Source organism: Rhodohalobacter sp. 614A, from assembly GCF_021462415.1.
Classification (GTDB): Bacteria; Bacteroidota; Rhodothermia; order Balneolales; family Balneolaceae; genus Rhodohalobacter.
Genome location: NZ_JAKEDS010000001.1, coordinates 739,313 through 854,655 on the forward strand (window position 1 = coordinate 739,313; position 115,343 = coordinate 854,655).

Here is a 115,343-nt window from a genome sequence, read left to right on the forward strand (position 1 = left end):
ACGTATATGTCTCAGCTGGAAAAAAACCAAGAGAAACTGGATCAGATTACAGTAGCCCTCGACAGAATTGGCACGGGTGATTACGGAATTTGTATTGAAACCGGCCAGCCCATCCAGAAAGAAAGACTGGAAACCATGCCTTATGCATTGAGAACAGTCGGGGCGAAAAGTTAAATCTTCCATTCCATCTCGTTACGGTGCTTTGTTTCGGAATATCCAAGGTGAGCCCTGGTTCAACAAGTAATTAGAAGCAGAGCTTCAATGATGGATTCCAAAGGAGACCTTTGGAATCAGTAAAGTCATCCTCCTGAATCCACGCATCGGAAACCAATCGTGTGGTCTCTGTCTTCGGCTAAAACCCCCACACGCCAATAGTTTCGCAAGGTTGCATCTTCGCTGTTGAAACTTCCCCCGCGAATCACACGCATTCCGCGTTCATCCAGTGGATAATATTCAATCGAATCGGGATCGGTTTTGAAAAATGGATAGTACTCCCCGATATATTCTGCCACATTCCCGCTCATATCATAAAGCCCCAAATCATTCGGCCGTTTGGTACCGACATGATAAGAATAGGGTCCGCTGCTTTCTGAATACCGGGCATAATACTGAAGGCTGTCCAGCTCGGAGGTACCCGCATACAGTTGTTCCAGTCCACGGGATCTCGCCGCATATTCCCACTCCGGCTCTGTGGGCAAGCGATAGCCGTACGCATTACAGAAGGCAACCGCTTCATCCCAGTTTACATAAATAACCGCACGCTTTCCCCGACCCCGGCCGTTGTCTTCCGGCAAAGGTCGTTTGATAGCTTTCGCGAATGCATCATACTGCTCGTAAGTTACTTCGTATGTGCCAATGTAGAAGTCGCTGAGAGCTACTTTATGCAGAGGAGTTGAATCATCATTCTTGTTATAAATCACATCTCCCATGATAAAAGTGCCGCCTTCCACTTTTGTCATCTCCATAGGGAGGAGTTGTTTTCTGAGTGACGGCCTGAAAAGAGCACAACCAGAAAAAGCTGCCAACAATAGAATCGCTATCCAATTCCTCATAATACTATAGTTTTAATACTAAATTAATAGTATTTATTATAAGACGCTTTCCAATCAGATCAAAAAAAAAGATTGCGGGGCGATATCCTTGTAAGACGGTGCAATAAAAGGCGATTAAATTTGTCCTATTTCGAATGAATTGGTTACTATAACCTGATCGAAAATAGGTTTAATGCAATTCTTTAATCATGAAAAACACGTTTACTATTCTGTTCCTACTTCTCATTTTACCAGTCTCCGCATTCTGCCAGGCAGAGTTGGATTATTATCTGCCGGACGATGTGGAATACAATTCCAATATTCCAACTCCTGCTGAAATCATCGGCCATGAAGTTGGTGAGTGGCATATTACGCACGACAAGCTTGTTCAGTATATGTATGCCGTAGCTGAAGCATCCGATCGGGTTACAATTACTCAATTCGCTAAAACCTATGAAGGGCGTCCGTTGGTTTTGCTGACGATTACTTCTCCCGAAAATCATGCAAACATTGACCAGATCAAGCAGAACCAGCTTGCCCTTATCGACACCGACCAATCTGGTGATATTGATATCCAAAACCAGCCGGTTGTAACGTATATCGGCCACAGTATCCACGGAAATGAACCAAGCGGAGCGAATGCGTCGATGTTATCGGCCTATTATTTTGCAGCTGCCGAAGGCGATAAGATCGATAACATACTGGACAACGCGGTAATCCTGCTGGATCCTTCATTCAATCCCGACGGTCTCACCCGTTTTTCTACCTGGGCTAATATGCACAAAAGTATAACCGCCGTTTCCGATCCCGCCGACCGTGAGTACAACGAAGGGTGGCCAAGCGGACGAACCAACCATTACTGGTTTGATTTGAATCGGGACTGGATGCCGGTTCAGCACCCCGAGAGCCGTGGACGAATTGCAAAATTTCACGAATGGCGTCCCAATATTCTCACAGACCATCACGAGATGGGAACCAACTCAACGTTCTTTTTTCAACCCGGAATTCCGGCGCGAACGCACCCGCTCACGCCTCAAATTAACCAGGATCTGACCGCCGCAATTGCAGAATTCCACGCCGAAGCGCTCAACGAAATTCAAAGCCTCTATTACACCAAAGAATCATTTGATGATTTCTATTACGGAAAAGGATCTACCTATCCCGATCTGTTTGGAACCATCGGGATTCTGTTTGAGCAGGCCAGTTCACGCGGACACATCCAGGAGAGTGATCACGGTTTGATAACATTCCCATTCACCATTCGAAATCAGTTTACAACGGCTCTTTCAACGGTGGATGCTGCCGTTTCTCTCCGTGAAGATCTGCACGAATATCGACGATCGTATTATGCAGGTGTTGAAGAAGAAGCATCCGATGCGGATACCAAGGCATTTATCATTGGCGATCAGTACGACCGGGGACGCAACTACCATTTTGCCGACCTTTTTTCAAAACACAATATTGAAATGTATGAGCTTGCCTCCGACATTGAAGTGGATGACAAGGAGTTTAAGCAGGGCAAAGCGTGGGTCATTCCAACGGATCAAACCGAATATAAATTTATCGAAGCCATGTTTGAAACCCGTACGGAATTTAACGACAGCCTTTTTTACGATGTTTCTACCTGGACACTTCCGTTTGCATTCAACCTGCCTTATGCGGAGTTAGGCTCGCGTCAGTTTGATGAGGATCTGCTGGGAAGCCGTGTGGAAAATCCGCAAATGCCTGCCGGAGAAATGATCGGGGGAGAAAGCGACTACGCCTACATTTTTGCCTGGGATGAATACTATGCACCACGAGCGCTGTACCGTCTGCAGGATAAAGGGATTCGCACAAAAGTTCTCACCACTCCATCTACGGTCGCAACTCCGGATGGCACCAAAGAATTTGGCTATGGATCCATTCTTGTAGCTCTTGGCCCGCAGGATGTGGGCGATGACGAAATTTATAGTGTCCTCCAAACCATTGCTGAAGAAGACGGAATTGATGTTTACAACGTAACAACCGGACTGGCGGTGAGTGGAGTAGACATTGGAAGTCCCAGCAGTGAAGCACTGGAAAAGCCGAGTATTGCCATCCTTGGAGGAGAAGGAACCAGCAGTTACGAAGTGGGAGAAATCTGGCACTTGCTCGATCAGCGATATAAAATTCCGCTTACCATGATTGAGAAAGATGAACTGGGTTCAGCCGATCTTTCCAAATATAACAGGATTATCATGGTTGGTGGCGGTTATGGAGATCTTTCCGAAGGTACGGTTTCAGAGATTAAACGATGGGTACGAAATGGCGGAACACTTATTCTTCAGCGGAATGCTGTTGGGTGGGGTATCAGTCAAAACCTTGTGAATCTCAGCCAAAAGGAAGCAGAAGAGGGCGAAGAGTTTGAATACAGCAAAGATCTGAAATATGCCGATATTCAAAATGCCCGTGGCGCACAATTTATTGGCGGAACCATCTTTAATGCCACGCTTGATACAACTCATCCGCTGGGTTATGGATATCACAATGAAGAGATGCACATCTTCCGAAGCAGCACTCAATTTTACGCACAGCCCGAGAACCATTTTGCCGTCCCGCTTTCATTAACCGACGATCCGTTAGCCAGTGGATATATTTCGGATTACAATCTCGAAATGGTTGAAAGTACGCCCTCGATTGTTGTGGATAGCAGCGGCGGCGGGAGAATCATCAGTTTTGTGGATAACCCGAACTTCCGGGCTTTTTGGTTTGGCACCAATAAACTGTTTGCAAATGCTCTCTTTTTCGGGAATACGATTTCCAGGGCAGCAACCAATGAGTAAATAATAACATCTTTGAGGTGAAAGTCCCCGGTTCTCCGGGGACGATCTCTCAAAAAAATACCCCGGAAAAACATTTAATTAATTTTAAAAAGCGGATTTAATCCTTCCCCTGAACTTTCAAAAGCCTGGCACCATGCAACAAAAGCCCTTTAGTTGTATGTACATATTTTTCACTTAATATATTTTGCAGGTCTGCCACAGCTCTGTCAAAGCTGTCTTTTAATTTTGGAACCAAAGCCTGTCCCTTTTTACTCAGGTTAATAACCGCTGTTCTTCCTGATTTCTTTTTCTGAACCAGGCTTCTCTTCACCAACTTGTTAATAAACCGTGTGATTGTAGAAGGAGCGAGATTCATTTCTTCGGCGAGATCATTCTGTGAAAGCTCTTCATTATTGTGCAAAATCAGCATGAGCTCCACATAGGATGTAGCTAAATCATATTCTTCAAAGTAAGAATCGAAATGCCGGCTGATTTCCCGGCTGAAAGAATTGGCTGCTGAATGCATAATTTCCTCCACTAATTGTATATGCAATTAAATTGCATAATTATTTGATTGTATCCAAATTCTGCATCACTCAAAATAAAAAAAGGGAACTGGCCACCAACGACCAGCTCCCTCTTAATGGGGTAACAAAAAATTTCTTTAGTTTTTCGGCCAGCTCCCGTAAACGTTATTAAAAGAGGCTTTGTCCGTTCCCAGTGGTTCTCTTTCAGGCCCAAGATAAGATGCATTCATAACTGCTTTGGGAGATACATGAAGTTTCCCGTTTGCATTGGTTCCAAAAATTTTTCCGAAATGTCCAAATCCAAGGGCATGACCGTTTTCATGAAGAGCAACCGATTCGATATCAATCGTTCCGGGAGTGCCGTCATTTGACCATGTAAAATCATCATTATACCACACCTCTTTCAGCGCCACTACATCGGGTTCTGCCGTCCACGTGAATGTAAAGGTCACGCCCAAAACGGAGGCGCTGGAGCCCGGACCAAGCACAGCATCAAAAATGGATCCCGGTAAAAATCCAATAGTAGAGATATCCGCAACAAAGGGATCGTCAACACCACCCAACGTTAAAATTGCACTTGGAAAAACTCCGGCGGGAGTTGGAACTTTTACAATATCCAAACCAGAGTTTTTCTTAAGATTATTCCATGTTTCAAAAGATGCGTCAATATCCGGCTCAGAATTAATAGATCCGTTAGCAACGGCAAAAGGTGTATAAACCGTGTGGGTCAAATCATTTCCTACGAGTGTGCCATAAGTACTGCTTCGAATGGGATCGTAAGCCTGCCACTGGGCGGGAAGGGTTTTCATACGGTCGTCAGCAAACAAGGTTTGGCCTGCGGCAACTCCGCCTTCTGCGGTATAGGTAATGGTCTCTGCCATAACAACCTGGACATTATTCAGTCCCTTGGCAGCCAATTCGCTATTTAATTCGGCAAGGTATTCACTATAAACGCCTTCTTCAAAACCCCCGGTATTTTCAGCTTTTTTTCCTTTTGCATTTTGTACCTCTACATAATCCACACTCAATAGGCCCTGCTGTTCAGCCATTTCATTACTGATACCCGATTCGTCGCAAGCCGTAAACATGGTAACCAGGCAGACAGCGAGTAACAGAATGATCCCCTTAGCATTCATACGCATAGTAGTTTGGTTTTAGTTTATGTTCGATATTTTGGCACCGGTTGTATAGATGTATTTTGAGACTCAACAATTGCCCCCTCCGGATTGATAGGATGGCCTGAAAATGAGATTGTTACAGTGAATTTTTTGCCGGTTTTCTAACTGATTGCTACCAAAACTTTTACGATGAAAAAAATATTTTTTCCTATCCTTGTTGCATATCAATTTCACTTAGAAAGCGTTGTAATTTCGTTTTGAGTGCTCGAATTACGATCTTGCCAGCAATCAGGAAATGTCATGTACAGAGTTCAGTTAAAAAATTTCGAAGGGCCGCTTGATCTGCTCCTTTTTTTCATCAAAAGGGATGAGCTGAATATTTATGATATTCCTATCTCTCACATCACTCACGAGTTCCTTGAATACATCCGCCTGATGGAAGAGCTGGATCTTGACGTTGCCAGTGAATTCATTTACATGGCCAGTATGTTGATGTCCATCAAAGCAAGAATGATGCTTCCTTTCGAGGGCGATGAGGATGAGGAACTGGATGAGGACGATCCCCGCTACGAACTTGTACAAAAACTCCTGGAATACAAGCGCTATAAGGAGATGGCCGAAAAGATGACCATCATTGACGAGGAGACTCAGAAAAAATACTACCGGGGTTATCACGATGCCGATGAGGTGGAGAAACAGGCCAGCGGTGAAGCACTGAAAGACGTGACTTTGTTTGACCTGATGGGCGCATTCAGAAAGGTTCTGGCCGATATGAAACGGCAACACACCTATCACAAAGTTGAAAAAATCAGCATTACGATAGAACAGCAATCTGAATACATCCTTGGAATGCTTCAGGAGAAAGGACGGCGATCATTTATTGATATTTGCAGGGAATTACAAAACACGGCCGTCGTTGTGGTAACATTCCTGGCCATTCTCGAAATGCTTAAAGAACAGCAGATCAACCTGTTTATTGAAAACAACGACCCTACTCAATTTTACATCGACCTTAAGCCGGTAGATGAAATTATTGGAACTACAAGAAGTTAATAAATCATCATCATGAAGAACTTTTTTCTCTTTTCTCTATTGATAGTAATTGCGGCACCATCAATATCAAAAGCTCAAGACAGATCGGGCAACTATTCATCTGACACAGATAAGCTCTTTGAATTTTCCGAATCAATTACCGCCGATTTTCTTCGAAATCATCTACGTGTAATTGCCAACGACAGCCTGAGAGGCCGGGATACAGGAACCACAGGAATTGAAAAAGCCGAAAATTATATTGCAGACTTTTACCGGTCTATCGGATTTCAACCAAAAGGAGCCAACGGAACTTATTTCCAGCCGTTTGAGCTGAATGCTACCGTTACCGACAGTCTTGTTTATACCACTTATCGCGTGGATGGGACCGACTCTCTTCAAGTGAACCACAGTGTGGAAGCCGAAAATTTTTCGAGTGATTTTATAAGGAGTTTCGGAGGAGCAGTACCCATTGAAGGAGATATTATTTATGCAGGATTTGGTGTTGAGGATTCCCTGAATAACATCCACAACATGGAAGGAGATGCCATTGCCGGCAACTGGGTACTGATATTCGACCAGATTCCTTATGTGGTTGAAGGCGATACACTTGTAGATCCGAATTACACCGCCCGGGACCGGCTTATAGCCCTGCTTCAGGATCATGGCGCTCAAGGAATTCTGCTCATCTCTGATCAAAGCGAATCCGATTTCAACAAAATTGCTGAATTCACTTCCAAAACCATCAACGTGCCGAATAACCTAAGTCTTGCGTACCGGGCAAATGGCAACCGGGCTTACAATCCGCCCTATGCATATACCCAAATCAGTCCCGACCTGGCTGCCGAAATTTTAGGCGTAAGTAATGAAGAAGGTTTATGGGAACTGAGAGAATCCACCATTGAAAATCTGCAGGAATTTCGTGCCCGACAAACGCCATTCTATCTTAAATATGCTCCGCACGAAGAAGATACGGCTATCGAAGCAAGGAACGTTCTTGCGTATCTGGAAGGGACAGATCCGGAACTGAAGGATGAAGTCGTGGTGATCATGGGCCATCACGATCATGTAGGCGTCGGCACACCGAATGAATCCGGCGATTTTATTTATAATGGCGCTGACGATAACGGAAGCGGAACGACAGGGCTGATGGCCATTGCCAATACTTTTCATCAGGCAGAAAAAGAGGGATTTAAGCCGAAACGAAGTATCCTTTTCCTCCATGTTTCGGCCGAGGAATCGGGGCTTCTCGGTTCACGCTATTATTCTGATCACCCAATCATCCCGATTGAACAAACCATTGCGGCTCTCAATACAGACATGATTAGCCGGAGTGATCCCGAGCATATGGAAGCCGGAAATACAGACTATGTTTACCTGATTGGCGGAGAGATTATTTCTTCTCAGCTGGACAGCCTTGTGGTAAATGCCAATGAGCAAACCGTAAATATGCAGCTCGACAGAAAATACAACGACCTCAACGACTCCAACCAATTTTACCGCCGTAGTGATCACTGGAATTTTGGCCGGTTGGGCGTGCCGTTCGTTTTCTTTTTTACCGGCGTTCATGAAGATTATCACGCTCCGGGCGATGAAGTGGACGGGGTGGATTTTGAAAAGTATCCAAGAGTTGCCCGCCTGATTTATAACTCCGCCGTAAACATCGCTAATTTTGAAGGAGTGCCCAAAGTGGACAACCAGCAATTTATCGAGATTACCGGCGAACGGCCGCGGTAAATAGGTTTGTTTAGTTCGCCGGAACCCAGGCCAAACCACCACCACTTGCCAGCGATAAGCCGATACTGCCAATTCGTGTCGCACTTCCTGTTTCGGGATTAATGCTGTATAACCCATCTGGATCGTCCATGCGGCCAACGGCAAAGAGCATTTGCGTTTCAGGCACAAAAGCCAGACCGGCATTAGCCCATAACCCTCCCGTATCCCCACGTTCCATCCACTCCCATTGACTTCTGGGCAAACTTGTATCTAACAGGTACAGTCCCCTGAAATATTGAGATTGTTGCTCATAACCGCGGGCTAATCCATAGAGTGTATGCGTTTCCGGGTCGTAAGCCAATCCTTCAATATCGGGTTGATTCGGCGGACTCAAAACGGTCTCAATGGTTTCTCCGGTATCCGGCGAGCGAAGGTGCAAGAATCCGTTTGAGCTTGCAAACAGAAAATTGTTTTCAGGATCATAAGCCAGCCCTTCGGTAAGTGCCTGAGCAGCAGGATTTCCAATCAACGTAGCACCGCTGCCATCTCTTTCAATTTCGTAAAGTGAAAATTCACTTGCTCCTAATAATGGCGAATCGGGCCCCTGTGATGCCAGCCCGGCATTTCCATTGGGAGGCGTTTTACCATCACCAGCTCTGATTGCCGCCCCTCTTGATGGATCCAACAAATAAAGGCCGTTGGAATCTCCGTTTACGCTTAAGAACAGGCCGTGTGTTTCCCCTGCCATTTCTTCCCGCTCATCAGGTCCGGCGGTATCATCACCGCAAGCACTAACCATCAAACAGACAACGAATATCTTCAACAACAAAAAGCTTTTTCGGTACTTATACCATCGGCAGATTAATTTCATATACACAGGTAATTTAGTTCTGTATCTCAAACATTCTGAGCGTTTGTTATCCTTTCATGCACCAAAATTGTTTAGGAAAGATCATTCTTAACATGTTTGTGGAGGGATTTTTTAAAATGGCTTCCTGATTGATAGATGAATAGTTTGGAAATGATTTTTAAGAAGCTTTAACGGATATAATGCTTATCAAAAAAATTACACCATAGCCATTCTTTTTATTATTTTATTCGGGCTTTTACGTGCATACATAAATTATTTAGAAATCATACCCATGAAATTTAAAATTATTTCGACCCTTCTTTTCTTTTCAATAGCCCTTATAAGCTGTTCCGGGGAGCAGCAAACTATGGAAGAACAAGCCCAAAAAATCCATGAAGAAGTGATTACCATGGATACTCATGATGACATCAACACCCAAAATTTTACAGCTGAAACAAATTATACCCAAGATTTAGAAACCCAGGTAAATATCCCCAAAATGAAGGCCGGCGGGCTGGATGTGGCCTGGCTTGTGGTTTATACCGGCCAGGGTGATTTAACCGAAGAAGGATACGCCGATGCCTATGAAAATGCCATCGATAAATTCGATGCGATTCACCGGTTAACTGAGGAAATTGCTCCCGATGAAATCGAACTTGCCTTGTCGTCTGAGGATGTACGCCGAATCATTGGTTCAGGAAAAAAAGCAGCAATGATTGGGGTAGAAAACGCATATCCATTGGCTGAAGACATTGCCCGTGTGAAGGAATTTTATGATCGGGGTGCGCGATATATGTCTCTCGCTCATAATGGACACAGCCAGTTAAGTGATTCCAACACAGGCGAAAGAGACGATGAATGGCTTCACAACGGATTGAGCGATTTTGGCAAAGAAGTAATCAAAGAGATGAATAAATGGGGAATTGCGATTGATCTTTCCCATCCCTCCAAAGAAGCCAATTTGCAGGCCATAGAACTCTCGCAGGCTCCTGTAATGGCATCGCACTCATCAGCCCGAACCGTGAATGATGTCAGCCGGAATTTGAGTGATGAAGAACTTTTGAAGATTAAAGAAAATGGTGGCGTTGTTCATGCCGTAGCTTTCAAAAGCTATGTGGATTCTGAAAAGAACAGCCAATATTCTGATGCTGTAAATGAAATCATGCAGCGAATGGCTTCGGAAGCAGGATTTGAAATTAAAAGCTGGGGTGATCTTCGTGAAATGGATGAAGATGCGCGCGAGGAATATATCACCCAATACAGAGAGCTACAGGATAAAGCGGCACCTGTTATTGAGGAGGAAGTTGAAGCGCCCCCGGTAAATGTAGCGGATTTTGTAGATCATATCGATTATATGGTTGATCTGATCGGCATTGATCACGTAGGCATCAGTTCCGACTTTGACGGCGGTGGCGGTGTGGAAGGCTGGAATGATGCGTCAGAAACGTTTAATGTAACCCTGGAACTTGTAAAACGCGGATATTCTGCCGAAGAAATCGAAAAACTCTGGAGCGGAAATTTGATGAGAGTTCTGGATGAAGTAGCTGCTGTAGCAGAAAAAATCCAACAGGAAAGTTAAACGCGTTCGCAGTTCAAACCTTATTTTATAGAAATTTCTGTTATTTTAAAGGTTGTTGATATCAGAGGAGATATAGATTTATATCTCCTCTTTTTTATCCCGAATTTAGTTTTTAAATTCAGATTCAGCCCGTTATTCATTGAGCATTCAACCCGAATATTCGATTCCCTTTCCACTGGACGATGTTGAAATCCGGCAGGTAAAAGAAATTTCTGAGGTTCAAAATCCTGTTCTTTTCAATGAATGGATGCATATCAGCCCTGCTGAATTTTCAATGATCGTAGAAAACGTTGGTAGCTTTTATGCCGGAAATGGCTCAACTATCGAATTTAAACCCAATCAAAATGCCGATTCTGCTTCTCTTGAATTGTATATGAACGGTTCTGTATACGGGGCTATTCTTCATCAAAGACAGATTCTTCCTCTTCATGGAAGTTCCTTTATTTTCAATAATTCCGGCGTGATGTTTTGTGGTGAATCGGGAGCGGGGAAATCATCGCTCACTACGTCTTTTTGTTTGGATGGCGCCGGCTTTTTAACGGATGATGTTACCCCCATTCTTTTTGAAAATGAGAAACCTCATATCTGGCCTAAAACCGGAAAAATCAAACTTTGGGATGACAGCCTGAAACAGCTTGAACGAGAAAAGAAAGTACTCGCAAAAATCCGGCCTGAAGATGAAAAGTATTACTTCCCGATTGCTTCTAAACGAGTTGAAGCACAACCGCTTAATCAGATATTTATTCTTGAAATTACCGATACAGATGAAGTGACATTTAGCAAAGTGGAAAAGGTGGAAGCCTTCTCATATTTACACCAGGAAATCTACCGGAGAGAATATCTTGGAGCGATGCCTGAGGCTGAATCTTCTTATCTTCAACAGATCAGTAGTATTTGCGAGAACGTTTCAATTGTCAGAATTCAGCGGCCCCGCTCTATCTCAATCCGAAAGATGCACCAAATTATTGAAGAGAATCTTACTTCAGTCTGAGAAATTGTTCGGAAGGCAAAAAAATGTGAGTTCTACATAAAAAAGAGAGCAGTCTATCTGCGATCATTTCCGATGCATCGACTCAAAAAATTGCCATTGAAGAATCCTATCGTGTGGACACAAATTCATCTACAAAATTTTTACTTAGAATGAATCCTTTTTTGATGGAACGACTTTTGAGATTTACCGACGTAACGATTTCCCCCAAGGGGTCCCGATGGGAGGAAATCGTTAAAGCGTTACATCATTCAGAAGTTGGAAGCGGAGCGCCACCTGAAACCTTCGGACTCCGATTCTATTTCAGCCCCCGCTTTCGCATCAGATTTGATCAAAAATTGTATCGAACGCCGATTCCCAAAACCAACTGGTCAGCATCACCTCCAATTCCGGCATATTTTAATTCACCAAATGCGGTACCGAAACTTATTTTATATTCTCCGCCAATCCCGATATTCAGTCCGGTTTCCGAGATACTGTTGTCAGAACTTAACTGACTGGCAGTAAAGACCGCCGTTGAAGATTCGATGGTTACAGCATTATAGCTTTTGGCTACTGCTGTACCTGTTTCTTCACCCACAACTGTGCCCGGAGGTGCATCAAACTCATCGGAGTAACTAAAATTTAGATAGTTAATACCGGCAAGGCCGTACACATTCCACTCTTCATCGTTCACAAACAAGTAGTGCACATTCGCATTTAAGTCCAACCATTTATGCGTAGAGGAATAACCGGGGGTTTCAACGGTTTCCGGGAAATAAAATCCCACATTGGCTGCAGCCCTTAAATTTTCGTTGATGGAGTAGACACCATCGGCGCGTAATCCGGCACGCTCTATTTCAAGCCCATAAAACAAGCCGCCGCCGGCACTGAACTGTGCGTGAGCTTCGGTTGTAATTGTGATTGCAGCGATAATGAGGATACAAGTCCGAATGAGTTTGTTTACGTTTTTCGTCATTTTTAAGTAATACTTTGTGAATGTTTGAATTCTTGATCCATGCAATTTTTTCCTGGAAAAAAGATCATTTCCTCAAAAATCTTGCAAATTACGATCAGCTCGACTCCAAACAGCCCGTCATGATGTTTTCCGGCTCAAGCGTATTTGTCATTATGCCAAAAACAATGACTCCACCGCTTAAACGAGAGAAAAGTGAACTCAAAAAAATCGCTCTGAAGACGAAAAGTATTCTTTCCCCATCGACTCATTTTCTTTTTCGCCAACGAGGTGCTTTTGGCGAAATCTCACCCAAGATCCCGGTTATTCCAAACTCAGATTAATGTTGAAGCGTTTACGGTGAGAAGAGGATTCGATATTCCGTCTCATCAGAAAGGTTCAATTCTACACCACTCTCTTCCAGCATATTGATACTGATGGATTCGTTCGAATCCGTAAAAATCAGCGAACCAGAAATATCTTCGATTTCAATATCCCAGCTCAGGTTTATTGAATCAGAATCACCCGGGTTGATAAGGACCGTCCATTCCGCTGAATTGGTGTAAGGATTCCTGAAATCATGCAGGAGCTGGCGGTCACTGTTTTCAAACCAAGCGTATAGAACGTCATCCGGCGGCGGCGGCGGGCCTTCCAAATCGAGATCCGTATCAAATCCGTCGGTAGCGCCCCACATCTGCCCAAACGAAAGTTCAGAGATCACTTCGCCATCATCCACCCGTAAATCAATTTGATATTCGTTTCCGGCGAGGACAAAATTAGCATTCACCTGCATGTTTTCAGTCAGTGTAATATTCAAAGGATTTTCATCCGATTGGATATCGCCCGACCAGTTGGAAAATCGCCAGTTTTCGTTGGCAAGGGCAACGAGTTCCACCTGCTGATTCTCCGAACCTTGCCCCGAAACCAAAACGCTTCCCGCAGTTGAGGGAAGCACACTCGCCGAAATGGTGGGCAATTCATCCCCTTCCTGGAGAACATTACATCCCGCAAACAGAAGAAAAAGAAATACCAGACTACCTTTTTTAAACACTTTCATGAGCTTATTTGATGAGTGTAATTTTTTGAATCTGGGGTACATCTCCGGCTATAAATCGTACAAAATACATGCCGGACGAAAATTGCCGGGCATCAAATTGAACCCTGTAATTACCGGAAGCCTGCAATTCGTTTGCCAATATCTGCACTCTCCTTCCGGCTACATCAAACACTTCAATATTCACATGAACCTGCTCATGTAACTGGTATTGAATGGTTGTGGAAGGATTGAAAGGGTTCGGATAATTGGGCAGCAGTTTATGATCTGTGATCACTTCATCCATACTGATTTTTGCCAGCTCAACCCGGTCGTATTTCTTCTCAATCTGAATTGATTTTCCGGGAAGCAGGTCCACTGACCTTTCAACACCATCATCAAACAGAATGAATCTCCATGTGAACTCCGGTGCCGGCTCCAAACCATAAATACTGACACTTATCGGGTATTCATCTGATTGTATAGCTATCAACTCATTGTCATTGTTCACAAGATTTAAATTCCTGCTGGTTCGAATATCCAAAGCACCGCCCGGCGCAATTGGCGGAAGCATATACTGCATTTCCTTCTCGTGATTTACAGACTCCTCTTCAATCCACAATTTTCTTTTTTGATGGAGTCTCGAAAACTCAATCCATTTATTTGGCGAACGATCCGTCTTCTGATGTTGAGCTACCACTACTTTCTCTTGAAAAGCGTTACTTGATGGAATCATTTCTAATTCTATGACTCCGTCACTTTCTGCATAGATCCAGTAACCTTCATTAGGATTCAGAATCTCTGCCTGTTCATAACCACTTCCTGAAAAACCAAATACAGGCGTTGAAGTGAGGATCTCTGATTCATCAATAATGTTATTCACAGAAACGGGAGCAGAAAGACTGCCAATTAAATTCCAACCTTCCTGAAGTTGAATAGTGGAACTTGTTAAACCCGAACCAGTGATCGGTAAAACTTCGGCATCAAATGTTTTCGATTTGATCCAGTACCCGCGAGTCGGCTCCAATTCTGATGACTGCTGGTAGTGGTTATTGAATGAAAATAAGGTGGCATTCTCGTGATTTGGAATCGCAGTGCCTATGGGGTTACTCACCAGCTTCCATTGAGAATTATCAGCAACAATCGCGCTGTTGTAGAAACTCACTACATCCGATAAATCTCCCTCAATGCCTTCTGAATTGACAGCAGATACAGCGTAAAAACTTGTCGTCCCTCCCGGGTTCGTGTCGGTGTATTGAAATGTTCCTCCCGCAACCTGCGCAATCTGATTCAAACTTGCAGATGCAGCTCCTCTGTAAATCAAAAACCCTGTAATATAATCGCCGCCGCCGGATTGCCATGCAAGTTGTACACTGTTTTCGTCACCATCTAATCCGGTAATAACGGGGGGGTCAGGAATTGGATCCGGTGCTTTTTCAAAGGTAATCTTTGGCTGATCTTGCAGCGTAACACCCGAAACCGTTACAACCACGGATACAGTTTCCGCTGTATTATTTGTCACCTCTCCTTGGTACAATCCAGGTTCTGTTTCTTTCAATGGAGAGACAATCCCATTCCCTGAAATCTTGATGCTGAACTCACTAAGGTCTAAACCGATAATCATTTGGTTTTCCGTATCCCTGAGAATAATGAAAATGACAGATGCATCTTCTCCATCGGCAAGGTGTGGAGTCGTTGCGGTCACTTCAGAATTGAACGCATCGACAAACTGCCCCGGTGCTTCAAACAAAATTTTCACCTGGTCATCCAGCAAAACACCTTGTGCCGAGATACTCAAACCGACTATACCTGCCGTATTACTGACAACGAAAAATGTATACACGCCGGGTTTTTTCGTTTCTGAAACATCCGAGATCTCAGCCGTTCCCTTTATTTCAATTTTGAAATCATTGGATGTAAAACCGCTGATGAGTTCTTTCTCTGCATCCCGAAGTATGATGGTAACCGTAGACGCATCCACTCCATCGGCGAGATGTGGAGAGGTGAAAGAAACGTCAGAAAGTGACGGATCGGCAACCACTTCCGGCACTTCAAATACAACGGATTCCTGATCAGAAAGGGTAATTCCTTTTGCAGTTACACCCAGAACAACCGTTCCAGGTTCCGAACTTGTCAGATTGAAGAAATAGATACCTGGTTTTTCAGATTCAGTGACTTCGCTTGGCGTTGCATCTCCTTTCAGGGAGATCTGGAAATCTGCATTTGTCAATCCGGCAACGGGCTCTCCTTCAATATCTACAAGATTGATCCTGATGGTGGAGGCATCCGCGCTGTTTGCAATATGCGGCGAAGAAGCAGTCATACTCGATTTTTCTCCATCCACAATCTGAACAGGGGTCTGAAAATCTATCTCTGGCTTGTCGGTCAGTTCTACTCCGCCAGCTGTAATTTCAACCGTCACGAGCTCATCAGATGTATCCGTTACTGTAAAACTGTATGTGCCGGGTGTATCTGTTTCAGCGATTTCTGAAGCTACGGCGCTGCCACTCAAATCAATCAAAAAATCCGGCAGCGAATATCCTGATATAGGGTCGTCCGCCTCGTCTTTCAGCACAATTGTTACGGTTGATATATCAATCCCATCGGCAATATGCGGAGTTGTGGCTGTGACTTCTGAGTTTGAAGCGGACACCACCTGAACCGGCGTTTCAAAATTAATAGTTGGCTTATCATTCAGTTCAATACCATTCGCTGTGATACTAACTTCTACCATTTCTTCAACGGAGTTTGTAACGGTAAAGGAATAGGTTCCTGCGGTACTGGTTTCGCTGATGGTGGATGCATCCGCACTGCCGGTTATTTCAACCAGGAAGTCAGGTGAAGAGTAGCCAATGACAGGGTCATCATCCTCATCTCGCAATACAACGGTTACGGTGGATTCGTCAACTCCGTCTGCAGAATGAGGTGAAGTTACGGTGACGACCGAATTTTCAGCGTCCACAATTTGTGGAGCGGAATTAAAATTGATGGCCGGTTTGTCATCGAGTTCTGTGCCATTCGCTGTAATGGATATTGTGACAACCTCTTCCACAGTATTGGTTACTGTAAAGCTGTATGTGCCCGGTGTTCCGGTTTCTGTAATCTCAGCAGCTGTAGCGCTTCCGCTTAAATCAATCGAAAAATCTCCAGACGAATATCCGCTTATGGGATCATCTTCTTCATCTCGCAAGACAATCGTTACAGTTGATTGATCAGATCCGTCAGCCGTATGCGGGCTCGTAGCGGTTACTTCTGAATCGGATGCATCCACAACCTGAGGCAGAGCTTCAAAATCGATTATCGGTTCATCATCCAGTTCTGTGCCATCGGCGGTAACTGTGACCGTGACGATTTCTTCTGCTGTATCTGTTACGGTAAAAGTGTATGTACCGGCTGTGCCCGACTCTGTAACCGCAGAAGCTGAAGCACTTCCGGTCAGTTCAACCGAAAAATTTCCATCGGTAAATCCAGTAATCGGGTCGTCTTCCTCATCACGTAATACAATAGTTATAGTCGATTCATCCACTCCATCGGCTGTATGAGGAGTTGTGGCGGTAACTTCCGAATTCGAAGCACTCACAACCTGAGGAGAAACGCAATCACCCGCAAGAGCATCACCGTCAATTGACCAGCCGTGATTATTGATCAGGTTATTTCTTGCGGCTTCTGCGCAGTAGGTAAGGCCGGCGGCTCCAAGAGTCAGATTCTCAGGCCCGCCATTTCCTTCAACCAATACGGACCATGCTTCAAGCAACAGATCATAATTTTCCCTGGAAAGGCCGGAATTATCAAATAAATTGATCATATCATTGCCAAAACTTCCGGTTACTCCGGTGATGTCCCAGCCGCTTAAATCCTGGTTAAAGCTCGTGGCATTCTCGAACGTTCCACCACTCACGCCATCGAACTCTCCCATATTTGTCACATTGCTTACATCCCAATCGCCAATATCCTGGTTAAATGAGGTAGCATTCATAAACATGCCTGAGAGGTCCGTTACACTGCTCATATCCCAACCCTCGCCTGAACCTGAATTATACCCGATATACTGATTAAAACTTTCAGCCCGGGCAAACATTTGCCTCATGTTCTCTACACCGCTAACATTCCAGCCACCGATATCCTGATTAAATGACGTGGCATGTTGAAACATCTGTTGCATGTTGGTCACATTATCCACATCCCAATTGCTGATATCCCCATTAAAAGCACTTGTCTCATCAAGTTTCCCCTGGAACATTCGCCGCATTGTTTCAATATTGGAAACATCCCAGTGATTCAGGTCACTATTCAGCTTCACAGCCTCTCCAAACATCCCTTCAAGCGAAGTTACATTGGTGAGGTCCGGCGCATCCGTTGCGTTAATCTCAAGATTCACAGCCCCGTAAAAAGCAAACACCATTGAACTCCATTCAATATCACCCCATTGTTCAATAGACATAAGTTCCTCTTTTTCTGAATCCGGATAATCAAAATTGGCAAAATGGATCCGGGGAAAGTCTTCGTAAATTTCAACACGGTAGATTCCCGATTCAGGTACGGAAATGGTAACATCACCGGTATTTTCGAGCAGAGTGCCATTCACATTGCTATCATCCTCCTTTTCCCAGTAGACGGCATAATTGTAGCCCGACCCCGAAGTTGGGATTTCGATGCTTGTATCATCCGTATCCCAAATAGTAATGAAGGGATCCATACCAGAAATGCTGCAACCCGTGGCGATAGAATCCCCGTTAATCGTCCAGGAATTGGGTGCGTCAATCAGTATCTGCCGATCGGCTTCGCTGTAACAATACTGCAGTCCATCGGCACCAAGTTCTACATTGCCCTGTACGGTTTGGCCCGCCCATCCTGAGAGAATGTTGTCATAATTCTCAACAGAAATCCCGCTGTTATCCAGCATAAATTCCATCAGAATCACATTTGAAATATCCCACATCCCAATATCCCGGTTAAAATTTGAAGCGCCCCGAAACATCGATTCCATCTTCTCTACATTTCCGGTTTCCCAATCGTCAAGAATTTGGTTGAAACTGGATGCCCCCCAAAACATGTTCGCCATGTTCTCAACACCCGATACATCCCATTGATTGAAACTACTGTTGATGGATGATGCATCCTGGAACATGGAATAAAGCGAAACGACATTGGTAAGATCAGGCGAATCCGGCGCATTGATTTCGAGATTGGATGCACCATAAAAAGCGAATTCCATCTCATCCCACATAATTTCTCCCCATGCTTCAACCGACAGAATCTTCTCTTTGTCGCCGGAATTGTTGAAATAGATCCGAGGAAAATCACCCCTGATTTCTACAGTATAAGTACCGGCTGTGCTGTAGGTGTGCTCAATAAAATGTGAGGTATTTGTTCCCGGATTCAGTGTATAAGATTCATCCAAGCCATCGCCCCAATCAATCGTAAAATCATATCCGTTTCCAAATAAAGGAATTCGAATTTGGTTGCTGTTTGAATCTCCCGGATTGGAGGTATTCCAAACGGTTGTGAATGGATCCGTAATAACCGGGCAACTGGCAGCAAGAGCATCTCCATTAATTGTCCAGCCTTTATCGATGAGGGTAGTCCGGGCTGATTCTGCACAATATTCCACGCCATCCGCTCCGAGAGTAATGCCGGAATTCACATCCTGAGTGGCCCAGCCTGTCAAAATACCGTCGTAATTGGGACGTGAGAGAGCCGTGTTATCAAACATATAAGTCATCGTGTTGGGACTTTCCACACTCTCTACATTCCAGCTCCCAAGATTCTGATCAAATGAAGACGCCTCATAAAACATCCTGTACATTGATGAAACGTTACCTGTATCCCAGCCGCTGATATCCTGGTTAAATGCAGTCGCGCCGCTGAACATGCTGTTCATATTTTCAACTTTTTCAGGTATCCAGCCGGTAATATTTCCGTTGAATGATTGTGTATTTTGAAACATACTTGCCATAGTCGTCACTTCAGAAACATCCCAGTCATTGAGATCCTGGTTAAAATCATCAACCGAATTAAACATTCCCCCCATATCTGTTACGGATGACACTTTCCAGCCACTGATGTCTCCATTAAATTTATCCGCATTTTGAAACATCCCGCCCATGTTCCAGACATTTGAGACGTCCCATCCTTCGCCCGTTCCAGAATCGTATCCAATATCCTGGTTAAATACGCTGGCTCCGTTAAACATTCGACTCATACTCTCCACACCCGAAACATCCCACTCACTGATATCCTGGTTAAAAGAACTTGCATTCTGGAACATCTCAATCATTCCGTTTCCCGTTACCCCAGATACATCCCAACCGCCGATATCCTGATTAAATGCATCGGCGTTGCTAAACATTTCACTCATGTTTGACACAGCATACACGGTCCAGTCACTGATGTCTCCGTTAAATGATATTGCCCCGTTGAACAAACTGCTCATATCTTCAACATTGGATACATTCCAGTTATTCAAATCAGAATTTATAGCCCGTGCGCTCTCGAACATTCTTGCCATTGAAGTGACATTGCTCAAATCCGGCGCATCCGTTGCATTGATCTCGAGGTACTGGGCACCTCGAAAAGCGTTCTCCATACTGGTCCACTCGATGTCTCCCCACTGTTCTACAGATAGAATTTTCCGGCGGTCTCCTGTTCCTGCAAAAAATATTCTGGGGAACTCTCCGCTAATCTCCACCCGATAAATTCCCGGGTCCGGAAACTGAATGGTAAAAAATGGAGATGTAAATGTTTCGGTGCCATTCACGCTTGAATTTGTAGTGTCCTCCCAATAAACTGTGAAGTTGTACGACTCGCCGTTTGCATGGGGAATCGTGATCTCATCATTCGCTGTGAATCCGGAATTTTCAGTATTCCAGATTGTGATGAAATTACCCGGATCTCCCGGAGTAATAGACGACTGCGCCTGTACACCCGATGCGGAAAGAATAACCGCAACCACTATTAATATGAATACTCGAAATTGCTTCATGTCTGTCGGTTCATTACTGCCTCTTGCAGAGATTAGATAAATCACTCTGTTAGTATTGCGAAGGAAAGAGGGGAATCACGACATGGTGAGGTGTGAAATTTTGGTGAGATATTAAACCTGACAGCACCTACTGGATCTGTCAGCGTTGATCTTTTTGCGTTGATCCTGACGCTGACAGGAGCTTCGCACGCTGTCAGGTCGCTTAATTATTGCTATTTATTCTCCAAAAGAGACTCTTTCGGGAATATTCTTTAACCTGAATTCTTCATGAGCTTGTTTGAAATTTTCCAATCCTCCAAACCTTGTTATTACCTCATCAACTTCAGTAAATGATTCCCGCTTTGACATAATATTATGAAAAGACGAATAGGGATAGTTAGAGTAGTTTTTTACAATATTATGATGAATTGGATTTCGATGTATATAACAAATCAGGTTCAAAAAATTAGATTCATCGATAATTCTTATTCTTTTAAACGGGCCCTCAATTAAAGTACCGGATCGATTTTCTTTTTATTTATATATCTGGTATAGCTATTCATCAAATGACTTATCTGTTTTGATGCGTTAAATGGTTTCTTTTCAGGACATATTTTTCCATGATAAACCCCGCTTTCAAATTTGTGTTTATTACTCTTGAAAAAACTTACCTGTTCGTCAATTTTTTTCACTCTAATGAGGCAATGAAAGTGGTTTTATATCAGGCACCAGGCAAACGTTTCGATAGCTGGACTTAAATAATACTCGTACTTTTTCAGGAAAATCCGATAATCACTTTTGTCAAAAAATAATTTATTTCTTCCGGCGCCTCTGTTGTAAATATGATAGTAGCATCCCTCTTTCAATGCTTCCATGGCATCTTCAGAATATTGATTTCTTGATGATTACGATTATGCAAAATGTAGTGGAAAGCAATAAATCTGACAATTTTTTGTGAAAACAAACAACCTGACAGCACCTACCGGATCTGCCAGCGTTGATTCTTTCCAAGTACCGTTTTGTCGACTGACGCTGACAGGAGCTTCGCACGCTGTCAGGTCACACTTTCCCTTTTTAAAAAGAGATTTTCAATCCAACAACGCCCTTACTTCCTCAAACTGGTTGGCGCGGTGAAGGGCATCAATCAGAAATTCTCTCAGTACCGGATTTTGTTTTTGATGATTGTACCTTTGCAGCCATCTTCCGCAAAGTTCATCAAGCTTTCCGTTTTTTTGATGAATGCGAACAAGTGACCGATATGCATCCTCATTTTGATCATCAAGCGTGAGAACGCGTTCGTATGAAAGAACGGCGTCATTAAATCGGTCCGATTTAGAATAGACGTGTCCAAGATAAAGATGCGTTTCCTCGTCAGCATTTCCGGTTCGTGCTGCACTTTCAAAACTTTTCAAAGCTTCTGTGTACTTTTCATGCTCATAGAACAGCAATCCTTCCTGGTGATACAGAAGTGTACTCTCTTCAAATTCTTCCAGACCTGTGTGCAGAACCTCCAATGCGTCCTCAAAAGAAAGTCTGTCTGATATCATTACAAACATATCCTGTAATTCACTGCTGATCTCTTTCAATTCTGTAGCATTTTGAAAGATTGGGGGATTCTTTGCCCGCAACTGGTTCAACCCGAATTGCACCTCTTCCTGCGTTACTTCTTGCCTGCTTTCATACAATTCAATCATTCCGTTCAGTGTATTAGTATAGGCAGATTTTCCTGCAGAACTGCCTTTCTGTTGATCCTTCAACAAAATCCATTCGGCCCAGCCTTGATAGATCGTATCTTTCAGAGGCTCGAGCACCTCTTCTTTTTCAACATCTTTATCTAACAACCGGGCATACTCGATTCTGATTTGGCTGTTTTCATTCTCCTCCAAAAACTTCCGGAAAATTTCTTTTGCTTTTTCATGCTTGCCATTTTCATTCAAGACTCTTCCAAAATCGGCCAGCAGTGTTGAGTCATCCGGCCATCTGTCCAACTGTTTTCTATAGATCTCTTCTGCCGCTTCATACTCCCGATCATATAACCATGCTCTTGCAGAAAGACCGGCGTATGCAACCTCATCATACTCAACAGCCAATGAATCAAAGTAGGTACTGGCCATCTCATATTTTTGAGCTGTGATTAATTCGGTTCCATACTCTTCCAATAAGTCACGATCATTTGGAAATTGCTCTTTTTCCATCTCCAAAACCTGCAGCAATCCGGCTTGATTAAACCGCTGACGATTGATATCGACCAAAGCCCTGTATAACGAGCGCTCTTTCGGGTGATCATTGATCATCTGTTGGAAAAAGAGGTTTGCCTTTTCAGCCTCATTATTTTTCAGTAGCGCTTTGCCATACAGAATTGCCCGATCCATATTTACTGGCTCTGACCTGTAAAGAGATTCCAAACTATTAACCATCTGCTCCGAATCCTCATTTCTTTCTGCAATCTGAGCTTTCATCAAAAGAAGATTCTCAGCCTCCGGAAACTGCTCTATCCCAACGTTAACGGCTTCTTCTGCATCGTCCCATTTCTCCTGCTGAATCAGGATATACGCCAGATTATTATGAATGGACAGGCTGTCGGAATGGATCTCTCTTGCTTTGTAATAATAGTCAGATGACACTTCCAGTTCTTCGTTTTGAAAAGCAAGAGCCGCTGCCCGTTGATAAAGCTGACCCAAATACTTTTGTATGATGTCACTTGTAATTCCATCAATCTCTGAATGCTGTGATTCATCAATCGTTTGATCAACTTCTTGAAAAAGAACAATCGCTTCATCTACATCGATATGAATAAGGGCTTCTCCTTTCATCACTTTCAAACGTAGAAAATCGGGGTACTCTTCGAGTCCTTCAGAAGCAATTTCAACCGCTTTTTCCGGCTGCTGTATTAATAGATAGGAACTTGTAAGATAGGTATACACATCCCGCGGCGGATTCTGGAATAGCAGTGACTGTTCAAATGATTGAATGGCATTTTCATACTCTTTCAATTCATAAAACGTCATGCCCTGCTGAATGGAATGCTGGAGAGTTTGAGCTTCGATTTTACCGAAAAAAATCAGCCCAAAAAATAAAACCAATATGATGTGTTTAACAGACATTCTCTCCTAATTTGTCACAGCCTGAACAGGCCTTGCCGTTCTTGCTTCTCTTCCAATCCCATCCACCGGAAATACCTTGAACCACTGGCCGGCTGTGCTTCCATTATGTGAAAACCGAGTGGTATCCTGTGACGCCTGACCAATAAGCTCATACATCCCTGTCGCAATATCAGACCGGTAAATATGAAATCCTGCAACCTGAGAGGGATCGATGACCTGCCATTGGAGCAAAACCTGCCCATCGGTAAACAACGCCTGTACATTTTTTGATGGAACCGGCGGATGGATTTTATGCACATTTAAAATTTCTGATGACACAGCTTCCGACTCATTTCCCAAAGAATCGACAGCCGTCACGGAATAGATATACTCTCCGTCTAATTCAACCATCCGATCCAGCAGGTAGCGATCACCCTTTCCATTTTCACTGAGCAATCGTAAGGAGTCTGCATTCATATCCCGGCGATAAACATTGTACGAAATCACATCCCCGGAAGAAGACGCATTCCACGCTACCTGAACTCGCTCGCCGCTTCGTATTTGAGCCTGCAGAGTTGTTGGAGGTTCCGGCGGGGTAAGATCCGGAATCTGTATCTCTACCCAGCTCGTATCACTTCGGTTTCCATTTTTACTGACAGCCACAACCCCATATTCATAGGACACTCCCTCCCTGAACCCATCAATGCCGTATCCAAAATCTGTTAATGAATTTTCAAGATGAGCTTCATCATTTAACTGTTCATACAGGTCTCCACTTTTTGGGTTGATCTGCCGCCGGAGAATCTGATAGGTTTGAAGCGCCCTGTACTCTTCGCCCGGACTCCATTCAAGTTGGAGGGCACTTAAATCAGTATCAAAAACGGCTGCAACGTTTGTAACCGGTTCAGGAATCCGATAATCCCAGATATACACATGCGCTGGGTTAGACAGCTCTCCCTCGTTTCCATTTTGATCTATTGCCGTTACCGCATACCGATACTGAACGCCCGGTTCTGCCGACTCATGAACAAAGGCTGTTTGAAGAGGGGAAAGGATTTCTTCGGTCAGCCGGGTGTATTCTTCTTCATCCGCCCTGGACATATAGACGTGATATCCGGCCAATTCGAGATCCGTACTTACCGGCCAGACAATCTCGCTTTGATAATCTTCCGTTGCGCTTGCGTCCACATCGGTGATAATCGGCGGAGGCACATTGTCTTCAATGCGCAACACCACACTTTCACTCGCAATTGACTGCCCGGAAATATCCACAGCTTCCACCCAAAATTCGTACTCCCTGTTGAGGCGGGGAACGGTAATATATTTTCGATGCTCGGTGTCATCACGGGTTCGGACGAAAATCGCATCCGTTGCATCTACCGTTACGTTGCTCTCTGTATCCCTATAAAATGTTTTGAAACGAATCACATTCCGGGTTTCCGGGGCGTCTTCCTGTGTCGGGTATTGCCAGTCGATGGTAACTCTGCGCCCTTCATTCGTACCTAAAATATTTGATGGAGGAGCCGGACTTTCAGAAACAAGGGGAGCAGAGCCTTCTATCGTTTCGCCGGTGGGTCGTTCCAGGTCGTTTACAATTTCAAACCGGTAGGATACTTGAGACCCAGACGAAATATTTTCGTCCAGGTAGGCCCGGCCCAGAGCTATTGCAAGTTCAGGCACTGCGGCATTAATGATCGCATTGGTTTCTGTTTGAGCTCTCAGCATCAGGAAAATCCGCTGCGGACTCTCTCTGTCTAATTCATCCTGAATCAACTCAAATTCAGGACCCATTGCCTGTTCAAGCTGAAATCCGTTTTGAGCGGGAAAAAAGGGCTCCGTTGTTAATCGCTCCCAATCTGCTTCATCAACTTTACGGTAAAGATGATATCCGTGAGAAAATGGAAGAGTGTAATTGTGAATGATGTAAACACTGCCATCATTCCGGGTAAGAATGTTCAGGCTATTTTCATTCACCACAGATTGTGCGACAGATACACATGGGCTTATAATAATCGCCAGCAAAAGATAGCCGATAAATTTAGACACTGATATACGCATAAAATGATCAATATGATAAAAGCTAATCTCCCCAGATCTTTCCCCAACGTCGGGGAGGGGAAATGGGGGCACATCCCCCGAGTTCTTCCGATTCCGATAAATCGGATCGGTTTCACTTTTCCCCTTCAAAGGGGGATGTTATCTAATTGTAGTGGGTTGATCGAGATACTCAGTCTTCACTCTGGTTAAACCCACTCTATTGGTAATGCGTATTTTTACACGGAATCCCGACATGGGTAGATTCCAGTCCAGTGGCGGGAGAGAGCCACGGGCGTTCATCACTCCATCAGAATCTCCCTGGGTATCCATATCTTGCGCCGGAATATAGACAGACCATCGACCCGGTCCGCTTTTCGGGCCATTTTCTACCCAATATTCAACCTTATCTATCCCAGACTCAGGATCCTGAATATTTGAAACATTTACGACTGTTCCACCTGATCTTTGATCAGCAATGGTTTGAATATTAAAATTTAATGGAACCGTGGAATCGAAATAGAGAGGCCCGCTTGCAGCCATGTTTGACACAGTTCCATCTTTACTCACACTTCTGTAGAATACATAGACGGGTCCATCCACACCTGCAAATTCAGATCTATCGATCGTTATGTACCGCTCTGTCTCTCCGGCCCCTCGCTGATAATATTGGTCGGAGGTTCTAAAATCCCATTCTAAATCAACTCTGTCAGCACTTTGAAATGGCCGAACTTCCGGTTCTCCATTCAGGGATTCCCCAATGGCATATTGAATCCCAATAATGTCGGATTCGGGATCATAAGGAGGTTCCACAATGTATAACCTTAGACCATCGTTATAGACTTTCGCTTGGGCTTTTCCGGGTTCGGGACGGGTCAAATCCTCAACCCTAAACGGACCAAAAGTATTGATAGAACTCTTATTTCCGGCGTTATCTACTGCACGAACATGCCAGAAGACTCTTGAACCAAAGGTTAATTCCGAGTCAGTGTATTCCAACTGTCTGGTTGTGGTTTCATAATCGCCTACATTAAAAAGATTGGTTGGAGCATCAGAATCTTCCGAGAAGATATACTCAAAATGCGAGATTCCGGATTGCTGATCAGTGGCCTCTATCTCATTAATCTTAATAGACGGTACATCATAGAATTCTTTCCAGCTATTGTAAACCGTTGGGTTTTGTGTGAATGGCGGTACTATGGTTACCGCATCATAAACATTTGTCAGGCTCGGATCCAAAAACTGGTCAGATTGCGTATTCAGATTATAACTAATAGATGTTGGCGCTTCCCCGTCATACAGAATCGGCTCTCTGAGTGAAGTCGGTTGACTAACTTGCCCAAGCGTATTTCTCACTCTTGCACTGATGTAATAATCCTGATCCGGCTCCATATTCAACGGTTGTGTGGGACCCGTCATTCTTTGTGCGGGAATTTCTGAATCGAACTCAATCTGACCTTGCAAAAGTGTCCAGTCCAGAACATCCGTCCTCCCCGGACTTGTACCTACACTGTATTCCCATTGACCAATCCCCACATTGGAATCGTACGCAAGAAGTACCAGATCAAGTACACCCGGTTGGTTTGTCCAAAAAGCTCTTTCTCCATCAAACTCAGCTATTTGGTAATTTTCGGACAGGTTAATGATTGGGGGTGCCGGTGGTTCTGTAGAATTGGGAACAATGCTTTCACCATAACCTGTAGGACTGTCGCCATCAGCTCTGACATTTACAGTAAACGATCCTCTTCTTATCGCGGTATTTCCCGCTGATCCCCTCACTCTGACTCCGAAATTAATGGATCGGGTACTTCCACCTATGCTGTGGGGGTAGACTGTAAAACTACTTCGGTTTCCGACTGACAGGTAATCGTCGAGACCCATGGTAATATCCGTATCATCCGAAGTCGTATAGATCATATTTACACTGGTCTCGATAATTTCATCCGGATGAGAAGCAGTCCAGACAATATCTGTTTCGTTGTAGTGTGAATTAGCCGGCAGATTTGGATAGATCGAAATATCGGTGATCTGTGGCGGCTCTAATTGTTCAGCCAGGAAATCTGCGGCCGAATCGTAATTGTTAAATCGACGGTCTTCAATCGTAACATTTTCTTCTGTATCATCTAAATCATCTGCATCTTTAAGCCCTTCACGCCATACCAGGTACTGATCCATCATGTTATAAGAGATGGCCGTTATATTCGCTTTAATACTATAGAATTCATCCAGCGTTTGTGTAATGTTGACCAGTGGAGTTAAGACCTGCTCTTTATAATCTGCATTGGTTTCGAAGATCAAATCAAACAAGACTGACAAACCTCTCTGTTTTAGGGTTAGCAATCCGTCCCGGTTCATATTATACCAGAAATTTTCATTGATCTCTTCTATTTGATCCAGATCGTTCCGCACATTTGAGCCCATCGGGACAGAGAAACGGTCATGAATTTGCTGAACAGACTCCGGTGCGCCATTTGATCCCGGATTAGGCAGATTGATATTTTGTACAAACTGCAACTGATTACTCCCCCGGGTAGTAGGGATCGATTCCTGTTCATATTCGGACATTGCGATGATAAAATTCTCCCTGTCCGCCAGGTCCCGCGCATAGTTATTGATCAGCTCACTGGGATAATAATTTCCCATGGCCTGTAAATTAAGATAGTTATCAATATGGTTTTCCTGGTCTTCAGACAACTGTTCAATGGCGTTCAAAATGGCAGAACTATACATATCCATATGATCTGCTCTATCATCCAACCAGAATTGTTCAGTCCAGAATTTATTGGCATCCAGGGCGAAATATCGCTCCATCTCTTCATAGATCTCTCCATAAGCATGAGCCATATTTATCAGGTGGAAATTATCAGCTTCCGGGGTATCGGTCTGCAGGAGGTTCCCCATCTCATTAAGGCTCGATAATACGTTTTGAATATCACCCCGCATCTGGGCGTCCATCAATTCCAGTTCAGCCTGGTACTCTTGCGTGCTTTGAATTTGCTGACCAGCCAAATTATCATTCACGTCAAAACCCACAGACTGCGTAGCATTTACCGATGGTGTGGGTTTTGTAATGCTTTGAACCGGGGAATTGGCCATGCTTGCGATCAGATTATCCAGAGTCTCTTGTGCAGAAGCCTGGAGTTCGTACGCCGTTACCATATCCTGTGTGATTTGGTCCTGTATCCCTTCCAAAATATTCCCGGCATTGGCGGCCGCATTTCGGTATGATGACGGATTTGGAGTTGGGTAGGATGGATCTGGAGCCCGCATTACATCATTCCTCACGTCCTGCAAAGCGGATGGGAGAGTTGCGACTGTTTGAGAATCATGAATTTCGTTATCCCACGCACGGCGCTGAGACTGATTCAGTTGATAGAAGTTAAACCCGGCTGCCGTCACTGTTTCGGAATCCGAAATGAGCTGACTCAGCGGTATGGGTAAAGACATTGCCTCGGCCGCGGCAGGAATATCAGTCATTAACGAGTAAATATGATCCTGGAACTGCTCTACCTGTTCACCTGCCTGGGCAACCAGATCCGCATGTGCTCCTGATCCGGTACCAAAACCGAGTCCGTCGCTGTTCGAGTACGATGCCCACACCGATCCGCATTGTTCAGAACCCAGCACTCCAACACAACCACGTACAGAGGCAAATAACTCGTATCCTGGACTTTTGGTAACAAACGCTGCCTTAGCCTCAGCCGATATTGTAAACACGGCCAAAATGGTTGCTTCCACATCAAACATAACATAGGCACCGAATGGATACTCATAATTCGAATCTGTAATCACCCAAACAGCGCCGGTTACATTACTCTCAATAGCCATCAGGGGAATATCCAGATTAAAGCCGAGACTCACTTCCAGCATGACACCCGGATTTCCGGCCAGGAAATTTCCCTCTCCTGTCAGGATTCCTTCAAAAACGTCGAACTGTGCATGTCCCACAATACCCCAGGCCCTGTCGTTGCCATCACCCGTCATAAAAAATTCGATTCCACCGCTTCCTTCAAGCACAACCGGCACCACGATATTGATCTCAATCCCAACCGCCATCGCAAATGGATTTCGCTGAATAGAAGCCGACATCTCGCCCTGTACCTCCGTTCCGGCAATGCTGTTTTCACCGTCTAGCCCCATAACGGCCACCCTCGCATCCATATAAAACGACTGGCTGGTAATCTGGAAGAATGTGGATCCCTCTACAACATATTGACCACCAGTCCCCGCAATCCCCACTGCGGCATAAAGCATCACGGCAAAGTCTGCCTCTCCCTGGATAGAGGCTGACTCCGGATCTACCAACTCATGTCCAAAAGCTGCAAGACCGTCATGAACCATTTCCAGGTCTTCCTGAACCGGCCTGTAGAAAAAGCCGCCGCCGGCACCGGTCAGCGTTACTACTCCGGGTACAATCGGAACTCCGGCATCGGCCTGCACGGCTACAAAAAGACCAAAACTAACTTCCCCGCCGATATTTGAAAATTTACCGGCTACCAGTGCACTTACCTGGTCCATAAATGTTCCGGTAGCGGCAGCCCTTAAAAGCACACCGCCATCTTCCTGCACGTAATTGATGCTGGCATGCATTTCAAAAATGCTGTCGATCTCGATAAATGCATTTTCAATCGTAAGTGATGTTAATCCATCTGCTGTTTTGTAAAACAGAATCTTATCCACTCCACCGCTTATTCCGCCGGAATCGCTATTCGGATTGGCTGCGATACTCAGGTGAAGTGCTGAGCCGTCGTTCGTTCCGCCAACTTCCTGACAAGGGCCAAAACAGAGAACTTCTTCAACACTGATACTATTTGTTTCCACTTCACTGGAATCGAAATCACCGCTTGCCTGGAGTTCTTCTGGTGATTTTTCTTCTGTATCCGCCAGATTTATCGTTGTGTTTTCCGCGTAAATGAACTGCCCCACTTGCAATGTGGCTACATCCGCAACGGTTATCGATCCGCCCTGAATATTTCCAAAATCTACCAAGCCTTCTTCCGTAATTCGAATACCGCCATAATTGAGGCTGGCTTCCACTTGTTCCATGTTTAAACCAGCTTCCCCGGAGAGTAAAATTTCAAATCCACTGTCGTTTGATGAGTTCACATCCGCTGCGACGGCAATGGTGAAGAAACTCAGTTCATATTCAAAATTCGCATTACCGGTAATGTTATATAGTATATCGAGTTGATTTCCGGCGTAGGTAATTCCAATTCCCGGGTTATTCGGAAAGTTTGCAGCTTCACCAAATTGGATAACCGGATCAGCTTGCTGGGGATCTGATTCATTCGTTTGCGTGTCTAAGTAGATATTTCCGTTGGCATAGACACCGGCTTCACTCCATTCAAACGGATCGATGTCTGCTTTGATTTTAGTGAGCTCAAATTCTCCAAATCCAAGCAGAGGAAATCGCTCTTCCAGGTCGAACTGCAAACCGGTTTGATCCACAACAATTTGGCCGTCTTCCCGATAAATATTAAGCGCTCCGATACTTGAGTATTCATTTGCCGGTGCCGGCAGTGTGATCTCAAGTTCAGATTCAACGCGAATGCCATCTTCAAACTGAATCCCGAGAGATTGCAGCACCAGGTAATCCTGGAATATTTCAATATCAGTGGCGGTTATCTCATCCAAAGCAAACTCTCCGGATGTGGAGATCTGAAGACCGGTATAGTCGATCTGCTCCTCTAAAAATTGGATATTTCCATCCGTACTCAGAGATAGTTCACGGCCCGTCAACGCAATCGTCGGATCAATCAGCCCAAGAACCAAAGCCCCGTCCAACAGACTTAACTCCTGGTTGCCCAACTCACTAATAGCCGATCCAATTCCGAAGTGAATCGTCGGTGAAATTTGATAATTATCCACACCGACTTCTAAATCTGAAATAGAAATGACAATCGGTTCATCCAGTATCTCTTCCAGAGAAATTTGTCCGTCGAGGTTCAGATAGAAGGAATTTCCATCCGAGACAATATTGATACCATCATATTCATTGAGGGAGAAAGTGGCCTGGCCAATTCTTAATTCATTGGTCATGCTGCCGGTATCCAAATCAAACCCCCACTCACCATCATTCCAGGAAGCGTTAAAAAAGACTGGGGCGTTTTCATCTTCCAGGATCAGGCTGCTGGCCAGATAACCTGCAAAACTGAGGCTGTTTCCGGAATTCCCAAACGTCGCTTCAATTCCCTTTAAACCGGCTGTGAACGAATCCGGACTTGAAGCGCCATTTACATTTCCATTTAAATTAAAGGTGAAAATGGGGTCCGTAGCCGGATTGTAAAAATTGCTGACTTCTCCCACAGAAAATGTGCCGGACTGAATTCCCGATTCATCTAAGGTGGCATATAATTCCGTATCTACATTCGCATCGTACCCGTTGAAAATTGAGGGCAGATCAAAACCGAGGCCGACCTCAAGCTGCACACCATCATCTACAATAAGCTGAAGCTGTTTCAAGCTGACAGGCAGGTTGAGCCGGTCTTCGAGAGACGTTTCCACATCAAGGGTAAGTGATCCGCCTGTAACATTAAAAGCGTCATCCGTTTCGAGGTTGAAGCTTACTTGCGTTGTGAGTGAATCGCCAGAGGATGAAAGCGATGGGAAAACAATCGGCAGAAAATCTCCATCTGTTGAAAGCTGATAGCCGCTTTCTGTTGATTCTGCTTCGATATAGGGATCTCCATTTTCATCCTTTAACTGGATATAGGCGATCTCTTCCGTCGGCAGTCCCAATCGGGCCGGAAACAGTGTAATAAGGCCTTCACCCAGATGAAATCCATCCTGATCGATATATGCAATGGGTTCTTCAGCGGGCTGATTATTCTGGTCCCAATAAAACTCAATCAGTCCATTTGATAGCGACAAGCCGTTTAAACTGATCGTAGCATTGTTAAGCATTTCCACTCGTAAATTCGAGTATTGCTCGCCGGCAAATTGCAGGTTTGCCGCTGATGAGCCGTTAAATCCAAGGCCATTTTGATCAAGTAAAACGGCTGCTGACAAATCCATTCGAAGAGCATCTCCTGCCGGCATGGGAGAATCTGAACTCACCAATTCGAACTTAAACGGATTTGGATTGAGCTGTATGGCAAAATCTGCATCAAGAGTCGCTGAACCGCTCAAAATTTCGAACGTTGAAAGGTCGAATAACAGATCATCGAACGTAACATTCGCATCCACATCTCCCTCGATTAAGCTCCCCTGTCCGCTGAAAGCCAAACCGCTCGAATCTAAAAGTGCTTCATTCACCGTCAAAGAAAATAGCGGAGTCTCGGCACCGAACGGCATATTCCACTCAAAAGGTTCTGTTATGCCGATGGAACCGTCACTTATTTCACCTGTGATTGCATTCAACTCTAGCTGACCTGCAACCGTGACTGGTGGTTCATCTCCCGGAGCAGGAAGTGTGATATTCACTCCGCCATCAATCGTAGCTGACTGACCGTCTTCCGTCTGGCTGAAAAACAGATCTGCGTTGGTCACTTCCATGGAGACCGGACCCAATGGAATATTTCCACAGGGCTGAATATCGTTAATCACTCCTTCAAAAAATTCTCCTTCTATAATATCCAGTGAAAACTCTGCATAGTCGGTGCAGGACTCAGGATTTTCATTTGCAAAGACAGGAAGTTGCGCCACCTCGCCGTTAATACTAAACGATGCTTTTTGCTGGAATTCACCTTCTTCCTCAATAACTTCAAGTGCACCGGATATCTCCTCAACCCGCAGTACTGGGGCGTATGTAGCATTGGAAACTGCAAGATTAACCGTTCCAAGCGGTGTGAACGGTTCCATCTCACCGACTAAAAAGCCTTCCTGTAATCCGACATTTGTGAAGAGGAGTCCGTCCGGTGGAATCAATTCATATTCCTGGAATTCCGGCAGGTCAACGGAGAAATCCATTGAAAAATCAGGATCAAAAGTGCCGCCTTCTCCCCAAGTGTATGTAATTCCATTCAGCGTTCTGAACGCTAAAAGGCTAAAATCAAAGTCGTTGATATTGATCGATGGCAAATTTAGTCCCGGAATACTGCTTTCGTTGATATCCTGAGGAGGGATGTAAATACCGTCATTTCGGAACTCAAACTCCCTGAACGGCACGGATAGTTGTTCTCCATTCGCAAATCCGGTATTGAAATGACCATTCAGTACAATCGCATATTGGAATCCTTCCGCTGTGTTGTAACTAAATTCTTCCATTGAAACAATCTGGTCCAGACCTAAACCATATCCATCAATGCCGATGGTTGGCGCCGGATTCAGTTCATAACCGGTAAAATCTTCAATTGCAACGTAGCCCGGCTGTCGGCGAAGAGTAAGATCCGCTCCGGTTTGATACCCGTCATCCGTGAGAATATCAAGACTTCCGGATACGCTGAAATCGTAAACGGGACTGCCTGAACCTATCACCATTTCAAAGTTTCCATTTAGCGAATCCACGTTGAAGATGACCCGATCTTCAGCTGCAAGCGACAACGGAGCGTCAATTCCGTTGGCATTGATATCTGCCCGAACATATCCATCACCCCGCAAATAGAACTCGGAGGGTTCATCACTTTCAAGCTCCTGCCCAAACAGGTTCAAATTCCCTTGGAGAAAAAGTGCTTTGGTCGGTGTTCCCTCAATATCCTGTACTCCATATTCAATGTAATGGGGTGTGAGAGGAATACCACGCGCTATGAGATTCTGAGCCAACGTCGGATCTTCCGGTGGTAAGTTTGCTACAATCGATCCGGAGACTAATTCGGCGTAAAACGGGTTTGGCGTGATGACCACATCGTTCATTGTAACATCTCCAATGGTAGGCGGAGAAGCCGGATCGAGATATGGCACAACGAGATCCAGCGACGTATCCGGTGGGGTTGAGATCATGATATTTCCATCATCCAGAGGAGTGATGTCAACCAAAAGTGAATCTCCTTCCCGCAGCTGTAAATACGCGATATCCATTGTGGGAAGCGGCAGGCGTTCCGGGATCAGGTACTCGGTGAAGAACGTCATGACCGGATGAAAACCGCTCGGATCGAGATAGGCAAAATGAGCGTCGTCAAAGTAGAAATCCACCTGCCCGGCGGTGACGCCAACCGGATTCAGAGACATCCTGAAATCATCGCCATATTCTGCTACCACCAGCGAATCGAACCGCTGATCGTTGAAGGCAACGGATGCAACGGCTGCCCCTGAGGAGCTGAATCCAAGAGAATCGATGTACGTCGTAGTACCGAGTTCCATTAATAGACCGGGATCCATGGAAAGTTCAGAGCCACCCGCCTTGGATTGGAAGGTAAGATCCTGCAGGTTGGATCCGATTCCGACTTCAAATGCAAACGAATCATCAAAAATAACCCGCCCGCTTTTTACAGTACTGTTTTGGAGATCGTATAAAAAGTTATCGAAGGTAACGCCCATGGAGGTATCCGGGAGCATGAATGATTGTCGCCCATCCACAAAGAACCCTTCTTCGGACAGTTCTGCATAATCCAGGTGAAAGGTGAGCACCGGCATTTCGGCTGATGGAATATGCCAGTCGAACGGCTCATCGATAATAAACGAGGCCTCAGTGAACTCGCCGGTCATCAGGTCAATTTGAACGATGCCGTCCACTTCCAAGCCGTCCGGCATGGTAATGACTGCATCGGCATCCATAATCGCCTGTTGATCGCCCTCAGGTGTCAGTGAGAAATCAACAAATGATTGCGTAACCCTGGCGTTAAACGGACCAATTTGCAGCGGGCACTCCGGAACCACATTATCAATACGTCCGCTGAATCCTTCTGACAAAGAAAGTGCTTCCTGTTCGAACTGAAACATCTGTTCTTCACCACAACTGAAAGGAAAACCGAGCAATAATTCGCCTCCGAGATTCAACTCACCAAATGGACGGATTTCTCCTAAACCCGGGTATTCAAGACCTGCTATTCCAGACAGAGACGTAAAATTCAGAACAAAACCCGGACCAAAATTCCATGAGAAATTGCCTCCATCAGGTAATGAAAGACCACTGGTAACTCTGTCCTGATCGATATGACCATCACTGACATCCAGTTCTTGCCCCGCCATCGATTCGGGTGCGCCAGATCCGGATTGTACATTCGCATTCCCGCCAAAACTGATATCCCAAGGACCGGGGCCTTCGCCGTTCCAGTTAAATAGAGGAAACGTAAACTCATTGAGCCGAAATGTACTCAGCTCCAATTGCAGCAATGGCGTATTGAATGTAGGCAGTGATGTAATACCAAAATCCTCTGCAAAATCGAACTCACCAAACTCAATACCTTCGCGGGTTACAACAATGTCACTCATGGTGAGAGATGACCATTGATCAAATGCCTCAATCTCCATCCGGGCATCCATCTGAAGTTCAAAATCCCATTCACCGGTAGCGGATGCGTAACTCAGGTCAATGAACTCGGTATTCTCAAGAAGGAGACTTGAAAAACCGAGATCGATCTTTGGATTGAATTCCGGGCAGTGATTGCCGGTTGCTAACGCCTCAAGACCACTCTCATCACTAATATCAACAAGTAGATTTACGCCGCAATACTCTTCGTTCGTCGTTTTCATACCCAGCGAACTGCGGAGTTCCACATCATATCCCAGGTCGTCTGTTTCAGCATTCATACTGAAACTTCCGAAAACACGGTTTACATCCATGACCAGCATGTCATTATGCTCAACAAGTGATACGCGAAAGGTTTCATTGCAGAGAATATCCATGTTTAATTGAGATCCCGAACTTGTGAAATTGCTCAATTCACAGGGAGTATCTGCACCCAGGATTCTGCCGTCACCGGTGGCCCACATTCTGTTTTCGGGATAGCTTAAGCTGAGGGTAGTCAGTTCGAATTCCAGGAATTCTTCGTTGAACTCAACAAGCGGATCGCCTGAAATTTCTACGGTTCCGCTTAGGCCGTTTCGATCCAAAACCAGTTCTCCGGCCGCATCAACCCAATTCTGATCCGGAGTTTGAAGGGATGCATCCACCGTAAAATTCTGACCGAAACTCCATGACAATTCATCAAATTGCACCCATGGATTTTCTTCAGGCAGCAGATCGGTCAGAAAATCAGCAAAAGCATTCAGAGAACCTCCCATCAGGATGGGATTTTCCAGCGATGTTTTTTGGATTTGAAGTCCCGTTACGTCAACCGTTGTCTCAAGAGTTTCCAATCCGTTGAATTCGAGAATGAGCGTTGCCTGTCCATTAAGCTCGTAATTGCCCGGGTTTTCAGTAATGGACAACGAACTTACATCACTCAGAGTGGCAAATTGTGGAATAAGTGTAATCTCATCCAAAAGAGCGATATCTCCATCTGGAATTTGCATTGGATTCTGAAAAATAAATGTGCGTATCTCTGTTAAGCCTTCGTTCTGAAGCGGTACATTTCCGATGGCGTCACTCGCCGTAATTTGCCATGCGTATTCCGCTCCTTCATCAAGCGGTAAAAACTCAGGTGTATAAGGAAGGGTAGTGATTCCGGTCATTGTTGTTTGCGCGTGTGCACGGTTACTGTTTATGGCCTGAAGGGGTGTCTGCCCGCCTAACACTTCTACCAGCAGAAAGTCGTACTCCAATTGAATACCGGCGGTATTTACCACGGGTGTCCACGCAAAAATGGGCACGTCCATGGTTACAATTGAACCATTCGGCGGAGATACCAAAATTGGAGGTGACGGATATTGAACGGAGAAATTGGCAATCCCGGGAATGGCTGCAATGTTTGAGGAAGCCGCCGGCCGGGCTTCTATTCGAATGGTATACTGGCCTTCCGGGATGGTTCCGGTTTGAATAATCTGGTTCTGAATTTCACTGTCCAGTTGCCGGTACACATCATCGGCACTTTGAGGAAAAATCAGTTCCTCGAAAAAAGAGGTAAACACATACGTTCCCGGAGTAAATGCACGTGGCAATGACTCTATTTCTATAATTGTGCGATTATTTTTTGATACCGTGAAATCAAAAACAAAATCGCCCGGCTGACTTGTAAAACTGGTGTAATTGAAGATGACCTGGTATTCTCCGGTTACAAAACTGCTTTCTATATCTTCGGCATAAGGACTGGATAAAATTGGTGGAATCCCGACGATGGTTACCTGTGATGAACTTTGCGCAAAAACCTGGTTAAAACTGCATGCCAGGACAATTATCATCCCGAAAAGCAAATAAGCTCTTTTAAGAAACGCGGCGGTATAAACTTTTCCTTTCATGATATTTTAAAATGTGTGCTGATAGCGGAAGCTCCCTTCCAATTCGGTAAACTCATTTCCTGAACCGTCCATCACCCGATTATTTCGCGACCGAATTGTGAGATTGAAGGTGTCTTTATCGGTGAGCCGGTACGAGGTATTTATACTTCCCGTTAGCTGCTGAAGCTTGTTCGTCATCGTTGGGGCGGAAGGAATCTCCCGCTCAAACCTGTTTTGATTGATGCCCACATTCACCGAAATAGTCAACTCCCTGTCAAAAAGGGCATAGCTTGATCCAAGATTTATGCCCACATTTTGAATCTCGCCGGCATCAGAAAAGTTGGTCAAATAGTTACCGGAACTGTTAATCGTAAAACCGGTGGGAAACGTAATGGCATATGTAAGAACTCCGGTGTAGGACTCCGACAAGTACGACATTCGGTCCATTTCTGAGCTGCCGGAAATATTACTTTCTACGCTCAGATATCCCCCCGCCACAGAAATATTGTGGACGAAATCTTCTCCCATGATGATAAAATTGGGTTGTAGCATAATGTTGTGAGATGTTTGAGATTGACCGCCTTCGGATTGCTCAATCCCTTCTATGACCTCAGAATCCACATCATTTAGCAGCAAATTGTAGGAAGTAGCCAGGTTAAAGGATTCGGAAAAAATCATCTGCATGCTGGTCACCACATTTGTATTCGACTGGGTTTGAAGCCGGGTACCCAGAAGGTTATCGCGAGAGAAGGAAACATCGGACTGAATAGAAAGGCGGTTATTGAATACCCGCAATGTTGGGCTAAAGTTGATCCTTTCCTGGTCATTACGAATTTTGCCACGGCCCAGAGAAATAAACCCCGGTTGAATGCGCTCATAACCTACCATCAGATCAAACGGGTTTGATTGAAAAGAAGCGGCGGCATGACCGGCATAATTGAGCCGTGTACTTACTCTTGGCTGGTAGATGGATGTAACGAAATAAGGAAGATCCAGATCGGAAGAAGAGAGGCTGCTGCTTTTGAGATCTCTTGTAAAAGCGGATACCGTTACCTGGCTTTCCACACTGAATCTGCCTCCAAAAAAATCGACTTTAAAATCCGGTGTGATGGAAAGATTCTCCTGCGGTTTGATTTCTATGACATCACCCTCCAGTGAGGCAACATTGTCTCTTGCATAAAAGGCACTTACATGAAGAAAACTTCCCGACGTGCTTCCAACACCAACTTTGCCGCCATAGGCCCACTGTTCAAAAGAGGGTTCGCGAAAACCCGTATCAAAACTCGGCCGGACCACTCTCCTGGATCTTCCGGCAACAAATTCAAAAATATAACTGCCGGGTTCTGCACGAATATATCCACCCCGGATGGTTGTACCATTTAAGCCATAATCAGATAATCGGGTATTTACATCGCCGGCCTGAAAGGTAAGCCATTTCCAGTTTGCACTGTAGCTCAGCTTATTCATGTTTTGCCGTAAACCGGTTTCATCTGTCGAGTAGTTGATGTTTAAACCGCTTCGCAACCCCAAAACACTAAAATTCATATTGGCAAAGGTTTGCAAAACACCGGGTGCTCGGCGGTTTTCAATTCCATTTGCGGTATACGCCGATGCTGTAAGCCCTACACTTCCTCCCTTTTTAAACGGCACCAAATCGGTGTCGTCCCAAAAAGAACTTCTTTGGGCATTGGCAGAATCCACCTTCAAAGTAATCCCGCTAACCGCCAAAAAAAGAAGGATTGCCAGGAATAACCGAATTGGATTCCCGGTTTTGGGAGTGCTTAACGTCTTCATACCAAGGCAAAATCCTTTGTAAACTTCACCATTAAAATTTCCTCATCAGAATCCTCTACAAACCGTTCAACCACTCTCATCTCCATGGAACTCATATGGATACAGTGGCAGACAATTGCCGGTTTAAAAAGCAGTGTATTGCAGATTTATGAATCAGAAGTTGCAATAGTTGGGTTTGTTGGTTAAAATTTTTGCTCAATTTGTTTCGCAGATGTAGCCACATTTTTTCTACATCACTATTGCGCACGAATCAATCAAATCACGACATTCACTATTCAGTTTTTTATCTATTGTGTGAGAAAGGCCATATCACCCAACTTTTAGTTGAAGCCAGAAATGGCAAAAAATCTGCTCTGGATTCTCTATATCCATATGTCTACAAGCAGCTGAAACAACTTGCCCGCCACCATTTGGCCAGCGAACGCCACGGACACACCCTTCAGAAAACAGCCCTGGTTCATGAACTTTACATGAAATTGATTGATCAATCAGAAGTTGAATGGCAAAACCGGGCTCACTTTTATTCGATTGCTTCTCGGTGTATGCAACAAATTCTTGTGGACTATGCGCGCAAGAAAAAAGCAGACAAGAGAGGAGGGAAGCATGAGGGAATAACCCTTGATGAAGACCGGTTGAACGTAGACCAGCATGCTGAAGAAATTATTGAACTAAACGATTTGATCGAAAAGCTGACGCAGCTTGATTCCAGGAAAAGCCAGGTGGTAATTATGAGGTTTTTCGGGGGAATGACAATTCCTGAAATTTCTGAAGTCCTTGATGTAACGACACGAACGGTTGACAGAGACTGGGCAAAAGCAAAAATGTGGCTTTATAACGAGCTAAAAGCTTCTTAAAATAGGTTCGCAACTTTAAAATCTGTTTTGGACTGAATACACATCGCTTGCAGAATAAGTGTAAGTGGTAACTCATGGGGTACCAACAATGAACCAAAAAGACTGGAAAAAACTGAGTCAGATCTTTGACAAAGTTTTGACGCTGCCACAAGAACGCCGAACGACTTATATAAAAAATATCTGTGGGAATGATCCGGAACTCGAGAAGAAAGTCCGGGATATGTTGGATAAAATGGAGGAGTCGGACCAGTATTTTGACCAGCAATTTAAGCAAAACCAGGCTGCACTTGATGAGTTAAACTCTCTTCTAAAAAATGAAGATGAGAGTGCAGACTTCTTTAAAGGAAAAACCATTGGCCGCTGGGTAGTTACCGAACTGATTGGCCGGGGTGGAATGGGCAGTGTTTATAAAGCACAGCGAACGGATGAATCCGGACTTCAGCAGGTTGGCGCACTCAAAATTGTGCATCACAGCCTGATTACCCCTTCCCATATCGAACGGTTCAAATTAGAGCAGCAAATTCTTTCCGGCCTGCACCATCCCAATATATCAGGCTTTATCGATAGTGGAATTACGGAGGATGAAATTCCTTACATGGTAATGGAGTATGTGGAGGGAGAATCCATTCTTACGTATTGTAACCAGCAAAACCTTTCGGTTGAGAAACGGCTTAAACTATTTAAGACGATCTGCCGGGCCATTCAATATGCACACAAATCACTGATTGTTCATCGTGATTTGAAGCCGGAAAACATATTGATCACAAAAGACGGACATGTTAAAATATTGGATTTTGGCATCGCCAAACTGCTTGATCCAAATCTGTATGAGGGTTCTGCCATTGAAACCACACCCGGCATGCGGCTGCTAAGTTTGGAATATGCTTCACCTGAGCAGATATCCGGAAAACCCATCAATATTTCCACCGATATTTACTCCCTTGGAGTTTTGCTGTATAAACTATTAACCGACCTGCATCCATTTGATACAGATAATCTTTCCTATCGCGAAGTTGAGAAAATTGTGCTCGACCAAGATGCTCCACTCCCAAGTACACGTCTTGCAAACCTTTCTGATTCAACCCTATTCAATGAAATAGCACAAAACAGAAAAGTGGAGCCGGGCGATCTGGTCAAAAAACTTAAGGGGGATCTGGATGCGATTGTTAACAAAGCTCTTCGAAAAGACCCCGAACGCCGGTTCGATTCTGTTGAGTCATTTCTCCATGATATTGACCGCTATCAAAATGGGCTGCCCATTTATGCCCGCCCGGATACGGTTGGATACCGCACACGTAAATTTATCCACCGCCACTTGTGGGCTGTAACGGCGGCCGCACTGGTTATTCTCACATTAACTGTGGGACTCGCCACCACGCTCTGGCAGGCTGAGCAGGCAAGAAAAAATGCAGAACAAGCTCGTCAGAATGAAGAGCAGGCAGAACAGGTTTCCGCTTTTTTATTGGAACTCTTTGAGGGATCTGACCCAACCAGTGCCAATGACGGATCTACAACGGTTCGTGAGCTGCTCGATCAAGGCTATGAAAAATTTCGCACGGAACTCACAGATCAGCCGGTTGTTCGTGCAAGAATGTTAGGAACTATCGGCAAAGTTTACAGCAATCTTGGACTTTTTGATGAGGCTCTCCCTGCTCTCGAAGAGTCTATTGCGGGCTTTCAAAACGTTGACGCTCAATCGACTGACTACGCCCTGGCACTTTTATTATTTGCCAATCTTCAATACCGGTTAGGGGAGTGGGATAAAGCTGAAACGGCTGCAAGACATGCGTATGAAATAAATCTCAACCATTATGAAGAAGACGCACCGGAAATGGCCAGTATTATGAATACACTGGCACTTGTACTGGAAGAAAAAGGTGAAATGGATGAAGCATACAAATTATATCGCCGGATTATAGAAATTCGCAGAAATCAGCCCGAACAGAATTCTGACCTTGCAATTAACCTCAACAATCTTGCGATTCTTCTCCAGCAAGACGGCGAACTGGATGAAGCGGATGAACTATTCCGGGAAGCCATTGGTGTAGTTGAGGAAGAGTGGGGAGAAGAACATCCCTATATGGCTTATGTGCTGAATGGATATGCAGGTGTACATGAAGATCGCAAAGATTTTGAACAAGCCAATGAAACCATGCAACGGGCACTGGCAATAGGCCGGGCTGTTTTTCCGGAAGAGCATCCCTTTATTGCCGTTGCCATTCATAATATCGGGCGGATTTACGAAAACATGGAAAACTTTGAAGAGGCTCTCAATTATTACAATGAGGGATTGTCCCTGCGCCGCCAAACATTGCCGGAAACACATGTGGATCTGGCCTCTTCCCTGGATGCCTTGGGATTGGTTTACATAAAAACAGATAAACCCGCCGAGGCCGAACCACTTTTGCGTGAAGCATTGGAGATAAGACGCCAGAGTATGGAAGAAGATGACTGGAGAATTGCACAGGTCGAATCTCATCTCGGACGGAGTCTCCTGCTTCAACAGAAATTTGAAGAAGCTGAGGTTTTATTGACCAAAAGTCGCGCCGTACTTGAGGAAACCCTCGGTCCGGAAAACATTCATACTCTTCGGGCTATTGACGACTTGAATGAGCTTGCCGCTCTCCGGGATTAAAAGATCCGGATCTCCTTATTATCGCCTCTGAGCACTTTCCAAAACAATTCACGGAACTCTCAAGAATCCTCTCCCGGATCGGGAGGCAACAGTTGCTCGGTATTGCGGCTGATGGATAGTGTTGTGATGGCTGGTGTTTGCCAGGGTTCAAGGGTGTTATTGTTTGGTTTCATACTGCTTTTTTGGTTTGATTAAAATGATGGGTTGATTGACTGTTTTGAGGTGGCTTTTGCTCTTGGTAAACAGGGCAGGCGTTTGGAGATTATGCCAAAGGCATCCCTTCGGGGCCGCGTCGTCGCTTCCGCTCCTCCTCGCAATGACGAAGGAAAAGTGAACCTGTCATTACGAGTGGAACGAAGCAATCTCTTACTGCCATAGTTTGTGTTATTTCACCACCGTTAATTTCTTCGTCATAATCTGGTTGCCCGCCGCAAGCCTGTACAGGTAAACCCCGCTGGAAAGATTGCTCGCATCAAAGTTAACGCTGTGCCGGCCCGCCGCCACTTGCTCGTTGACCAATGTTGCGACGTTTCGGCCCAGCATATCATACACCTCAAGCCGAACCTCACTGCTTACAGGCAACTGGTAACTAATCACTGTTGTCGGGTTGAATGGGTTGGGGTAGTTTTGCTGAAGAGTGAATTGATCCGGCAATGAACCCAATTCAGCTTCTCCATCTATGCCCGCCTTCGCTACCAGTAATTCAAATCGTGGTTCAGATTGCGAATTTTTTGCAACGAGCTGAGAAGTGCCCGTAAAAGGCGTCTCTTTTATTGATGTTGCTTTGGCTGTTTGGGTAGCTTCAATCTTAAAACTATAACTGGCACCATCCCGAAGTTCAGTCACTTCATGGGTCACATTATCCCGGAGGAAGTAGCTGCCGTTAAAGACATGGCTTTCCGGCAGGGTCCAGTTCAGCGTAAACCGACCGGCTTCGGTGGTTTGAAGATCTACCGGAATACTCACTTTTTCTTCCTGGGTGAAGATATTTTCCGGAAGACTCTGGAACGCATACGCTTTTTTAGTCTGATCCAGGGAATACAGAGACAGCCAATGATCCGCAAGCCCGGCAGCGCTTAGTTTTATCCCGTCCTGTGCATCCAGCCCGGCGGTTCCGTTTTCGGAGAAATGAATGTTCGCTGTGTTCGAAAATACCTGGTCTTCGCTGTTCACAGTCAAAGAGATTAAAAATTTATCTTCCTCTGCCGGGTTTTCTTTTGCGAGTCTGGTCGAATAAGCAGATTCAGGAACAGAGAGCTCAGGGTTGTTATCAGTGGTTCGAATCCAGAATGCCTGAAACGGTTCAATGGACGAGTAAATACCCTGACAGCTCTGATTCTGATACCCTCCATTTCCGCCATTTTCAGACGGATTCCAAACATCAAAGGTGCTGGCAATATTTGTCGCTTCATTCACCATCTCACAAAAATCAATAGAAACCGGGTGTGGATTGGCGATCAAAAAATGGCTGTCACCTTGGGGTCCCTGGGCGTCATCATAAAATAAACCACTATATGCGAATTCATTTTCAAGCGATTCCCAGTTTTCGCCGGAAGTTAACGTTGCAGAGTAATTTTCGTCATTGTTTGTGTATACATACACAATAAAACCTGATCCACGGCTGATTTCATCCGTCAAATCATCAAGCTCTTCCCATACATAATTTCCCTGATCCAGTAGCTGTACATTGGCAACATCTGCGCTGGGATTGTCTGACCCGGGAATTCCCTTGAGCCATAACGGATCAAGAAAATCTCCGAACTCATCCCCGATAGACGGATTGGTTAAAAAGCGCCAGCCTTCATCCTCATCAATAAACAGTTGTGCCCGGCCGAGATCAATCGTCATGGTATATGTATCCGTGCTTTCAGTTCCACCCGCATCTTTTACTGAGAATTCAAATTCACTGTATTCTGCAAATCCTCCCGAAGCATTGGTACTGTAAGTAAGATCTCCGTCATCAATATCTGCCACAGAAATTTCATCGTTTGCAGATACAGGATTGCCATCCAGCTCTAGGTTTCCGCTGGGAAGTGTTTTTATAACAACGGAGAAGGTGTTATCTGACTGATCGAAATCGGCCGGAGTAAAGGTGTAGCCGTTCAAATCACTTGCAAGAATGCGGCCATCAGAAGCCACTGCCTCGCTACAACCGGAAGCAAGGTCATCGCCGCTAAATGTCCAGTTATGGTCATCAATCAGTGCCTGACGCTCTGCCTGCGCCATACAATATTTAACCCCGGCAGCACCTATTTCTACATCATCCTGAACGCTTTGCGCTTCCCATCCAACAATTATAGCATCATAGTTGGCTGAGGAAAGCCCTGAAAGAAAAAACATATTGCTCATGGTGGTCACCCCGGAAATGTCCCAGCCTCCAAGATCCTGATTAAAGCTATGCGCATTCATAAACATTCCCGACATACTCGATAAGCTTGAAACATCCCAATTGCTGATATCCTGATTGAAGGCTTCGGCGCTGGCAAATAAGTTATTCACGTTTGTTACATTACTTATATCCCAGGCTTCATATTCATCAGGAGTACCGCTATTCGCTGTTTTGGTTGAAATATCCTGATTGAAGGCTTCGGCACTGCTGAACATGTTCATCATGGTTTCCACACTTGAAATATCCCAACTGCTGATATCTCCGTTGAAAACTGTGGCACCGCTAAACATAGATGCCATATTTTCTACTAATGAAACATCCCACTCATTCAGGTCCTGGTTAAAGGAACTGGCATGAAAGAACATGGCTCCCATTTTTGTAATCGTACTTACATCCCAGCTACTTATATCACCATTAAATGAACTTGCATATCCAAACAGGTAAGACATATCACTTACACCTGACAAATCAGGCTCATCTGTTGCATTATAGGTAAGATTTGAAGCACCATAAAATGCCTTATTCATCGAAGTCCACTCAATCTCTCCCCACTGTTCAATGGTCATAATCTTCTCTTTGTCGCCCTCATTGTTAAAGTATATTCGGGGAAAATCACCGGTAATTTCTACGGTGTACGTTCCGGCGCTTGCATAGGTGTGAGTGGCATCTCCTGTTTGGCCGGCATCACTATTTCCATCTCCCCAGTCTACATCGTAATTGTAGCCGCTTCCTTCCGTTGGAATGGTAATTTGCAGATCGCCAGAGGTGACTTCCCACGTGGTGATAAAACCGGGTGGGGCATCGCAACCGGTGCCAGCAAAGGTATCCCCGTCAAAAGTCCAGCTGTGATCATCTATAAGTGCCTGGCGGGCGGTCTCTCCGATACAATATTCCAGCCCTTCGGCACCCAGCTCAATTCCATTTTGTACAGCCAGGCTTTCCCAGCCAATCAACAAAGAATCGTAAAATGCTGTTGAAAGCCCGGAATTATCCAGCATATTTTCCATATCTGTGACGGCCGAAACATCCCAACCGCCAATATCCTGGTTGAATACGGAGGCATCCCTAAACATAAAAGCCATGTCTATAACTTCCGCCACACTCCAGTTACCTATTTCCTGGTTAAATGCTTCCGCATGGGAAAACATGCTGCGCATTGATTCGACTCCGGACACATCCCAGTTACTTATATCCTGGTTGAAAGATGTTGCGTATTGAAACATACTATCCATCTTCGTAACCTTTTCTACGTTCCAGGCGGTGTACTCGTCTGCTGTTCCGGAATTCACGACTTTTTCTGAAATATCCTGATTAAAAGAAGTAGCTCCGTGAAACATATCATTCATGAGAGTTACGGATGACACATCCCAGTTACCAATATCCTGGTTAAAAGTCGATGCACCATCAAACATATAGTTCATTTTTTCTACAGAGGAAACATCCCAACCGCCAATATCCTGGTTAAACGCAGTAGCACTGGCAAACATAAAAGCCATGTTTTTAACATTCTTCACCTCCCAGCCGCCGATATCCTGATTAAATGAACTTGCTTGTGTGAACATATTTTCCATCGTTGTAATGTTTTCCACATTCCAGCCGCCGATATCCCCGTTAAATGATGATGCACCAAAAAACATTAGAGTAAGGTTAGTCACATTTGACAAATCAGGCTCATCTGTTGCATTATAGGTGAGATTGCTCGCCCCGAAAAACGCTCCTTTCATAGAACTCCACTCAACATCTCCCCACTGTTCAATCGTCATAATCTTTTCTTTGTCACCCGTGTTGTTAAAGTAGATACGGGGAAAATCACCGGAAATTTCTACGGTGTACGTTCCGGCACTTGCATAGGTGTGAGTGGCATCTCCTGTTTGTCCGGCATTACTATTGCCATCTCCCCAGTCTACATCGTAATTGTAGCCGCTGCCTGTGGTGGGAATAGTAATATCCAAATCGCCGGAAGTAACTTCCCATGTGGTGATAAACGGATCAAATGGCTCTACATAATCACCCTGAAATTCGTAGGCTCCCATATCTACAATCTGCGTTGAGCCTAAAAATACACGCCCATTCCGGTTTAAATCTTCGGGATCGGCATTTCCGCCCGGATAGTTAGAAAAATCGGTGGATGGGTCCCCGGTATTAATGGCCGGTGAGCTTTCCGTAAGCTGCAGATCGCCAGCGGATGTGGGTGCATCATCTGGATCAACGGCCGTAACAAAAAGCGGATCTGTATCAATATTATTGCCGCCATCGGTCCCATAACTGGAATTCCAGGAATCGCTGCCGCCGGAGCCGTCTACCAGGCTGTAAGAAAAAGTGGGATCAGACGTGCCGTAATTAAAAACAAAAGATGAACCATCGTTATCCCATAGAATGGCATTTTTAAATGTGGGAGAACTGTTCCTGTTATAGATAGCCGCTCCCCCGGCATTGGATGCATTCCCGGTAATGGTTACATTCTCAAAATTCAAATCTGTATCCTCAATATTAATAGCCGCACCCGTATGAGCGGTATTGCCTGAAAATAAAGCATTGATGACTGATCCGGGTGTGCTCATAATTTGCATACCTCCCCCGCCGGTATTTGCCTCATTCCCCGAAAAGGATACATTCGTGAACTGCATGGAATCGTTTGAATCCAGATAGACCCCACCGCCATATCCCGCCGAATTGTCTATAAAGGAAACATTTGTTAAAAGAATGGTACCATCTTCGGATTGAAAACCGCCGCCGGTCAGACCTGCACTATTCTCCAAAAAAATAACGTCGGAAAGAGTCACATCTCCACCGCTTCTGTTCCGCACTCCGCCACCATAGTATGGTGTATTCCCGTGCTGAATTGTAACCCCCTCGATTTCTACATCCGTTGCAGGGTTCTCTATGGCAATCACCCGGTCTGAGGCTGAACCGGCATCCGCATGTGCCTGGATGATCGTGCTTTCAGATCCCACCCCCTGGATGGTAATATCTTTATCAACTACGAAGCTCTCTGTAAATGTCCCCACAGAAAGCCTTATGATATCTCCCGAGTCCGATTCATCGATTGCATGAGTGATGGTGATACATGGCGAAGTTGAACTGGTACAATCATTCCCTGTATCGGTTCCTCCGGTAGCTACAAATCGGGTCGTTTGTGCGGTTGCAGCAGAGGCAAACAACAGTACCATTAGCAGCATCACAACTTTGATCAGAATTGCGTCTACCTTCCTTTCGGTTATCTTAAATTCGTAATGATTTGGCTTCATCGGCTTGAAATATTTTGGTTCTGGCAGGTGGATAGAGCGCTTGGCAACTCTAAGAACTGCATACTTTTTTTAAGGCTGCCTCAACATTGATATATTTTCTGTGCAAACCCCTTCACTCATAAATACGTGAAGCATCGTCTGATTACGACATGACTTTTTTTTGATTTTTTTGTTGATGGATTTCTAACTGCTTTTCTCAGAGCGCTTTAGTACTTTTTAGAAAAGAATCAGAAACTTCATCTACTTGAGGCCCGCATTCTCACAGAATCTTGGCAGGAATGGAAAACAGAAATAAAATTACCCGTCTTTTAATCGACGTTCGCACAGGGGATAAAGAAGCTTACGACAGCCTGTTTTCCATCGTATATGAAAAATTGAAGGAGATTGCAGGATTCCATTTACGAGAGAAAGGAAGAAATAAAAACCTGACTCTTTCAAATACTGCTTTGGTTCACGAAGCTTATATGAAATTGATGGATTACACCGATGGCGAATGGGAAAACCGGTCTCACTTTTATGCGATTGCCTCTCGATGTATGCGACATATTCTTATTGATTACTGCCGGAAAAAAACAGCTGAAAAACGTGGCGGAGAACAGCAGGAAATTACCCTTCTGGAAGAGCATATTAACCTCGAAAAACATGCTGAAAAACTGATAGACCTGAACCGGCTGATTGATGAAATGGCTGAATTTGATGAACGGAAAAGCAAAATCGTAGAGATGCGTTTTTTTGGAGGGATGACCATTCAAGAGATTTCTGAAGTACTGAATGTTTCCAGCCGAACGGTAGACCGCGACTGGCTGAAAGCACGTATGTGGCTCTTAAAGGAAATGACTCCATAAATCATTTCATAAAAAGCTTTCTGCCTTTTCTTATTAAAAAATCAAAATTTTTTTCCGGTTCATCTTAAAACTACACATTTTAGGAGACCAAAAAATTTTAACAATCTTTCCGACTATTTTTCATGGATAAGAACAGGTGGAAAAAAATCAGCCAAATACTGGATGATGCAATTACGTATCCGGATGAAAAAAGGAATACATATATAAAACGTGCTTGCGGAGATGACACAGCTCTTCTGAATGAAGTAAAAGAGCTCTTAGCCTCCATGGAGAAATTTTACGGGAACGATGATAACCTCGAAGAAGAGTTGGAAAAAAACGAAGCTCTCTTCCATCTGGCCATGAGCGACGTAAAACCCGACGAAGATGTTTACCTGGCCGGAAATACCATTGGGCCGTGGAATATTACCGAGCTTATCGGGCGTGGAGGCATGGGCAGCGTGTATAAAGCGCAACGGAAAAATGAAGCGGGCATTCAACAATCCGGGGCGTTGAAAATTATTCATAAAAGCCTGATTACCCCATCTCATACCGAACGCTTTCGACTGGAACAACAAATTTTGTCGGGTCTTCAGCACCCGAATATTGCAGGATTTATCGACAGCGGTATCACCAGTGACGGCATTCCTTACATGGTGATGGAATATGTGGAAGGAGTATCGCTGCTGGAATACTGCGACAAAAACAAACTTCCGGTTTCCAAAAGGCTGGAGCTGTTCAAAACCGTTTGCCGCACCATTCAGTTTGCCCATAAATCCCTGATTGTGCATCGGGATCTGAAAGCTGAAAATATTCTGGTGACTGGAGAAGGCCACGTAAAAATTCTGGATTTCGGGATTGCCAAATTGCTGGATCCTAACCTGTATGAATTGTCTCCGGTTGAAACTCAGCCCGGCCTGCGGATGCTCAGCCTTGAGTATGCCTCGCCAGAGCAGGTGGCCGGAAAACCGGTCACCACGTCTACGGATGTGTATTCACTTGGGGTTCTTTTGTACCGGCTTTTGACGGGAGTTCATCCATTTGAGGTAGATGATCATTCTTTTCGGGAAGTGGAAAAAATGGTTCTCAAAAAAGATTCGCCGCTGCCAAGCCACCGATTTTCAAATCTACAGGATGGCAACAGAAAAAAAGAGATTGCCCGAAACCGCAACCTGGATCCCTCAGAATTAACCCATCTTTTAAAAGGAGACCTGGATGCGATTGCCAATAAAGCGCTCCAGAAAAATCCCGAGCGGCGGTACGATTCGGCTGAAGTCTTTACCACAGATATCGAACGCCATCAACAGGGCCTGCCCATTTCCGCCCGACCGGATACACTTGGCTATCGCTCGGCAAAATTTATATCCAGGCACCGCTGGGCCGTAACCGCCGCCGTATTGGTCATTCTATCTCTTGGCGTGGGAATTGTTGCCACACTCTGGCAGGCGAAACAGGCCGAACAAAATGCAGAACAAGCCGAACAGGTCTCTGCTTTTTTGCTTGAACTGATAGAGGGTTCCGATCCTACAAAATCAAATGAAGGTTCCACAACTGTTCGGGAACTGCTGGATCAGGGGTATAAAAAATTCAGAACTGAATTGAACGATCAGCCTATCGTTCGTGCAAGAATGCTGGGAATGATCGGGAAAGTATATGACAACCTGGGACTGTATGATGAAGCGTTACCAGCGCTTGAAGAATCCATTGAAGGCTTTCAACAGGAAAATGATCAGTCTTCTGACTATGCAACTGCCTTGTTACAATATGCGAACCTTCAATACCGCCTGGGGGATTCGGATAAAATGGAATCAGCAGCCCGGGAAGCATACCAGGTAAACCTGCATCATTTTGATGAGGACGCCCCTCAAAATGCAAGTATCCTGAATACGCTTGCAATTGCATTACAGGATAAAGGAGAAAAGGAAGAAGCCACTCAAATATACCGACAAATCATCAATATCCGGCGAAATGATCCCGAACAACAGTCCAACTTAGCCATCAACCTGAATAACCTTGCCATTTTACTGCAAGAGAGCGGCGAACTGGATGAATCTGAAGAACTTTATAAAGAAGCTATCCAAGTGGTAAAAAAGAAGTGGGGAGAAGAGCATCCTTATATGGCGTATGTGCTGAACGGATATGCGGGAATCCATGAAGACCGCAAAGATTTTAAAAAAGCAATAGACGCATTAACCCAGGCACTGACAATCGGACGGGCGGTTTTCCCTGAAGAGCATCCGTTTATCGCCGTCGTTCTGCATAACATAGGCAGAGATTATGAATATGCAGAGGATTATGAAACAGCTGTAGACTATTACCGGAAAGCATTGGACTTGAGACGAAAATCCCTCCCCTCCGATCATATTGATATTGCCTCTTCACTGGATGCCTTAGGATGGGTGGCCATTAAAACCGGTCAACCTACGGAAGCAGAACCTATGCTTCGACAAGCCTTAGACATCCGAAAGCAGACCTACCAAGAAAATGACTGGAGAGTGGCCCAGGTAGAATCGCATCTGGGGCGAAGCCTTCGGCAACAGGGTAAAATTAAAGAAGCCAAAACATTACTCGAGAAAAGCTATCCCGTACTTGAAGATTTCTTCGGGCCTGATCACTTTCATGTTCAAAGAACTCAGGAGGATCTGAATGAAATATACCAACAAGCCGGGAATCCGGTCCCGGCTCAATGATATATCATGTATTGTTTCTTTTATGAAGTGCTTACTCAGCCAGCGGAGACCAATGCGGGAAAAATGAGGCACTGTTATCATCCTTTCCGGTAATATTTGTCAGTCCCGAACCATCTGTTCCCACGACAAAAACATCGAATAAATCTGCAGAGCTATCCCTGTTTGAGTCGAATGCAATATGGCTCCCATCGGGTGACCATGACGGAAACCGGTGTGTAATTTGTTCATCACCCAGGTCTGTAAGACACTCAATATCGGAGCCATCCGCTTCTGCTACACAAATTTCCCAGGAAACTTCGGTTTCGAAATTGCTGCGGAATGCAATTTTATTGCCATCGGGCGACCATGAGGGATTCGCAAAAAACGTACTTTCACCCTGAAGAAGCACACTCCGTCCGGTTCCATCCACATTTATGGTACTGATGTAATGCGCTTTACCAGCTTCGATCGTATGAAATGCAATTTTATTGCCATCTGGTGACCAATCCGGCCACCAGTCTCCTGTGGAAGAATTGGTTACGTTGGTTTTGCCAGAGCCATCGGCATTCATGATAAAGATATCTCCTTCCCCACCCGGCACATATGAATGATAGGCTATTTGAGAACCATCGGGCGACCATGAAGGATATTCATAAAACCGTTGATTATCGCTAGTTAAATTTTGAAGATTTTGTCCATCAGCATCCACCATCCAAATTTGAGCGGTTGTAAATTCTCCTCCAGCTGAGGCAAATAAAATGTTCAGTCCATCCGGCGAAACAGCTACTTTCCAGTACTCTCCAATTCCAAAATCGGTCAATTGGGTTCTGTTATTTCCATCCGGGTCCGATTTGTAAAGGTTTGTGACTCCATTTTCATGTCGGGCAAATACAATCTTATTCCTCAGAATACCGATGCAATTCATGACAAAAGATAGATTTGCTGTTTCACTTCCGGTTATTTCAACAGATTGTGGATTTTCACTGGTTACGGCACAGTGATCGGCGATGTTGGTTATTTCAACACTATATGTGCCAGGCTCCAGGTTGCTAAATGTAGCCGAATCGTTGGCATCCACATTTTTATTCCCTTCACCCTGAAAAGAAACCAAAACGCCAGGAGGATTTTCATCTCCACCGGTTGTGGTTATCTCTACGTTCACTTGCCCTAAATCCGGATCTACATTTGTAGAACTGTCACCACATGCAATGTTGATCATCCATAGCACGATTAAAAGTGCTATCATTTTCGACCATCGATATGATATTTGTTTTGAGGAAATGGATGGGAGTTGTAACTGATTTTGCTTCATATAAATTTAATAAGATGATTTAATCTTGTTTGATTTCCTGAATCGGGTCTAACCGACCTGCCCATAGATGCAATTTTTTTGGGGCCTACGAGCTCATCCTTTTCTGGCAAAAAACAAAAAGGCTCCATCCGAAGCCTTTTCTAATCCACGATATTTAAAAAAGCATTGTTTTTAATGCACTCTCTAGAATGTTTTTTTGATTTAATAAACTCCATTCAAATGAAGGAAATCACTTCTTTTGGGACAGGTTTTATCTTATCACTTTTACTTCCAGTTTTGCATAGTGTTGTTCCGCCTCTGCCAATTGATTCATAAAAAATGCCACCGCTTCATTCTTGGTGGATTCATTCGCATCTAAATACACCCGAATGGACCCAACTCCAATGAAAAAAGCTAATTGTCCATTTACTTTATCCAGATCGGCTTCAGTTCTCACACGTGTACTTCCTCTGGAATCATCCTCGCGAATGTTTGTTAATTCGTATGCCGTAGCTCCTGACTGAGCCTCAAAATATGCCCGAAAACCGCCGTTTGAAATGTTATAGGTTCCGTCTGAATTCTCTATGACTGGAACATACTTTTCGAACTCAACATAAAAGACATCTTCGTTTTCATTTTCATCCGAGCCGGAATCACTCGGACATCCATAAAAAGAGACTAAAATGAATAGAGAGAAAACTGCTTTGAACGCTTTTTTCATAACTTAGGATACATTATTTGTTGCATGGATATTTTTTCGAAACAGAAAGAATCATTTCGTTTTTTTAACTATGCAACGTGTGATCGTAAATCAGCTCACATCCTTTCGTTAAATTTTGTGCCGTAAAGGTGGCAACCCGGATAAACCCCTTTTACAACTCTCTTTTATTTTTGTCTCTTCTTGAAAAAAAATAGGATTCACAATCAACAGGAGAGAAAAATTATAGCACCAATACCATTAGGATTGCGCACCCGCATCAGGCGGTAAGAGCTGTTCGGTATTTTTGATGGATAAGGTGGTAATTTCCGGTGATTGCCAGGGGATGTGGGTTTTGTTGGTTTTCATAATTGAGTTTTGTCTACGTTTGAATATGGGTTTCTTGTGATCCTGCTGAGGTGTAAAGCGGTCGGCGCAGAGCGTTTTTCTCCTCTACCGCTCTGCGCGGTGCTCTATGCCTTTCGCGCTTCGTTACTTCACCACTGTTAATTTCTTCGTCATAACCTGGCTGCCTGCGGCAAGCCTGTACAGGTAAATCCCGCTGGATAAATGACTCGCATCAAAATTGACGCTGTGCCGGCCTGCCGCAACCTGTTCGTTCACAAGTGTGGCAATCTGCCTGCCAATCATATCATACACTTCCAGCCTCACCTGACTTCTTACCGGTAACTGGTAACTGATCACCGTCGTCGGGTTGAACGGATTTGGGTAGTTTTGCCCCAGCTCAAAACTTTCGGGAACCGCTCCGAGCTCGGTAAAGCCGTCGATGCCGGATTGAGTGATCAGCAATTCGAAACGGGGACCCGATCCGTCTGACGGCTGCAAGGACTTCGGATGATTGTTCTCAGTCTCAGCTTCCTTCGTTTGAATGGCATCTTTCTCCGTTATCTCAAACCTAAAACTCGATCCTTCTTCGAGTTCGATAACATCCCCGGTTTGGTTGTCCCGCAGGAAGTAGCTGACACTAAAGATGTGAGATTCCGGCAAGCTCCAGTTCAACGTAAATTCACCGGACTCGGTCGTTTGAACATCCAGTGGAATCCGGAGTTTTTCGTCCATATCCAACGGAAGATTTTGCAAGGCGTAGGAATGATTGTCTTCGTCCAGTGAGTAAAACGCCAGCCACCGGGAGGTGAGACCGTCTGGACGTTTCTTTAACCCATCTGTTGGATCTAATGCTTTTGTTCCGGCTTCAGAAAATACGATTCGAGTGTGATTGGTGAAGAGTTGATCGGCACCACTCACGCTAAGGGTCACCACGAACCCGTCAGACAGGATACTTTGCTTGAAATATCCATCGGTGGCTTCGTTTTGATAGGTTTCTTGAACAAGGTTCATCTCCGGGTTCTCTCCGGTGGTTCGTACCCAAAACGCCTGGAAAGGAGCAATCAGAACCTCGCCGATGGAGCAGCTTACGTTTACGTAATCGCCGTTTCCCGAATTTGCTGACGGATCCCACAAATCGATATTATTGGCAATGTCGGCAGAGGATTCATCAAACACCTCACAAAAATCCAACGCAACCGGATGTGGGTTGGCCAGCAGGTAGGTGTTATCGGGGTTGTTGGTTTCCTCGTAGCCCAGCCCGTCAAAGGAGAAACTTCCATCCAATGGCAGCCAGTTATCTCCGGAGGCCAAGATTTTGGGGAACCCGTCGTCGGAGCCGTTGTTGTCATCATCGCCATACACGTAGACAATGAACGGCTGTCCTGCATCCGTAGAGTTATTCAGATCAGACGGCTCTTTCCACTGGTAGCCGGTCTGATCCAGATTGAACACGTTGGCAAAGGTGGCCCCGGGAGAATCCGAACCGGGCATCCCTTTGGTCCACAGGGGACCCAGAAAGTCATCGTAACTGTCTCCATCCGAAGGATTACCCACAAACCGCCAGCCTTCCCCGCCAGTGAGTTTAACTGTGGTAGCGGCAAGATCGAAAGTCATCGTGTAGGATTCTTCACTTTCCAGCTCATTTTCATCAATAAGTGAAAAATCAAAAGAAGTAAATGCATATCCATACTGACCGCCCGGCGGAGTCCAGGTCAATAGATTCTTTTCAATATCCACCATTGAAATTTCCTCATTTTCTGCGACCGGATTTCCATCCAACCGGAGGATTCCTTCATCCGGAAGAGAAATAATTTTGATAGAGTACTCTTCATCCACAAAATCAATTCCGGAAAAAATGTACTCTTCACTATTGCTGACCAACAACCGTTGATCGGATGTTTCAGGCCGGGCCACCGTAGTAAATGCAAAAACCTCACTCCATTCCCCGGTTTCTTCGTTATCCACACTTCGAACGCGCCAATAGTATAGAGTGTCCGCCTCCAAATCTTTGAAGCTAAGATTATATTCTGAGTCTGTTATCAAAGTTATTTTTAAAAAGAAATCAGAAAAATCACCGCTGTTGGAAATTTCAAGCTCGAAGCTGTCTACATCATCGGATACACTCCAGTCAAACGTAGGATTCAGAAGAACGCCAGTGGCTGCATTAACCGGTATTTCAAGAGTGGGGACCGGTATCTCGGTTTCGCCTGGAATATCCTGTGTATTGTTGCGTAATACGGGAAACCAAACATCCTCTTCAATTTGCCAGACAGTAGAAAAATCGAACCCGCTAAACGAGGCTTGCTTTCGCATTTCTTCGTCTGTACGGCCGGTTGTTCCACTTGATGAGCCATTTCCAACGGCATTCTCTCGGCCGGAAGTATCAGTATTCCAATAGCTATTTGAAACAGAAACATCTTCAATACTTCCAATCAAACCACCTGCATAACTGCCGATTACGTTTATAAATCCCGTAGCATAGCTTCTGTGGATTCCTCCAAATCCACTTAAACCTGTAATGCTTCCCACCAATCCGCCTACATTCGTTAGTCCTGACACCTCCCCGGTAGCATAGCTGTCGTTAACCGAACCAAAGGTTGCAACAGACCCAACCAGGCCACCTACACTAACACCTCCCTCAACATCCCCTGTGGCATAACTTTCACTCACAGAACTGCTGAAACCTTGAAATCTCCCTACCAGGCCGCCCACAGCACTGCCACTGCCTGATGCAATTACCTCAACGGATGCAAAACTTTTTGTAATGGGAGCAGACACATTTTGCCCCACCAGCCCGCCAACATCCGAAGAAGCCGTAACAGACCCGGAGGCTGAGCTATTTGTAACACTTCCACCGTCGATATTTCCAATGAGTCCGCCAACATCCGAGTTTCCGGCTATTTGCAATTCAAGCAGATGAATGTTTGCAATAACAGCAGAATTCGTTGCACCAAAAAGACCAATATAACTTGTGCCTGGCCGGTTGATGTTCAAGCCTGTGATACTGAATTCCTGGCCATCAAACGCTCCCGTAAATGGTATACTCTCTGTACCAATCGGTTCCCAACCTGCATCGCTATTTGAGGAGGAACTTGCATATGTATCATACCCGGGAGAATCCTTATCCAGATTGTTCATCAGAACATAATTGCCTTCCAGGTTATTGCGGACATTATATAAATCTGCCCATGTAGTAATCTGCGTTTGTGCATGAAGAATTCCCGGAGTCATCCAAAAAAGAAGTATTACCAGCACTCCGGGAAAGATCCGGGGCTTGTGTAGGTTTTTTTTGATGTTACCTCTTAAGCGGATTGGTTTCGCTTGTTTGAAATCTGTTAAAAAAAATATGGACGAAGAGTAGAATGGTTTGTTTGGCATTTTAGTAAAGGATTATCACTCGCTATTTGATGTCTCCCAATTCATTAGAACGCGCGCTTTGGGTTGTGTGTGGTTTGGACGAATAATAGAAAAAGAGGTCTTTGATTATGTTCGCAATGTCTTTAATATCATCCCGATCTGTTAATTTTCCTCTTCAATAAGCCTTTTGAGATGGCCTTTCTTATATCAGTTTTCTGATTCTTTTTCAGTCTTTTCTGGCGGGTTCGAGTGACGGATAGATTTATTTCTCAACAATGGATGGGCTGGCTCAGTTGAGGGGCACACGTTGAATGTTTATAAATCGGGAAATACGACTGGACTTTGTCCCAACCGTATTGCTGCAATGGCCTATTTACCGGATCGGGATGCATTGTGGCTTCTTCGTTCATACTGATCTCTCACCCGAAAGACCGGCGTTGCATTCCAAAATCTATGGTTATCGAGAAAGGCGCAGCACGTTTTTACAGAAAATGGCCGGTTGAAATTTAATGCCGGCTATTCGAATTCGGATTATTTTTCGACCAGTTTCAGGAAACAGTTCGGGGTAAGTCCTTCGCAGATAAAATAAGGTCTGTTGGCAGGACTTGCGCTACGACTGATCCCCTGCTGCCCCTGCACTCATCAGCAAGCATAAAATGATTACGAGGAAACTACTATGCCGGATTGTATTCCAGGCCGGAAAAATTGCAGAAAAAGTTGTTAATGAATTCATACCCATTGCCCGTTGATGTGTTAAAAAAATGCGCTTTAAAGGTTGCTGAATTATAGAATATGCTAACTTTGAAATTGTGCAGGATATCTTTAACATCGTGCATAAAGGCACTTTAATGGATCACATTCATATTTATGATTTCGCTATTTGTATTCCTGTTTTTTGTTTTTCAGGATATACCATTCGCATCGGGAGATGAGTTTCTTGTTCAAAAATATACGGTAGAAGATGGGCTGCCGGTCAATTCGGTGAATGGAATTTTACAGGATGACGATGGCTATCTCTGGTTCTCTACACTCGACGGGCTGGTACGGTATGATGGATATGACTTCAGGGTTTACAACTCTGGAAATACAGACGGGATGGTGATCAATCGTATAGGCGGAATGATAAAAACAGAGGCCAACGAAATTTGGATGATTCATCCCGATGGCACATTAACTCGAAAGGCTGGAGCCACATTTAAATCGTATAGCGAAGCGGAGGGTAATTTTGAAGGCCACGCAGATCGTGTTATAGAAGCAAAAAACGGAGACATCTGGATCTCCACCACAAAAGGTATCTTCCGGTTTGATGTTGAAACAGGCTCATTTATTTCCCCGGGAGCGCCACTGCTTCAATCCTCAACATGGGCTATTGAATCCACAATTGGTGGCGGAATACTCACTCTTAACGATCATGGACTCGTGTTATGGGAAGGCGGAAATGCATCGGTGCTCGTAGCTGCAGAGGATTTTCCCATTCCGGCAGAAAATATTCTTCACATAAAACAATTCAATATTTACGATGTTTGGGTGATGGGCGGAGGAGGCCTTTTCAAATATTCTTTGTACTCGAATGAGGTAGATTTCACCTTTCAAACGGATGCCCCACAATCCACAGTCTGGAACCTTCACCTTGATAATGATGGCACATATATTATTAACAGCTCGGAAGGGTTTTATTCCTGGGAGCCCGTCACCCAATATGTAGCAAAACTCCCGCTTGAAATCTCTACAACTATTGACCGGATCAATCTTGTTTTTCGCGGAGCTGAAAATGAAAGAATTTTGCTGGGAGATAATGAGGTTTTAATTGATGACCAAGAAGTATTTGATTTTGAAACGGAAGAAATTCAATCCGGATTTATAGACACCGAAGGTTCTCTTTGGATTTCAACCCTTCGGGAAGGCATTTTTCAAATTCGGAAAAGTGACTTTTCAAACATTACTTCTACGGATATTCAAGGTTTTGAAAATATCTATCCTATCATCCAGTCTTCTGACGGTAATATTTGGGCCGGAAGTTTTGTCAATGGAATTTATCGGCTGGATCAAAACGGAACGGATAACTGGCAAACTTCAAACAGTAACCTGACCGGAAATCTTTGCCGGTTTCTTTTTGAGGATTCGGACGGCACAATTTACGCCAGCATGTGGGGAGAAGGTTTGTGGCGCTATACCGGAACTGACTGGGAAAAAATCAATCGCATTGATGAGTTAACCCATCCAAATGTTACAGTCGAAGCGATGTTCCGTGATGAGAACAACCGCCTGTTTATCGGCACAACAGATCAGCTGCTGACCTTTCTGAATGGAAGTTATCAAACTTTTTCTGATTCTATATCCAATAAACTTCAGGGAGTACGGGTCATTCGTGAAAATAGTGACGGAACCCTTTTTATGGGAACAAACGGCAATGGCATTACAATCCTAAAAGATGGAATACAGCGAAACTACACGACCAGGAATAGCAATCTGACCAGTAATTTTATTCGTGATATTTATGTTCAATCGAACGATACGCTCTGGCTGGCAACGGAGAACCTGGGGCTGAATCGGCTCATTTTGGATGATGAAGCCAATCTCATTTCTGTAAAAAGTATTACGGAGAGGGATGGGCTAATTAAAAACTCACTTCACCGGATTATTGAAACACCCGACCACCATCTTTGGATCAGTTCCAATGGAGGAATTATGAGGATCGCAAAGAGGAATTTGAATCAATATACTGACGGTGTATCTCAGGGTTTGTCCATTTTATTTTTTGATGAAAAAGACGGAATGGTTAATCGGGAGGCGAATGGCGGAGTTCAAACGGCCGGCCTTTTGGCTTCTGATCAGACGCTCTGGTTTCCCAATCAAAAAGGAATTACGGTTATTAATCCCACCGCAATTTCCAGTGAAAATTCACAGCCTGCCCCCCGGCCAATTATTGAAGACGTTGTATTGACAGACTCTATACTTTCTGTTGAAAGCCAAACCGACATTCAAGTGCCTTACGGACAACGGAATATGAGAGTTAAATTTTCTGCTCCAAACTTTTTTGCTCCGGGCCGCATCAACCTTCGGTACAAACTTGATAGAGTGAATGAACAATGGGAGAATGCCGGGCAAAATCTGCAGGCCGTTTTTACGAATCTTCCACCGGGAACTCATGAACTCATTGTCCAGGCTCACCGGACTGGAAATCCTTCAGAAATTTCAGAATCGTCAGTTACCATCACTATTCCACAAGTGTTCTACGAAACTTACTGGTTCTATCTTACGATGGCAGTATTTGGCATTTTAGCCATTTTGGGAGGCATAAAATACCGGACACGAATTCTGGAGAATCGTGAACGCCGGCTTCAGCAACGGGTCAACACGCAAACCCGGGAACTACAGGAAGCAGCAGAACAAAAATCCCGGTTCTTTTCCGGAATTACTCATGAATTAAAAACTCCTCTCTCGCTGATCTCTGGTCCGCTTGAGGAACTAATTGAAAATTCAGCAGATTTCTCAGCAGAAAAAGTTCAGAACAGGCTCCAGCTGATGAACCGGAATAATAAGCGCCTGCAAGATTTGGTAGACCAGGTTCTTGACGTGACCAAGCTGAATGCCGAAGCAACTTCCATGACGCTTCAACCGGTTGAACTTCCCGCATTCACCCGCCAGGTTGCAGGGCAGTTCGACTCAACGCTCTCAGAAAAAAGCATTCAACTTCATGTTCATTCTGATCCAATCGAAGATTTCGTTTATGTAGATCCCGCCGCATGGGAACGAATTATTATCAACTTGATGAGCAATGCAATTCGATTTTCTCCCAAAGATTCCTCTGTTACTATCAACATTTCTGATCAGAAAAATCATGTATCCGTCAGTATAAAAGATGAGGGAATCGGCATCAACGAATCTGAAAAAACACGCATCTTTGATTATTTGTACCAGGTTGAGGGATCAAATTCTGCGCAGGGTACCGGCATTGGGCTTTACCTGGCTAAAGGCTTGGTGGAACATATGAATGGAACCATCAAAGTGAATTCCAAAAAGGGTAAGGGAGCCGAGTTTATCATCACTTTAAAAAAGGGAACTGATCATTTTCGGCAAAGTGATACCATCATACATGAACCGTTTATTATTTCACAAACCGAAGCTCAGGAAGTTGTCCGGCCCGAAATTGTAAACGGCAATCACAATCAATCTCCGCATTCTGATCACATACTTGTTGTTGAAGACAATGAGGATTTCAGGGAATATCTCCATTCAGTTTTATCAGAAAAGTACCGGGTTTCTACAGCGCCGGACGGATCTTCCGCGTGGGAGATACTTGCTGATTTAACTCCCGACCTTGTCATTTCAGATGTGATGATGCCCGGCATGAACGGATTGGAATTTGTAAACGATCTGCGAAAAAAAGAAGAACTTCCGCATCTGCCTGTCATCTTTCTATCTGCCAAAAATCATGAAATAGATGTAGAAGCAGGTCTTTCAAGTGGTGCTGATATTTATCTCACCAAACCTATTAAAAGCAGTTTCCTTCTTTCTCAGATTGAAGCCGTTTTAAGAAGGGAACGGTTGCTAAAAACCAACGATGTTTCTGAAGAAAGAAACGAGGAGAAACCTTTTGTCGAGCAGGTCAGAACCATTATTTATCGTCAGCTGGCAAATCAATCCTTGAATGTAGATATGATTGCTGATACTCTTTTTATGAGCCGCCGAAAACTCTACAACGAGTGGAAAGAAACGGGAGCCATTAGCCTGAATGATTTTATTAAAAAAGTACGCCTGGAAGAATCAAAAATATTGTTAAACGAAAAAGGGTTTACGGTGCAGGAAACGGCAATGGCAGTAGGATTTTCCAATACAAATTATTTCTCCACCAGTTTTAAGAAAGAGTTCGGCGTAACTCCTTCGGAGGTTATGAAGTAAAGGTTGTCTGGGTTCATCACAAATATTATTGAAATAAATTGGGGGAAATCGCCTGTAATTTCTACTTGGTAATTCATTCTTTTTTTAAAAATATTGCAGAGAGAGAAATTCTCCACCAGATTCATCCCATATTTGTATGGCAGAGAACGTTACCGAAATCCTTATAAAGGCAAGCGACGGCTCCGAAGACGCCTATAACCGGCTTTTTTTTGTTGTATATGACCAGTTAAAAAATATTGCCGAACAACAGATGAATTATGAAAACCCCGACCACACTTTTTCCCGGACGGATTTAGTGCACGAGGTTTTTATCAAAATGGTGGATAAAAACCGGATCGACTGGAAAAACAGAACGCATTTCTATGGAGTTGCGGCCATTTGCATGAAGCAGCTTCTTGTGGATTACGCCCGAAAAAAACTGGCTCAAAAAAGGGGAGGCGACTATTCCCGCCAAACCTATATCGATGAATTGATACCGGCCGCTTCCGAAGCAAAAAAAATTATCACTCTTGACAGCTCCTTAAAAAAATTGGAAGAATTTGATCAACGAATGGCACAGGTGGTGGATTATCGTTTCTTTGGCGGACTCACCATCAAGGAAACCGCCGAACTGTTAAACGTTTCTGCAAATACGGTAAAGCGTGATTGGGCCAAAGCCCGCGGTTTTTTGTTAAAAGAGCTGGAACAAGAACTCTGATGAACCAACACGGTTTTTTCTTACGCATTTAAAAACGAAACTCAACTTTAAAAAGGGTTCATTCTAAACCATCTGGTATGTATACACATTGGGAGAAGATCAACGAGGCGATTAATACAACGCTGACTCTGGATCGAGATGCTCGTATGTCTTATCTAAAACAAACCTTCCGGGACGAACCTGACATCCTCCAGGAAGCACTTGACTATTTATCTTTTATTGAGAAAGCCGAAGCCGAACAGTTTCTAGAGCCCGATCTGCTTTCGCAATCCAGGTTGGCTGATGAAATTTCCTCAATCATAAATCAGAAAGAATCCCTCAAACATATCATTGGGAAACAAATTGGCCCCTACGAAATCACCGAGCCGATTGGCGAGGGCGGAATGGGAGCGGTTTATCTTGCCGAACGAACTGAGGGTGGATTCGAACAAAAAGTGGCTATCAAATTTATGAAAAGCGGCTTTTTTTCGCTCTATCTGCGGGAACGGTTTAATGGCGAAAAACAGATTCTTTCGAAGCTCAATCATCCAAATATCGCCCGGCTTCTGGACGGCGGAATTACAGATGACGGTTCCCCGTATTTTATTATGGAATATGTAGAGGGTGAACCCGTGGATCTGTTTTGCAGAAATCACCATTTGAACCTGGCGGAACGAATTTCGCTTTTTCGTGATATTTGTAAAGCGGTTCAGCACGCTCATTCCCGTTTCATTATTCACAGGGATTTGAAGCCTGAAAATATCTATATCACGGGTGATGGCGATGTAAAGGTAATGGATTTTGGAATTGCCAAACTGCTTTCACCGGATGAACGGGAATCGACCGTACGAACCCGTGAAGGGCAGATCATCGCCAGTTTTGATTTTGCTGCGCCGGAACAGGTGGGTGCATCAGGTGATCCTTCCGTTGAAACAGATGTCTACGGATTGGGAGCTCTTCTCTATTTGCTTTGCACGGATGAACGGCCATTTCAGTTCAAGGATAAATCCCTGGCAGAGATTGAATCGGAAATTCGAGAAAATCCGCCGCAAAGTCCCGGTGACCGTGCAAAAGACCCTATCGGCCCGCTTCCAAAAGATTTGGAAGCCATCATTTTGAAATGCCTCCGAAAAGAGCCTGAAAACCGATATACATCAACCATTCATCTTCGGGAAGATGTGGAGCGGTATCAAAAAGGATGGCCGGTTCAAGCCAGAAAAGGAACCTTTCGCTATAAGTCACTTAAATTCTTGAAGCGGAATAAAGCTGTCTTGGCCGCAACTTCTGTGCTTTTAATTGCTACAGTAACCTTTGGGATTTATCATGTATACCAACTCAATAACGAACGTGAAATAGCTCAGCTAGAAGCCGATAAAGCGGAACAGGCTACCGCATTCATGGTTGATTTGTTCGGTTCCTCCGATCCTACTCAAAATATTAGTGATACCCTGAATGTTTACCATCTTCTGGAACAGGGAAAGGGAAGAGTAGATCAACTTAACCAACAACCAAAATTACAGGCTTCCATATTATTTGCCTTGGGAGAAGCATATCACCGGATAGGTGAATACGAAGAAGCAGAAATCTTATTAAAAGAGGCCGACTCGTTAACGAATGCTCATTATCCGCAGGATAGTTTTGAGGTAGCTGATGCCGCATTAACCCTTGGTGCGATACAGGCCTCAAATCAAAATTTTACCTTTGCCAGGGAGTACTTCCAAAAAGCGGAGGAAATTTTTAGAGATTTGCCAGATCAGCATTGGCAGAAGAAGGCTTATACGTTAACGGGATATGGCGACACGATGACCGGCCTTAATAAACCGGATTCAGCTGAAATTTTTATTGCACGCGGACTGGAGTTGCAATTAGAACATCAGGCTGCTGAAGAGGAAATATTATCGACAAAGTTAAAGTTGGCAAAAAGCTACCGTGGTCAGGAGAAAAATAAAGAAGCAGAAGAGGTATACCGGGATGTGCTGCACAATTTGGGAAAAACCGATTCTGTAGATGTAGATTTACACTTACTTACACTCAATAACCTTGCCTATTTACTTAGAAAACAAGAACGGTTTAATGAGGCTGAACAATACTACCGACGTGCTCTTCCACTTCATTCTGAAATATATGGTGAAGATCACCCGACAACGCTGATGATTCTCACTAATCTGGTGGCAGTCGTCTATAAGCAAAATAGAATGGATGAGACAGCTACCTTATTGGAAAAAAATTATCAACTTACGGAACAACGATATGGCACTCATTGGCGAACGGGAGTCGCGGCCAAAGCTATCGGTGATTTTTATTTTATGAATAAAGATTTTGAATCAGCCGAAAGGTATTTTCAGGAAACCTTAGAAATTTATCGCAAAACGATAGGAAAAAACCATCTGTGGACAGGCCGCCCCTTGTTGATGAGCTATTTTAGTCGGAAAAACATAAACCCCAACACTGTTGACAAATCTCTTTTCGTACAGGGATATCAAATTCTGCAAAATCATTCGACAGATTTTTCGCCCAATGACGTTGTCCTGTTTAATCAACTTATAGAACGGGTTGATACAAACTGTACCGTCGATTGTTCAGACGAGATTACCCAGCTTAAAACACTTCTCGCCACAGTTGATTAGTAGCAAACTAAAATCATATTACCGTGTAAAACTTACATATGATTTTGCTGATCTATCATTTCTCATTTCATCTTAAAAACGAATAACGTTGCCGAAACGCTTTAACCTGCACATATCCCTTCGATTCAGTATTATCCAATCTTCGAATTAACATCTAACCAGGTTTTTATTTCTTATGGGGATATTTTTGTGGCTTTTGCTTGTGGTTGCTTTGCTTGTTTGGGGGACCGTACGGTATAACCTGCATCCTTTCTTAGGCCTTTTACTCAGCGCCATTATTATCGGTTTTTTAGGCCATCTTGCCGTATCAGATATCATTTCTGCCATCGCCAGCGGATTCGGTTCAACCCTTGGCAGCATCGGAATTGTGATTGCAGCGGGTTCCATTATCGGAGAATATTTAGACCGAAGCGGTGGTGCCAAAGTACTCGCCAACAAAATTCTTGATACAGTCGGGGAGAAGAATGCGCCGCTCTCCATGAGTTTGACCGGGTATATTGTCTCTATTCCGGTTTTTTGTGATTCGGGATTCATTGTTCTCTCAGCACTGAACAAAGCGATCTCAAAACGTGCAAAAATTCCTCTGGCTGTATTGGCGATTGCCCTTGCGACAGGCCTATATGCTACTCACGTTTTTGTGCCGCCAACTCCGGGTCCGCTTGCCGCTGCGGCCACACTCGGAGCTGATGTCGGCTGGGTTTTGATTCTTGGTTTGATTGTATCCATTCCCGTCATAATCGCTGCTTTAATATGGGCTGTAACGTGGGGCAAAAACTTTACGATTGAATTTGATACCGCTGAAGAAAACGCCTCAACACCACAACAACCACCGTCTTTTTCTCTGGCCATCATTCCCATCTTGGCACCTATTTTATTGATCGCTTTGAAGTCCATCGCCGAACTTCCCGCCGCTCCTGTTGGTGAGGGATTCCTGTTTGATTTGTTCGTCTTTGCCGGAAATCCTATTATCGCGCTTTTAATCGGAGTGGGCCTCTCTTTCCTTATGGTTAGAGGAAGTAAAGATAAAGCTCACCAAACCTGGCTTGAAGAGGGATTAAAAAAAGCCGGGATCATCATCCTGATTACGGGAGCAGGAGGCGCTTTTGGATCTGTTTTACGGGAAACGGAGCTTGGAGAATTTGCCTCGCAATTTGCTGAAATCGGTGGACTTGGAATCCTGATACCATTCCTGATTGCCGCTTTTTTGAAGACTGCTCAGGGCTCTTCAACCGTTGCGATTATTACGGCTGCCGCCATTACAGCCCCGTTACTAGTTCCACTCGGCTTTGATTCTGACATCGGTTCAGCATTGGTTGTCCTTGCCATTGGTGCCGGAGCGTTGACCGTCTCTCACGTCAATGACAGCTATTTCTGGGTCGTCGCCAAATTTTCAGAGATGGATACCTCAACCGCTCTGAAAACTCACACAATCGCTACAGCTATTATGGGTGTAACGGGGTATTTAACGGTGCAGGTTTTGGCGTGGGTTTTGGTTTGATGAATGTTGATCAAAGATTGATGGTTTTTAATTTCAGAAATTTGCAAAACCGGCAATCGTACTCCGGATAGGAAACGAAAACAAAACATTATCTCCCTTGTAACACAAACGCTGCCCAGTTTCGTGGAGATGCAAATTCGGGTTGGCTGATCAAGTCCATTTTTGCCATTTGCAGGGATTCTGAATATGAGTGGCCGTCCCTGGCGTATTCATAAAACTGAATCATCAGCCTGGCGGTGGGTTGATCGTTTACCCGCCACATGGAAACCATAAGGTTAGCGGCTCCGGCATAGATAAAAGCTCTCGTAAATCCGATCATTCCTTCGCCTTTATAAACGGTACCCAATCCTGTTTCACAGGCACCCAGGGTAACCAGGTCTGCATTCAGGTTCATATTGTAGATATCATTTACGTAGATTATGCCGTCATCGTTTTCTCCTTTCCAGAAAGCAATTCCGGAAAGAGCGGGATCATCCTCATTCACAAACGCGTGTGTAGCAAAATGGATGAATCCGTAGTCATCAAATGATGTGTTTTCAATAGCTGATTTTGTAGCGTTCCGGCCAAGCAGAATTTCGGTCTTCTCAGGTGAGAAAAAGTTCCAAAAAGATTGACTCTCTTCAAATACATTGGCGATTTCACGGGTTTCATATTGGGTGAGAGGGAGTGGAGATAACCCGGACAGATAACGGGAAGGCTCCGCCTGATCTTCAAACTGCGCCGTCTCATTAAAAGGAGCTACGGCAAACAAATTTCGGGGATCTTCCACTTTTTGCTCTTCCAGCATTTGAAGCACAGTTGCCGAGGGAACGTATGATATTTGTAAATCCCGGAGAAGAAATGGCATTCTGTAATAATTAGCATCATTTGACTGCTCAGTCAAAAGCATTTCAAATGGTAAGTAGAAAAGCATTTGATCCGGTACAATAATCAGCGATTGAGATTTAATTTCAGGTAAAAGTGGCTCAACCAACTGTTGATATAATTGGTGGGCAACGGCTGAATATTCTTCACGATTATTGGCTGAAACAGCCTCCCGAAGTGTCTTAATCTGTGCGGATAAAAAATCCGGAGTGCCCAACGTATGAAACGAAATATTCCTTTTATCCAAAACCAGTGCATAAATCTCATCCTCGCTGACAACATAATTTACAAGCGTTTCGTCATCATCCAGTAAATTCGAAACCGTTTTACGATCTGCAAAACTCCGGTCATATTTCAGCTGATAGTAATCGCGATAGTTTTCCTCAAGATCTTCGGTTAGCGAAGTAAGCTTTTGTCGCGATTCAAAAAGTGAATCGCGGTATGCAGAAATGATGTCTTGGCTGGCTTCAAACCCTTTTTCCTGTTCGGCGTGCAGTTGCTGGTAATAATCGGCTATTTTTGTGTTGATGGACTGTTCCTCTTCAAGAATATCATCCGGAACCCCGGCAAATGTTTTTGCTTCCATATCCTGCAACAACTCAAGGGCAATGCGTGACCGGCTTAATTCACTGACTCTCAAGATCTCATTCAGCCAAGCTTCATTCCCTGTTGCTTCATACAGCTTATGGTAAGCTTTAATCGTATTGGTAAAGATGGAATAATTTTCATCAATAAGATTTAATTTTGAAGCTTCGCTTTGATACGAATGCTGCAGAAAATCCACAATTTTCATCGCTTTTGAGTAATTATCAACAGCCTGGTGTAAATGCATTACCTCCCTTTTTTCCTCAAACTGCTGGATATTCATATCTCCAACCTTTTTGGCAGCCCTCAAAAAATGAAGGGGATGTGAAAGCCGGCCGGCATCAAAATTTGAATTAGGTTGAATACCACTTGTAGTTGCGATTTTTTCGTAGGCCTGAAGATAATTTTCACGGGCTTGATCGTACTCCTTTTGTTCTTCGTATGTATCTCCAAGTTTTAAAATCACTTCCCACACATCCGGATGGTTTTCACCGAGGCGGCTCTCCGCTATTCGCAAGGCTTCCTGGTATTGATCTCTTGCAAGAGAAAAATTTTCTATCTCAGTATAAAACTCACCAAATTGAATATAGGGTGATATGAGGTCCGGATGATCTTCGCCATAAATTTTCTTCCTAACCCTCAGAGATTTTTGGATATTCTCCAGAGCAGCATCATACTCCTTATTTTCCCGATAGATGGATGCAAGATTGGAATACCCGATGGCTGTATCCATGTGGTTTTCTCCAAGAGTTTCTTCTTTGATTCGCTGTGCTCTCTCTAATATTTCTGCAGCTTTTTCCAAGTCTTTCATCTGCATGTATGCAACCCCCGCATTATTGTAACCACCGGCCACGCGCGCATGGTTCTCCCCGTAGTTATCCCTAAAAATACTGGCTGCTTTCAAAAAATGGTCCGCAGCCTGTCCATAATCTCCTAATCCGTAATGAATAGCCCCGATATTGTTATAAAGTAGTCCCATTTCCGGATGATTCTCTCCATATAAAGATGTAGTTACTTGGAGAGCTTTTTGATAGTAACCCATAGCTTCATCAGCCTTTCCCAAACGCCTCAACAAAATACCCATATTGTTGTACGTAAGGGCTAAAAGCCTTAGAATTTCACGGTTTCCCTCCAAGTGCTGGATGGATTCCACAGCAGCTGAATAATATTCAAATGATTTCTGAAAATTGCCCACGGCCTCTTCAAGATAGGCCGGAGCTATAAAAGCACGTGCCCTTGATATTTCATCAAGCCCATCTGAACCGGCCAGTTCCAGCGCCTGGTTTGCGGCTTCCCGTGCTCGCTCAAAGTCCGTCATATCTACAAAAAGGTACACCTTTTGCCGGTATACTCTTACTTCAAGGGGATGGGGCCTCGTTAATTCTTCAACAGAAAACTTTTCGGCTTCCGCAATTGTATTCTCGGCTGTCTTAAAATCACGATTTCTCCTGGCAATATCGGATAAGTATATCTTGCTGGAAATACAATTCTCAATCCATTCCGCCATCGAACAGACTTCATCCGTTACATCGGCAAAAATCTGTTTGGAGTCCTCATAGTTGCCGGCCTCATATAACTCTACCGCTTGTTTATATCTGTTTTCAACATCCGATAGAGATTGCCCGACCAGCAATACCGGAAACACAAACAGAAAGAGAGTTAACAAATATCTGAGAATGTGAAACACGACCACACGAGTTTTTAAAGTGAGAACAGGTAAGTAACGCTTCTTGAATGTATCCCTGCAACTACATTACTAAACGATTTTGAGATTGTAAAGCGAAGTTATAAAACTCCCTTAATTATTTATCTATTTGTGGTTTCTGTAATGTAGATGAGATACTTTTTTCTAAATAATCATAGAAATGATAAGAGTAGTGAGTTATTCGTTTCAAAAATCATTCATCGAATCAACTCCACAATCTATACCTCTAAGGGGATTTTTTAACCTTCACCAAAAAGAGCTTTTACAAAGGCTTCTCTCTCGAACACTTGCAGATCTTCAATTTGTTCTCCTACCCCAATGTATTTCACCGGAATATTAAGCTCGTTGGATACACCGATCACAATTCCACCTTTGGCTGTTCCGTCCAGTTTGGTGAGGACGAGTCCGGTTACATCCACTACATCCGTAAAAGCATGCGCCTGCTGCATGGCATTCTGACCCGTTGAGGCATCAAGAACGAGCAGGATTTCGTGTGGTGCACCCTCTACAACTTTGCCCATCACACGTTTGATTTTGGCCAGTTCTTCCATCAACGATTTTTTGTTGTGAAGGCGGCCGGCGGTATCTACCAACACCACATCGGCTCCCCTTGAATTTGCGGACGCCACCGTATCGTAGGCAACGGCAGCGGGATCGGCATTTTGTCCCTGCTGGATGATCGGCACTTCTGCGCGTTCGCTCCAGATTTTAAGCTGGTCAACCGCTGCAGCCCGAAAGGTGTCGGCGGCTCCGAGCATTACGTTTTTGCCGGCTCTTTTATATAGATGAGCCAATTTCCCAATCGTTGTGGTTTTCCCGACACCATTCACGCCCACAATCATAATGACGTGGGGTTTGGTTGGAAATTCAGCATCGAAATCGGCGGGCTGACCGGGCCGGTTTTCTTTCAGAAGAGCGGTAATTTCTTCACGCATAATCTGCTGCAACTCATTTTGGGTAATGAATTTGTCGCGAGCAACCCGTGATTCAAGCCGGTTGATAATCTCAATAGTTGTTTTTACACCCACATCCGATGTGATCAGCGCATCTTCGAGGGCGTCAAGCGTGGCATCATCCACTTTATCTTTTCCGGCAATGCTCTTTCCAATTTTGTTGAGCAGTCCCTCACGGCTTTTTTCGACGCCTTTATCGAGTTTCTCTTCTTTCTTTAAACCAAGTTTATCTAACCAGCCCATTATTTTTGTTTGTTTTGGGGATCAATTTTCTTTGCCTAAATATACGGTGTTAATCGTGAGAGGTGAAATGCAAACATTTGACCTGACTCGTCTCATGTAAAGTTAATTAAACTCTGCACCGGCCATAATTTTACGATAACGGATCGTGTATTCAATAAATGAATAGACCATCAGGATAACGGAGAGTATCATCAGGTAAAAATGAACCTTGGCTGCATCGGGAAAGAAAAATACGCTGAGCCAGTATAAAGCCATACCATTCACGGATATTTTGCCCGACATAATAGACATTGCTACTTTGCCGCGTTTCTTTTTGATGCGTGCCGATCCCCACATAATAAACAGATCGCGACTGACACCCAGACAAAAGTACCAGATTGGAATCCAATGAAGAAAGAAAACCGTGTAGAGAAACAGGAAAAACGCCATCAGTTTGTCGGCGATGGGATCGAGCATTTTCCCCAGTTCGGATCTCTCATTTCTCAGGCGCGCCACAAGTCCGTCGAAATAATCGGAAATACCCCCGTAAAGAATCAGGGCAACGATGGACAAACTTGGTTCGTAGTTATTCTGCACATGCAGGTAGATAATTGGAGCCACTATCAAGACCCTTGTAAAAGAGATAAAGTTCGACCATGTGTAAATGTCGTTGGTAACCAATACCTTCTTACCATCAATATTTGATGCAGCTTCTCTCATTCACGTAGTTGCTTCATGTACCAGGTTTACTTGTGTGTAATAATACAGTTTTTAAAAGAGATATATGCAAATGGAATATAAAGATTTACGCGACCGCAATCAGGCCGATACACTTCTCCGGGAAAAAAGGCTTACATCAGAAAAAGTATTTGACGGCAAACTTCTTCAGGTTTACTCAGATGAAGCCGAACTGCCCGATAACTCCACCTCCGTACGCGAATGGATCAAACACCCCGGAGCCAGCGCAGTTGTACCGGTTTTTGAGGACGGTACCATTATGCTTCTGAAGCAATTTCGCTATCCGCCAAACAAAACATTTATCGAAGTTCCGGCGGGTAAGATTGATCCGGGGGAAGACCCAAAAACCACTGCCGGGCGCGAACTGTTTGAAGAAAGCGGTATAAAATGTGAAAATCTGCAGGAGGTGGGATCGTTCTATCCCGCCATCGGTTATGCTGATGAAATTATTTATGTGTATGTGGGGTGGGGTTTGACGGAAGAATCGCAAAGCGTTGATGACGATGAGTTTCTGTTGAAATACCGCATTCCATTTTCGAAAGCCCTGAATATGATTAAAACCGGCGAGATTTCTGATGGAAAAACCATCTGCTCACTAATCCAGGTATCGCTCTGGTGGAAAGAGAATGCGCCGTTTGAGGTAGATTTAGAAGGTTGATGTTTAGTCATTCTGAATCGACTTCAGAATGACTTTCATCTGCATTTTCAATTAATCTTCTTTTATAACTCCTTCCTGCAAAGCCAGGTTATACAACGATTCGTGCAGGTTCTCCCGGTCCAAATCCCCGCGATTCATCAGGGATTCAATCTCATCCCCGGTAAACATCATCAGCATGCCGTGATTCCGAAACTCCTGGTCGATATTTCTCGGATCCGTCAATTTCATTTTGTTGATTTCCAATCCATTCGGACTAATCCTCTTGTCGACCAGGCAGTAATACTGGTCAACAGGTTCATTGCCGAATTCTATATGTTGTAGTGTTGTGTCTTTGAATTTCATGTCTCTGAATACCTTTCAATAAAATCTCGTGCCTTTACAATCTCCAGGATTTCGCCCGTGTCAGAATCCGTAATCTGCACCTGGAACAGGCTGATGATTGCCTGGTCGTTCAAACAATCTAATGTTTCGGGAATGGTTTCGCACTCTTCGGTTTCACTTACCAAATCATTCACGCCCTGAACCACATACTTCACATTTTGCTTTTTCTGTTTGGGAGTTTCTTTCTCCGGGGGATTAAAATACTCGCGGATTGCTTCTTCCGTCACAAACCACTGAACCCCTAATTTTCGTCCACGGATTCGTCCTTCCCGCAGGTACGCCCGCAGAGTCATTTTACTGATGCCCAGCCGTTCGTGCAGATCATCAATAGAATAGAGCGTTAAAGAACCAATTTTCTTAGGCATTTGTAAATTTATTACCTGTTATTACTTATCATTAGTTATAGAAAGAAGAATAATAAAATTAGATTAGTAACCATTGTCAAGCCGTTATGAATTTCATTTGGAGCGAATACCCTTAACCCTTTATATTGATAGTAATTGATCGAAACGAAAAGCCCACCTGCGATCAAATTTCTCCCATTCTTTACTGCCCAAACGGAATAATTCTAATCCATTTTCTAAAAGTTTTTCACTGATTTTATTTTCTACAGAATAAAAAAACGCTGACCAGATACTCCAATACTGAAGTTTCTGACCAGCGCTGTTTTGGGTCTTAGCAGAAAATCTATGTGGGTTGCGTAGCTACATTCTGTGATGATTTTGCCCATTCGGCTCGTTTCTCTGCCACGAATACCTTCACTTTGTTGGCTGAGATGTATACCACAGGAATGAGAATAAGTGTAATCAGTGTAGAGGCAGTTAATCCACCAATTACAACGCGGGCAAGTGATGCCTGGATCTCGCCGCCGGCGCCCCATCCGAATGAGAGTGGAAGCAGGCCGAGAACCGTTGTTAATGTCGTCATAAGAATCGGACGCAACCTGAGTCTTCCGGATTCTATCACAGCTTCCAGAACACCCATATTTTTATCTCTTCGCATCAGGTTAATGTAATCTACAAGTACAATGGCGTTATTTACCACAATCCCCACAAGCATGATGATTCCCATAATACTCTGCATGTTAAAGGTTGTGCCGGTCAGCAACATAGTTGGGATAATACCGACAATGGCCACGGGTACGGCAAACATCACAATCAACGGATCAAGATAACGCTCGAACTGAGCAGCCATCACCATGTAAATGAGAACCAGTGCCATGATAATGGATACGGTGAAATCACGAGCTGCTTTTTGCTGCTCCTCATATTCCCCACCGTAAACAATGGAAAATCCTGATGGAAGCGACAGATCCGAAAGTTCTGCTTGTATCTTTTGAACAGCTTCACCCAACGGCACTCCGCTTTCAAGATTTGCCGTAATGTATGTCACACGCTGGCCATTAATTCGGTTAATACTAACCGGCCCTTCGGAAGATCCCTGGTCAATAACTGTAGAAATCGGAATGGTTTGTCCGCCCGCGGTTCGCACCGATATATTTTCCACATCAATGGTACTCATTCGGTCGGATTCCTGCAGGCGAACGGTAATTGGAAACTCCTCGCCGCCTTCACGAAAAACACCTGCCCGAACGCCGCCAACATTTGCCTGCACAGCCTGTGCAACTTCGCGCGCCGTAAGACCGAGTTCAGATATTTTTTCGCGGTCGAAAATAATGTTTTGTTCGGGACGACCCTCTTCCCGGTCAGATCGAACACCCCGCACTTCAGGAATGCGCTCCATACGTTCACGTATTTCATCGGAAAGTTCAGTAGCTATATCTATATCATAGCCACGAAGTTCAAGTTGAACGGCCGCTTCACCGCCAGATCCAAAAATCCGCCGTAAAATCCATAAACCGGATTGAGCCTGAACACGGAAAAATCCACCGGGAATACTTCCTTCAATATTTTCCCGAATGTGGTCGGCGAGTTCATAAGAGTTGACGGTTCTTTCAGATTCATCGACCAGCGCCAATTCCACTTCGGCATTTCCATTTCGAACCTCCGTAGATACAAATTGAACCTGATCCATCGGGGTAATTGCAATTACTTTCTGCTTCAATTCCTCGAGATATCGGTTTGCCACGGCAATATTCATCCCGTCTTCCATATAAAACTCTATGCTGATCTCGTCCGCTTCTGTTTGAGGAGCCAATTCAGCATCCACGAGGCCCGCACCAAAAACAGATGCAATGATTAACACTATTGAAATCCCAAAAACCAAATATTTTCTCTCAATCGCTTTTCTGAGAAAATCACTGTATCGGTTTTCAGCATTTTCAAAGAACTCCTGGAATCTTCCCTTTTTTGATGATTCCAATTCTGAGTCCGGCTTCACACTCATAAACTTGCTGGCGAGCATGGGTACCAACGTCAACGCCACGAGAAGAGAACAGAAAAGTGCAAACACAACAACCAAGGCAAGTTCCTGGAAAAGCGTTCCGGTAATGGTCTGCATAAACACAACCGGCAAGAAAATTACAGAAGTAGTAACCGTTGAAGCGATAATTGCGCCGGATACTTCCTGCGTTCCAACCAACGAACTTTCATCAAGTGATTTCCCATTCGTCCTAAGCCGGACAATGTTTTCCAGCACCACAATTGCGTTATCTACAATGAGGCCGACGCCAAGCGCCAACCCTCCGAAACTCATCTGATTTAGAGTTAACCCAGTAAAGTAAAGCAGGCCAAATGTAGCAATGATAGATACAGGAATAGCCAAAGAAATAATAAAAGTGGTTGAACCATTTCTTAAAAAGAGATAGAGAATGAAGATAGCGAGAATAGCTCCCCAAATTGCAGATTGCTGCACATTATCAATAGAGTTTTGTATAAAATCACTTTGATCGGTTACAACCAATAGCTCAACATCATCTCGCTGGCTGTTAATTTGCTCCACTTGATCGCGAATTTGTCTGGCTACTTCCACCGTATTCGAGCCGGTCTGTTTTCGAATCCCCATCCGAATCATCGGCTTGTCGTTTACATTCACCACCCGATTCAAATCCTCGTAGGCATCTTCTACTGTAGCCACATCATGAACCCGAACCGGTTTACCATCAATCCGGGTAATAATGGTTTCAGAGATCTGCGATATGGATGTATATTCTCCAAGTGTTCGAATATACACATCGGTAATTCCGCTTTTTACATTTCCACCCGGAAGTGTCGTATTTTCAGCAACAATAGCATTTTGAACATCAGCGGCGGTTAAACCGCTGGCCATTAATCGATCTCTTTTTAGATTTACCCGAATCTCCCGATGCACCCCCCCCCAAACATCAATCGCTCCAACACCGGGAATTTGTTCAAACCGTTTAGAAATATCCCTTTCCAGAACCCTCGTCAATTCATCCAAAGGGCGGGTTGATTGCGCACCTAAGATAACAATGGGGAAATCGTTAGGATCGTATTTGCGAACTTGTGGTGGTTCTGCTTCCTCCGGCAAATTATCTCGAACACGATCTAACGCGGCACGCACATCATTTGCAGCTTCATCAAGGTTTGTATTCTGAGAAAATTCAAGAGAAACCCTGCTTTGCCCCTCTTCCGACTGCGAAGTAATCTCTTCGACATTTGCCACACCACTCAGTGCATTCTCAATCTGATCGGTGACAATTGTTTCAATTTCTTCAGGTCCTACATTTTGATAATCTACAGAGACAGATAACCTTGGATATTCAATTGGCGGCAGAAGGTCAACCGGCAAATACCTGAATCCGGCAATACCCAAAACAATAACGATGAGATAAACCATCGTAATCGCTATTGGGCGGTGTATGGAGGTTTTTGTGATTGGCATTATTCTATCCTGTTAAAGTTGTGAACTGGTTGAGGATTGGGTTGTTTCAACTACTCCGGTATTCATAATATCTTCGAGGAGATCTTCCGGGCGCAGTTGTTGCATTTCCATAATATTGTTCCAGGTTGTAGGACGAACGCGTGCCTGGCCACTGTTGTCCCGTTCAAGCAAATTGTGACCCACCGTTACCACCCACTGGCCACTTCTGATACCTGTAACACCAGCCGCTTCACGCCCCTGGGCAATGACTTCAATCGGCACAAATTCTACATCTGTTGGGTTGCTGAGATTCGCTTCTGAGCCATCTTCCGGTTGCTCCATCAGCTCGGATTCGATACCGAAACTTGGCGCTATATATACACCTGATACTCCAGTCTGTGGATTTCTGTGAATAGAACTAAGCGGAATAATTGTGGCTTGTTCACTTTCGCCGTACAGAACATCTACAGTTACAAACATTCCCGGCATTAACACATTGCCTTCATTCCTGATATCAATTTCCGCTTCTGTACTGAAATTCCCTGCTCCCAAAAAAGGAGATATCCGTGAAATTTCTGCTGTTAACACCGTATCAGCTAAATTTTCGGAGAAGATCCGCACCGATTGTTCCGTGCCAATATAACTCAGCATTCGTTCGGTCAGATTGATGGTAATTTTCGATTCGCTTAAGTCACCAATCGTAAAAAGCCGTGTACTTGAATTGACCTGCATCCCGATTTCTGCATTTCTTTGGCCCACAGTACCGCTAACAGGCGCTAAAATTTGAGTTTGATCAAGCGCATCTCTTTGCTCTTCCAGACTGGCGCGGGCCTGTTCCACACGGGCTTGTGCCAACTCATGGCTTGCTTCAGCAGATTGCAATTGAGCTTCCGACTGTTCAAGTTCAAGGTCGCTGGTTAAATCCTGCTGTGCCAAAATACGAATACGTTTCAATTCAGCCTCTACCTCTCCCAAAGCGGCCTGTGCCTGCTTTTCCTGGGCAATACTGATTCTCAAATTGGCTTCAGCCTGGCGTAAACGCTCGCGGTATTCGCCATCGCGCAGTTGCACCAAAACATCTCCCTGATTTACCCGGTCACCATTTTGCACATAAACCGTTTCAATCGGGGCAGAAATCTCCGGGTAAATATCTACCTGGTTGGCAGCCCGCACAATTCCGTTAAGTCTCTCTTCTAAAGGCAGCGATCCGAACTGAGCCTGTACAGCTTCAACCGCAGGAAGTACCCGGCTGAATTCATCTTCACCTCCTTCTTCAGAACCACACCCCTGTAACAGAAGCAAAAGAAATGCTGTAATCGTTATGTATGATAGAACTTTCATAATTTCATTATTATTAATTGAAACAATAGAATAACATTATTTCTTAATATTCATTCACTTCTGATTGTTAAAAGGTTTAAAAATATTTTATTGATTTTTTCAGGGATTTCCTTCAAAATATCCCTTTTTCCCGAACCAGTAATTTTCTAAATCTACAGATCGATTTCTCCGGATGGATTCAATTACTCAAATAGCTCTTGGAGCAGCCATAGGCGAGTCTGTTCTTGGAAGAAAAATCGGTATCCGGGCAGCCGCATGGGGCGCCCTTTTGGGAACACTTCCCGATCTTGATGTACTTGCCAATCCGCTTCTTGATAACGTTTCAGAACTCGGCTTTCACAGGAGTTTGACACACTCATTTCTTTTCTGCTTTTTGGCTTCTCCGTTGTTTGGCTATGCCATCAATTATGTGCAACAAAAATGGGATGTGGGTTGGCGGCGGTGGACCAAACTCGTGTTTCTCGTCTTTTTCACACATATCCTGCTGGATGTTCAAACCACATACGGCACACAAGTATTTTACCCATTCTCTGACTGGCCGATTACAACGGATTCTATTTTTATCATAGATCCTGTTTATACGCTTCTGCTTTTTTTCGGGCTGATTCCCGCTCTTTTTATGGAGTGGTCGTCCCAAAAGCGGATGATACTAAACCGTGGCGGACTCCTTTTGAGTACATTTTACCTTGTGTGGGCGTTGGGAATCAAGGCCCATGTTCACAGTGTGTACGATGCTTCTTTTGAAAATCAGTACGGCTATTATGATCAGATCAAAACCACACCCAACGGGCCAACCACTTTTTTATGGACAGGATACATCATTCGTGAAGATACCGTTTATCAATCCGTATACTCTATTTTTGATGATGATACGGATCTTGAATTCCGGGTCATCCCAAGAAATACAAATTTAATTGAGCCATACAAGAATGACCGGGGTGTGGAGACTCTGCTGTGGTTTTCCCGGGATTATTACAGCGTGGGAGAGAAGGACGGCGTTCTTGTTTTTAACGATCTAAGATTTGGACGCAGTGATTTATGGCTGACAAATAATGAAGAAGCCGAGTTTGTTTGGCAAAACTATATCCTTCTTGATGATGAAGGAAATGCCGCATCATTTGAACTCGCCACCCCATCTTTCAGCACACGATCTTCTATTCTCTCTCGTTTTATCGACCGTATAAAAGGTGAGTAAATCTTTTTATATTTGAACCTCCCTTTGATGAGGGATCTTGTTTAAAAATCCATTTTATCAATCATAACCATGAACAGAAAAATCATCATCGCCCTGCTGATTGCCGGCTTTATCGGCGTTTATGCGTATTACTCCTTCCAACAGGTTTCTCCGGATGAAATTGAAAATGCCCCGGAATGGATCCCACTGGAAACAGCTCAAAAACAGGCGTCAGATCAGAACAAGCTCATCATGATTGATATCTATGAAGTGGGTTGCCAATACTGCCGCGCAATGGAGAGAGAAGTCTATCCGTCACCAAGCGTTCGGGCTGTTTTGGACCGAGATTTTGTCCCCGTAAAAATCAACGGACATTCCGAAAATACGGTAATTTATAAAGGAGAAGAGATGACTGAGCAGCAGTTTGCCAGCCAAATGGGAGTAACCGCCTATCCGTTTACAGTGATCATGGATGGCGAAGGTAACGTCATCGATTCCCGCCGCGGATATATGAACATCGTAAACTTTTCCCGGTTTTTGAGAGATTCGGTTGAAAAGGCTACTTAAATCATACTGGTAAATATCTGGCTCTCATATTATAGAATGTGAGTCGCCATGAAACTCTGAATCAAATTCAGAAGTTTTTAGAACACCTGTAGTTCGCCCCGCGCTCACCTTTCATCACGTATCTGATTAACCGTTTCTGGGAATGTTCTTCTCCTCTCAACCTGTTCTACCATCAGCTACAAAAATAGACTCTCAAATGGCTTTCTTTCTTATATTTATATGTCTTGAGAAAGATTCTTTAACCAAACACTAAAAATTTATTCGACTATGAATTCAATTTCATCAGTGTTCAGAAAATCGGGGTACCTATCTGTTTTTATTCTATTCCTTTTCAGCTTCCAGGCAACGGCTATCGCTCAAAATGTAGTTACGCCACAACACATTGCGAGCATGGAATCCGTATCCAGCACAGTAATTTCCAGTGACGGACAACACATCGCATATACCGTAAGCAAACCTGCCGATCCCTATAAAGAAAACGCGGCAAACAGTTTACACTTGTATGTTCTTGAAGTAGAAGAAGGCACAACCAAACCCTATTACACATCCGGATCTGTAAGCTCCGTGCAGTTTCGGCCGGGACAAAACACCCTTACATTTCTTACCCAGCGAGAAAATGATGATACCCGATCACTTTACGAAATTCCCCTGGATGGAGGAGAGCCTGTAAAACTGTTCAGCTTCAGTCAAAATATTCTCTCTTATTCCTGGCATAACGACGGGAACCATATTGCGTTTATGGCCAACGAGCAGAAAGAGAAATCAGCATCGTCGCTTCCCTACGAAGCCGATGTCTACGAAGAAAATCTTGTAAATCGCAGGGGATACATTGCCAATGTCGCGGTCAGTGCACAAAGTGCGCGTGATATCGCCGTGGAAGGTTCCATTTATATGATGGAATGGAGCCCCGATGGAAACCGGCTTGCTGTTTCTGCTGCTCCCACGCCGCATGTGGACGATCAGTACATGAGCCAGAAGATTTTTATAATCAACCCCGATACTCAACAGGTTATTTCCGAAATCAACAATGAAGGAAAACTTGGGCAGATTGAATGGAGTCCCAACGGGCAGCGTCTTGCTCTTCTTGCCGCATCGAATATTAATGATCCGATTGATGGGCGAATTCTGATCGTTTCGGCCAGGGGAGGTGTTCCGCAGATTATCGACAGAAATTACCAGGGAATGTACAATCAAATTAAATGGGTGGAAGAGAATTATATCCATTTTCTTTCCAGTGAAAGCGCCGCTTCCCGCCTTGGTAAAATTCGCTTTGACGGTGCAGAAAAAATGACGCTTTTCTATTCGGATGAACATGCCATTTCATCCTTTTCAAAATCCGACACAACCACCTTCTCTTTTGTAGCGAGTTCCCCCAGTCATCCGGGCGAAGTTTTTTATCTACCCAATAGAGAAAATGCAATGCATGAACGCATGACTTATCACAATGAATGGCTAAACAGTGTGGAGCTGGGGCGTCAGGAAATGGTTTCGTACCCGTCCAGAGATGGAGAATATACGATTGATGGAATCCTGATTTATCCTGTTGGATATGCGGAAGGAACTCAGGTTCCGGTAATTACACAGGTTCACGGCGGGCCCGAATCGCATTACGATAACGGCTGGCTTACAAACTATTCCATGCCGGGACAAGTGGCCGCAGGTAAAGGATACGCCGTATTTTACCCTAATTACCGAGGTAGCACGGGCCGCGGAATTGACTTTGCATTCAGCAGTCAGGCCGATCTTGCGGGCGCCGAGTTTGATGATATTGTGGATGGAGTTGATTTCCTGATTGAACAGGGAATTGCCGATCCCGATCGCATTGGCGTTACCGGCGGCTCATATGGCGGTTACGCCTCTGCCTGGATGAGCACGTACTACTCGCACCGGTTTGCAGCCGCCGTCATGTTTGTTGGAGTAAGCGACAATATTTCGAAATGGGGAGAGAGCGATATTCCCGAGGAACTTTACCTGGTTCATGCCCGGAAACGACTTTGGAACGACTGGGACTGGTTTTTGCAACGAAGCCCAATTTTTCATGTTGAAAATGCACAAACTCCAATCCTCATTATGCACGGCGCTGAAGATCCGCGCGTTCACCCCTCCCAATCACTTGAACTCTATCGCCATCTGAAAGTACGCAAACCAAACCTTCCGGTTCGGCTTGTTTACTATCCGGGAGAAGGGCACGGTAACAGGCGTGCATCCGCAAAGCTTGATTATTCCTATCGCATGCTTCAGTGGTTTGATACCTACTTGATGAGCGGCGATGCCACTGCACAAAAACCATCCTGGCAGTCACCGGTTCCTGAAAAAGAATAGATTTTACGATCTCTGCTATTTTTAATTATAAGAGTTATTATTTAATCTAATCCCCGTTCTATACGGGGATTTTCTTTTTTCATCTCAACAAATACTTTTTCATACATTTTAAAAATCACAAAAGTGGTTTCTACAGGCTGAAACAAATGTAAAACCCGACTGTTAAACAGTTACTATGTTGAAAAAAACGTTGCAAATATTCGGATCGGTACTGCTGGGAACAGGGTTTTCGCTGATCTTTTTTATTATGGTGCTTCGCTGGATCAATCCTCCCTTTACGGCTTTCACACTACAAGCTGACTGGAACGAACTTGACCAGGACTTTTATAGCCTCCGTTCAACATGGGTTTCCGCTGAAGAACTTCCCGAACAGATGGTCTGGGCTGTTGTAGCTGCAGAAGACCAACTTTTTTTTGAACATCATGGTTTTGATGTAGAATCGATTGAAGATGCCTGGGAAGATTACCAGGAAGGTGAACGTACGCGGGGTGCCAGTACCATTTCGCAACAGGTGGCAAAAAATCTTTTCCTTTCGCCCGCCCAATCGCTCTTCCGGAAGGGAATTGAAGCCGGTATTACTGTTTTGATCGAGCTGTTCTGGACCAAAGAACGGATCATCGAAATGTATCTTAATATTGCCGAATTTGGACCGGGAGTTTTTGGAATAGGAAAAGCGTCTGAAGTTTACTTCAACCGCGAACCTGATCAATTAACGCCGGAAATGGCCGCTCGGTTTGCAGCAGTTCTGCCAAGCCCGAAACGGATGCGTGTCAACCCTCCATCACCTTATACACAAGAACGCAGCCGGTGGATTTTACGCCAGATGAATCAGCTGACGGGCAAAATCTATTATGCATTTGAGCAAAATGCTTCACAGCCAGAACCTTCACCAGAAGAGCCTGATTCAACCGTTTTTGATTCGACTGGAAATTCAACCAATCCGGATTCTCTGGCAGTGGATTTGTCTCCGGATACTCTTTTCCGGGAATTACCGGATTCCACAGTATCTGTTTCTGACACAAGCGATACAACTCAGGTCTTTTAAAAAGTTAAAACAGTTTCTTCAGCCAAAACCTTAAATTTGCTGCATTATCATTTTATCATCAAAAAATAGAGTTTTTTAAAACTTTAGAATATCTTAATAGTTTATGTGGATATTTTTAGGACTATGGGTTACTCTCAAGTCGATAAATTAAAGACGGGTTTATCAGCGGGTGCTGTACTTTTCTGCCTGATAATTTTTTTTGGGTTCGGCAACAACATTCAGTCGAGTGCCCGAAGTATATCTGAGAACGGGCCGGATGAGATGGCCGTTCGCGACACTACCTATGTAAGAAAGCTAAACGAAAGCGCCTTAAACTTTTTGGAAAGTGGAAGGCTCGATTCTGCAGCGGTTCTAATCCACGAAGCATACAGCCTTTCAAGTATTTTAGATGATGTTGAAGGTGAGGCCTTTGCCTCTGCCAATTTGGCCAAGTATTATGATATGCGGGGGATGCCCGATTCAACCGTTTCAGCACTTGAAGAAAGTCTTTCCAAATATGAGGGCACCCAAAAATATACCCGCCTGGGCAATCTGATTGCAACGGCCCATCACCAGCTAGGTAATTTCCAGCAGTCCCTTGATCTTTACCGTGAGCTGCTGGACGTCTCTGTCCAGGAACAGGATACATCTATGCAGGTTGCTCTGACCCAAAATATGGGGAACAGTTACAGCTCTCTGGGAGATATTCCTTCCGCCATAGACAGTTACCTGAACAGCATGCAGATGGCGGAAGAAAATAAGGACACTCTTGCATTAGCCGTAGTTCTGGACAACTTAGCTTCCATCAATGCGGAAGAGGGTAATTTTGAACTGGCCGAAGAATACCTGTTCCGCGCACTCGATCTCAATAAAGAAATAGAAAACTGGCAGAATCAGATTACCAATCATATGAGCCTGGGTATTCTCTACAAAGATTGGGATAAATTTGACCTGTCTCGCGAAAATTATGAACGTGTTCTTGAACTGGCAGATGAAACCGGAAACGTAATCAGCCGCATTCAGGCTATTTACAATCTAGGAATTTTATACACCTCAATGGGAGAAGCCGATCTGGCTATGGAATCATTCCAGGAATCTCTGAGGCTCAGTGAAGAGAACAATATTCCCATCGGATTTTTCTATAACAGGGCCGGCATTGGGGATTTGCACGTTGAACTTGAGGAATACGATCAGGCAATCGACAATTACCAACAGGCCCTTGAAATTGCCGAAATGGTTCAGGGTTCTGAACTGATTCGAAATACCCTTCAGAAATTATATGAAACAGCAGACAAAGCCGGTGATACTCTGCTTGCATATCCATATTTGCAGCGATACCTGGCTCTTGTAGACAGCCTCTCCCTAACAGAGAGGGAAGCAGCCCTTGCCCGGCAAGAAGCTATGCTCGGGCTTCGCAGCGAACGAGAGCAACGCGCACTGCTCGAAGATGCCATTGAAGCTCAGCAAAGAAACTCTTTCATTGTGTGGACATTGTTGGGAATCATTGTAATAGCTTTAATTGTCGTGATTCTACTCTATCGAAATGTCCGTGAGGCCAATGTTCTTCTGCAAAAGAGAACTGATGAGGTTACCGAAGTAAATGAAGTGAAAGACAAACTTCTGTCTGTTCTTGCTCATGATTTGCGTACACCCATCTCAAACATTCAGGGAGTAGTTTATCTGATTCGTGAAAATTTACTCGATAAGGAAGATCTCGATAACGCACTGAATCACATAGACTTTCAGTTGCAGCAAGGCATAAACACACTTACCAATTATCTTGAGTGGGCTCAGGATCACCGTGGCGGGATAACCGCTGATATGGAAAATTTCAGTCTGCTTACTGTCATTGAAAATTCCATTCATGAAATCAAAAAAAGTGCTGAAAATAAAGGCGTTATTTTGGTCAACAAAGTAAATCGTAAAACCGCCGTCTATGCCGACAAGCACATGATGAATGTGATTCTTCGAAATTTACTTTCGAATGCTATCAAGTATGTGGATGATGGCGACAGTGTAACAATTGACGCAAGGGAAACGGATTCCGACATTAAACTTTCCATTAAAGACACGGGACGAGGCATCCCGGAAGAAAAACTGAAGAATCTCTTTAAACCATTTAACCGGGTTACACGCGGAACAAAAGGTGAAATCGGTACCGGTCTCGGACTTGCACTTTGTAAAGAGTTCAGCGAAAAACAGGGAGGAACTATTCGCTGTGAAAGTGAGTCAGGGAAAGGAACTACATTTACCGTAATTCTTCAAAAAGTAAATAATAAGGCTGAAAAGCTGGAGCCAGTTGCTGCAAATAAAGTGAAGAATAGTTAGAAGTCTTTCAGGACTGGATTAAATTTCTCGCTTTAGTTTCATCAAATATTCTTCCATAAACCGAACCCTTACGTGCCCTTCTTTTTTCGCAGCTTCTGTGTGCATCATTTCGGGTAATTTGAATAATTTTTTGTAGAAATGATCAATCGTCCAGATGGTATCATCCGGATCTCTTTTTTCGCAAAACGGGTCGTCCTCATTGTAAAGCATCCGATCCAGTTTACCGCCTACCATAAAACATCGTGCAATTCCTATTGCTCCGATAGCATCCAACCGGTCGGCATCCTGTACAATTTTCGCTTCGATAGATTGCGGGGAAATTCCTGCTGAAAAACTGTGGGCTTCAATTGCGTGTTTGGTGGCATCCGTTTTTTCTTTTGGAAACTCAATTCCTTTCAAAAAGTTACCGGCTTTTTCTGCGGCAAGCATTGAAGCTCGTTTGCGGTCGGGATGATTTTTCGGAATAATGACACAATCGTGAAGCCATGCAGCAGCAATCACAATTTCCGCATCCGCTTCTTCCTGTTCTAAAATGAGCTTAGCATTTTTTACCACACGCAACATGTGGTTGAGATCATGAGCAGAGTCATCCACTTCAGAGAGAACACCTTCAATAAATTCCCTGCACTGTTGCTCCAGTGTTTGAAATCCGAAGCTAATCTGATTCTTTGAATCCATAACAAATCTTTATTGCACCACTACCGACTCTTCCCGATTTCCGTATTCCTCCCAGGAGCCTTCGTACGGGCGAACGGAATCGTAGCCCATCAACCGAAGTGTAAAGTAGGTGTGAGATCCCCGGACGTTCGACTGACAATGCGGAATGATCTCTTTATCTGGCGTAAGGCCCGCTGATGCATAGATTTCCCGGATTTCGTTTGCGGGTTTAAAATAGGGGATGCCTTCGGACTTCAGGACATCACTCCACTCTAGGTGAACGGCATTCGGAATGTGCCCGTTTTTATCCGCCCGTTTCACTTCACCGGTGTATTCGCCTTCTGATCTCACATCAAGAATAATTTTATTCGGATCTGAGGATGCCAAAACGATCGTTTCGTAATCGCAAAAACGGGCCGGCTGAACTTCCGCTGCAAAATTTCCGGGCTCTGCCTGATTCGGCTCTTCAGATGTTGGATATCCTTCCTCAACCCACGCTGCCAGTCCGCCGTCTAAGATGGACGCATTTGCAAATCCGTAATACTCAAGTGCATAAAAGAGCCGGGCAGCATCCAGGCTGTTTCCTTCATCCATGATGACCACTTTATGATCCTGATTCAATCCCAACGCTCTCATTTTTTCCTCGAACGCAGCCGGCCCAATCAGGAAATTATTGACAGAATGATCCGGATCACCAAGCTCTCTTCGGGCGGAAAAATGAACAGCATCCGGAATAAATGAGCCGCTTACGTCACTCCGCGCATCAATTAAAAATGTATCTTCATCGAGCAGCAGGTGATTCAGTTCGTCCACATCCACAAGCAATTCGGCATTTGGATACGGCACAAACTCCGTCAATTGCTCTTCCTGGGGAGATTTACAAGATGACAAAACTAAAATGGAAAGAAGCGGGACAAGCAGAAATAGTTTCTTCATAAAGCGAAATGATTTCGGATAATTTTTATTCCTAAAAAGTAATAAACTTTTGGGGTCTGAACAGTGTCGAAAATACATTTCAACTTCCCCTATTGAAAGACGCTGTGACTCTCCTTCAAAATTTATTCTATTTTTTCTTTTTCACCCTTTGGCAAGCGTTCTTCCTGAACCTGCGCATGATTAAGAATAGCCACAAGCAGAACCCCGCCAACCGTATTCCCTACGATCACGGCAGAAACCACACGTCCGTATTCGTACCATTCCACAACGCCTTTAAACACTACAAAAAACATTTCGCATGAAGCAATAATGCAGTGAAAAAGATCTGCAGAAGGAATCATAAACATCAATACATACACAGTGATAAACCGTGCCGTCATATCGCGCGCGGCATGAATCAGCCAAACCATGGAGGCAACAATCCATCCCGCAATTACTGCTTTCCAAAACAAATCCCACCAGGATAATTCCACAGCATGCTCTCCGAATTTTATGGCAGCGGCAGTAGCATCGGCATCAAAAATACCGGTATTAGCCAGGATAAAAGCCATGATAGAAGAGCCAAACAAATTTGCAAAAAGAACAACTCCCCAAAGCCTTAATAATACGGGAAGGTTGGTCAATCTTGTTAATACAAGGGTGACGGGCGTAAGCGTATTCTCTGTAAACAGCTGATACCGACCTAAAACGATCAACAAAAAACCGAGTGGATACAACAGGTTCCCCAGCAGGCCGCTGTAGTCATATGGAAGCGCCCCTGTGAAGGTAGAACGGGCTACAAAAGTAAGGCCCATGGAAAGCCCTGCAGCAAGTCCGCTCCAGAATAACAGACGGTCGGACCGGCTAAACTCCTCTTCTGCCGTAGCGGTAATGCGATGGAAAATTTCATCCGTAGAAAACATATCACGAATTGCACGGCCTCCGGCGGGCGCTCCGCTTTCGGATGTATCTACTTCATTTTCTTTGTTATTTTTTGCCATATTTATTCAACTTGCCACTAAAGAAATCTTCTGATAGCCGGCTTGTTCAAGTATCGATTGTTCGTTCCTTTGTGGAACAATCAGTTAAATAACAGATTTTATGGATTGTTTCGTGCGGTTTATTTCGTGCAAAATTTTTTGAGGATAATATCTGTTACATTCAATGAGTATTAATCGAAATCAAAAGCAAGGAAGGTCTGACATGAAATCTTATGTGATTACAATCATTTTGTTTGTTGCATGTTTTGCAAATGTGGAAGCCCAGCAAAAGCATTCCGTTATCATGACGGGCCTGGATGTTGTGCCTGATGTGCATACACCCGCCAGCGGAGGCGGCGAAGCCTGGGTTGAATCAGATACTCTTTACGTGAGATTGAAGTTCGAAAATTTACAAGCTCCTTACTATACCAGCAATATCCATTATGGTGAGGAGGGAGAAAACGGAAATCCAATCTACAAATTAACTCCCAGCCTCTCGGAGGATCACCTGAGCGGCACCTTTGATCCGGAAAACAACAAATTTGCGTTAAGTGATGCTATGAAGGAAGCCTTTGAAAATGGAAATCTCTATATCACCATCGCTTCGGAACAGCATCAACGGGGTGAGCTCCGAGGACAAATTGACGGCTTTTAACACCAAATAGTTAAAATGAAGATTACAGTTGTAGGTGCGCACGGACAAATTTCAATGCTGATGCATCCCAAGTTGATTGCAAACGGACATTCTGTTCGCGGAATCATCCGAAAAGAAAAACAAGCGGCCGATTTGAAAGAACTTGGCGTTGAACCCATCGTCGCAGATATCGAAGAGCTGGATGATATTTCCGATGCGGTGGGAGATGCAGACGCCGTACTTTTTGCCGCCGGTGCCGGACCGGGAAGCGGAGCCGAACGAAAGTGGACGGTTGACCGTGACGGAGCCATCAAACTGATTGATGCCTGTAAGAAAAACGGCATTGACCGATACGTCATTATCAGCGCGATGGGGCTCGATAATCCCCGCGGGAATGACGTCTTCCAGGTCTATCAAAAAGCAAAAGCGGAAGCGGATGAAGCCCTGAAAAAGAGTGGGTTGGATTATACCATCGTTAAACCGGGTCGTTTGACAGACGAAATCGGAACGGGAATGATTTCAGTTGGAAAAGATTTGGATCGGGGAGAAATTCCCCGTGAAGATGTCGCCTCCGTTTTGGCAGAAATTTTTGATAAATCCGAAACCATTGGAATGGAATTTGATCTACTTTCCGGCGATCAAACGATAGCAAATGCACTCGCCGAATGGACTCAGAATACTGGATAAATGAATAAACCCGCTTCAACTCTTTCCATTTTCTGGAGCAAACCGCTGAGCCAAAAACTTCTTCTGATTCGGGTTTTTCTGTTGTTATGCGTAGCGGCTGTGGCAAATTATTTGCTGCCATTTAAGATTTACGCCCGATTTCTGGGTGAAATCAATTCGGAATCAGCCAAAAATCCACAAGGTGTTGACTGGGATTATGTAGACCAAATTGCCCAATCCGTAAAAAATGTAAGCCTTGCCGGTCCGTTTGACTTTAAATGCCTTGTGCAGGCCACCGCCGGGAAAATCCTGATCGCCAGAAAAGAAATTGAAAGCACCCTCTATTTTGGGGTGAAAAGGGATGAATCCCAACAGATGAAAGCGCATGCCTGGTTGCGGGTGGGATCCAAAATTGTGCTTGGCGGTGAGGTAGCTGATGAGTATAATATAGTTTCAACATTTTGCTGAGCTGAATTTTTTATGACACGGGATACAAAAATTGTTCGAACCAACCGGGCCCTGGTCTCATCCATCAAAGATGAGCTGGTCATGTTTGATGTAAATGCCGGCCAGTATTATGGCCTGAATAACGTGGCCACCGCCGTCTGGAACAACCTCGAAACCGAAAAAACGGTAGACGAACTTTGCCAGTCTCTCACACAAGAGTTTGATATTTCCCTGGACGAGTGCCGTGAAGAAATGCTTGCCTTCTTGCCTGAATTGGAAGAGAAAGGATTGATTGAGGTTGTGGGGTAGACTAAGCGTCACCACAAGCAAACGAAAAAGTCGAGGGGATTGCCACACTTCATTCTCCCGACGGCTGTCGGGATTATTACGTTCGCAATGACACATATAAGTCCATCCCGTCATTGCGAGCAAAGCGAAGCCCCTATAGGGATGCCTTTAGCACAATCTCACATCACTGAATATTGAGAAATTGCCACGTTGTCGATCCGCTCCTCCTCTAAACTTCATTCATTATTCCCGTCATCGCGATCCCCGAACGTTAATAGAGAAACAGGCCTAATTTCACTCGGGGATTGCCACGGTCGCAGGCTCTCTCGCAATGACTTTTTTTGCAACTATTGTCATTGCGAACGGAGTGACGCAATCCCCTAACACTGTTCACCTATTCCTTTCCATCATACGCCCCATAAACCGCATCCCGGAAATCTTTATGCATCTGGTTGGCAAACGGAAACTTCTGCACGAAAAAGACGGCGGTCAATTCGTTTTGCGGATCTACCCAAAAGAGCGTACTCGCAGCGCCGTCCCAAAAGAATTCACCGACGGTACCCACATTCTCTTCCGGCGATTGTGGCGGACGAAGCCGAACCGCAAAATCAATTCCAAAACCAACCTGACCTTTACTTGGCAGCCACAGCCGTTCGGTTACATCTTCCGAAAGATGATTCGTTGCCATCAGCTCTACAGTTTCAGGTTCTAAAATTCGTACGCCGTTCAATTCTCCTTCATGAACCAGCATTTGCGCAAACGTCATATAATCGTCAAGAGTAGACGTAAAGCCAAAACCTCCGGGTGTGAGCGGCCACTCGCTGGTATTGAAAGCAAGAATCTGCTCGTCCGGAATTCGGGTAAGAGAATCGCCTTCCGCGCCGGAATAGACAGCTGCCATTCGGTTGCGGTCGCCTTCAGGGACAAAATATCTCGTCTCATCCATTCCCAGCGGATCGAGAACATGCTCACGCACATACTCATCAAACGGCTGGCCGGAAAGACGTTCTACCAAAAATGCCTGCACATCTACCGAAGGGCCATAATACCACTCATCGCCGGGATGAAAAACCAGCGGCAGACTTCCGAGTTTTTCGGCGAATTCCGTCAGTGTATTTTCGCGGTTCATGGGTTCGGCCTCCGCCAGCAGTGGACCTACATATTCCGCATTGGTATCATTTGCAAAACCGGCTGTATGCCGCGTTATATCGCGGATGGTAATTTCCCGGTTTGGCTCAGCCAATATGGGATTTCCATCTTCATCCATACCTTCGTAAACGGTCATATCGGCAAATTCCGGCGCATATTGGGAGAGAGGATCGTCCAGTTCAAACGCACCCTCTTCGTAAAGCGTCATGAGTGCAACGCCGGTGATGGGCTTGGTCATGGAATAAATCTGTACCAGCGTATTTCGTGCCATCGGAACACCTTCCTCACGATCGGCCTGGCCTACGGCATTGAAGTAAACCTCCTCACCGTCTTCATAAATCAGCGCGGACACCCCGGCTGCGGCTCCCGTCTGCACAAAACTCTGCAATGTTGAATCGATACGGGCAGCAGCCGTTTCATCGATGATTTGGGTTTCTTGTTGTTGATTCCCTGAACAAGCGGTTAGGAGGGCGAGGCTTAGGACCACATATGTTATTTTGTTCATAGTCTTTTGGATTGATAAAAATTGGATACCTAAACTATCTAATTGTAGAATAGATAAGCAGAAGAGAAGGTACTAATTTATTTTTTAGGGCTAAATATTAGCTATTCATCTTCATTATAGTCTGCAACTTCTTTTCTATCATTCAATTCCATGATCACAGGTTGTTTAAGCTTTAAAGCCTTACCTGTCACTACTGCATGTCTCTCTTCAAGTGTTGGTAGTACATTTGAATATTCGGAACCGATGTAGTTTTCAAGAAATTGTTTCCCGGTATCATCAAAAACTCGCAGTGCAAATATTGTATTACATTGATTCAAAATGCTTTTGCTAATATTCGCAGTTCTTTGAGTAACAACCATTGATCCCATACCAAACTTTCTTCCTTGTAGAATTACTTTAGCCGTTCCGTTTGTAGCACTCTTATCCCCTTCATTTGCAACAGAATTCCATTCTGGAACTAAGGAGTGAGCCTCTTCAAAAACCATTAAATACTTAGCATCAGTAGTTTCTCCTTTACTTCTTGCCATCAGAAAAATCCTTTCAGAAATAATTCTCGTTTTTTCCGCCGGTGTTAAATCATCTTTATATGTAACTTTATATTTACTGCCTGCTTTTTCTACGCGATGCCAATCTGGATTTAATATAAATATCCTTTTTCCCGATTGATCAAACTTACTTAATTCATCATCAAGTATTGATTTATATAAACTCTCATTTCCCCAAGTTTCGGGATTATCATAATCTTCTGCTCCCTTATGATGGCGTAATTGCTGCTTACTTGACTCACTAATATCAATTTCAATCAAATCATCACTTATATATTTTGGCAATGAGTCTTGGTATTGATTTGTTAGATCGATACAGAAAATTTTCACATTTGTTGATAGAATTAACTTTTGAAGTAATTCAAATGTCAAACAAGATTTTCCAATTCCCAAAATTCCTAATATTGCAGTGTTATGGGTTACTAAAGTATCAGGCTCTTTTATTGGAAATCCGTAGTTAGTTTTGGGGAGTCTACCTATAAACCTACTTGCATCATATTCAATTTCTTCTGGCTCTAATAAGAAGATTGGGGTGTATATTTCTGGAAGCCATTTAACTGTTTCTAATTCATTATTGGTAGTATCATATTCTCCCAGTTTTTGGGCAGTTCCAATTGTATAACCGTGGGAATTTTGCTTTTCCAAATCTTCTTCTTCGGTTCTACCATCAATTATTTGATAAAGAACTGATTTTCCCACTATTGAGGTCTCAAGAATTGTTCCCTCCCCAATATTTTTATCTCCCAAAGTTTCAGAATCGAAAAGAGTTAAAAATCTTATTTGTTTTATTGTTGAGCCTTTCCAAACGTAACCAATGAAATTTTTAAAGTTTTTGTATACAGAATTTCTTTCAACTTTCTCCTTTACTACATCTTCCAAATCATCTTTTTTGATATGTTTTACGGAGTGTGTTTTTGAATAGATAGTTTTTTCTCCAGAAAGCGGCTCAAATGACTTTAAATCAAAGGTTATAAAATTATTCTCATTTCCACGAAGTGAAAAGATATAAGCCCATCTTTTACCTACTAAATACTTTTCGTCAACTACTATTCCAATTATTCCTTTTTGATCACTCTCCAAATAAACTAGTTCACCTTTTAGCGACTTTAAACCTTTTAAAGTATCTCCAGTTATTTCGACTTTATAGAAATCTATACTATCATGACCAATTACTTGACCCAGTTCCTCTCCTGTTTCCTTACTGCTAGTTAGGAAGGAGAAGGTTCTCCAAATTCCTAACACCAGATAATTAACTGGCTTATTAATCAACAACAAAAACCCAAAACCAATTAATAACGCATATTCGAAATCAGGGATGCTATCTGTAAAAAAAGAGGCGACAATAAAAAAATAGAGGATTGAAAAAATTATTTCTGGCCTTGAAATTTTACAGATGATATCGGTTAAAACTTTTCTAGACTTAACCAAATTTTTACTCTGATAAAGAAAAATCAAAAGTAGTGCAGTAACGAGAAAAAATATCGAGACATAAATCCAATAATCGTAGAGAAGAAATTCATTTTGTTCACTTATGCTGAATAAAAAAAGTAGAATTGCAACCCATCTCGCAACAACTTCAACTGGTCTAGAAAAAAAGGGCTCAATTATATATGAACCTAGTACAAGTGATAAAGCTGTTACTATAAGTAAGTAGTTCCACTTGCTCGTAGTATCGAATATATTTTCAGTATCCCCACTAAAGTATAATCCTAGGAATAAAATAATCCCTAGATAAATAAATGCCGCAAGGAACCTCTGTTTAATTGTCAATTTCATAGTACCCCTCTCTTACAGATTTGATATTTAAACAATTGGACTTAACCAATCTAAGATTATATAAAAAGAAGATGAGTTTCGGAAAAAGAACTCGAACGAAAGCTTACTTCCCAAAATGCCACAACCGCCAACAAACCTAAAATTGCCGTGTCGTTACTCCGTTCCTCATCGCAATGACTGGTTTCATGCCATGTGATAACGCTCTATTTCGGAACAAAACGAGATTTTTTTGGATACCAATACTATCTTTTCTGATTTTATAGAAATCAATTTTAAATGAACGATCTCCGCTCAGGAGAACTTTTTTCAATCTCATTATATATAATGAAAAAAATTCGATTTGGTGTTTTAAGTACGGCGAAAATAGGCGTTCAAAAAGTGATCCCGGCCATACAGAATTCTGAACTTTGTGAGGTTACGGCGATCTCTTCCCGAACCACGGAGCGCGCTCAATCCGTGGCGGATGAACTTTCCATTCCCAAAGCATATGGTTCGTACGAAGAACTTCTAAACGATCCGGATGTGGATGCGATCTACAATCCACTCCCAAACAATCTTCACGTAACGTGGTCTATCAAGGCGCTGGAAGCCGGCAAGCACGTGCTTTGTGAAAAACCTGTCGGGATGGATGCCGAGGAAGTCCGTCAGTTGGAAGCTATATCACACAATTTTCCCGGGTTGAAAATATCCGAGGCGTTTATGTACCGGCAGCACCCACGATGGAAACGAACCGTAGAACTGGTTCGGTCGGGCGAAATCGGAGACCTGAAAGCCATTCATTCGTTCTTTTCGTATTACAATGACGATCCTGAAAATTACCGCAACAGCGCTCATATGGGCGGGGGCGGACTGATGGACATCGGTTGTTATTCCATCTCTCTTTCGAGGCTTTTGTTTAACAGTGAACCCGTTGCCGTTCACGGCGAACTGGAGTACGATCCCGAATTTAAAACTGACCGGTTGGCGTCAGGATTGCTTCGTTTTGAAAATGGAACTTCGGTTTTTACCTGTTCCACCCAAGCGTTTAAAGACCAGTATTTGAAGGTTTACGGCACAAAGGGAAGAATTGAAATGAACTGGCCGTTTAACCCGGATTTCACCCAAAAAACAGTGCTGAGGATTACGGTTCATGATACAGAAACTGTTGAGGAGTTTGATCCCTGTGATCATTTTACGCTTCAGGCAGATGCGTTTGCGACGGCTATTTTAGAAGACGGCCCTGTACCCGTTCCGCTGGAGGATTCCATCCGAAATATGGAAGTGATTGATGCGATGCGGAGCGAATCTGGCGCTGCACATTCAATGTAAATCGATTCATCCCGGATTCACTGATCCCAGAGGTTTCCTTTGAAATCGACGGACTAAAACTACGATCTATTTTCCAAGCACCGAATCTACAATTTGTTTCGCTTCCTCCTGAATTTTCTTGAGGTGATCAGGTCCTTTAAAGCTCTCCGTATAGATCTTGTAGATATCTTCGGTTCCGGAGGGGCGCGCTGCAAACCAGCCGTTTTCCGTTTCCACTTTTAGTCCGCCAATCGGTGCGTCATTTCCGGGAGCACGAGTGATTTTCTTCTGAATCGGTTCGCCGGCAAGAGAATCCGCTTTCACCTGGTCGGGCGAGAGATCTTTCAAAATGGCTTTTTCGTCGAGTGTTGCGGGCGCATCCAGCCGTTCATAGACCGGGCTTCCGAATCGATCTTCCAATTCTTTGTAATGCACATCCGGGCTTTTACCGGTTTTTGCCGTAATCTCTGCGGAGAGAAGATTTAAAATAATTCCGTCTTTATCGGTGGACCAAACGGTTCCGTCTTTTCTCAGAAACGACGCGCCGGCACTCTCTTCACCGCCAAATCCGAAAGATCCATCCAGCAATCCATTTACAAACCATTTAAAACCAACCGGCACTTCCGCCAGCTTTTTGTTGATGGATTTTGCAACCCGATCAATCATACTGCTGGAAACCAGTGTTTTTCCAACGGCGGCGCCATCACTCCAGCCCGGCCGGTTTTGAAACAGATATTGAATGGCAACTGACAAATAGTGATTCGGATTCATCAACCCGGTTTTGGTCACAATTCCGTGACGATCAAAATCGGTATCATTTCCGAAGGCAATATCGTATTTATCCTTCAGGTCAATCAGGCTGGCCATGGCATAAGGAGAAGAACAGTCCATCCGGATTTTTCCATCTTTATCCACCGTCATAAAGCTGAATGTGGGATCAACACGCGGATTTACCACTTCCAGGTTCAGGTTATACTTTTCAGCAATCGGCTCCCAATACGCAATTCCCGACCCACCCATCGGATCGGCACCGATTTTCAAGCCCGACTCACTGATCACATCCATATCAAGCACGTTTTTTAAGTCATCCGTATACGGGTGGATATAGTCGTGTGTCTTCGTAGAGTTTTTAGCGAGAGCTTTCTTCAGGGGAATCCGGCGAACACCTTTCAAATCCGTTTTCAGATATTTGTTGGCTGTGTTTTGAATCTCATTCGTGATGTCGGTTCCCGCCGGACCGCCATTGACGGCATTATATTTAAAACCACCGTCCGAAGGAGGGTTGTGAGAGGGCGTAATCACCACGCCATCGGCCATATTTTTTGGATCGGATTTGTCTTTGTTCCACGTCAGAATAGCATGTGAAACGGCCGGAGTGGGTGTATATCCAAAATCATTTTGGTAGCGGATTTCAATATCGTTTGCTGCTAACACTTCAATGGCCGAAACCATTGCAGGTTCGGAAAGGGCATGTGTATCCATCCCCAAAAAAAGCGGACCGTTAATACCATTTTTATACCGATAATCGGCCACAGCCTGGCTGATGGCCAAAATGTGGTGTTGATTAAAAGTAGAATCCAGAGCTGTTCCGCGATGGCCGGATGTTCCGAACGAAATCGCGTGTTTTGGATTCTCGCTATCCGGCATTTTGCTGTAATACGATGTAATGAGTCTCGGAATATTTTCAAGTATAGTATGGGGTGCCGGTTTACCTGCAAGTTCGTGGGTCGCCAAAATGATCCTCCCGTTATATTCTAATTTCTATCAGTCATGGTTCAGCACTCCTCCGAAAATGGCTGTTATTACTAAAAATGGCAAGTAACTCGACACAAAAGTAACAGGTATTTTTTGATGCGTTAGCAAAGGCATCTCTTCTTCTCACACAAACGTAGCTATCTCTTCCAAAGGCTTTTTAGTGATATCGGGTACTTTTGCATTCTCCGCGGGATGACCGGTTACCAAAATTAAATACGCTCTTTCATTTGACGGACGGTCTAAAACCTTATTCAGAAATTTCATCGGATTCGGTGTGTGTGTCAGAGTTGCGAGTCCCGAATGATGAAGCGCCGTTATCAATATTCCTGTGGCAATGCCGACAGATTCCTTCACATAATAGTGCTGAATTTTTTCGCCGGTTTCGGTTTCTTCATAATTCTTCGAAAAAATCACAATCAGGCAGGGAGCTGTTTCCAGGTACGGTTTGTTTTCGTCTGTTCCCAGAGGCTCAAGAGCATTCAGCCACTCTTCGGGGGCTTTTTCATTGTAAAACTCCTTTTCAGCTTTTTCGGCCTCAATCCGAATTTTCCTTTTTACTGCGGGATCAGAAACTACAACAAAATGCCACGGTTGCAGATTGGCCCCGTTAGGCGCTGTTCCGGCCGCTTTAATTGCGTCCTGAATCACTTCAACCGGAACCGGCTGATCAGAAAAATCGCGAACTGTTCGCCTTTTTTTGATTTCCTCATAAAAGTCTGCGGCCCGCCTTTTCATTTCTTCGGGTGGGAATTGACGGTAGCCTGGCAAAGGAATAAATTCAGGTTTTGGCATTATGGACAGGATGTATTTTCTGTGAGACCCATTTAAAATAGGAAAGAGCCAAGAGACTTTTAAATCAACTGTTCATCCACTCTTTAAAATCCTGCGAGCGGCTGGTGCTCACCACCGTATCGATATTCCGCCCGGTTGATGGCTTCAGTTCCAGTTTAACGCGGCTTCGGGTCCACGCCATCATGTTTTCAATTGATTCTATGTTGACCATTAGTCCACGGTTAATTCTGAAGAATCCAGCGGGGTCCAGTTCTTTTTCAAGAGCGTCGAGAGAATAGTCTACAGGCAGTTTTTTGTTATTGAAAGTGACTATAAACACGCTTTTATCCTCCGCAAAAATGTAGGAGATTTCATCCGTATTTACTTTTTTCATGATGTCGCCAATTCGAATCAAAAACCGCTCTTTGTACTGTTTTGTTTGATCAGAAAAAACGGCCAACAGTTTTTCTACATCCACCGAAAAAGCTTTACCCATGGTTTTGTATTTCTGAAGGCTCTCCTCCAGCTCTCTTTTTTTAATGGGTTTAAGCAAATAAGCGATACTGTTTACCTGGAATGCTTTAATGGCATACTGATCATAAGCCGTTGTAAATATGATCGGAGTCGTAATATTTACTTGCTCAAAAATGGAAAAGCTGAGTCCATCCGAAAGTTGAATATCCAGAAAAATGAGATCTACTTTGTGTTTGGAAAGCCATTTCACTGACTCCGTCACCGAACCGATTTTCGCCAGCACCTCACACTCCATATCGATCTCCATCAGCATCTCTTCAAGCCGTCGTGCAGCGATGGATTCATCTTCGATTATCAGGACTTTCATCTCATTACTGGTTTTGATTATTCCGTCATTAACGGTAGTTCCACTCTGTATACATCCGTTCCAATATTAAATTGGGGGATCCTTGCACAAACCATGGCGTATCGTTTCTCTAAATTCTTTTGGCCGATTCCGGTGGATTTTCCGAATGTCATTTTGGGCTGTAATGTGTTGGTTACGATTAAATCATCTTCCTTATCGAAGATCTCAATGTGAAGTGGTTTTTCCTTGCTGACCTGGTTGTGTTTGATGGCGTTTTCCAGAACCACCTGCAGCGACAACGGCGGCAGATAGCACGATAACAATTCCGACCGGATATTGACATTGTAATTCAAAAAATCTCCGTGACGAATCTGTTGCAAATACATGTATGATCGCGCGAATTCAAGCTCCTTTTCCAGCGTAACCACAGGCTGTTCAATAGTATCGAGTACGTACCGATAAATGCTTGAAAATTCCTCAATGAACCGTTGCGATTTTTCCGGATCCGTTTCGATCAATCCTGTCAAAACATTCAAACTGTTAAACATAAAATGCGGATTCATCTGGTTTTTCAGAACCTCAAACCGGATTTGTGTGAGTTCTTTCATCAACTCCTCATTTCTCTTTTCAGATTCCGCTTCGGCAATGAAAAAAATCCACGCCTCAAAAATAATCATGATGGAAACATTGCAAATAGCTACAACAATGGAGTTGAACACGTAAGTTCTCAACAAATCTTCTTCGTAATTATTGATGAGGTGAGCCAGTGTTGTAACGGCTACTGCTATAATCACGCCTATCGAAATGGCGGCCATTAACTGGATTATACTTCTCTGAATTGCCTTCTTCTTCCAGGGATAATTCCGGTTCAGGAAGCGTATCAAATACAAGTCCGGGTAGGCTAGAAGAAAGGCGGCAACCAGGCTCAGAAAGGTTCCAAAAATCAAGCGAATTGCAGCTTCACCGGCGGTTTCAATTGTGTAAAATCCGCTGAAATGGTTGTAGGAAATGATGATAATTTGCATGGAAAATGCAATACTCAACAACAGCAGGAAAAGCTTTTTAAACGGAATGATGGTATGCAATTTTGAAGAAGCCATGGTCTACCTGAAAGTTACTGTTCTGTTATCTCTTAATTAAATAAAGATTGCTTTGTGAAGCCTGATCTGCACTTTAAAATCAGGCTTACAAAGCATTGAGTTTGGTGATTTGTTTAGAAGGTTTTGTAGAAACCAATCTGGGTTGATAGGGTGTTCAGTTTTGAGCTGAACTCGTCTGCACCCGATTCAAAATCTCTGGAGAGTGAACTGAATTTTACTGAAGGGACCAATGCCCAGGATCGCCCCAAAGGAAGTTCTACCCCGCTGGCAAGTTGCCATCCCAAACCATGTCCGGTATCGGCAACGATATCGCCATCGTTATTTTCAATTTCTACGTGATCGTAAATTCCACCGGCCCGAAGCACGTAGTTCAGCTTATTATTCATCAGTGGATGCTTGAACTGAATACCAAACGTATAACCGGTTTCTTCAAAGTCCATATTGGTTCCGGCAAAAGATTGATCCACACCAAATTTTTTCCATCCCCAGCCGAGGTAAACACCGGTGTGATCCATGAACCTGTAATGGAAAGTTCCTTCAAAGCCCAGCCCGGTTTTAAGGTTGGCATCACCAATATCGGCGGTAGCGTAGGATGCGCCTGTTGCAAATTCGAATGCCCATCGGTTTTGATGGGTTTGTGCGGTTGCGTTCAGTGCCAGGACTGTCAGTATTGTAATGAGTAAGAATTTTTTTGTTTTCATCGTCTTGAGATTTAATTGTTACGGTTGCTTTCGTAGCTATGGGAAATGTAGGAGGGTGTGGCTGGCGCAACAATTTGATCCCGATGAATGCGCAAACAGAAAAGATGAATTCGTAAATAGTGAAGATGAACAGATCCGAAGTTTTGACTTTCTATGATGTACTGTTTGAGACGAATAATCGATAGAAAAGTCTTTTATACTTGGGCAAAGTAAGTCTTCAGATCAGGATAAATTTTGGCGCATGTTCAGAGATCTATTCAGGGCTTTTTACCCTACCATGTCTTTCAACTCCAGAGCGTTCTGCGGAGCAAATCCCTGCTCATCGTTATCAAAATAGAGATACACATCTTTATCTTCATAACGCCATTCGTGGAGGCGATCTGTCCACCACGCCAATTGATCGTAATTGTATTTTCCCTGATATTTAAAATCAGATGGACCATGAAGCCGTACATACACAAAATCAGCAGTCACCTCCATCGGGCTTTGATAACCAGCCAAATCATAAATACAAAACGCCGCATTTTTTTCTCTCAAGATGTTAAATGTTGCATCGTTGATCCAGCTTTCATCCCGGAATTCAAAAACAGTCTTCACGTCATCGGGAAGAAGTTCTGTAAAATTTCGCAGTCGCTCTTCATTAAAGTTCCAGTTTGGCGGGAGCTGAAACAGAACCGGGCCCAGTTTTTCGCCAAACGCCTCAAATACGTTGAGCATGTTATCGAGGCTCTCTTGCGGTTCTTTCAGCTTTTTCATGTGAGTGATATAACGGCTGGCTTTTGCTGAAAATTTGAAATGATCAGGCACTGTATTTTTCCAGTTCTCAACTGTTTCCGGATTGGGAAGGTTATAGAATGTGTTGTTTACTTCTACCGTTTCAAACTGTCCCTGGTAATGTTCCAGCCATTTGTCTTTTGGAAGTTCTTCAGGGTAAAACGGTCCGCTCCAATGATCATAATTCCATCCGGAAGTGCCGATGTGAATCTCTGCCATATTGATGAACTTTCTTTATGCAATGAATAGAGTAAAAAAACTTATTTACTCGCTTTTCTCTTTTTCTAAAATTCTCTCGATACGATCTCTTGCCATTGTTATAATCGGATCTACAGAGGTGTCTGTTTCTTCCTCTAATTGAGTGATGATCCGTTCACCAAGTTTCTCATAGATCTCTTTCCAAAACAGGTATCGTTGGTTTCTGGCAACCTCTTTGGCGAGCAATTTTTGATGGGCGTCACCAATCACTTCTTCTGCTTCTTCATGTCTTTTGCAGACTTTCAGGGTGGTGAGCACTTCGTTTTTCAAATCATCCAAACTCATTTTATTTCTCCCTGGAGTTTAGTTTAAACCTCTTCCACTATTATCATATTCAGATAACAGCCATTGGGTTCCATTCGGTTTAAAAAAAGAAGTATGGGTACCGTTTGAGGGGAATTCTTATCAATAAACTTCTAAGAACATTCTTTCGCTGGCTTTCACCTCGGTTTTTAACTGGTCTCTCGTCCAGTCCATTGGGTCCACATCTTTAATACTGTCTTTAAGCTCAATGTAATCGAACAGCCCAAGCATTCCCAAAATCTGGAAGATTCCGGTTTCCATTCCTTTTAAACCGCAGACGTAAATCAGGGTATTATCTTTTTCAAGAATGGGAAACAGCAATTCTTTTTGATCGAGGAGTGAATACTGAACATATGGCTTGGTGCCGTCCGGGCGTGCATCTTCCCGTGATATTGACTTCAGGTAATGGAAGTTTTTGTGTTTCTCGTCCAAATCATCAAACAACTCTCTGTATAAAAGGTCTGTTCGGTATGGACATCCAAAAGCCATTACCACATCATTTTTTGTGTCTGACCGCATCAAATCCAGAACCATTCCCCGGAAAGGAGCGATACCGGTTCCCGTAGCCATAAATACATAATTATAGTCTTCCGGGTTTTCCGGAAGAATGAATCGTTTCCCGCTGGGGCCGGTCATCCAAAGTTTATCGCCAGCTTTTTTATCGCAGAGGAAGTTGGAGCAAACACCGAGAAATAGTTCCTGGGTATCCCAGTTTTCGTCAATTACCCGTTTAACGGTAGTTGCATAAATTTTGCCATTTCCATCTTCGCCTCCGGTGGGAGAGCAGGTTGAGTAGAGACGAACTTTATGGGGACGACCATTTTCATCTTCACCATCCGCCAAAACACCCACAGCCTGGCCGGGCACAATACAATTTTCAAGTAGTGTACCGGAAACATCAAACTCAATATGTCTCACAAAATTTGGACTGGCAGCATCGGTACAAATCTCACTTTTTGTGATCGGTATTTCCACCGGATTTCGTGGCTTGTAATGGTGCATCTCCACTTCCGGCAGGCGCAAAATTTTTTCGGTGACTTCAGGCATAGCTCTCAGATTAATTTCTTGTTTGGGTTTAAAAATTCCTCTTTTCCCGAAAGAATCCCTTTGGGAGAAGGGGCGCAGGGTGATGCATTTCGTAAAACCAGCTTCGAATTTATATACCGAATTAAGTCCGAGAGGTCATCCCCCTGAATCAACAACATTGATTCATTCCCCTTTTGAAGGGGAAGTTGTCAATTAAAAAATTTCTTCTCAAAAATCCTATTTAACTGTTTGATGTGGTTTGTAGCTTTGCAGAATTCTCAAGTAGTTTGCCCGTTCAAAAGCAGCCGGTTCTGCAACAGAAGCCGAACTCATCGCTCCCTTCATTTGATAAACGGATTCGTACCCTTTCATCTCCATCCAGTTCTCAAGATCCCTAAGCAATACACTTACCTCCTGGATTCCCTTTTTGAGAAGAAGCGATGTTGCCATAGCCACATCAGCGCCGGCCAGTATCATTTTGATTACATCTTCTGCTGTATGAATGCCTGTTGTAGCGGCCAGGCTGCAAGTTATATACGGTCGAAGAATCGCTATCCAGCGCAATGGCAATCTCTTCTCAAACGGATAACTGAGCTCCAGGCTTGGCAAAACTTCCAGGTTTTCAAGATCAAAATCCGGCTGATAAAAACGGTTGAACAGAACCAGGCCGTCAGCACCTGCTCCCTGCAACAGTTTGGCCATATTGGCAAACGATGTAAAGTAAGGCGAAAGCTTAATCGCCACCGGAATATGAACTGATTTCTTCACAGCACGCACATTATCGTAATACATCTGCTCAATCATGGCCGAGGTTCGATCCGGATCAGCCGCGATGTAATAAATGTTCAACTCAATAGCATCCGCTCCGGCCTCTTCCATCTTTTGTGCGTATGACATCCATCCGCCTTTTGACACGCCGTTCAGGCTCCCGATAATTGGAATATCAACGGACTCCTTTAGAATCCGGATATGCTCCAGGTATTCTTCGGCCTCAACATTGTTGAACTCCTCCGGTTCAGGGAAATAGCTGATCGCCTCCGCGTAACTCTCCCCGGTTGTGGTCAGAAAGTGATCCAGTGCACGGTTTTCTCTCTCGATCTGCTCTTCAAAAAGTGAATAGAGAACAACGGCCGCGGCTCCCATATCTTCCATCTTTTTAACGTTTCCAACATCACTGGAAAGCGGAGATGCCGAAGGCACAATTGGATTTTTTAGTTTGATTCCGAGGTAGGTGGTTTCAAGATTCATACATGTGCTCCATCTTTTCGTATAGTTTCCAGCGGTTGTCTACTTCGTGCTGTGCCTGTTCCATCATCACTTTTGCAGTTTTGGGATCAGACTTGCTCAGCATCAGGTAACGCATTTCGTTGTAAGCGTAGTCCTTAAATGGAATTTTTGGTGCTCGCGAATCAAGCTGGAACGGATTCTTACCCTCATCAGCCAGAAGCGGATTATACCTGAACAACGGCCAGTAGCCGGAATCCACTGCCAGTTTCTGCTGATCCAATCCATACTTCATATTGTACCCGTGAGCAATACAGTGGCTATACGCAATAATGAGAGATGGTCCCGGATACTGTTCGGCTTCTATCATGGCTTTCAGAACCTGTTTGTCATTGGCTCCCATCGCCACCCTGGCCACATATGCATGGCCACTGCTCACCGCCATCAATCCAAGATCTTTTTTGGGTGATTCTTTCCCGCCGGCCGCAAATTTGGCAACGGCTCCTAACGGCGTTGCTTTTGATCGTTGTCCGCCGGTATTGGAATAAACTTCCGTATCCAAAACCAGGATGTTCACATCGCGGCCACTGGCCAGTACGTGATCGAGTCCGCCATAACCGATATCGTACGCCCAGCCGTCTCCGCCGATAATCCAGACGCTCTTGCGAACGAGATAATCGGCAAGGCTTGCCAGCATATGAGCTTCGGATGAATTCAATTCAGCCAGGACTTTTTTCAGCTCTTTTACCCGGTTTCGCTGATCAAGAATTCCGAGTTCTGAAGATTGATCGGCTTCCATCAAACCGTGCTTAAGTTCCTCGGAAACCGATCCGTTCATTCTATTCAGAAGGTGTAAAGCCTGTTCTTTCTGTTTATCGATAGTAACCCGGAATCCCAACCCAAATTCGGCATTATCCTCAAACAGAGAGTTAGACCATGCCGGACCTAACCCGTCCGCGTTTTTCGTCCATGGTGTTGTGGGGAGGTTGCCACCATAAATGGATGAGCAGCCGGTTGCGTTGGCTACCACCATTCGGTCGCCAAAGAGTTGAGTTGCCAGTTTAATGTATGGTGTTTCACCGCACCCCGAACAAGCCCCGGAGAATTCAAACAGGGGTTGCAAATACTGTGACTCTTTGAGCACTCCCGGATGCAGTTTGGTTCGATCGTATTCCGGCAGACTTTGGAAAAATTCCCAGTTCTCTTTTTCCTGTTCCATCACTGGTTCAACCCAGTCCATGTTTAACGCTTTCAGGCCGACTTGCTGCCTGTTTTTCACGGGACAAACTTCTACGCACAATTCACATCCGGTACAATCTTCCGGCGAAATCTGGATCGACACTTTTGTTTGATCGGGCCACTCCCGTCCTTTGGCATCCATATATTTGAAGGTTTCAGGAGCCGCTTCGAGGTAGGATTCATCATATGCTTTTACCCGAATCACAGCATGCGGACAAACCATCACGCACTTGCTGCATTGAATACAAATGTCGGGATCGAGCACGGGAATTTGTTGCGAGATGTTTCTCTTTTCCCACTTGGATGTGCCGCTGGCAAAGGTGCCGTCTACCGGGAAAGCACTTACCGGCAAGTCGTCTCCCTGTCCGGAGATGATTTCGGCAATTACTTTTTGAACAAATTCAGGGGCTTCCTTAGGTACAATACTTCTCATACTTCTGGCTGATGTTATGGTATCAGCCCCTGAATCTGTTTTTGGTACATCTATTTCAAACAGGTTTGCGACGGCATTATCAACCGCCCTGTAATTCGACTCAGCAATCTCTCTTCCTTTTTTGCCATATGTTTTTTTAATGGCCTCCTTAATCTGCAAAATTGCTGTCTCTCTGTCAAGAATATTAGAGATACCGAAAAAACAAGCCTGCATTACGGTATTGATACGATCACCAACGCCACTCTCTCTTGCTACTTTATAGCCATCTATGCAGTAGAATTTGAGGCCTTTCTTGATGATTTGCTCCTGCACCTTATCCGGCAAAAAATCCCAAACCTTGTCTTTTGGCCAAGGGGCATTCAGCAAAAATGTAGCGCCTTCTTTGGCATATTTCAGCATATCAAACTTGTCGAGGAATGTTTGCTGATGGCATGCTACGAAATCAGCCTCTTTTATCAAGTATGTAGAGCGAATCGGGTTCTCTCCAAAGCGCAGGTGCGAGGTGGTCATTGCGCCCGATTTTTTTGAATCGTACACAAAGTACCCCTGTACGTGATAATCTGTATTCTCCCCGATAATCTTGATGGAATTTTTGTTGGCACTTACGGTTCCGTCTGATCCCAGCCCGAAAAAGACAGCTTCAAACGCTTTTCCTTCTCTCTCGGTTTTCTCACCGTTGAAAGGCAGGCTTGTATTTGTAACGTCATCATGAATACCGACCGTAAAATGATTTTTCGGTTTTCCTGATGAAAGCTCTGCATAAACGGATTTCACCATTGCGGGTGTAAACTCTTTTGATGAAAGCCCGTACCGGCCGCCGATAATTTTTGGTGTCTCTCCGAATTTCGGCTTCTCCTGATCTGTTTGCTCTCTGAATGCCGTTATAATATCCGCGTAAAGCGGCTCTCCTGTACTTCCGGGTTCCTTGGTTCGATCCAATACTGCAATCGACTTCACAGTTTCGGGTAGTGCTTCCATCAAGGCGGAAGTGTCAAACGGCCGGTAAAGGCGAACTTTCAATAAGCCAACTTTCTCTCCCTTTTTAGTCAGCGCGTCCACGGTTTCGTGGGCGGTTTCAGTGCCCGATCCCATCATGATGATGACTCTCTCTGCGTCATCTGCTCCATGATAGTCAAACAGGTGATAGGACCGGCCGGTTAGTTCGGCAAATCGGTCCATCACTTTTTGAACAATTTCGGGACAAGCCAAATAGTAGTTGTTTACGGCCTCTCTTGATTGGAAAAATACATCCGGGTTTTGAGCGGTTCCCCGGACAAATGGTGCGTCTGGCGTTAAAGCTCTGTCTCGATGCGCAATCACATATTGATCATCAATCATTGCGCGCATCTGTTCTTCGGTTACTTCAACAATTTTCTGAATTTCGTGCGAGGTCCGGAAGCCATCGAAAAAGTGGATAAACGGAATGCGTGATTCCAGGGAAGCCGCATGTGAAATCAAAGCCAGGTCCATCGCTTCCTGAACACTGTTGGATGCGATCATTCCCATGCCTGTTCCGCGAACGGCCATTACATCACTGTGATCCCCAAAAATCGACAGAGCGTGTGTTGCAACCGATCGTGCCGCTACATGAATAACCATAGGAGTTAGCTCGCCGGCAATTTTGAAAAGATTCGGCATCATAAGCAGTAGCCCCTGCGATGCCGTAAATGTTGTGGTCAATGCACCTGTTTGCAGAGCACCGTGAACAGTTCCTGCAGCGCCTCCTTCACTTTGCATTTCCACAACATCAGGCACTGTACCCCATATATTCTTTTTTCCGGCCATAGACCAGGCATCGGCCCATTCGCCCATTGGAGAAGCCGGTGTGATCGGGTAAATAGCGATCACTTCGTTGACCTTATGCGCCACTCTTGCTACGGCTTCGTTAGCATCTAATGTAGTTGTTTTGAGATGTTTCATTATCCCTCCGGCTCTCCATTTTCGGGGTTCTCTGTCTTTTAAAATAATTGATGAGAACCGCTTCCAAAACAAGGTATAATCTGAAGTCTGCCTAGGGGAATTGCTTAGTCTAAATCACCTTCTTCGGATGAGTCATTTCAAAGAGGATACGAAATACCCCGCCTCTTCTTTTCCTTTTGGATAAACGGTGACTCTGCCGGATTCCCGAACAACTTGTGCTTTTTGAAAGTCGGGCTGAATGGCAATTGCCCCTGCCTCCATCAACGCCGGAGCCAGGCTTTCTTCGTTAATTCCAACCACTGTGCACCCAGCTTCTGATGCAGCTTTCACACCACTAACAGAATCTTCAAAAACCAGTACTTTTTGCGGATTCACTTTCATTTTCTTGGCCGCAAGAAGATAGCATTCCGGATTTGGCTTTCCGTTTTTCACAAGATTAGCGGTGACCATTACCTCGAACGGAGATGGAAAACTTAATCCCTCAAGCATGATGTCAACTTTGCCGGGCAGGGCGCTCGTCACCAGGCCAATGCGAATTCCTTCATCCGAGCACTGTTTTAAAAAACACTCCACACCCGGAATCATCGGGTATTTCTCAATGGATGCATCATATTCCCCGCACTCTTTAATAATCTTCTCTCGTGTTTCTTCCGGCAAGTCTGCAAAAAGATCATTTACCGTGGGCCTTGCAGGTCGACCGTGAAATTTCTCTTTTCTTTCATTCACCGGGATTTCAATATCATACTCATCCAGTTTGTTTAACCAAAACTCCTCAACATGCTCTGCGCTGTTGATGATTACACCATCCATATCAAAAATAATAGCCTCGTACAGGCTGGTATCCTTTCTCATTCTCCGTCTGTATTTGTTTGTTAAAATCAGCAATCCGGATGAAAAATCTCATCCCGTTATTTCTCAAACAGTCTTTAAAACAACGAAACTTTCGCAAATAGTTCGGATATTCGGACGTTTCCTTTCAGCACGTCTGATACCTGAAATTACAATAATCCGGTTTCCCCCGCTTTCATGATTTCCCCTCATTTCGGTTGTTTTCCCTATAAATTTATTTTATTCATTTATTGACTCACGCGTAGTGGAAAATCAATCCGGATTGTAGGAAAAATGATTACGTCTCTGATATAAAAATCTGCACATCGCCCGGTTGCCAATACTTACAGATGGTTTTTTGTCTTTTTCGAATATTACGTTTGGTAAAACCCGAACCAGATTTTAAGACCATGTTAACTCATCATATTAATGTTCCGATTGAAGGTGGATATATTGAGTCCACGATCCATAAACCGCCAGAAGCGAAAATCATTGTTTTGATTTCATATGCACCCGGAAGCGGCCGTTTTAACGTGAGAAACAGACGGCTTGTTGAGCAACTTGACAATGCCGGTTTTGCCACACTCCTGTGTGACTGGACCCAGGTAAAAGAGATGAATGAGCATTTCGATCATTTAAAAATGGCTGAAAGTCTTGCCGTCATTGTTCGGTGGTTAAAAAATCACCGTGCCTTTAAAAACTTATCCCCAACTCTTTACGGTTCCGGCACAGGGGCTGCTTTCTCAATGATTGCCGCTTCAGAAATGGAAGATTCCATCAAAGCCGTAGTGACCCGAAACGGCAGGCTTGAAACCGCCGAGCCGTACCTGGCAAAAATAAAATCGCCAACCTTTATCACTGTTGGAGAAAAGGATTTTCACTTACTCCAATCCAACAAAAAAGTTTATGAAAAACTTGATTGCCCCAAACGGCTGGTCGTTTTACCGGGAATCACTCCATTCTTTGAAGAGCCGAAAAAAATGGAGCGTGTTGGAAAATTGTCAATCGAGTGGATTCAAAAACATTCGCTTTCCCGAACTGATTCCTCAGCACGGGAAGATATGGCTCAGCGTACATAGGTTTTTGTCCAACCGGTTACGCTCTGCCACTTTCTTCCCAAACTTTAAAATTCACTCTCTATCCATTTAACTGCGTTGAACATCAACTCGGTTGAATTTTTGAAATTGAGTTTGTCCTTTATTCTGGAGCGGTATGTTTCAATAGTTTTTGGAGACAGGTGAAGTTGCAAGGCAATCTCGTTACTGCTCATTCCTTTGCCGATCAGTTCAAATACTTCAAGCTCTCTGTCGCTTAATACTTCCAAAGGGGAAGAGAGCACTTCCTTTTTCCCCTGAAGTGTGTTTAGCAGCAGCTTTTCGCTCAGCTCCTCACTAACGTATAAACCTCCATTTAACACTTTTCGAACGGCCTTTACCAGAACTTCACTTGCTTCAAACTTCATGACATAGGCTTTGGCCCCAGCCCGCAACGCTCTCTCCGCATAAATGGATTCTTCGTGCCTGGAAAGGATTAGTATTTTTTGATCCGGCTTTTGAAAAATCACATTTTTGACAAGCTCAATTCCATTCATGCCGGGAAGCGAGATGTCCACAATCATCAAATCAACCGCCACCGTATCTATAATTTCGAGGAGTTGCTCGGCCGTCTCAAGCTGATGGGTTACTTCCAGATCCTTCTCCAACTCCAAGATACCGGTGATTCCCTTTCTCACCACAGAGTGATCATCAACAATCAGAACCTTCTTTTTGAATATTGATTGATTGGGTGCCATGATTTCTCATGCCATGTTTAAACCGAGCTGCATCACAATAACAATCGGCTGATACAGACTATATAATCAATCTATTCATTTCCGGCTTTATATCATAAAGATATGGGTTACCACTTTTGAAAAGTACGGCTTCGCATCCTCCAACTTTTATCTCGAATGCGGGTTCATTTAACTGCTGATATGTTTATAGAGAATGTCAAAAACGTCCGTCGGCTTCACTGTATCACCTTCGGCTATCAAATCTTTCTGGCGGGATGAAATAAACGCACCTTTTCCGGGAGAACTGTGCCGGCCATGCGAACCTTTTACTCCTTCAGCCCTCAATGGAATCAAATCCATTTTGTATCGAAACCCAAGTTTTTTTTGAAGTAACCTCAGACCGGCTTTAGCCATCGGGAATCGAATGGAGGGGTCTACCAAAAGCTCGGCGGGATCGTATCCCGGTTTGGTGTGGATATCGACCGTGGGAGCGAAATCGGGCGCTTTATCATCCTCCAACCAGTAGTAATAGGTAAACCATGCATTCGGTTCTGCCACGGCTACCAGCTCGCCCGATCGTTCATGATCGATCCCTTCCTCTTTTTTCTCCTCGCTTCCCAAAATCCGGTCCACACCAGGGACTTTTTCCAGCAACTCTTTGATTTTGGGAATTTCGGATGATTCCCTGATATAAATATGAGCAACCTGGTGATCGGCTACCGCAAAGGCCCGGCTGGACCCGGGAATCAAAATCTCACCGCCCTTTTCTTCACGAACGGTTATATACCCATTTTCCCGCAAAACCCGGTTTAGAGAAACCGGCTGATCAACCGAATCGATTCCGTACTCGGAAAGGAGCAACACTCGCGTATCGTGTTGTTCATAAAATTCAATCAAATTTTTGCACACCGTGTCAATTTCATTCAGGTCTTTTTTGATTTCACGATCATTTGGACCGACTCTTTGAAAGTTGTAATCGAGGTGCGGAAGGTAAATCAGTGTGAGAGTTGGATCGTACGTTTTAGCCGCCATCTTAGCCGATTCGGCAATCCATTCTGTGGACTCTATGGATGTATTCGGTCCCCAAAACTTGAAGAGCGGAAACTGGCCGAGGGAATCCTGCAACTGATCACGGAACGACATCGGCTTGGTGAGAATGTCGGGAATCTTTACACCGTCAGCCCGGTAAATAGGGCGGGGTGTGATCAGATAATCAACTGACGAATTCATGTTGTACCACCAAAACAGGTTTGCACAGGTAAAATCGGGATTTTCCTTTTTGAGCACATCCCAGATTTTGGGAGCCTGGACAAGCTGGTTCGATTGCCGCCAGAATTTGATTTCATCCATCTCCCGGAAATACCATCCGTTTCCAACAATGCCATGTTTGGAAGGCAATTTCCCGGTCAGATAAGTTGCCTGAACAGAACAGGTTACGGCCGGCAGAATTGACTCAACCGGTTTGATTATCCCTTTCTTTGTCCACTCTGCAAGAAAAGGCGTATGCTCCCCGATCAGATCGGGAGTCAGACCCACAATATTCAGAACAGCCGTTTTATTCATGGCTCTTCTCCGCAGAATTTATGACACCCACAAACCAGTCAATCTCCCGTTCAATACTATCTGCCAGATTTACTCTGAGCGATTCCGGCAGAACTTCCCACGTGTAGGTTTCAATTTCGTAATGGCGACAATCACTGTAAGTTTGCAGGGCTTTAAAAGCGCCGGAAATATGGTCACGGGTTGAGTTCAGCTCTTCCATCTCACCGGTAAAAATGGGTACATGAAAGTGAATGCGCCATTCTGTGGCTTCCTCATCAAAAATGAATTCCAGAGCTTCATCAAGATCCCTGTATTGTCGGAGTGAACCATTGGTTCGTCTTTCCACAACCTGGTGCAGGTACGTTGATTCAACAAACTGTTGAAGCTTCTGTTGAATCGATGTGCGCCTTTCCTTATTTCCCAGATCGGTTTTTACCGCGGCACTGATCTGTGCTTTTCCAATTCTAATTCCGGCTTCAGTAATTTTTTGAACAGCCGTTTCGGGATTTTCATATTCCACCGCAAAATGGCAAGTATCATAGCAGAGACGGATGTGATTTTTTAAAATCTCAACCCCTTTTTCAGTTGAAATGCCTTTTTCATTTTGCAGATATTCACTGCCTTGGGGCCAAAGGTGATCCTGAAAAAACCGAATCGATTCCTCACTGTTTTCTATCAGGCAGTCGGGTTCGGGTTCAATATCCAGATGCAGCTCATTTCCGTCCTCTTCAAAAAACCGATGCATCTCAAATGCCACTTCTGCAAGATGCCCGCAGGATGATTCTATCAGCTCCCGTTTTTCCTCTTCATTCCGGTTCCAGTACTTGTAGGATATCGGCGAAGTAGAGATACCGCCGTCGACATCATCGGGCAACAACTCATTCAAAATTTTGGACAGATCAAGCGTGTATTCCAATCTTTCTTTGCTGTTCCAGTCCGGCTTGTACACGTTGTCTTTCACTTTTTGATGATGAAAAGAGCCGTACGGAAACCCATTCATCGTAAAAACATAGAGATCATTTTCATGCAGCCATTTTTTGAAATGGGGAAGATGATCTCCATCTAACAAATCTTTCGCCGCCATGGCAGAAAGCCTCAAACCAACGCCAAACGGAGCCTCCGGCGAACATCTTTTTTTCAGTTCAGGAAGATAGGTTTTCAGCTCTTTGAAATGATCCTCCCAACGTTCGCCCGGGTGAATATTTGAGCAGTAGGTCAGATGCTGATTTTTACCCGTATTAAATTTCATTGTAATGAGTTACAAGTTACACCGGTTTCTTTTCGAATTTCTTTAACACATTCACAGCTTCCTTGCAGGTTTCCAAATCCATACTGTGAACATTCACGCCTTTCCCGATCTCTTCAAGAAGCATAATTGTCAACTGTCCGCCAAGGTGTTCCCTGAACTCTTCCAGTCCGTGAAGAATAGAATCCTTTGATTCAGGTTCGTCAATCTGATGTCCAAGCTCCGGGACGAACAGGTCAAACCCGCAAGCGGCAAGCAGGTTCAGAATCCGACTCATTTCCTCTTTTGAAATCATCCCTGCGAGATGGGAATAAACGGAATCCAGAGCAATACCGATCGCCACCGCTTCTCCATGACGAAGGCGATAGCCGGTCAGGTGCTCCAGTTTATGAGCCGCCCAGTGTCCAAAATCCAGTGGTCGTGAGGACCCTTTTTCAAACGGATCGCCCGACGTTCGGATGTGTTCCAGGTGAAGTTCTGCACAGCGATAAATCAATTGCTGCATGGCATCCATATCTCGTTCAACCAGTTTGGATGCGGTCTTCTCAATCTCTTCAAAAAAGGCGCGATCTTTGATGAGCGCTACCTTTATGGCTTCTGAAATTCCGGCACGCCAATCCCGGGTTTCAAGAGTTTTGAGAAATCGAACGTCGTTGATAACGGCATCCGGGATCGTAAATGTGCCGAGAAAATTCTTCTTCCCAAATGCATTTATTCCATTTTTTACGCCAAGAGACGCATCGTTTTGGGCAAGAACGGTTGTAGGAATACGAATGAGGCGAATCCCGCGGTGAGCTACGGCGGCGGCATAACCTGCTGCATCAATCACGGCACCGCCGCCAATTACAGCAAGATAGGAGTGACGATCAATCCCGTTTTTCTCAACGGCTTCAAGAATCGTATTCTGAATTGCGGGATCATTTTTAGCAGCTTCTCCTCCGGGAATTACAATCGGCTCCGGCACCAGTTGAAAGACAGAATTGTGTATAGCATGATACGCCCTGATATCATCAAACAGCCCGGGATGTTGGTTGTACATTCCTTCATCAAAAACAAAAAGTACTTTGGAAACCTGCTGTTGGTGGGCTTCCCGGGTAATCAGATGCACGAAAGATTGGTTCTCTTTATCGAATATTCCGCTTGTAAAAATGACATCATATGAATAAGAAACTGAAAAACGCTGCCGAATTGTTTTCATGTAAACAAAAGGTAAATATCGAATCAAAAAATCATTGTGCGAAACTTAGTCCATTTCTTTCAATTTATACACCTTTTATAAACCTTTTTAACAAATCATTTTTACTTTCAACTATAATTTATTTGATTTGGATTGATTGTATGTAAAGTGAACGTCAGTTTGAGTGCAGTTTCGAGTGAAAATATCATCGACATCACGCTCATATGACGTATATCAAATTTCTCAATCCCAGAATGGATATTAAGCTCAAACAGTAAACGAATGTCTGCATATGAC

The 115,343-nt window shown here is 44.2% G+C and carries 74 protein-coding genes (2 of these 74 running past the window's edge); 30 read left to right on the forward strand and 44 right to left on the reverse strand.

The window, feature by feature from the left end:
- Positions 1-174 carry the end of a TraR/DksA family transcriptional regulator gene (locus tag L0B18_RS02890; protein ID WP_234567682.1) on the forward strand. It extends 222 nt beyond the left edge of the window, so the window shows 174 of its 396 coding nt (coding positions 223-396); its start codon lies off the left edge, out of view; its stop codon occupies positions 172-174.
- Between the two features lie 125 nt (positions 175-299).
- Here L0B18_RS02890 and L0B18_RS02895 read toward each other — a convergent pair whose 3' ends face one another.
- Positions 300-1,052, reverse strand: coding sequence for a formylglycine-generating enzyme family protein (locus tag L0B18_RS02895; RefSeq protein WP_234567684.1), 753 nt, complete (start codon positions 1,050-1,052; stop codon positions 300-302).
- 188 nt (positions 1,053-1,240) lie between these two features.
- On the opposite strand from L0B18_RS02895, the gene L0B18_RS02900 reads away from it, so the two are divergent.
- Entirely contained in the window at positions 1,241-3,832 is a 2,592-nt protein-coding gene (locus tag L0B18_RS02900) for a M14 metallopeptidase family protein (protein ID WP_234567686.1), read from the forward strand.
- Between the two features lie 97 nt (positions 3,833-3,929).
- Here the strand turns inward: L0B18_RS02900 and L0B18_RS02905 are convergent, their stop codons facing one another.
- Both L0B18_RS02905 and L0B18_RS02910 read right to left on the reverse strand, forming a co-directional pair.
- Positions 3,930-4,337, reverse strand: coding sequence for a MarR family winged helix-turn-helix transcriptional regulator (locus L0B18_RS02905; RefSeq protein WP_234567688.1), 408 nt, complete (start codon positions 4,335-4,337; stop codon positions 3,930-3,932).
- A 138-nt stretch (positions 4,338-4,475) separates the two neighbouring features.
- Complete coding sequence (locus L0B18_RS02910) at positions 4,476-5,474, reverse strand: hypothetical protein (RefSeq protein ID WP_234567690.1); 999 nt, start codon at positions 5,472-5,474, stop codon at positions 4,476-4,478.
- A gap of 282 nt (positions 5,475-5,756) precedes the next feature.
- On the opposite strand from L0B18_RS02910, the gene L0B18_RS02915 reads away from it, so the two are divergent.
- Entirely contained in the window at positions 5,757-6,509 is a 753-nt protein-coding gene (locus tag L0B18_RS02915; protein ID WP_234567692.1) for a segregation and condensation protein A, read from the forward strand.
- A 12-nt stretch (positions 6,510-6,521) separates the two neighbouring features.
- Positions 6,522-8,222, forward strand: a complete 1,701-nt coding sequence (locus L0B18_RS02920) for a M28 family peptidase (protein WP_234567694.1) — start codon at positions 6,522-6,524, stop codon at positions 8,220-8,222.
- A 10-nt stretch (positions 8,223-8,232) separates the two neighbouring features.
- Here L0B18_RS02920 and L0B18_RS02925 read toward each other — a convergent pair whose 3' ends face one another.
- Positions 8,233-9,072 (reverse strand): hypothetical protein, encoded by an 840-nt coding sequence (locus L0B18_RS02925; RefSeq protein ID WP_234567695.1) that lies wholly within the window; start codon positions 9,070-9,072, stop codon positions 8,233-8,235.
- A 271-nt stretch (positions 9,073-9,343) separates the two neighbouring features.
- Between L0B18_RS02925 and L0B18_RS02930 the strand changes: the two genes are divergently transcribed.
- Both L0B18_RS02930 and L0B18_RS02935 read left to right on the forward strand, forming a co-directional pair.
- Positions 9,344-10,630 (forward strand): dipeptidase, encoded by a 1,287-nt coding sequence (locus L0B18_RS02930; protein WP_234567697.1) that lies wholly within the window; start codon positions 9,344-9,346, stop codon positions 10,628-10,630.
- A gap of 139 nt (positions 10,631-10,769) precedes the next feature.
- Positions 10,770-11,621, forward strand: coding sequence for a hypothetical protein (locus tag L0B18_RS02935; RefSeq protein ID WP_234567698.1), 852 nt, complete (start codon positions 10,770-10,772; stop codon positions 11,619-11,621).
- A 328-nt stretch (positions 11,622-11,949) separates the two neighbouring features.
- On the opposite strand, the gene L0B18_RS02940 is transcribed toward L0B18_RS02935, so the two are convergent.
- Positions 11,950-12,576, reverse strand: coding sequence for an outer membrane beta-barrel protein (locus tag L0B18_RS02940; protein ID WP_234567700.1), 627 nt, complete (start codon positions 12,574-12,576; stop codon positions 11,950-11,952).
- A gap of 20 nt (positions 12,577-12,596) precedes the next feature.
- Between L0B18_RS02940 and L0B18_RS02945 the strand changes: the two genes are divergently transcribed.
- The gene (locus L0B18_RS02945; protein ID WP_234567702.1) at positions 12,597-12,896 is read left to right on the forward strand and encodes a hypothetical protein; all 300 of its coding nucleotides are present in this window, start codon (positions 12,597-12,599) and stop codon (positions 12,894-12,896) included.
- A gap of 11 nt (positions 12,897-12,907) precedes the next feature.
- Here L0B18_RS02945 and L0B18_RS02950 read toward each other — a convergent pair whose 3' ends face one another.
- The 7 genes from L0B18_RS02950 to L0B18_RS02980 all read right to left on the reverse strand — a co-directional run bounded on the left by L0B18_RS02950 (position 12,908) and on the right by L0B18_RS02980 (position 39,649).
- Entirely contained in the window at positions 12,908-13,609 is a 702-nt protein-coding gene (locus L0B18_RS02950; protein WP_234567703.1) for an InlB B-repeat-containing protein, read from the reverse strand.
- Positions 13,610-13,613: 4 nt separating this feature from the next.
- Positions 13,614-20,567 (reverse strand): BspA family leucine-rich repeat surface protein, encoded by a 6,954-nt coding sequence (locus tag L0B18_RS02955; RefSeq protein ID WP_234567705.1) that lies wholly within the window; start codon positions 20,565-20,567, stop codon positions 13,614-13,616.
- A 695-nt stretch (positions 20,568-21,262) separates the two neighbouring features.
- A complete protein-coding gene (locus L0B18_RS02960) occupies positions 21,263-21,421 on the reverse strand; it encodes a hypothetical protein (protein ID WP_234567706.1) in 159 nt (52 codons plus the stop codon).
- 213 nt (positions 21,422-21,634) lie between these two features.
- The gene (locus tag L0B18_RS02965; protein ID WP_234567708.1) at positions 21,635-23,650 is read right to left on the reverse strand and encodes a hypothetical protein; all 2,016 of its coding nucleotides are present in this window, start codon (positions 23,648-23,650) and stop codon (positions 21,635-21,637) included.
- 6 nt (positions 23,651-23,656) lie between these two features.
- Complete coding sequence (locus L0B18_RS02970; RefSeq protein ID WP_234567710.1) at positions 23,657-25,675, reverse strand: fibronectin type III domain-containing protein; 2,019 nt, start codon at positions 25,673-25,675, stop codon at positions 23,657-23,659.
- A gap of 150 nt (positions 25,676-25,825) precedes the next feature.
- Positions 25,826-37,876, reverse strand: coding sequence for a hypothetical protein (locus L0B18_RS02975; RefSeq protein ID WP_234567711.1), 12,051 nt, complete (start codon positions 37,874-37,876; stop codon positions 25,826-25,828).
- A 6-nt stretch (positions 37,877-37,882) separates the two neighbouring features.
- The gene (locus L0B18_RS02980; protein ID WP_234567713.1) at positions 37,883-39,649 is read right to left on the reverse strand and encodes a hypothetical protein; all 1,767 of its coding nucleotides are present in this window, start codon (positions 39,647-39,649) and stop codon (positions 37,883-37,885) included.
- 239 nt (positions 39,650-39,888) lie between these two features.
- Between L0B18_RS02980 and L0B18_RS02985 the strand changes: the two genes are divergently transcribed.
- From L0B18_RS02985 to L0B18_RS02995, 3 genes are all read left to right on the forward strand, one after another.
- The gene (locus tag L0B18_RS02985) at positions 39,889-40,503 is read left to right on the forward strand and encodes a sigma-70 family RNA polymerase sigma factor (protein WP_234567715.1); all 615 of its coding nucleotides are present in this window, start codon (positions 39,889-39,891) and stop codon (positions 40,501-40,503) included.
- 88 nt (positions 40,504-40,591) lie between these two features.
- Positions 40,592-43,138, forward strand: coding sequence for a serine/threonine-protein kinase (locus L0B18_RS02990; protein WP_234567716.1), 2,547 nt, complete (start codon positions 40,592-40,594; stop codon positions 43,136-43,138).
- Between the two features lie 204 nt (positions 43,139-43,342).
- Complete coding sequence (locus tag L0B18_RS02995) at positions 43,343-43,516, forward strand: hypothetical protein (RefSeq protein ID WP_234567718.1); 174 nt, start codon at positions 43,343-43,345, stop codon at positions 43,514-43,516.
- Between the two features lie 6 nt (positions 43,517-43,522).
- Here the strand turns inward: L0B18_RS02995 and L0B18_RS03000 are convergent, their stop codons facing one another.
- Positions 43,523-48,775 (reverse strand): BspA family leucine-rich repeat surface protein, encoded by a 5,253-nt coding sequence (locus tag L0B18_RS03000; RefSeq protein ID WP_234567720.1) that lies wholly within the window; start codon positions 48,773-48,775, stop codon positions 43,523-43,525.
- A 278-nt stretch (positions 48,776-49,053) separates the two neighbouring features.
- Between L0B18_RS03000 and L0B18_RS03005 the strand changes: the two genes are divergently transcribed.
- Both L0B18_RS03005 and L0B18_RS03010 read left to right on the forward strand, forming a co-directional pair.
- Positions 49,054-49,620 (forward strand): sigma-70 family RNA polymerase sigma factor, encoded by a 567-nt coding sequence (locus tag L0B18_RS03005; protein WP_234567722.1) that lies wholly within the window; start codon positions 49,054-49,056, stop codon positions 49,618-49,620.
- A gap of 122 nt (positions 49,621-49,742) precedes the next feature.
- Complete coding sequence (locus L0B18_RS03010) at positions 49,743-52,289, forward strand: serine/threonine-protein kinase (protein ID WP_234567723.1); 2,547 nt, start codon at positions 49,743-49,745, stop codon at positions 52,287-52,289.
- Positions 52,290-52,320: 31 nt separating this feature from the next.
- Here L0B18_RS03010 and L0B18_RS03015 read toward each other — a convergent pair whose 3' ends face one another.
- The 3 genes from L0B18_RS03015 to L0B18_RS03025 form a co-directional block, all read right to left on the reverse strand.
- Entirely contained in the window at positions 52,321-53,514 is a 1,194-nt protein-coding gene (locus L0B18_RS03015; RefSeq protein ID WP_234567725.1) for a hypothetical protein, read from the reverse strand.
- A gap of 316 nt (positions 53,515-53,830) precedes the next feature.
- Positions 53,831-54,280 (reverse strand): hypothetical protein, encoded by a 450-nt coding sequence (locus L0B18_RS03020; RefSeq protein WP_234567727.1) that lies wholly within the window; start codon positions 54,278-54,280, stop codon positions 53,831-53,833.
- Positions 54,281-54,748: 468 nt separating this feature from the next.
- Entirely contained in the window at positions 54,749-57,982 is a 3,234-nt protein-coding gene (locus L0B18_RS03025; protein WP_234567728.1) for a GLUG motif-containing protein, read from the reverse strand.
- Positions 57,983-58,460: 478 nt separating this feature from the next.
- On the opposite strand from L0B18_RS03025, the gene L0B18_RS19805 reads away from it, so the two are divergent.
- The gene (locus L0B18_RS19805) at positions 58,461-58,550 is read left to right on the forward strand and encodes an AraC family transcriptional regulator (RefSeq protein WP_370647491.1); all 90 of its coding nucleotides are present in this window, start codon (positions 58,461-58,463) and stop codon (positions 58,548-58,550) included.
- 21 nt (positions 58,551-58,571) lie between these two features.
- On the opposite strand, the gene L0B18_RS19665 is transcribed toward L0B18_RS19805, so the two are convergent.
- Positions 58,572-58,694, reverse strand: a complete 123-nt coding sequence (locus L0B18_RS19665) for a hypothetical protein (RefSeq protein WP_255695546.1) — start codon at positions 58,692-58,694, stop codon at positions 58,572-58,574.
- 134 nt (positions 58,695-58,828) lie between these two features.
- Between L0B18_RS19665 and L0B18_RS03030 the strand changes: the two genes are divergently transcribed.
- From L0B18_RS03030 to L0B18_RS03045, 4 genes are all read left to right on the forward strand, one after another.
- Positions 58,829-62,863 carry a response regulator gene (locus L0B18_RS03030; protein ID WP_234567730.1) on the forward strand — a complete coding sequence of 1,345 codons (4,035 nt, stop codon included), beginning with the start codon at positions 58,829-58,831 and terminating at the stop codon, positions 62,861-62,863.
- A gap of 136 nt (positions 62,864-62,999) precedes the next feature.
- Positions 63,000-63,560 (forward strand): ECF-type sigma factor, encoded by a 561-nt coding sequence (locus L0B18_RS03035; RefSeq protein WP_234567732.1) that lies wholly within the window; start codon positions 63,000-63,002, stop codon positions 63,558-63,560.
- A 77-nt stretch (positions 63,561-63,637) separates the two neighbouring features.
- Positions 63,638-66,166, forward strand: coding sequence for a serine/threonine-protein kinase (locus L0B18_RS03040; RefSeq protein ID WP_234567733.1), 2,529 nt, complete (start codon positions 63,638-63,640; stop codon positions 66,164-66,166).
- 175 nt (positions 66,167-66,341) lie between these two features.
- Entirely contained in the window at positions 66,342-67,664 is a 1,323-nt protein-coding gene (locus tag L0B18_RS03045) for a GntP family permease (protein WP_234567734.1), read from the forward strand.
- An 88-nt stretch (positions 67,665-67,752) separates the two neighbouring features.
- Here the strand turns inward: L0B18_RS03045 and L0B18_RS03050 are convergent, their stop codons facing one another.
- The 3 genes from L0B18_RS03050 to L0B18_RS03060 form a co-directional block, all read right to left on the reverse strand.
- Positions 67,753-70,800, reverse strand: coding sequence for a CHAT domain-containing protein (locus tag L0B18_RS03050; RefSeq protein ID WP_234567736.1), 3,048 nt, complete (start codon positions 70,798-70,800; stop codon positions 67,753-67,755).
- Between the two features lie 257 nt (positions 70,801-71,057).
- A complete protein-coding gene (ftsY, locus tag L0B18_RS03055) occupies positions 71,058-72,014 on the reverse strand; it encodes a signal recognition particle-docking protein FtsY (RefSeq protein WP_234567738.1) in 957 nt (318 codons plus the stop codon).
- A gap of 102 nt (positions 72,015-72,116) precedes the next feature.
- Complete coding sequence (locus L0B18_RS03060; protein ID WP_234567740.1) at positions 72,117-72,713, reverse strand: CDP-alcohol phosphatidyltransferase family protein; 597 nt, start codon at positions 72,711-72,713, stop codon at positions 72,117-72,119.
- A 70-nt stretch (positions 72,714-72,783) separates the two neighbouring features.
- Here L0B18_RS03060 and L0B18_RS03065 point away from each other — a divergent pair, with 70 nt between their 5' ends.
- Complete coding sequence (locus tag L0B18_RS03065; RefSeq protein WP_234567741.1) at positions 72,784-73,389, forward strand: NUDIX domain-containing protein; 606 nt, start codon at positions 72,784-72,786, stop codon at positions 73,387-73,389.
- Between the two features lie 51 nt (positions 73,390-73,440).
- On the opposite strand, the gene L0B18_RS03070 is transcribed toward L0B18_RS03065, so the two are convergent.
- The 4 genes from L0B18_RS03070 to L0B18_RS03085 form a co-directional block, all read right to left on the reverse strand.
- Positions 73,441-73,731 carry a hypothetical protein gene (locus L0B18_RS03070; RefSeq protein WP_234567743.1) on the reverse strand — a complete coding sequence of 97 codons (291 nt, stop codon included), beginning with the start codon at positions 73,729-73,731 and terminating at the stop codon, positions 73,441-73,443.
- On the reverse strand, positions 73,728-74,135 hold the full coding sequence (locus L0B18_RS03075; protein ID WP_234567744.1) for a helix-turn-helix domain-containing protein: 408 nt from the start codon (positions 74,133-74,135) through the stop codon (positions 73,728-73,730). Before L0B18_RS03075 ends, L0B18_RS03070 begins: the two co-directional genes overlap by 4 nt.
- Before the next feature lie 322 nt (positions 74,136-74,457).
- Positions 74,458-77,574 carry an efflux RND transporter permease subunit gene (locus tag L0B18_RS03080; protein ID WP_234567746.1) on the reverse strand — a complete coding sequence of 1,039 codons (3,117 nt, stop codon included), beginning with the start codon at positions 77,572-77,574 and terminating at the stop codon, positions 74,458-74,460.
- A 12-nt stretch (positions 77,575-77,586) separates the two neighbouring features.
- Positions 77,587-78,894: an efflux RND transporter periplasmic adaptor subunit gene (locus L0B18_RS03085; RefSeq protein ID WP_234567747.1), complete on the reverse strand. Its 1,308-nt coding sequence runs from the start codon at positions 78,892-78,894 to the stop codon at positions 77,587-77,589.
- Between the two features lie 172 nt (positions 78,895-79,066).
- On the opposite strand from L0B18_RS03085, the gene L0B18_RS03090 reads away from it, so the two are divergent.
- From L0B18_RS03090 to L0B18_RS03110, 5 genes are all read left to right on the forward strand, one after another.
- Complete coding sequence (locus tag L0B18_RS03090; protein ID WP_234567749.1) at positions 79,067-80,089, forward strand: metal-dependent hydrolase; 1,023 nt, start codon at positions 79,067-79,069, stop codon at positions 80,087-80,089.
- Positions 80,090-80,158: 69 nt separating this feature from the next.
- Positions 80,159-80,635 carry a thioredoxin family protein gene (locus L0B18_RS03095; RefSeq protein ID WP_234567750.1) on the forward strand — a complete coding sequence of 159 codons (477 nt, stop codon included), beginning with the start codon at positions 80,159-80,161 and terminating at the stop codon, positions 80,633-80,635.
- Between the two features lie 267 nt (positions 80,636-80,902).
- Positions 80,903-82,957: a S9 family peptidase gene (locus L0B18_RS03100; protein WP_234567752.1), complete on the forward strand. Its 2,055-nt coding sequence runs from the start codon at positions 80,903-80,905 to the stop codon at positions 82,955-82,957.
- Positions 82,958-83,132: 175 nt separating this feature from the next.
- Positions 83,133-84,002 carry a monofunctional biosynthetic peptidoglycan transglycosylase gene (mtgA, locus tag L0B18_RS03105; RefSeq protein WP_234567754.1) on the forward strand — a complete coding sequence of 290 codons (870 nt, stop codon included), beginning with the start codon at positions 83,133-83,135 and terminating at the stop codon, positions 84,000-84,002.
- Between the two features lie 123 nt (positions 84,003-84,125).
- Entirely contained in the window at positions 84,126-86,309 is a 2,184-nt protein-coding gene (locus L0B18_RS03110; protein ID WP_234567756.1) for an ATP-binding protein, read from the forward strand.
- A gap of 18 nt (positions 86,310-86,327) precedes the next feature.
- On the opposite strand, the gene L0B18_RS03115 is transcribed toward L0B18_RS03110, so the two are convergent.
- The 3 genes from L0B18_RS03115 to L0B18_RS03125 all read right to left on the reverse strand — a co-directional run bounded on the left by L0B18_RS03115 (position 86,328) and on the right by L0B18_RS03125 (position 88,882).
- Positions 86,328-86,987: an HD domain-containing protein gene (locus L0B18_RS03115; RefSeq protein ID WP_234567757.1), complete on the reverse strand. Its 660-nt coding sequence runs from the start codon at positions 86,985-86,987 to the stop codon at positions 86,328-86,330.
- Positions 86,988-86,996: 9 nt separating this feature from the next.
- Positions 86,997-87,902: a sulfurtransferase gene (locus L0B18_RS03120; protein WP_234567759.1), complete on the reverse strand. Its 906-nt coding sequence runs from the start codon at positions 87,900-87,902 to the stop codon at positions 86,997-86,999.
- Positions 87,903-88,024: 122 nt separating this feature from the next.
- Entirely contained in the window at positions 88,025-88,882 is an 858-nt protein-coding gene (locus L0B18_RS03125) for a formate/nitrite transporter family protein (protein WP_234567771.1), read from the reverse strand.
- A gap of 163 nt (positions 88,883-89,045) precedes the next feature.
- Between L0B18_RS03125 and L0B18_RS03130 the strand changes: the two genes are divergently transcribed.
- Genes L0B18_RS03130 through L0B18_RS03145 form a run of 4 tightly spaced genes read left to right on the forward strand, consistent with a single transcriptional unit; the run spans position 89,046 to position 90,917 of the window.
- The gene (locus tag L0B18_RS03130) at positions 89,046-89,516 is read left to right on the forward strand and encodes a CHRD domain-containing protein (RefSeq protein ID WP_234567773.1); all 471 of its coding nucleotides are present in this window, start codon (positions 89,046-89,048) and stop codon (positions 89,514-89,516) included.
- Between the two features lie 15 nt (positions 89,517-89,531).
- Positions 89,532-90,182 (forward strand): SDR family oxidoreductase, encoded by a 651-nt coding sequence (locus tag L0B18_RS03135; protein WP_234567776.1) that lies wholly within the window; start codon positions 89,532-89,534, stop codon positions 90,180-90,182.
- The gene (locus L0B18_RS03140) at positions 90,183-90,629 is read left to right on the forward strand and encodes a lasso peptide biosynthesis B2 protein (protein ID WP_234567778.1); all 447 of its coding nucleotides are present in this window, start codon (positions 90,183-90,185) and stop codon (positions 90,627-90,629) included.
- A 12-nt stretch (positions 90,630-90,641) separates the two neighbouring features.
- On the forward strand, positions 90,642-90,917 hold the full coding sequence (locus L0B18_RS03145) for a PqqD family protein (protein ID WP_234567780.1): 276 nt from the start codon (positions 90,642-90,644) through the stop codon (positions 90,915-90,917).
- 373 nt (positions 90,918-91,290) lie between these two features.
- Here the strand turns inward: L0B18_RS03145 and L0B18_RS03150 are convergent, their stop codons facing one another.
- Entirely contained in the window at positions 91,291-92,550 is a 1,260-nt protein-coding gene (locus tag L0B18_RS03150) for a serine hydrolase domain-containing protein (RefSeq protein ID WP_234567782.1), read from the reverse strand.
- Positions 92,551-92,651: 101 nt separating this feature from the next.
- Positions 92,652-94,871, reverse strand: a complete 2,220-nt coding sequence (locus L0B18_RS03155; RefSeq protein WP_234567783.1) for a helicase HerA domain-containing protein — start codon at positions 94,869-94,871, stop codon at positions 92,652-92,654.
- 324 nt (positions 94,872-95,195) lie between these two features.
- On the opposite strand from L0B18_RS03155, the gene L0B18_RS03160 reads away from it, so the two are divergent.
- Positions 95,196-96,179, forward strand: a complete 984-nt coding sequence (locus L0B18_RS03160) for a Gfo/Idh/MocA family protein (protein WP_234567785.1) — start codon at positions 95,196-95,198, stop codon at positions 96,177-96,179.
- Positions 96,180-96,245: 66 nt separating this feature from the next.
- Here the strand turns inward: L0B18_RS03160 and pgm are convergent, their stop codons facing one another.
- From pgm to L0B18_RS03215, 11 genes are all read right to left on the reverse strand, one after another.
- The gene (gene pgm, locus L0B18_RS03165; RefSeq protein ID WP_234567787.1) at positions 96,246-97,892 is read right to left on the reverse strand and encodes a phosphoglucomutase (alpha-D-glucose-1,6-bisphosphate-dependent); all 1,647 of its coding nucleotides are present in this window, start codon (positions 97,890-97,892) and stop codon (positions 96,246-96,248) included.
- Positions 97,893-98,036: 144 nt separating this feature from the next.
- Positions 98,037-98,705: a nitroreductase family protein gene (locus tag L0B18_RS03170; protein ID WP_234567790.1), complete on the reverse strand. Its 669-nt coding sequence runs from the start codon at positions 98,703-98,705 to the stop codon at positions 98,037-98,039.
- 64 nt (positions 98,706-98,769) lie between these two features.
- Positions 98,770-99,525, reverse strand: a complete 756-nt coding sequence (locus tag L0B18_RS03175) for a LytR/AlgR family response regulator transcription factor (protein ID WP_234567791.1) — start codon at positions 99,523-99,525, stop codon at positions 98,770-98,772.
- 17 nt (positions 99,526-99,542) lie between these two features.
- On the reverse strand, positions 99,543-100,604 hold the full coding sequence (locus tag L0B18_RS03180) for a sensor histidine kinase (RefSeq protein WP_234567794.1): 1,062 nt from the start codon (positions 100,602-100,604) through the stop codon (positions 99,543-99,545).
- 113 nt (positions 100,605-100,717) lie between these two features.
- Positions 100,718-101,305, reverse strand: a complete 588-nt coding sequence (locus tag L0B18_RS03185; RefSeq protein WP_234567796.1) for an outer membrane beta-barrel protein — start codon at positions 101,303-101,305, stop codon at positions 100,718-100,720.
- A 267-nt stretch (positions 101,306-101,572) separates the two neighbouring features.
- A complete protein-coding gene (locus L0B18_RS03190; RefSeq protein ID WP_234567797.1) occupies positions 101,573-102,298 on the reverse strand; it encodes a DUF72 domain-containing protein in 726 nt (241 codons plus the stop codon).
- Positions 102,299-102,343: 45 nt separating this feature from the next.
- Complete coding sequence (locus L0B18_RS03195) at positions 102,344-102,622, reverse strand: hypothetical protein (protein WP_234567799.1); 279 nt, start codon at positions 102,620-102,622, stop codon at positions 102,344-102,346.
- Between the two features lie 120 nt (positions 102,623-102,742).
- Positions 102,743-103,687, reverse strand: coding sequence for a hypothetical protein (locus L0B18_RS03200; RefSeq protein ID WP_234567802.1), 945 nt, complete (start codon positions 103,685-103,687; stop codon positions 102,743-102,745).
- Positions 103,688-103,903: 216 nt separating this feature from the next.
- On the reverse strand, positions 103,904-104,914 hold the full coding sequence (locus tag L0B18_RS03205; protein ID WP_234567805.1) for a dihydroorotate dehydrogenase-like protein: 1,011 nt from the start codon (positions 104,912-104,914) through the stop codon (positions 103,904-103,906).
- The gene (gene nifJ, locus L0B18_RS03210) at positions 104,904-108,482 is read right to left on the reverse strand and encodes a pyruvate:ferredoxin (flavodoxin) oxidoreductase (RefSeq protein WP_234567807.1); all 3,579 of its coding nucleotides are present in this window, start codon (positions 108,480-108,482) and stop codon (positions 104,904-104,906) included. Before nifJ ends, L0B18_RS03205 begins: the two co-directional genes overlap by 11 nt.
- Positions 108,483-108,614: 132 nt before the next feature.
- The gene (locus L0B18_RS03215; RefSeq protein WP_234567808.1) at positions 108,615-109,334 is read right to left on the reverse strand and encodes an HAD family hydrolase; all 720 of its coding nucleotides are present in this window, start codon (positions 109,332-109,334) and stop codon (positions 108,615-108,617) included.
- A 386-nt stretch (positions 109,335-109,720) separates the two neighbouring features.
- Here L0B18_RS03215 and L0B18_RS03220 point away from each other — a divergent pair, with 386 nt between their 5' ends.
- Positions 109,721-110,389: an alpha/beta hydrolase gene (locus L0B18_RS03220; protein ID WP_234567810.1), complete on the forward strand. Its 669-nt coding sequence runs from the start codon at positions 109,721-109,723 to the stop codon at positions 110,387-110,389.
- A gap of 44 nt (positions 110,390-110,433) precedes the next feature.
- Here L0B18_RS03220 and L0B18_RS03225 read toward each other — a convergent pair whose 3' ends face one another.
- The 4 genes from L0B18_RS03225 to L0B18_RS03240 form a co-directional block, all read right to left on the reverse strand.
- Complete coding sequence (locus L0B18_RS03225; protein WP_234567812.1) at positions 110,434-111,102, reverse strand: response regulator; 669 nt, start codon at positions 111,100-111,102, stop codon at positions 110,434-110,436.
- 168 nt (positions 111,103-111,270) lie between these two features.
- A complete protein-coding gene (locus tag L0B18_RS03230; RefSeq protein WP_234567813.1) occupies positions 111,271-112,644 on the reverse strand; it encodes an alkaline phosphatase family protein in 1,374 nt (457 codons plus the stop codon).
- Positions 112,637-113,872, reverse strand: a complete 1,236-nt coding sequence (gene eboE, locus L0B18_RS03235; protein WP_234567815.1) for a metabolite traffic protein EboE — start codon at positions 113,870-113,872, stop codon at positions 112,637-112,639. Before eboE ends, L0B18_RS03230 begins: the two co-directional genes overlap by 8 nt.
- A gap of 16 nt (positions 113,873-113,888) precedes the next feature.
- Positions 113,889-115,067 (reverse strand): 3-dehydroquinate synthase, encoded by a 1,179-nt coding sequence (locus L0B18_RS03240; RefSeq protein ID WP_234567818.1) that lies wholly within the window; start codon positions 115,065-115,067, stop codon positions 113,889-113,891.
- Between the two features lie 271 nt (positions 115,068-115,338).
- Here L0B18_RS03240 and L0B18_RS03245 point away from each other — a divergent pair, with 271 nt between their 5' ends.
- Positions 115,339-115,343: the start of an EboA domain-containing protein gene (locus tag L0B18_RS03245; RefSeq protein ID WP_234567819.1), read on the forward strand. Its footprint extends 910 nt past the window's final position; 5 of the gene's 915 nt are visible here — the first part of the coding sequence; the start codon lies at positions 115,339-115,341; its stop codon lies off the right edge, out of view.

Bases quoted from the DNA above. Each gene is read 5' to 3' on its own strand.
- L0B18_RS03205 (WP_234567805.1), bottom strand. From the start codon at position 104,914: ATGAATCTTGAAACCACCTACCTCGGAATCAAACTAAAAAATCCAATT.
- L0B18_RS02950 (WP_234567703.1), bottom strand. From the start codon at position 13,609: ATGAAAGTGTTTAAAAAAGGTAGTCTGGTATTTCTTTTTCTTCTGTTT.
- L0B18_RS02975 (WP_234567711.1), bottom strand. From the start codon at position 37,876: ATGAAAGGAAAAGTTTATACCGCCGCGTTTCTTAAAAGAGCTTATTTG.
- nifJ (WP_234567807.1), bottom strand. From the start codon at position 108,482: ATGAAACATCTCAAAACAACTACATTAGATGCTAACGAAGCCGTAGCA.
- L0B18_RS03035 (WP_234567732.1), top strand. From the start codon at position 63,000: ATGGCAGAGAACGTTACCGAAATCCTTATAAAGGCAAGCGACGGCTCC.
- L0B18_RS03180 (WP_234567794.1), bottom strand. From the start codon at position 100,604: ATGGCTTCTTCAAAATTGCATACCATCATTCCGTTTAAAAAGCTTTTC.
- L0B18_RS03080 (WP_234567746.1), bottom strand. From the start codon at position 77,574: ATGCCAATCACAAAAACCTCCATACACCGCCCAATAGCGATTACGATG.
- L0B18_RS03220 (WP_234567810.1), top strand. From the start codon at position 109,721: ATGTTAACTCATCATATTAATGTTCCGATTGAAGGTGGATATATTGAG.
- L0B18_RS03025 (WP_234567728.1), bottom strand. From the start codon at position 57,982: ATGCCAAACAAACCATTCTACTCTTCGTCCATATTTTTTTTAACAGAT.
- L0B18_RS03030 (WP_234567730.1), top strand. From the start codon at position 58,829: ATGATTTCGCTATTTGTATTCCTGTTTTTTGTTTTTCAGGATATACCA.
- L0B18_RS02895 (WP_234567684.1), bottom strand. From the start codon at position 1,052: ATGAGGAATTGGATAGCGATTCTATTGTTGGCAGCTTTTTCTGGTTGT.
- L0B18_RS02945 (WP_234567702.1), top strand. From the start codon at position 12,597: ATGTTTGAATTCTTGATCCATGCAATTTTTTCCTGGAAAAAAGATCAT.
- L0B18_RS02910 (WP_234567690.1), bottom strand. From the start codon at position 5,474: ATGAATGCTAAGGGGATCATTCTGTTACTCGCTGTCTGCCTGGTTACC.
- L0B18_RS03185 (WP_234567796.1), bottom strand. From the start codon at position 101,305: ATGAAAACAAAAAAATTCTTACTCATTACAATACTGACAGTCCTGGCA.
- L0B18_RS03115 (WP_234567757.1), bottom strand. From the start codon at position 86,987: ATGGATTCAAAGAATCAGATTAGCTTCGGATTTCAAACACTGGAGCAA.
- L0B18_RS03015 (WP_234567725.1), bottom strand. From the start codon at position 53,514: ATGATAGCACTTTTAATCGTGCTATGGATGATCAACATTGCATGTGGT.
- L0B18_RS02980 (WP_234567713.1), bottom strand. From the start codon at position 39,649: ATGAAGACGTTAAGCACTCCCAAAACCGGGAATCCAATTCGGTTATTC.
- L0B18_RS03045 (WP_234567734.1), top strand. From the start codon at position 66,342: ATGGGGATATTTTTGTGGCTTTTGCTTGTGGTTGCTTTGCTTGTTTGG.
- L0B18_RS03090 (WP_234567749.1), top strand. From the start codon at position 79,067: ATGGATTCAATTACTCAAATAGCTCTTGGAGCAGCCATAGGCGAGTCT.
- L0B18_RS03020 (WP_234567727.1), bottom strand. From the start codon at position 54,280: ATGAAAAAAGCGTTCAAAGCAGTTTTCTCTCTATTCATTTTAGTCTCT.
- L0B18_RS03070 (WP_234567743.1), bottom strand. From the start codon at position 73,731: ATGAAATTCAAAGACACAACACTACAACATATAGAATTCGGCAATGAA.
- L0B18_RS02920 (WP_234567694.1), top strand. From the start codon at position 6,522: ATGAAGAACTTTTTTCTCTTTTCTCTATTGATAGTAATTGCGGCACCA.
- L0B18_RS03065 (WP_234567741.1), top strand. From the start codon at position 72,784: ATGGAATATAAAGATTTACGCGACCGCAATCAGGCCGATACACTTCTC.
- L0B18_RS03195 (WP_234567799.1), bottom strand. From the start codon at position 102,622: ATGAGTTTGGATGATTTGAAAAACGAAGTGCTCACCACCCTGAAAGTC.
- L0B18_RS02915 (WP_234567692.1), top strand. From the start codon at position 5,757: ATGTACAGAGTTCAGTTAAAAAATTTCGAAGGGCCGCTTGATCTGCTC.
- L0B18_RS03240 (WP_234567818.1), bottom strand. From the start codon at position 115,067: ATGAAAACAATTCGGCAGCGTTTTTCAGTTTCTTATTCATATGATGTC.
- L0B18_RS03200 (WP_234567802.1), bottom strand. From the start codon at position 103,687: ATGCCTGAAGTCACCGAAAAAATTTTGCGCCTGCCGGAAGTGGAGATG.
- L0B18_RS03160 (WP_234567785.1), top strand. From the start codon at position 95,196: ATGAAAAAAATTCGATTTGGTGTTTTAAGTACGGCGAAAATAGGCGTT.
- L0B18_RS03040 (WP_234567733.1), top strand. From the start codon at position 63,638: ATGTATACACATTGGGAGAAGATCAACGAGGCGATTAATACAACGCTG.
- L0B18_RS03145 (WP_234567780.1), top strand. From the start codon at position 90,642: ATGACACGGGATACAAAAATTGTTCGAACCAACCGGGCCCTGGTCTCA.
- L0B18_RS02990 (WP_234567716.1), top strand. From the start codon at position 40,592: ATGAACCAAAAAGACTGGAAAAAACTGAGTCAGATCTTTGACAAAGTT.
- L0B18_RS03060 (WP_234567740.1), bottom strand. From the start codon at position 72,713: ATGAGAGAAGCTGCATCAAATATTGATGGTAAGAAGGTATTGGTTACC.
- L0B18_RS02960 (WP_234567706.1), bottom strand. From the start codon at position 21,421: ATGGAAGCATTGAAAGAGGGATGCTACTATCATATTTACAACAGAGGC.
- L0B18_RS03140 (WP_234567778.1), top strand. From the start codon at position 90,183: ATGAATAAACCCGCTTCAACTCTTTCCATTTTCTGGAGCAAACCGCTG.
- L0B18_RS03135 (WP_234567776.1), top strand. From the start codon at position 89,532: ATGAAGATTACAGTTGTAGGTGCGCACGGACAAATTTCAATGCTGATG.
- L0B18_RS02940 (WP_234567700.1), bottom strand. From the start codon at position 12,576: ATGACGAAAAACGTAAACAAACTCATTCGGACTTGTATCCTCATTATC.
- L0B18_RS03150 (WP_234567782.1), bottom strand. From the start codon at position 92,550: ATGAACAAAATAACATATGTGGTCCTAAGCCTCGCCCTCCTAACCGCT.
- L0B18_RS02905 (WP_234567688.1), bottom strand. From the start codon at position 4,337: ATGCATTCAGCAGCCAATTCTTTCAGCCGGGAAATCAGCCGGCATTTC.
- L0B18_RS03125 (WP_234567771.1), bottom strand. From the start codon at position 88,882: ATGGCAAAAAATAACAAAGAAAATGAAGTAGATACATCCGAAAGCGGA.
- L0B18_RS03095 (WP_234567750.1), top strand. From the start codon at position 80,159: ATGAACAGAAAAATCATCATCGCCCTGCTGATTGCCGGCTTTATCGGC.
- L0B18_RS02925 (WP_234567695.1), bottom strand. From the start codon at position 9,072: ATGAAATTAATCTGCCGATGGTATAAGTACCGAAAAAGCTTTTTGTTG.
- L0B18_RS03225 (WP_234567812.1), bottom strand. From the start codon at position 111,102: ATGGCACCCAATCAATCAATATTCAAAAAGAAGGTTCTGATTGTTGAT.
- L0B18_RS03130 (WP_234567773.1), top strand. From the start codon at position 89,046: ATGAGTATTAATCGAAATCAAAAGCAAGGAAGGTCTGACATGAAATCT.
- L0B18_RS03175 (WP_234567791.1), bottom strand. From the start codon at position 99,525: ATGAAAGTCCTGATAATCGAAGATGAATCCATCGCTGCACGACGGCTT.
- L0B18_RS03085 (WP_234567747.1), bottom strand. From the start codon at position 78,894: ATGAAAGTTCTATCATACATAACGATTACAGCATTTCTTTTGCTTCTG.
- L0B18_RS19665 (WP_255695546.1), bottom strand. From the start codon at position 58,694: ATGAATTCATTAACAACTTTTTCTGCAATTTTTCCGGCCTGGAATACA.
- L0B18_RS03155 (WP_234567783.1), bottom strand. From the start codon at position 94,871: ATGAAATTGACAATTAAACAGAGGTTCCTTGCGGCATTTATTTATCTA.
- mtgA (WP_234567754.1), top strand. From the start codon at position 83,133: ATGTTGAAAAAAACGTTGCAAATATTCGGATCGGTACTGCTGGGAACA.
- L0B18_RS03230 (WP_234567813.1), bottom strand. From the start codon at position 112,644: ATGAATAAAACGGCTGTTCTGAATATTGTGGGTCTGACTCCCGATCTG.
- L0B18_RS03100 (WP_234567752.1), top strand. From the start codon at position 80,903: ATGAATTCAATTTCATCAGTGTTCAGAAAATCGGGGTACCTATCTGTT.
- L0B18_RS03120 (WP_234567759.1), bottom strand. From the start codon at position 87,902: ATGAAGAAACTATTTCTGCTTGTCCCGCTTCTTTCCATTTTAGTTTTG.
- L0B18_RS03190 (WP_234567797.1), bottom strand. From the start codon at position 102,298: ATGGCAGAGATTCACATCGGCACTTCCGGATGGAATTATGATCATTGG.
- L0B18_RS03000 (WP_234567720.1), bottom strand. From the start codon at position 48,775: ATGAAGCCAAATCATTACGAATTTAAGATAACCGAAAGGAAGGTAGAC.
- L0B18_RS03215 (WP_234567808.1), bottom strand. From the start codon at position 109,334: ATGAGAAAGGATACCAGCCTGTACGAGGCTATTATTTTTGATATGGAT.
- L0B18_RS02955 (WP_234567705.1), bottom strand. From the start codon at position 20,567: ATGAAGCAATTTCGAGTATTCATATTAATAGTGGTTGCGGTTATTCTT.
- L0B18_RS03005 (WP_234567722.1), top strand. From the start codon at position 49,054: ATGGAAAACAGAAATAAAATTACCCGTCTTTTAATCGACGTTCGCACA.
- L0B18_RS02965 (WP_234567708.1), bottom strand. From the start codon at position 23,650: ATGTCTGTTAAACACATCATATTGGTTTTATTTTTTGGGCTGATTTTT.
- ftsY (WP_234567738.1), bottom strand. From the start codon at position 72,014: ATGGGCTGGTTAGATAAACTTGGTTTAAAGAAAGAAGAGAAACTCGAT.
- L0B18_RS03170 (WP_234567790.1), bottom strand. From the start codon at position 98,705: ATGCCAAAACCTGAATTTATTCCTTTGCCAGGCTACCGTCAATTCCCA.
- L0B18_RS03010 (WP_234567723.1), top strand. From the start codon at position 49,743: ATGGATAAGAACAGGTGGAAAAAAATCAGCCAAATACTGGATGATGCA.
- L0B18_RS02930 (WP_234567697.1), top strand. From the start codon at position 9,344: ATGAAATTTAAAATTATTTCGACCCTTCTTTTCTTTTCAATAGCCCTT.
- L0B18_RS03075 (WP_234567744.1), bottom strand. From the start codon at position 74,135: ATGCCTAAGAAAATTGGTTCTTTAACGCTCTATTCTATTGATGATCTG.
- eboE (WP_234567815.1), bottom strand. From the start codon at position 113,872: ATGAAATTTAATACGGGTAAAAATCAGCATCTGACCTACTGCTCAAAT.
- L0B18_RS02900 (WP_234567686.1), top strand. From the start codon at position 1,241: ATGAAAAACACGTTTACTATTCTGTTCCTACTTCTCATTTTACCAGTC.
- L0B18_RS03110 (WP_234567756.1), top strand. From the start codon at position 84,126: ATGGGTTACTCTCAAGTCGATAAATTAAAGACGGGTTTATCAGCGGGT.